The organism is Micromonospora sp. WMMC273, from assembly GCF_027460285.1.
Classification (GTDB): Bacteria; Actinomycetota; Actinomycetes; order Mycobacteriales; family Micromonosporaceae; genus Micromonospora; species Micromonospora aurantiaca.
In genome coordinates, this window is record NZ_JAPZBE010000001.1 from 165,804 (window position 1) to 279,184 (window position 113,381).

The 113,381-nt window shown below is 70.8% G+C and carries 107 protein-coding genes, 1 tRNA gene and 2 pseudogenes (2 of these 110 cut by a window edge); 69 read left to right on the forward strand and 41 right to left on the reverse strand.

Annotated elements, in window-relative coordinates; translation table 11 throughout:
• On the reverse strand, nt 1-75 hold the 5' portion of the coding sequence (locus O7611_RS00875; RefSeq protein ID WP_194798835.1) for an SAM-dependent methyltransferase. 681 nt of this gene lie to the left of the window's left edge; the window shows 75 of its 756 coding nt (coding positions 1-75); it begins with the start codon at nt 73-75; its stop codon lies beyond the left edge, outside the window.
• A gap of 85 nt (nt 76-160) precedes the next feature.
• Here O7611_RS00875 and O7611_RS00880 point away from each other — a divergent pair, with 85 nt between their 5' ends.
• Complete coding sequence (locus O7611_RS00880; RefSeq protein WP_194798834.1) at nt 161-379, forward strand: hypothetical protein; 219 nt, start codon at nt 161-163, stop codon at nt 377-379.
• An 8-nt stretch (nt 380-387) separates the two neighbouring features.
• On the opposite strand, the gene O7611_RS00885 is transcribed toward O7611_RS00880, so the two are convergent.
• Both O7611_RS00885 and O7611_RS00890 read right to left on the reverse strand, forming a co-directional pair.
• Nucleotides 388-1,098, reverse strand: a complete 711-nt coding sequence (locus O7611_RS00885) for a GAF and ANTAR domain-containing protein (protein WP_194798833.1) — start codon at nt 1,096-1,098, stop codon at nt 388-390.
• Nucleotides 1,099-1,278: 180 nt separating this feature from the next.
• A complete protein-coding gene (locus O7611_RS00890) occupies nt 1,279-1,671 on the reverse strand; it encodes an STAS domain-containing protein (RefSeq protein WP_269696033.1) in 393 nt (130 codons plus the stop codon).
• A 196-nt stretch (nt 1,672-1,867) separates the two neighbouring features.
• On the opposite strand from O7611_RS00890, the gene O7611_RS00895 reads away from it, so the two are divergent.
• From O7611_RS00895 to O7611_RS00905, 3 genes are all read left to right on the forward strand, one after another.
• The gene (locus O7611_RS00895; RefSeq protein ID WP_194798832.1) at nt 1,868-2,572 is read left to right on the forward strand and encodes a GAF and ANTAR domain-containing protein; all 705 of its coding nucleotides are present in this window, start codon (nt 1,868-1,870) and stop codon (nt 2,570-2,572) included.
• Nucleotides 2,573-2,646: 74 nt separating this feature from the next.
• Nucleotides 2,647-3,606, forward strand: a complete 960-nt coding sequence (locus O7611_RS00900; protein WP_269696035.1) for an ATP-binding cassette domain-containing protein — start codon at nt 2,647-2,649, stop codon at nt 3,604-3,606.
• Complete coding sequence (locus tag O7611_RS00905; RefSeq protein ID WP_269696036.1) at nt 3,603-4,397, forward strand: ABC transporter permease; 795 nt, start codon at nt 3,603-3,605, stop codon at nt 4,395-4,397. The genes O7611_RS00900 and O7611_RS00905 overlap by 4 nt, the downstream gene beginning before the upstream one ends.
• Here O7611_RS00905 and O7611_RS00910 read toward each other — a convergent pair.
• Nucleotides 4,339-7,572 carry an ATP-binding protein gene (locus O7611_RS00910; protein WP_269696037.1) on the reverse strand — a complete coding sequence of 1,078 codons (3,234 nt, stop codon included), beginning with the start codon at nt 7,570-7,572 and terminating at the stop codon, nt 4,339-4,341. The two genes, O7611_RS00905 and O7611_RS00910, sit on opposite strands and share 59 nt — an antisense overlap.
• A gap of 171 nt (nt 7,573-7,743) precedes the next feature.
• On the opposite strand from O7611_RS00910, the gene O7611_RS00915 reads away from it, so the two are divergent.
• The 10 genes from O7611_RS00915 to O7611_RS00960 all read left to right on the forward strand — a co-directional run bounded on the left by O7611_RS00915 (nt 7,744) and on the right by O7611_RS00960 (nt 19,083).
• Nucleotides 7,744-8,163, forward strand: coding sequence for a hypothetical protein (locus O7611_RS00915; protein WP_228531253.1), 420 nt, complete (start codon nt 7,744-7,746; stop codon nt 8,161-8,163).
• Nucleotides 8,164-8,347: 184 nt separating this feature from the next.
• Nucleotides 8,348-8,437, forward strand: a complete 90-nt coding sequence (gene kdpF, locus O7611_RS00920; protein ID WP_088643699.1) for a K(+)-transporting ATPase subunit F — start codon at nt 8,348-8,350, stop codon at nt 8,435-8,437.
• Nucleotides 8,437-10,092 (forward strand): potassium-transporting ATPase subunit KdpA, encoded by a 1,656-nt coding sequence (gene kdpA, locus O7611_RS00925; RefSeq protein WP_269696038.1) that lies wholly within the window; start codon nt 8,437-8,439, stop codon nt 10,090-10,092. The genes kdpF and kdpA overlap by 1 nt, the downstream gene beginning before the upstream one ends.
• A 20-nt stretch (nt 10,093-10,112) precedes the next feature.
• On the forward strand, nt 10,113-12,302 hold the full coding sequence (gene kdpB, locus O7611_RS00930) for a potassium-transporting ATPase subunit KdpB (protein ID WP_194798827.1): 2,190 nt from the start codon (nt 10,113-10,115) through the stop codon (nt 12,300-12,302).
• Complete coding sequence (locus O7611_RS00935; protein WP_269696039.1) at nt 12,302-13,183, forward strand: potassium-transporting ATPase subunit C; 882 nt, start codon at nt 12,302-12,304, stop codon at nt 13,181-13,183. Before kdpB ends, O7611_RS00935 begins: the two co-directional genes overlap by 1 nt.
• Before the next feature lie 71 nt (nt 13,184-13,254).
• Nucleotides 13,255-15,801: a sensor histidine kinase gene (locus O7611_RS00940; RefSeq protein WP_269696040.1), complete on the forward strand. Its 2,547-nt coding sequence runs from the start codon at nt 13,255-13,257 to the stop codon at nt 15,799-15,801.
• Complete coding sequence (locus O7611_RS00945; RefSeq protein WP_194798824.1) at nt 15,798-16,478, forward strand: response regulator; 681 nt, start codon at nt 15,798-15,800, stop codon at nt 16,476-16,478. Before O7611_RS00940 ends, O7611_RS00945 begins: the two co-directional genes overlap by 4 nt.
• Nucleotides 16,479-16,536: 58 nt before the next feature.
• Entirely contained in the window at nt 16,537-17,643 is a 1,107-nt protein-coding gene (locus O7611_RS00950) for a magnesium and cobalt transport protein CorA (protein WP_194798823.1), read from the forward strand.
• Nucleotides 17,644-17,724: 81 nt separating this feature from the next.
• Nucleotides 17,725-18,702: an ion transporter gene (locus O7611_RS00955; RefSeq protein WP_269696041.1), complete on the forward strand. Its 978-nt coding sequence runs from the start codon at nt 17,725-17,727 to the stop codon at nt 18,700-18,702.
• 111 nt (nt 18,703-18,813) lie between these two features.
• A complete protein-coding gene (locus O7611_RS00960; protein WP_174533488.1) occupies nt 18,814-19,083 on the forward strand; it encodes a GlsB/YeaQ/YmgE family stress response membrane protein in 270 nt (89 codons plus the stop codon).
• Nucleotides 19,084-19,132: 49 nt separating this feature from the next.
• On the opposite strand, the gene O7611_RS00965 is transcribed toward O7611_RS00960, so the two are convergent.
• The 4 genes from O7611_RS00965 to pdxR form a co-directional block, all read right to left on the reverse strand.
• A complete protein-coding gene (locus O7611_RS00965) occupies nt 19,133-20,719 on the reverse strand; it encodes a mucoidy inhibitor MuiA family protein (RefSeq protein WP_269696042.1) in 1,587 nt (528 codons plus the stop codon).
• A 36-nt stretch (nt 20,720-20,755) separates the two neighbouring features.
• Nucleotides 20,756-21,592 (reverse strand): hypothetical protein, encoded by an 837-nt coding sequence (locus O7611_RS00970; RefSeq protein ID WP_269696043.1) that lies wholly within the window; start codon nt 21,590-21,592, stop codon nt 20,756-20,758.
• Nucleotides 21,589-22,098 carry a SigE family RNA polymerase sigma factor gene (locus tag O7611_RS00975; RefSeq protein WP_194798820.1) on the reverse strand — a complete coding sequence of 170 codons (510 nt, stop codon included), beginning with the start codon at nt 22,096-22,098 and terminating at the stop codon, nt 21,589-21,591. Before O7611_RS00975 ends, O7611_RS00970 begins: the two co-directional genes overlap by 4 nt.
• An 88-nt stretch (nt 22,099-22,186) precedes the next feature.
• A complete protein-coding gene (gene pdxR, locus O7611_RS00980) occupies nt 22,187-23,605 on the reverse strand; it encodes a MocR-like pyridoxine biosynthesis transcription factor PdxR (RefSeq protein ID WP_269696044.1) in 1,419 nt (472 codons plus the stop codon).
• A gap of 108 nt (nt 23,606-23,713) precedes the next feature.
• On the opposite strand from pdxR, the gene O7611_RS00985 reads away from it, so the two are divergent.
• Together O7611_RS00985 and O7611_RS00990 are read left to right on the forward strand one after the other, a co-directional pair.
• On the forward strand, nt 23,714-24,994 hold the full coding sequence (locus O7611_RS00985; protein WP_269696045.1) for an MFS transporter: 1,281 nt from the start codon (nt 23,714-23,716) through the stop codon (nt 24,992-24,994).
• A 104-nt stretch (nt 24,995-25,098) separates the two neighbouring features.
• Nucleotides 25,099-25,440 (forward strand): STAS domain-containing protein, encoded by a 342-nt coding sequence (locus O7611_RS00990; protein WP_269696046.1) that lies wholly within the window; start codon nt 25,099-25,101, stop codon nt 25,438-25,440.
• Here O7611_RS00990 and O7611_RS00995 read toward each other — a convergent pair.
• Nucleotides 25,420-26,688: a PP2C family protein-serine/threonine phosphatase gene (locus O7611_RS00995; protein ID WP_269696047.1), complete on the reverse strand. Its 1,269-nt coding sequence runs from the start codon at nt 26,686-26,688 to the stop codon at nt 25,420-25,422. The genes O7611_RS00990 and O7611_RS00995 overlap by 21 nt on opposite strands.
• 205 nt (nt 26,689-26,893) lie before the next feature.
• Here O7611_RS00995 and O7611_RS01000 point away from each other — a divergent pair, with 205 nt between their 5' ends.
• The 5 genes from O7611_RS01000 to O7611_RS01020 are packed head-to-tail and all read left to right on the forward strand — an operon-like array spanning nt 26,894 to nt 32,021.
• Nucleotides 26,894-28,489: an ABC transporter substrate-binding protein gene (locus O7611_RS01000; RefSeq protein ID WP_269696048.1), complete on the forward strand. Its 1,596-nt coding sequence runs from the start codon at nt 26,894-26,896 to the stop codon at nt 28,487-28,489.
• Complete coding sequence (locus O7611_RS01005; RefSeq protein WP_269696049.1) at nt 28,486-29,490, forward strand: ABC transporter permease; 1,005 nt, start codon at nt 28,486-28,488, stop codon at nt 29,488-29,490. The genes O7611_RS01000 and O7611_RS01005 overlap by 4 nt, the downstream gene beginning before the upstream one ends.
• Nucleotides 29,483-30,349 (forward strand): ABC transporter permease, encoded by an 867-nt coding sequence (locus tag O7611_RS01010; RefSeq protein WP_194798813.1) that lies wholly within the window; start codon nt 29,483-29,485, stop codon nt 30,347-30,349. The genes O7611_RS01005 and O7611_RS01010 overlap by 8 nt, the downstream gene beginning before the upstream one ends.
• On the forward strand, nt 30,346-31,314 hold the full coding sequence (locus O7611_RS01015) for an ABC transporter ATP-binding protein (protein ID WP_269696050.1): 969 nt from the start codon (nt 30,346-30,348) through the stop codon (nt 31,312-31,314). The genes O7611_RS01010 and O7611_RS01015 overlap by 4 nt, the downstream gene beginning before the upstream one ends.
• Nucleotides 31,311-32,021, forward strand: coding sequence for an ABC transporter ATP-binding protein (locus O7611_RS01020; protein ID WP_269696051.1), 711 nt, complete (start codon nt 31,311-31,313; stop codon nt 32,019-32,021). Before O7611_RS01015 ends, O7611_RS01020 begins: the two co-directional genes overlap by 4 nt.
• 7 nt (nt 32,022-32,028) lie before the next feature.
• On the opposite strand, the gene O7611_RS01025 is transcribed toward O7611_RS01020, so the two are convergent.
• Together O7611_RS01025 and O7611_RS01030 are read right to left on the reverse strand one after the other, a co-directional pair.
• Nucleotides 32,029-32,469 carry a hypothetical protein gene (locus O7611_RS01025; protein ID WP_194798810.1) on the reverse strand — a complete coding sequence of 147 codons (441 nt, stop codon included), beginning with the start codon at nt 32,467-32,469 and terminating at the stop codon, nt 32,029-32,031.
• Nucleotides 32,470-32,553: 84 nt separating this feature from the next.
• Nucleotides 32,554-33,711, reverse strand: a complete 1,158-nt coding sequence (locus tag O7611_RS01030; protein ID WP_194798809.1) for a peptidoglycan DD-metalloendopeptidase family protein — start codon at nt 33,709-33,711, stop codon at nt 32,554-32,556.
• A gap of 168 nt (nt 33,712-33,879) precedes the next feature.
• Here O7611_RS01030 and O7611_RS01035 point away from each other — a divergent pair, with 168 nt between their 5' ends.
• Nucleotides 33,880-34,356, forward strand: coding sequence for a TspO/MBR family protein (locus O7611_RS01035; RefSeq protein ID WP_194798808.1), 477 nt, complete (start codon nt 33,880-33,882; stop codon nt 34,354-34,356).
• A 5-nt stretch (nt 34,357-34,361) separates the two neighbouring features.
• On the opposite strand, the gene O7611_RS01040 is transcribed toward O7611_RS01035, so the two are convergent.
• A complete protein-coding gene (locus O7611_RS01040) occupies nt 34,362-35,243 on the reverse strand; it encodes a helix-turn-helix domain-containing protein (RefSeq protein WP_194798807.1) in 882 nt (293 codons plus the stop codon).
• 132 nt (nt 35,244-35,375) lie between these two features.
• On the opposite strand from O7611_RS01040, the gene O7611_RS01045 reads away from it, so the two are divergent.
• Complete coding sequence (locus tag O7611_RS01045) at nt 35,376-36,281, forward strand: oxidoreductase (protein ID WP_194798806.1); 906 nt, start codon at nt 35,376-35,378, stop codon at nt 36,279-36,281.
• Between the two features lie 87 nt (nt 36,282-36,368).
• Nucleotides 36,369-37,436, forward strand: a complete 1,068-nt coding sequence (locus tag O7611_RS01050; RefSeq protein ID WP_194798805.1) for a DUF2855 family protein — start codon at nt 36,369-36,371, stop codon at nt 37,434-37,436.
• 412 nt (nt 37,437-37,848) lie between these two features.
• Here the strand turns inward: O7611_RS01050 and O7611_RS01055 are convergent, their stop codons facing one another.
• Entirely contained in the window at nt 37,849-39,132 is a 1,284-nt protein-coding gene (locus tag O7611_RS01055; RefSeq protein ID WP_194798804.1) for a GAF domain-containing protein, read from the reverse strand.
• Nucleotides 39,133-39,288: 156 nt separating this feature from the next.
• Here O7611_RS01055 and O7611_RS01060 point away from each other — a divergent pair, with 156 nt between their 5' ends.
• Nucleotides 39,289-40,662: a glycoside hydrolase family 6 protein gene (locus O7611_RS01060; protein ID WP_194798803.1), complete on the forward strand. Its 1,374-nt coding sequence runs from the start codon at nt 39,289-39,291 to the stop codon at nt 40,660-40,662.
• A 58-nt stretch (nt 40,663-40,720) separates the two neighbouring features.
• On the opposite strand, the gene O7611_RS01065 is transcribed toward O7611_RS01060, so the two are convergent.
• Entirely contained in the window at nt 40,721-41,647 is a 927-nt protein-coding gene (locus O7611_RS01065; protein WP_194798802.1) for an MBL fold metallo-hydrolase, read from the reverse strand.
• Nucleotides 41,648-41,762: 115 nt separating this feature from the next.
• On the opposite strand from O7611_RS01065, the gene O7611_RS01070 reads away from it, so the two are divergent.
• Nucleotides 41,763-42,608: a LysR family transcriptional regulator gene (locus O7611_RS01070; protein ID WP_228531382.1), complete on the forward strand. Its 846-nt coding sequence runs from the start codon at nt 41,763-41,765 to the stop codon at nt 42,606-42,608.
• A 28-nt stretch (nt 42,609-42,636) separates the two neighbouring features.
• Here O7611_RS01070 and O7611_RS01075 read toward each other — a convergent pair whose 3' ends face one another.
• The 3 genes from O7611_RS01075 to O7611_RS01085 are packed head-to-tail and all read right to left on the reverse strand — an operon-like array spanning nt 42,637 to nt 44,430.
• Complete coding sequence (locus O7611_RS01075; protein WP_269696052.1) at nt 42,637-43,290, reverse strand: NADPH-dependent F420 reductase; 654 nt, start codon at nt 43,288-43,290, stop codon at nt 42,637-42,639.
• A 12-nt stretch (nt 43,291-43,302) separates the two neighbouring features.
• Nucleotides 43,303-43,701: an ester cyclase gene (locus O7611_RS01080; protein ID WP_262012716.1), complete on the reverse strand. Its 399-nt coding sequence runs from the start codon at nt 43,699-43,701 to the stop codon at nt 43,303-43,305.
• Nucleotides 43,702-43,743: 42 nt separating this feature from the next.
• Nucleotides 43,744-44,430 (reverse strand): SDR family NAD(P)-dependent oxidoreductase, encoded by a 687-nt coding sequence (locus O7611_RS01085; RefSeq protein ID WP_269696053.1) that lies wholly within the window; start codon nt 44,428-44,430, stop codon nt 43,744-43,746.
• Nucleotides 44,431-44,548: 118 nt separating this feature from the next.
• Here O7611_RS01085 and O7611_RS01090 point away from each other — a divergent pair, with 118 nt between their 5' ends.
• Nucleotides 44,549-45,184 (forward strand): TetR/AcrR family transcriptional regulator, encoded by a 636-nt coding sequence (locus O7611_RS01090; RefSeq protein WP_269696054.1) that lies wholly within the window; start codon nt 44,549-44,551, stop codon nt 45,182-45,184.
• Nucleotides 45,185-45,212: 28 nt separating this feature from the next.
• Here O7611_RS01090 and O7611_RS01095 read toward each other — a convergent pair whose 3' ends face one another.
• Together O7611_RS01095 and O7611_RS01100 are read right to left on the reverse strand one after the other, a co-directional pair.
• Complete coding sequence (locus O7611_RS01095) at nt 45,213-45,521, reverse strand: hypothetical protein (RefSeq protein ID WP_194798797.1); 309 nt, start codon at nt 45,519-45,521, stop codon at nt 45,213-45,215.
• Nucleotides 45,518-46,312, reverse strand: a complete 795-nt coding sequence (locus O7611_RS01100; protein ID WP_194798796.1) for a CHAT domain-containing protein — start codon at nt 46,310-46,312, stop codon at nt 45,518-45,520. Before O7611_RS01100 ends, O7611_RS01095 begins: the two co-directional genes overlap by 4 nt.
• 178 nt (nt 46,313-46,490) lie before the next feature.
• On the opposite strand from O7611_RS01100, the gene O7611_RS01105 reads away from it, so the two are divergent.
• The 6 genes from O7611_RS01105 to O7611_RS01130 all read left to right on the forward strand — a co-directional run bounded on the left by O7611_RS01105 (nt 46,491) and on the right by O7611_RS01130 (nt 53,301).
• Complete coding sequence (locus O7611_RS01105) at nt 46,491-47,042, forward strand: hypothetical protein (RefSeq protein ID WP_269696055.1); 552 nt, start codon at nt 46,491-46,493, stop codon at nt 47,040-47,042.
• A gap of 70 nt (nt 47,043-47,112) precedes the next feature.
• A complete protein-coding gene (locus O7611_RS01110; protein ID WP_269696056.1) occupies nt 47,113-47,829 on the forward strand; it encodes a vWA domain-containing protein in 717 nt (238 codons plus the stop codon).
• 40 nt (nt 47,830-47,869) lie between these two features.
• A complete protein-coding gene (locus tag O7611_RS01115; RefSeq protein ID WP_194798793.1) occupies nt 47,870-48,706 on the forward strand; it encodes a protein phosphatase 2C domain-containing protein in 837 nt (278 codons plus the stop codon).
• Entirely contained in the window at nt 48,703-50,217 is a 1,515-nt protein-coding gene (locus O7611_RS01120; protein ID WP_194798792.1) for a hypothetical protein, read from the forward strand. The genes O7611_RS01115 and O7611_RS01120 overlap by 4 nt, the downstream gene beginning before the upstream one ends.
• A 22-nt stretch (nt 50,218-50,239) precedes the next feature.
• Nucleotides 50,240-51,718: a DUF4407 domain-containing protein gene (locus O7611_RS01125; RefSeq protein ID WP_194798791.1), complete on the forward strand. Its 1,479-nt coding sequence runs from the start codon at nt 50,240-50,242 to the stop codon at nt 51,716-51,718.
• Entirely contained in the window at nt 51,715-53,301 is a 1,587-nt protein-coding gene (locus O7611_RS01130; RefSeq protein WP_269696057.1) for a hypothetical protein, read from the forward strand. The genes O7611_RS01125 and O7611_RS01130 overlap by 4 nt, the downstream gene beginning before the upstream one ends.
• Before the next feature lie 83 nt (nt 53,302-53,384).
• Here the strand turns inward: O7611_RS01130 and O7611_RS01135 are convergent, their stop codons facing one another.
• A complete protein-coding gene (locus O7611_RS01135) occupies nt 53,385-54,599 on the reverse strand; it encodes an MFS transporter (protein WP_269696058.1) in 1,215 nt (404 codons plus the stop codon).
• 110 nt (nt 54,600-54,709) lie between these two features.
• Here O7611_RS01135 and guaB point away from each other — a divergent pair, with 110 nt between their 5' ends.
• On the forward strand, nt 54,710-56,191 hold the full coding sequence (gene guaB, locus O7611_RS01140) for an IMP dehydrogenase (protein WP_194798788.1): 1,482 nt from the start codon (nt 54,710-54,712) through the stop codon (nt 56,189-56,191).
• A gap of 45 nt (nt 56,192-56,236) precedes the next feature.
• On the opposite strand, the gene O7611_RS01145 is transcribed toward guaB, so the two are convergent.
• The 3 genes from O7611_RS01145 to O7611_RS01155 are packed head-to-tail and all read right to left on the reverse strand — an operon-like array spanning nt 56,237 to nt 59,942.
• Nucleotides 56,237-56,989: a thioesterase II family protein gene (locus O7611_RS01145; RefSeq protein ID WP_194798787.1), complete on the reverse strand. Its 753-nt coding sequence runs from the start codon at nt 56,987-56,989 to the stop codon at nt 56,237-56,239.
• A complete protein-coding gene (locus O7611_RS01150; RefSeq protein WP_269696059.1) occupies nt 56,986-58,464 on the reverse strand; it encodes an amino acid adenylation domain-containing protein in 1,479 nt (492 codons plus the stop codon). Before O7611_RS01150 ends, O7611_RS01145 begins: the two co-directional genes overlap by 4 nt.
• A complete protein-coding gene (locus tag O7611_RS01155; protein WP_194798785.1) occupies nt 58,461-59,942 on the reverse strand; it encodes a cytochrome P450 in 1,482 nt (493 codons plus the stop codon). Before O7611_RS01155 ends, O7611_RS01150 begins: the two co-directional genes overlap by 4 nt.
• A 715-nt stretch (nt 59,943-60,657) precedes the next feature.
• Here O7611_RS01155 and O7611_RS01160 point away from each other — a divergent pair.
• The 7 genes from O7611_RS01160 (at nt 60,658) to O7611_RS01190 (ending at nt 69,157) form a co-directional block, all read left to right on the forward strand.
• Complete coding sequence (locus tag O7611_RS01160; protein ID WP_194798784.1) at nt 60,658-61,680, forward strand: threonine aldolase family protein; 1,023 nt, start codon at nt 60,658-60,660, stop codon at nt 61,678-61,680.
• 115 nt (nt 61,681-61,795) lie between these two features.
• Nucleotides 61,796-62,341 (forward strand): adenine phosphoribosyltransferase, encoded by a 546-nt coding sequence (locus tag O7611_RS01165; protein ID WP_194798783.1) that lies wholly within the window; start codon nt 61,796-61,798, stop codon nt 62,339-62,341.
• A 144-nt stretch (nt 62,342-62,485) separates the two neighbouring features.
• A complete protein-coding gene (locus O7611_RS01170) occupies nt 62,486-63,376 on the forward strand; it encodes an isocitrate lyase/phosphoenolpyruvate mutase family protein (RefSeq protein WP_194798782.1) in 891 nt (296 codons plus the stop codon).
• Nucleotides 63,377-63,426: 50 nt separating this feature from the next.
• Nucleotides 63,427-64,551 carry a homocitrate synthase/isopropylmalate synthase family protein gene (locus tag O7611_RS01175; RefSeq protein ID WP_194798781.1) on the forward strand — a complete coding sequence of 375 codons (1,125 nt, stop codon included), beginning with the start codon at nt 63,427-63,429 and terminating at the stop codon, nt 64,549-64,551.
• Nucleotides 64,552-64,564: 13 nt separating this feature from the next.
• Entirely contained in the window at nt 64,565-67,216 is a 2,652-nt protein-coding gene (acnA, locus tag O7611_RS01180) for an aconitate hydratase AcnA (protein WP_269696060.1), read from the forward strand.
• A gap of 1 nt (nt 67,217) precedes the next feature.
• The gene (locus tag O7611_RS01185; protein ID WP_194798779.1) at nt 67,218-68,096 is read left to right on the forward strand and encodes a phytanoyl-CoA dioxygenase family protein; all 879 of its coding nucleotides are present in this window, start codon (nt 67,218-67,220) and stop codon (nt 68,094-68,096) included.
• Nucleotides 68,093-69,157 (forward strand): hypothetical protein, encoded by a 1,065-nt coding sequence (locus tag O7611_RS01190; protein WP_194798778.1) that lies wholly within the window; start codon nt 68,093-68,095, stop codon nt 69,155-69,157. Before O7611_RS01185 ends, O7611_RS01190 begins: the two co-directional genes overlap by 4 nt.
• Here the strand turns inward: O7611_RS01190 and O7611_RS01195 are convergent.
• The gene (locus tag O7611_RS01195; RefSeq protein WP_194798777.1) at nt 69,154-69,960 is read right to left on the reverse strand and encodes an inositol monophosphatase family protein; all 807 of its coding nucleotides are present in this window, start codon (nt 69,958-69,960) and stop codon (nt 69,154-69,156) included. The two genes, O7611_RS01190 and O7611_RS01195, sit on opposite strands and share 4 nt — an antisense overlap.
• Nucleotides 69,961-69,974: 14 nt before the next feature.
• On the opposite strand from O7611_RS01195, the gene O7611_RS01200 reads away from it, so the two are divergent.
• From O7611_RS01200 to O7611_RS01220, 5 genes are all read left to right on the forward strand, one after another.
• Nucleotides 69,975-71,045 carry a Gfo/Idh/MocA family protein gene (locus tag O7611_RS01200; RefSeq protein ID WP_194798776.1) on the forward strand — a complete coding sequence of 357 codons (1,071 nt, stop codon included), beginning with the start codon at nt 69,975-69,977 and terminating at the stop codon, nt 71,043-71,045.
• A complete protein-coding gene (gene prs, locus O7611_RS01205) occupies nt 71,042-71,974 on the forward strand; it encodes a ribose-phosphate diphosphokinase (protein ID WP_269696061.1) in 933 nt (310 codons plus the stop codon). Before O7611_RS01200 ends, prs begins: the two co-directional genes overlap by 4 nt.
• Nucleotides 71,975-71,985: 11 nt before the next feature.
• On the forward strand, nt 71,986-72,969 hold the full coding sequence (locus O7611_RS01210) for an isocitrate/isopropylmalate family dehydrogenase (RefSeq protein ID WP_269698035.1): 984 nt from the start codon (nt 71,986-71,988) through the stop codon (nt 72,967-72,969).
• A 106-nt stretch (nt 72,970-73,075) separates the two neighbouring features.
• Nucleotides 73,076-73,636, forward strand: a complete 561-nt coding sequence (locus O7611_RS01215; RefSeq protein WP_194798773.1) for a hypothetical protein — start codon at nt 73,076-73,078, stop codon at nt 73,634-73,636.
• 41 nt (nt 73,637-73,677) lie between these two features.
• On the forward strand, nt 73,678-74,580 hold the full coding sequence (locus tag O7611_RS01220) for a hypothetical protein (RefSeq protein ID WP_269696062.1): 903 nt from the start codon (nt 73,678-73,680) through the stop codon (nt 74,578-74,580).
• Nucleotides 74,581-74,653: 73 nt separating this feature from the next.
• Here the strand turns inward: O7611_RS01220 and O7611_RS01225 are convergent, their stop codons facing one another.
• Nucleotides 74,654-76,267: a glucose-6-phosphate isomerase gene (locus tag O7611_RS01225; RefSeq protein ID WP_269696063.1), complete on the reverse strand. Its 1,614-nt coding sequence runs from the start codon at nt 76,265-76,267 to the stop codon at nt 74,654-74,656.
• A 57-nt stretch (nt 76,268-76,324) separates the two neighbouring features.
• Here O7611_RS01225 and O7611_RS01230 point away from each other — a divergent pair, with 57 nt between their 5' ends.
• The 7 genes from O7611_RS01230 to O7611_RS31970 all read left to right on the forward strand — a co-directional run bounded on the left by O7611_RS01230 (nt 76,325) and on the right by O7611_RS31970 (nt 84,187).
• Complete coding sequence (locus O7611_RS01230) at nt 76,325-77,548, forward strand: ArsR/SmtB family transcription factor (RefSeq protein WP_194798771.1); 1,224 nt, start codon at nt 76,325-76,327, stop codon at nt 77,546-77,548.
• A 278-nt stretch (nt 77,549-77,826) separates the two neighbouring features.
• Complete coding sequence (gene asnB, locus O7611_RS01235; RefSeq protein WP_269696064.1) at nt 77,827-80,022, forward strand: asparagine synthase (glutamine-hydrolyzing); 2,196 nt, start codon at nt 77,827-77,829, stop codon at nt 80,020-80,022.
• Nucleotides 80,015-80,791: a hypothetical protein gene (locus tag O7611_RS01240; RefSeq protein ID WP_194798769.1), complete on the forward strand. Its 777-nt coding sequence runs from the start codon at nt 80,015-80,017 to the stop codon at nt 80,789-80,791. Before asnB ends, O7611_RS01240 begins: the two co-directional genes overlap by 8 nt.
• An 18-nt stretch (nt 80,792-80,809) precedes the next feature.
• Nucleotides 80,810-82,063: an MFS transporter gene (locus O7611_RS01245; RefSeq protein WP_194798768.1), complete on the forward strand. Its 1,254-nt coding sequence runs from the start codon at nt 80,810-80,812 to the stop codon at nt 82,061-82,063.
• Between the two features lies 1 nt (nt 82,064).
• Nucleotides 82,065-83,069 (forward strand): diiron oxygenase, encoded by a 1,005-nt coding sequence (locus tag O7611_RS01250; RefSeq protein WP_194798767.1) that lies wholly within the window; start codon nt 82,065-82,067, stop codon nt 83,067-83,069.
• A gap of 25 nt (nt 83,070-83,094) precedes the next feature.
• Nucleotides 83,095-83,898, forward strand: coding sequence for a hypothetical protein (locus O7611_RS01255; RefSeq protein ID WP_269696065.1), 804 nt, complete (start codon nt 83,095-83,097; stop codon nt 83,896-83,898).
• The gene (locus O7611_RS31970; protein WP_194798765.1) at nt 83,882-84,187 is read left to right on the forward strand and encodes a PqqD family protein; all 306 of its coding nucleotides are present in this window, start codon (nt 83,882-83,884) and stop codon (nt 84,185-84,187) included. Before O7611_RS01255 ends, O7611_RS31970 begins: the two co-directional genes overlap by 17 nt.
• A gap of 18 nt (nt 84,188-84,205) precedes the next feature.
• On the opposite strand, the gene tmk is transcribed toward O7611_RS31970, so the two are convergent.
• Nucleotides 84,206-84,829 carry a dTMP kinase gene (gene tmk, locus O7611_RS01265; RefSeq protein ID WP_269696067.1) on the reverse strand — a complete coding sequence of 208 codons (624 nt, stop codon included), beginning with the start codon at nt 84,827-84,829 and terminating at the stop codon, nt 84,206-84,208.
• A gap of 370 nt (nt 84,830-85,199) precedes the next feature.
• Between tmk and O7611_RS01270 the strand changes: the two genes are divergently transcribed.
• The 5 genes from O7611_RS01270 to O7611_RS01290 all read left to right on the forward strand — a co-directional run bounded on the left by O7611_RS01270 (nt 85,200) and on the right by O7611_RS01290 (nt 89,847).
• The gene (locus O7611_RS01270; protein ID WP_194798763.1) at nt 85,200-85,715 is read left to right on the forward strand and encodes a peroxiredoxin; all 516 of its coding nucleotides are present in this window, start codon (nt 85,200-85,202) and stop codon (nt 85,713-85,715) included.
• A 129-nt stretch (nt 85,716-85,844) separates the two neighbouring features.
• Nucleotides 85,845-86,207 (forward strand): hypothetical protein, encoded by a 363-nt coding sequence (locus O7611_RS01275; protein ID WP_194798762.1) that lies wholly within the window; start codon nt 85,845-85,847, stop codon nt 86,205-86,207.
• Between the two features lie 92 nt (nt 86,208-86,299).
• Nucleotides 86,300-86,839 (forward strand): SigE family RNA polymerase sigma factor, encoded by a 540-nt coding sequence (locus O7611_RS01280; protein ID WP_332367415.1) that lies wholly within the window; start codon nt 86,300-86,302, stop codon nt 86,837-86,839.
• Entirely contained in the window at nt 86,826-88,067 is a 1,242-nt protein-coding gene (locus O7611_RS01285) for a hypothetical protein (RefSeq protein WP_269696068.1), read from the forward strand. Before O7611_RS01280 ends, O7611_RS01285 begins: the two co-directional genes overlap by 14 nt.
• A gap of 346 nt (nt 88,068-88,413) precedes the next feature.
• Nucleotides 88,414-89,847 carry an alpha/beta hydrolase gene (locus tag O7611_RS01290; RefSeq protein WP_269696069.1) on the forward strand — a complete coding sequence of 478 codons (1,434 nt, stop codon included), beginning with the start codon at nt 88,414-88,416 and terminating at the stop codon, nt 89,845-89,847.
• Nucleotides 89,848-90,197: 350 nt separating this feature from the next.
• On the opposite strand, the pseudogene O7611_RS31890 reads toward O7611_RS01290, so the two are convergent.
• Nucleotides 90,198-90,743: pseudogene (locus O7611_RS31890) on the reverse strand (hypothetical protein).
• A 218-nt stretch (nt 90,744-90,961) separates the two neighbouring features.
• Between O7611_RS31890 and O7611_RS01295 the strand changes: the two are divergent.
• Nucleotides 90,962-91,034 (forward strand) — tRNA-Arg (locus tag O7611_RS01295).
• 187 nt (nt 91,035-91,221) lie between these two features.
• Here O7611_RS01295 and O7611_RS01300 read toward each other — a convergent pair.
• Complete coding sequence (locus tag O7611_RS01300) at nt 91,222-91,389, reverse strand: hypothetical protein (protein ID WP_228531249.1); 168 nt, start codon at nt 91,387-91,389, stop codon at nt 91,222-91,224.
• 233 nt (nt 91,390-91,622) lie between these two features.
• Here O7611_RS01300 and O7611_RS01305 point away from each other — a divergent pair, with 233 nt between their 5' ends.
• Nucleotides 91,623-92,315, forward strand: a complete 693-nt coding sequence (locus tag O7611_RS01305) for a hypothetical protein (RefSeq protein WP_194798759.1) — start codon at nt 91,623-91,625, stop codon at nt 92,313-92,315.
• Between the two features lie 336 nt (nt 92,316-92,651).
• On the opposite strand, the gene O7611_RS01310 is transcribed toward O7611_RS01305, so the two are convergent.
• The 5 genes and pseudogenes from O7611_RS01310 to O7611_RS01330 all read right to left on the reverse strand — a co-directional run bounded on the left by O7611_RS01310 (nt 92,652) and on the right by O7611_RS01330 (nt 96,864).
• Nucleotides 92,652-93,041 (reverse strand): Imm32 family immunity protein, encoded by a 390-nt coding sequence (locus O7611_RS01310; protein ID WP_194798758.1) that lies wholly within the window; start codon nt 93,039-93,041, stop codon nt 92,652-92,654.
• 265 nt (nt 93,042-93,306) lie between these two features.
• Nucleotides 93,307-94,157: pseudogene (locus O7611_RS01315) on the reverse strand (IS5 family transposase).
• A 437-nt stretch (nt 94,158-94,594) separates the two neighbouring features.
• The gene (locus O7611_RS01320; protein ID WP_194798756.1) at nt 94,595-95,257 is read right to left on the reverse strand and encodes a DUF6882 domain-containing protein; all 663 of its coding nucleotides are present in this window, start codon (nt 95,255-95,257) and stop codon (nt 94,595-94,597) included.
• Between the two features lie 74 nt (nt 95,258-95,331).
• The gene (locus O7611_RS01325; protein WP_013283846.1) at nt 95,332-95,505 is read right to left on the reverse strand and encodes a hypothetical protein; all 174 of its coding nucleotides are present in this window, start codon (nt 95,503-95,505) and stop codon (nt 95,332-95,334) included.
• Nucleotides 95,506-95,793: 288 nt separating this feature from the next.
• Nucleotides 95,794-96,864, reverse strand: a complete 1,071-nt coding sequence (locus O7611_RS01330) for a family 43 glycosylhydrolase (RefSeq protein WP_194798755.1) — start codon at nt 96,862-96,864, stop codon at nt 95,794-95,796.
• 231 nt (nt 96,865-97,095) lie between these two features.
• Between O7611_RS01330 and O7611_RS01335 the strand changes: the two genes are divergently transcribed.
• The gene (locus O7611_RS01335; RefSeq protein WP_194798754.1) at nt 97,096-97,872 is read left to right on the forward strand and encodes an HAD-IIB family hydrolase; all 777 of its coding nucleotides are present in this window, start codon (nt 97,096-97,098) and stop codon (nt 97,870-97,872) included.
• A gap of 120 nt (nt 97,873-97,992) precedes the next feature.
• Nucleotides 97,993-99,792, forward strand: coding sequence for an adenylyl cyclase (locus tag O7611_RS01340; protein WP_269696070.1), 1,800 nt, complete (start codon nt 97,993-97,995; stop codon nt 99,790-99,792).
• Between the two features lie 50 nt (nt 99,793-99,842).
• On the opposite strand, the gene O7611_RS01345 is transcribed toward O7611_RS01340, so the two are convergent.
• From O7611_RS01345 to O7611_RS01355, 3 genes are all read right to left on the reverse strand, one after another.
• A complete protein-coding gene (locus tag O7611_RS01345; RefSeq protein ID WP_194798752.1) occupies nt 99,843-100,433 on the reverse strand; it encodes an ATP-dependent Clp protease proteolytic subunit in 591 nt (196 codons plus the stop codon).
• 126 nt (nt 100,434-100,559) lie between these two features.
• Entirely contained in the window at nt 100,560-101,201 is a 642-nt protein-coding gene (locus O7611_RS01350; protein ID WP_194798751.1) for a helix-turn-helix domain-containing protein, read from the reverse strand.
• A 105-nt stretch (nt 101,202-101,306) separates the two neighbouring features.
• On the reverse strand, nt 101,307-102,506 hold the full coding sequence (locus O7611_RS01355; RefSeq protein ID WP_269696071.1) for a hypothetical protein: 1,200 nt from the start codon (nt 102,504-102,506) through the stop codon (nt 101,307-101,309).
• 174 nt (nt 102,507-102,680) lie between these two features.
• On the opposite strand from O7611_RS01355, the gene O7611_RS01360 reads away from it, so the two are divergent.
• Nucleotides 102,681-103,694 (forward strand): potassium channel family protein, encoded by a 1,014-nt coding sequence (locus tag O7611_RS01360; protein ID WP_194798749.1) that lies wholly within the window; start codon nt 102,681-102,683, stop codon nt 103,692-103,694.
• 25 nt (nt 103,695-103,719) lie between these two features.
• Here the strand turns inward: O7611_RS01360 and O7611_RS01365 are convergent, their stop codons facing one another.
• Nucleotides 103,720-104,202, reverse strand: coding sequence for a MarR family winged helix-turn-helix transcriptional regulator (locus O7611_RS01365; protein WP_174361689.1), 483 nt, complete (start codon nt 104,200-104,202; stop codon nt 103,720-103,722).
• An 86-nt stretch (nt 104,203-104,288) separates the two neighbouring features.
• Between O7611_RS01365 and O7611_RS01370 the strand changes: the two genes are divergently transcribed.
• On the forward strand, nt 104,289-104,936 hold the full coding sequence (locus tag O7611_RS01370) for an FMN-dependent NADH-azoreductase (protein WP_194798748.1): 648 nt from the start codon (nt 104,289-104,291) through the stop codon (nt 104,934-104,936).
• Nucleotides 104,937-105,016: 80 nt separating this feature from the next.
• Here O7611_RS01370 and O7611_RS01375 read toward each other — a convergent pair whose 3' ends face one another.
• The 3 genes from O7611_RS01375 to O7611_RS01385 all read right to left on the reverse strand — a co-directional run bounded on the left by O7611_RS01375 (nt 105,017) and on the right by O7611_RS01385 (nt 109,500).
• Nucleotides 105,017-106,051: a 2-oxoacid:ferredoxin oxidoreductase subunit beta gene (locus O7611_RS01375; protein ID WP_194798747.1), complete on the reverse strand. Its 1,035-nt coding sequence runs from the start codon at nt 106,049-106,051 to the stop codon at nt 105,017-105,019.
• A complete protein-coding gene (locus tag O7611_RS01380) occupies nt 106,044-107,891 on the reverse strand; it encodes a 2-oxoacid:acceptor oxidoreductase subunit alpha (protein ID WP_194798746.1) in 1,848 nt (615 codons plus the stop codon). The genes O7611_RS01375 and O7611_RS01380 overlap by 8 nt, the downstream gene beginning before the upstream one ends.
• Nucleotides 107,892-108,087: 196 nt before the next feature.
• Nucleotides 108,088-109,500: a hypothetical protein gene (locus O7611_RS01385; RefSeq protein ID WP_269696072.1), complete on the reverse strand. Its 1,413-nt coding sequence runs from the start codon at nt 109,498-109,500 to the stop codon at nt 108,088-108,090.
• Nucleotides 109,501-109,625: 125 nt separating this feature from the next.
• Here O7611_RS01385 and O7611_RS01390 point away from each other — a divergent pair, with 125 nt between their 5' ends.
• Nucleotides 109,626-110,003: an NADH-quinone oxidoreductase subunit A gene (locus O7611_RS01390; protein WP_030273665.1), complete on the forward strand. Its 378-nt coding sequence runs from the start codon at nt 109,626-109,628 to the stop codon at nt 110,001-110,003.
• Between the two features lie 17 nt (nt 110,004-110,020).
• On the opposite strand, the gene folP is transcribed toward O7611_RS01390, so the two are convergent.
• The gene (gene folP, locus O7611_RS01395; RefSeq protein WP_194798744.1) at nt 110,021-110,890 is read right to left on the reverse strand and encodes a dihydropteroate synthase; all 870 of its coding nucleotides are present in this window, start codon (nt 110,888-110,890) and stop codon (nt 110,021-110,023) included.
• Nucleotides 110,891-111,042: 152 nt separating this feature from the next.
• Between folP and O7611_RS01400 the strand changes: the two genes are divergently transcribed.
• The 4 genes in view from O7611_RS01400 to O7611_RS01415 are tightly spaced (at most 51 nt apart) and all read left to right on the forward strand, a layout consistent with a single transcriptional unit that may run on beyond the window.
• Entirely contained in the window at nt 111,043-111,684 is a 642-nt protein-coding gene (locus O7611_RS01400) for a DivIVA domain-containing protein (RefSeq protein ID WP_194798743.1), read from the forward strand.
• Nucleotides 111,681-112,181: an SRPBCC family protein gene (locus O7611_RS01405; RefSeq protein WP_194798742.1), complete on the forward strand. Its 501-nt coding sequence runs from the start codon at nt 111,681-111,683 to the stop codon at nt 112,179-112,181. Before O7611_RS01400 ends, O7611_RS01405 begins: the two co-directional genes overlap by 4 nt.
• Nucleotides 112,182-112,232: 51 nt before the next feature.
• The gene (locus tag O7611_RS01410; RefSeq protein ID WP_194798741.1) at nt 112,233-112,817 is read left to right on the forward strand and encodes a DNA-3-methyladenine glycosylase I; all 585 of its coding nucleotides are present in this window, start codon (nt 112,233-112,235) and stop codon (nt 112,815-112,817) included.
• Between the two features lie 36 nt (nt 112,818-112,853).
• On the forward strand, nt 112,854-113,381 hold the 5' portion of the coding sequence (locus O7611_RS01415) for a hypothetical protein (protein ID WP_194798740.1). Its footprint extends 96 nt past the window's final position; the window shows 528 of its 624 coding nt (coding positions 1-528); the start codon lies at nt 112,854-112,856; the stop codon falls past the right edge of the window.

Here is a 113,381-nt window from a genome sequence, read left to right on the forward strand (position 1 = left end):
GTCGTCGATCGGGTTGAGGATGCGCAGTTCGCCTTCGCGGATGGTGAACTGGCGCGGCAGGTCCGGTGAGGTCATCAGTGGAGGGTGCCGCCCCCCGGTGACGCGGAGCAACGGAATTCCGGTCTGGGCCCGTCCGGGTCTCCTGGGGTACGGTCACCGCATGGTGGTCGAGGAACACTGGTGGAACGGCGTCAGCAACCCTCGCGGACGGCGCGACGTATACATCCGTACCGACGGAAGCCAGTGGCAGGTCCAGGCGCAGATCGGCGGAGCGAGCGGCCGGTCGAAGATTCAGCAGTGCCCGAGTCGTGGCTCAGCGACGATCCTCGCCGGGGCGTGGCGCGCGAGCGGCTCCGGCTGGCGGGCGATGCCGCGCTGACCTCACGCTCAGTCACGAGGTCCGTGCACCGCGCGATCGACGAGTGACTCGGCGACCTCGCGCAGCTTGCGGTTGGAGTCCTGCGACACCCGGGCCAGGATGGCGAACGCCTCGTCGGCCGAGCAGCGCCGCTGCCCCATGATGATGCCCTTCGCCTGCTCGATCACGGCCCGGCTCTGCATCGCCTCCTGCATCTGCTGCGCCAGCGTCGCCGTGCTCTCGTAGAGGTGGACGTTGGCCAGCGCGATGGCGGCGTACCCGGCCAGCGTCTGCGCCAGCTCGACCTGGCGGTCCAGGACGCCCGGGGACGCGCCGTAGATGTTCAGCGCGCCGACCATCGCCTCCTGAATGGGCAGGCCGATCGACAGCGAGCTGGCCGCGCCCGCTGCGTGCGCCCGGGCCGCCCACTCCGGCCAGCGGCTCTCCGCCGCCATGTCCGGTACCAGCATGGCGGTGCCGGTGGTGGCGGCGTCCAGGCACGGGCCGCGGCCCTGCGCGTACTGCCACTCGTCGAGCGTCAGTGCCAGTTCGCCGGTGTACGCGGCGGTGTGCGCCTCGGTGCCCTGGACCAGGGTGACCGAGACCTCTGCGGTCCCGGGCAGGGTGTCCTTGGCGACCTGGGCGATGGTCGACAACACCACGTCGAGGTCGACTTCGTCGTACTTGATCCGACCGAGTCTGATCAAGGCAGCGGCGAGGTCGGGGTGGTCCTGCGGCATGAGCGGTGACGTCCTTGTGCGAAGCGACGCCGCCGGCCCGCGAGGGGCGCGACGGCTGGTGGTGGGGATCGGCCCGTGGTGACGGACCGGCGTCCCGATTCCTGACGGAGATCGGGACCGCGCCGCTTCTTGACGCTTGTTCGTGACGCCCCGGACGGGACGTCGACTACCGGGACAACTCTACGACCCGGAACGGGTCGGTAGGACGGGACGTGCCGACGCGTGGCCGGCGGCCGGTAGCGCCGGGCGATCGACGACCTCGAACGCGCCGAGCGTGCCGGTGACGGCGAGGACGCGCCGGACCACCGGGGAGGGGCGGTGCAGGATCAGCCGCCGGCCGTGCCGGGTGAGCATCCGATGCGCCAGCACCAGCGCGTTCGTGCCGTACGCGCCGAAGAAGCTGACCTCCGCGAGGTCGATCACCACGAGCGGGGCGGGCGCCGCGACGGCCGTCTCCACGAGTTCGGTGAGCAGATGCGCGTTGCTGAGATCCACCTCGCCGGCCACCGAGACCTGAGTCACGTCCGTGCCCGCGTGGCAGCTCAGCCACATGATCGGCTGTTCGTCGGACACGGCACCCCCACCTCAACGTCCGAGGAGGCTCCCGGCGGCACTCGCCGGGAGCAGGAGGGCGCATGTCTTGACCCATATCCGAAGATACGCCGACGGGGTGGACATCGCAGCGTGGGACGAGTTCGGACCCGCCGGTCCCGGGTACCGTCATCGCAACGAGCGCTGCCGATGATCCCCGTCAGGACAGGACGAGAGCATGGAAGCCCCCCGCATCGACCCCGGCGAAGCCCTCGCGGAGCTGAGTCGGATCCGGCTCGACGAGGTGGCGCTCGACGACGTGCTGGCGCGCGTCGCCGACCTGGCGAACCGGGCGGTGCCGGGCAGCGCCGAGGTGTCCGTCTCCCTGGTGCAGGCCGGCGCGAGCCGGGCCATCGCCTACACCAGCGACCTGGCCCGCAGCCTGGACGAGTGGCAGTACGAGCACGACGACGGGCCCTGCCTGGACGCCTCGGTCAGCGCGGTGAGCATCTCCCTGCCCGACCTGACCGATGAGCCGCGCTGGCCCGGCTGGGCGGCGCGGGCCCGCTCGGCGGGCGTGCAGAGTTCGCTGTCGATCGGACTGCCGATCCAGGAGGCGGTCACCGGGGCGCTGAACGTATACGGAAGATCCACCGACGCGTTCGACAAGGCGTCGATCGAGCTGGCGGAGGAGTTCGCCGCGTACGCGGCGGTGGCGCTCGCCAACACGCACCTCTACGAGAGCACCGCGACGCTGGCCCGGCAGATGCAGGAGGCGATGCGCAGCCGGGCGGTGATCGAGCAGGCGAAGGGGATCATCATGGGACAGCGGCGCTGCTCGGCCGAGGAGGCGTTCACGCTGCTCGCCAAGCTCTCCCAGGACTCCAACCGCAAGCTGCGCGAGGTGGCCGAGGCACTCGTCTCCCGCGCCGCCGCCCGCTGATCCGTACACGTCGTCGCGGGGCGTGAAACCGTCGTGAAACCGCGCTGATCCTGCCTGCCGTCACGGTTGCGGGCATGACGACGACGAACTCTCCCGGCGCGATGGTCGAGGTGTCCGGGCTGCGCAAGGCGTACCGGAGACAGGTGGTGCTCGACGGTGTCGACCTGCGCGTACCCGAGGCCACCGTGTTCGCCCTGCTCGGCCCGAACGGCGCCGGCAAGACCACCACCGTGCAGATCCTCTCCACGCTCATCCGCCCCGACGCCGGCACCGTCCGGATCGCCGGCCACGACCTGACCGCCGCACCGGACCGGGTACGCGCCGCGATCGGCGTGACCGGCCAGTTCTCCGCCGTCGACGCGCTGCTCACCGGCGCGGAGAACCTGCGGCTGATGACCGACCTGCGGCACCTGGGCCGGACCGAGGGACGGCGGGTGGTGGACGACCTGCTGGCCCGCTTCGACCTGACCGAGGCGGCGGGCAAGCCGGTGGCGACATACTCGGGCGGGATGAAGCGCCGGCTGGACCTGGCGATGACGCTCGTCGGCCGCCCCCGGCTGATCTTCCTGGATGAGCCGACGACCGGCCTGGACCCGCGCAGCCGCCGGGCCATGTGGCAGATCGTCCGTGAGCTGGTGGCCGAGGGCGCCACCGTCTTCCTCACCACCCAGTACCTGGAGGAGGCCGACCATCTGGCCGATCGGGTCGCGCTGCTCGACGGCGGTCGGCTGGTCGCCGAGGGCAGCCCGGCCGAGCTGAAGCGGATGGTGCCCGGCGGCCACGTACGCCTGCACTTCACCGACGCGGCGCACCTGGCCGCGGCGGCCGGGCTGTTCCCGGCGGCCACCCGGCACGACGACGACCTCACCCTGCGGGTGCCGGGCGACGGGAGCGTCAGCGGGGTGCGGGGGCTCCTCGACCGGCTCGACGCCGCCGGTGTCGCTGTCGATTCGTTGAGCCTGCACACCCCCGACCTGGACGACGTCTTCCTGGCCCTCACCGGCCACCCGACCGAGGAGAAGGTGACCGCATGAGCACGCTCGCCCACACCATCGGCGACTCGGCGACCATGCTGCGCCGCAACCTGAAGCACGCGGTGCGCTACCCGTCGCTGACCGTCGTGGTGATCGCCCTGCCGGTGATCTTTCTGCTGTTGTTCGTCTACGTCTTCGGCGGCACGCTCGGCAACGGACTCGGCGACGTGGCCGGGGGCCGGTCCGCGTACGCCGACTACGTGACCCCCGGCATCCTGCTGCTCGCCATGGCCGGCGCGGCGCAGGGCACCGCGATCGCGGTGGCCATGGACATGGCCGAGGGCATCGTGGCGCGGTTCCGCACCATGTCCATCGCCCGCGCGGCGGTCCTCACCGGCCACGTCGTCGGCGCGGTGACGCAGACGCTGCTCGGCATGGCGGTGGTGGTCGGTGTCGCGTTGCTGGTCGGATTCCGGCCGGACGCCTCCCCGGCGCAGTGGATCGCCGCCGTCGGGCTGCTCACCCTGACCGCGTTCGCGATCACCTGGCTGTCGGTGGCGCTGGGCATGGTGTCCAAGAGCGTGGAGAGCGCCAGCAACCTGCCCATGCCGTTGCTGCTGCTGCCGTTCCTGGGCAGCGGGTTCGTGCCGACCGGCTCGATGCCCGGGTGGCTCGGCTGGTTCGCCGAGCACCAGCCGTTCACCCCGATCATGGAGACGTTGCGCGGCCTGCTCCTGGCCGGCCCGGTCGACGGCGGTGACGCGCTCGTGGCGGTGGCGTGGTGCGCCGGGATCAGCCTGCTCGGTTACCTGTGGGCGCGCCGGCTGTACGACCGGGATCCCTCCCGCTGAGTTCCGCCACGGCGGCGAGCCGCAGCTCGTCGTGGTCGAGAGCGGCGTACGACGCGCTGGCCGCGTCGTACGCCGCCGCGTCCGCGTCGCGCGCCGCCCGGCGGGCCGCCGCCGAGGACATGGTGGGCTGGAAGTTGCGCAGGTAGCCGAAGCGTTCGGCGAGCGCGACCAGCCGGGCGCCGGCGGCACCGTCGCCGGTACCGCCCGACCGGTCCAGCTCGACCAGGGCGAGGGCGAGCAGCAGCGACCCGTGGAGCGGCAGCTGCACGAGAAAACCGGGCGGGTCGGTGATCGGGTCGGCCAGCAGGGTCACGCTCCGGCGGCGCAACGTCTCGGCGAGCCCCGGCACCAGGTCCAGCCGGCCGTACCGGGCGTGCGCGGCCAGGGCAGCCGCCCGGATCTCCAGATGCCACGGCGCGTCGCCGGGCGGGCCGGACCAGACGAGCGGATCCGACGGTTGACGCAACCCGTGCAGCGCCTCCCGCCAGCCGGCCAGTCCGGCCTCGACATCGCCCCGGGCCAGCGCGAACTCGGCCCGGATGCCGCGCTCGTACGCCCGCATGCCGTACTGGTCGTCCGGCACCGGCACGGCGTCGTATCGACTGTCGCAGGCATCGGTGGTGGCCAGCCGCAGCCAGCGTTCCGCCTCGTCGACCTCGCCCAGCGCCAGGTTGACCAGCACCAGGCTCCAGCGGATCTGGAGGCGGTCCCACCACGGGCCGGAGTCGGCCAGCAGGTCCAGCGCGGCGGTCAGGTTGTCCCGGGCCTCCGCCGAGCGTTCGGCCTGCATGCAGAGTTCGCCGACCCGGGAGTGGGCGAGCACCAGGAGCCACCGCAGCGGCCGGTGCGCCACCGCGTCGAGCATCCGCCGGGCCGCGTCGAGCGCGTCGTCGGGCCGGCCGGCCTGTTCCAGCAGGTAGCTGGCCAGGGCGTTCGCCATCGCGACGACAAGCGGTTCGCGGTGCGCGCGCAGCGCGGTGAGCACGGCCGGGTCGGCGCCGATCTCGGGGAGCGCGCCCAGTACCACCGCCATCGCACCGGCGACCGTGTCCGGCGGGGGCGGCGGCAGGCGGCGCAGCACGACCAGCGAGCGGGTCGAGCGACGCCCGGCGATCATCAGGTTGTGCGCCACGCCGAGCACGGCGACGGTACGGACCGGCGCCACGAACTCCGGCGCCGGACGGTAGTGGGACAGCAGGAAGTCGGTGTCGGCGACCAGCGCGAGCATCCGGGTGTAGCTGGTGTCCAGCGTCCACACGGCGGCCAGCGCGGCGGCGACACCCGCCACCGTCGGCGCGTCGGACCGGGCCACTGCCAGGCGCAGCGCGGCGACCAGGTTGTCCTGCTCGGCGCGGACCGTCGCGACCGTGGTGAACGGCTCGGCGCCGAGCAGCGCCTCGTGGTGCCCGAGGCCGAACTCGCGGGCCCAGGCGAGGAACGCCGCCACCACCCGCTCGTCCTCGCCGGCCTCGGCACGGCGGGCGGCGCCGAACTCCCGCACCGTCTCCAGCATCCGGAACCGGATCGCGTCGGGCGTCTCCTCCACCCGCAGCAGTGACTGGTCGACGAGGTGTTCCAGCACCGGCAGCGCGTCCTCGCCGAGCACCCGGTCCGCCGCCTCCGTGCTGAACCCGTCCGGGAACACCGACAGCGCCCGCAACGCCGCCCGCCCTTCCGGCCGCAGCAGGTTCCAGCTCCAGTCGACCACCGCGTGCAGCGTGTGGTGGCGTGGTGGCGCGTCCCGGGGGCCGCCACGCAGCAGCCCGAACCGGTCGTCGAGGCGGCGGGCCAGCTCCGGCACGCTCATCGCCCGCACCCGGGCTGCGGCCAGCTCGATCGCCAGCGGCATCCCGTCCAGATGCCGGCACACCTCGGCCACCTGGTCGGCGGGCAGCACAACGCCCGGCCGGGCGGCGCGGGCCCGCTGCGTGAACAGCTGCACCGCCGTGTCCAGCGGCAGTTCGGGCAGCGCGTGCACCGCCTCCGAGGTCAATCCCAGCGGGGTGCGGCTGGTGGTCAGCACCCGCAGCTCCCGGGTCGCCGCCAGCAGCGCCGCCACCAGCTCGGCGACGCCCCGGACCACCTGCTCGCAGTTGTCCAGCACCAGCAGCACCGGCCCCGGTCCGAGCGCCGCCACGATCGCGGCGACCGGGTCGGCGGGCATCGGCAGCGCGCCGACCGGCCCGGCCACCGGCTCGCCCACCCCCAGCGCCGCGGCGACCGCCTCCGGCACGTCGCCGTCGACGGCGACCGCGCCGAGCGCCACCAGACGTACGCTGCGCTGCGGTGCGCGCCGGGCCACGGCGTACGCGAGCCGGGTCTTGCCCAGCCCGCCCGGGCCGACGACGGAGACCACCCGGGAGCCGGCCAGCAGGGACTCCACCGAGGCCAGGTCGCCCTCGCGGCCCAGCAGCGGGTTCGGCTCGTACGGGATGCCGGGCCGGGCCACCCGGCTCTCCCCGTCGAGCAGTTCCCGGTGCAGCTCGCGCAGCGCCGCTCCCGGCTCGGCGCCCAGCTCGTCGCGGAGCGAGCGGCGGTAGTCCTCGTACCGGTTCAGCGCCGCCGACCGGCTCGTCACCGCTGCCTCGCACCGGAGCAGTTCGGCCAGCACCTCCTCGTCGTGCGGGCTTGCGGCGGCCGGCGCGGCGAGCCCGGGCAGCGCCTCCGCGGACCGTCCGAGCCGGGACAACGCGAGCGCCCGTGCCCGGGACAGTTCCCGGTGCGTGGCCGCCCTCTCCGCACGCAACGCGGTGAGTGGATCGCCCTCGCCCGGGTCGTCGGCCGGCGGCCCGGACCAGTTCCTCAGGCCCGCCTCCGCCTCGGCGAGGGCTTCCGCGTGCGCACCCGCGCGGGCGTGCCGGGCCGCCGCCGCGGCGTGCCGCAGCACTGCCGCCGCGTCCACCTGCGCGTCGGTGAGCGCCAGCCGGTAACCGGTGGCGGTCCGGACGATCAGGTCGGCGCCCAGCTCGGCGCGGGCCCGGGAGACCAGGATCTGCAACGCCTTGACCGGATGCCGGGGCGGGTCGTCCGGCCAGAGCGCATCGACGAGCGCGCCGGTGCCGCAGCCGGACCCGAGCCGGCCGGCCAGGAGTGCCAGCAGCCCGCGCAGCCGTGCGCCGCCCACCGGCACTCCTCGGCAGACCACGTCCGACAGCACTGTCAGTTCGGTGGTCACCGGGCCAGCGTAGGCGGCGGACCGGCTCGTGACGGCCCCGCGCCGGGCGGTCCGTGAAGGCGGCGTGAAAAGCCCCGGCCCGCCCGTACCGGATCCGTCAAAGCAGTCGACCGTGCGCACCCGGCCCGGTTGGTATGGCCCGCGAAGGACGTACCGACGCGGGAGGCGGAAATGGGACGAGAACGGGCGGACGGGTGCACCGGATTCCGGGTGGCCGCAGGCGCCGCAGTGGTGGTCGGCGCGGCGCTGATGGCGGCCGGGGTGTTCACACCCGGCGAGCGGCCCGGGCGGGTCCTGGCGATGGCGGGCGTCGTCGGGGCGTACGCCGCTGTGGTGGCCGATCTGCGCGCGGTCGCGGCGGTGACCGCGCTGGGTGCGGCGGTCTTCGTCGGGTTCCTCGCGCACGGCTACGGCGAGCTGACCGGCCCGGGTGACGCCTGGTCCCGGGCCGTGCCGATCGGGTTCGCCGCGGTGCTCGGCGCCGGCTACCGGCACCTCCGGTCGATCGGCGCCGAGGCCCGGCCGGTGACCCGGATCACCGGCCCCGGAGACGGCGTGAAAAGCGCGTCAAGAAACCGTGGCCGCGCGTGATGGTCGCGTCAAGACCCCTGTCCGTGCGCCGGATACGGCGCTGTGATTGCCCGGCGCGGCCGGGAGGCGGTCGCGAGGACATCTTCCGCTAGGAGAGATCAGCCGTGTCTGACGTGCTGTTCGTGTTGCTGACGGTGGGGCTGTTCGCGGCTCTCGCCCTCGTGGTGAGGGGCGTGGAGAAGCTGTGAACGCCGTCAACGCCGTCGGCCTGGTGCTGGCGATCGGCCTGGGCGTGTTCCTGGTCGTCGCCCTGCTGTTCCCGGAGCGCTTCTGATGAGCATGACGACAGCCGGCGTGCTCTTCGTCCTGTCGCTGGTGGCGGCGCTCGTCGCCGTGCACCGGCCGTTCGGCGACCACATGCACCGCGTGGTCGCGGGAACCCGGTCGTCCCGCTTCGAGCGGGGGATCTACCGCCTGGTCGGGGTCGACCCGGCCGCCGAGCAGACCTGGGGCGTCTACGCCCGCTCGGTGCTGGCCTTCTCGGCCGTCTCCCTGCTGTTCCTGTACGCGTTCCAGCGCCTGCAGAACCACCTGTGGCTCTCGCTGGGATTCGATCCGGTGGTGCCGCACGGCGCCTGGAACACCGCCGTGTCGTTCGTGACCAACACGAACTGGCAGTGGTACTCGGGTGAGTCGACGATGGGCCACCTGGTGCAGATGGCCGGCCTGGCGGTGCAGAACTTCGTCTCGGCCGCCGTCGGCATCGCCGTGGCGGTGGCGCTGGTCCGGGGCTTCGCCCGCAGCCGTACCGGCGAGCTGGGCAACTTCTGGGTCGATCTGACCCGGGTCACGCTGCGGATCCTGCTGCCGATCGCGGTGCTCGGCGCGCTCGTGTTGATGCTCGGAGGCGTGGTGCAGAACCTCTCCGGCGGCACCGACGTGACCACGCTGACCGGCGGCACCCAGACCGTCACCGGCGGGCCGGTGGCGAGCCAGGAGGTCATCAAGGAGCTGGGCACCAACGGCGGCGGCTTCTACAACGCCAACAGCGCCCACCCGTTCGAGAACCCGACCGCGTGGACGAACTGGCTGGAGATCTTCCTGATCCTCGTGATCCCGTTCAGCCTGCCCCGGGTCTTCGGCCGGATGGTGGGGCAGAAGCGGCAGGGCTACGCGATCGTCGCCGTGATGGCGATCCTGGCGTTCGCCAGTGTCACCCTCACAAACGTCTTCGAGCTGGCCGGCGACGGCACGGTGCCGCAGGCGGTCGGCGCGGCGCTGGAGGGCAAGGAGGTGCGCTTCGACGTGTCGAACTCGGCCACGTTCGCGGCGGCCACCACGCTCACCTCGACCGGCGCCGTCGACTCGTTCCACGACTCGTACACCGCGCTGGGCGGCATGATGACGCTGGGCAACATGATGCTCGGCGAGGTCGCCCCCGGCGGTGTCGGCGCCGGCCTGTACGGGCTGCTGATCCTCGCGGTGATCACGGTGTTCGTGGCCGGCCTGATGGTCGGGCGCACCCCGGAGTACCTGGGCAAGAAGATCGGCTCGCGCGAGATCAAGTTCGCCTCGATGTACTTCCTGATCACCCCGGCGCTGGTGCTCACCGGCACCGCCGCCGCGTTCGCCACCGGCAACGCCTCGACAGCGCTGAACGCCGGACCGCACGGGCTGTCCGAAGTGCTCTACGCGTTCACCTCGGCCAGCAACAACAACGGCTCCGCGTTCGCCGGCATCACCGTGAACACACAGTGGTGGAACACTGCGCTCGGGCTCTGCATGCTGCTCGGCCGGTTCCTGCCGATCATCTTCGTGCTCGCGCTGGCCGGCTCGCTGGCCCGCCAGCAACCCACACCCGCCTCCGAGGGCACCCTGCCGACCCACCGGCCGTTGTTCGTCGGCATGGTCGTCGGCGTCACGGTGGTCCTCGTCGCGCTCACCTTCCTTCCCGCACTCGCGCTCGGCCCGCTGGCCGAAGGGCTGTGACCACCATGAGAGACAAGGACATGACAGCACCTGTGCAGACCGCCGACGCGCCGGTCACCGGCGACACCGCGGCTCCCGGCACGCCGGGCCGCCGCGACCGGGTCGGCGGCGGACTGCTCGACCCTCGCCAGTTGCTCCGGTCGTCGCCGGACGCGCTGCGCAAGCTCGACCCGCGCACCCTGTGGCGCAACCCGGTGATGCTGATCGTGGAGATCGGCGCGCTGTTCACCACAGTGCTCGCGGTGGCCGACCCGTCCGTCTTCGCGATCGCGATCACCGTCTGGCTCTGGCTCACCGTGATCTTCGCGAACCTGGCCGAGGCGGTCGCCGAGGGGCGCGGCAAGGCGCAGGCCGACACGCTGCGCCGGGCCAAGCAGGACACCGTCGCCACCCGCCTGGTCGGCTGGACGCCGGGTGCCGCCGCGAACGCGTACCGGGACGAGGCGGTGCCCGCGCCGCAGCTGCGGCAGGGTGACGTCGTCCTGGTCGAGGCCGGTCAGGTCGTCCCCGGTGACGGCGACGTGGTCGAGGGCATCGCCAGCGTCGACGAGTCGGCGATCACCGGCGAGTCCGCCCCGGTGATCCGGGAGTCCGGCGGCGACCGCAGCGCGGTCACCGGCGGCACCCGGGTCCTCTCCGACCGGATCGTCGTCCGGATCACGCAGAAGCCGGGCGAGAGCTTCATCGACCGGATGATCGCGCTGGTCGAGGGCGCCAACCGGCAGAAGACGCCGAACGAGATCGCACTGAACATCCTGCTGGCCGCGCTGACGATCATCTTCCTGCTCGCCGTCGTCACACTCCAGCCGATGGCGATCTTCGCCAAGGGTTACCAGGCCGCCGCGCCGGACACCGCGGCGATCACCGACTCCGGCGTCACCGGCGTCGTCCTCGTGTCGCTTCTGGTCTGTCTCATCCCGACCACCATCGGGGCTCTGCTGTCCGCGATCGGCATCGCCGGCATGGACCGGCTCGTGCAGCGCAACGTGCTGGCGATGAGCGGCCGGGCGGTCGAGGCGGCCGGCGACGTCAACACGCTGCTGCTGGACAAGACCGGCACGATCACGCTCGGCAACCGGCAGGCCGCCGAGTTCCTGCCGGTGGACGGCGTGGACGCGGCCACGCTCGCCGACGCGGCGCAACTGTCCAGCCTGGCCGACGAGACCCCCGAGGGCCGCTCGGTCGTGGTGCTCGCGAAGAACGAGTACGGGCTGCGCGAGCGCGAGCCCGGCCTCATCCCGCACGCCACGTTCGTGCCGTTCACCGCGCAGACCCGGATGAGCGGCGTCGACCTGGACGCCGGCGGCGACGTCCGGCACATCCGCAAGGGCGCCGCCGCCGCGGTGATGAAGTGGGTACGCGACAACGGCGGCCACCCGACCGAACAGGTCGGTGAACTGGTCGACGCGATCAGCGGCACCGGCGGCACGCCGCTCGTGGTGGCCGAGCACGTGGCCGGGGAGCCGGCCCGGGCGCTCGGCGTCATCCACCTCAAGGACGTGGTGAAGGCCGGGATGCGGGAGCGCTTCGACGAGATGCGCCGGATGGGCATCCGCACCGTGATGATCACCGGCGACAACCCGCGTACCGCGAAGGCGATCGCCGACGAGGCGGGCGTGGACGACTTCCTCGCGGAGGCCACGCCAGAGGACAAGCTCGCGCTGATCAAGAAGGAGCAGGAGGGCGGCCGGCTCGTCGCCATGACCGGCGACGGCACGAACGACGCGCCCGCGCTGGCCCAGGCGGACGTCGGTGTCGCCATGAACACCGGCACGTCGGCCGCCAAGGAGGCCGGCAACATGGTCGACCTCGACTCCGACCCGACCAAGCTGATCGAGATCGTGGAGATCGGCAAGCAGTTGCTGATCACCCGGGGTGCGCTGACCACGTTCAGCATCGCCAACGACATCGCGAAGTACTTCGCGATCATCCCGGCCATGTTCGCCGGCATCTACCCGTCACTGGACCGGCTCAACATCATGCGCCTGGCCAGCCCCGAGTCGGCGATCCTCTCCGCCGTCGTCTTCAACGCGATAGTCATCGTGGCGTTGATCCCGCTGGCCCTGCGCGGCGTGCGCTACCGCCCGGCCGGCGCCTCGACGCTGCTGCGCCGCAACCTGTGGCTCTACGGCCTCGGCGGCATCGTGGTGCCGTTCGTCGGCATCAAGCTCATCGACCTGCTCGTCCAGTTCGTCCCGGGGATCTCGTGATGCGCCTTCCCAGTTGGCTCTCCCAGCACCTGGCCGCCCTGCGCGCGGTGCTCGTCTTCACCGTGCTGCTCGGCCTGATCTACCCGTTCGCCCTGGTCGCCGTGGGCCGGCTCCCCGGCCTCGACGGCAGGGCGGACGGTTCACTGCTCACCGTCGGCGGCCGGACCGTCGGCAGCTCGCTGATCGGCCAGTCGTTCACCGACGCGGACGGCAACCCGATCCCGCGCTACTTCCAGTCCCGCCCGTCGGCCGCCGGGGAGGGCTACGACCCGACCTCCACCGCGGCGAGCAACCTCGGCCCGGAGAGCGTGGTGGACACGCTCGCCGCCGACCCCGCCGGCTCCACGCCGAGCCTGCTCACCCAGGTCTGCGCGCGCAGCAAGGCGATCGGCGACCTCGACGGCGTGGACGGGCGGCGCCCGTACTGCACGCCGGACGGGGTGGGCGCGGTGCTCGCCGTGTTCCGCGCCGACGGCCTCACCGGCCCGATCACCCGCGTGGTGAGCGTCAACCAGGCCGCGCCGGCGACGCCGTTCGTCACCACCTGGCAGGGCGTACCGGTGGAGGCGGCCCAGCCCGGCCACGACTACGTGGCGGAGGGCGGCATCGTCACCCCGGTACGCGGGGACGCCCCGGCCCGGCCCGCCGTACCGGCCGACGCGGTCACCGCAAGTGGCAGCGGCCTCGACCCGCACATCTCCCCGGCGTACGCGGAGATCCAGGTGGCCCGGGTGGCGCGGGAGCGCGGCGCGGACCCGGCGGCGGTACGGCGGCTGGTCGCCGAGCACACCACCGGCCGGGCGCTGGGCTTCATGGGTGAGCCCGGGGTGAACGTGCTGGAACTCAACCTCGCGCTGGACGAGGCGTTCCCGGCGCGCTGACGCGACAGCGACCGGAGCGGCCCCGGGGAAGGCCCGGGGCCGCTCCCGGCCGGTCAGGGAGGATGGACGCTGTGGGCAGGGGTGAACTGCGGATCTATCTCGGGGCCGCCCCGGGCGTCGGCAAGACGTACGCGATGCTCGAGGAGGCCAAGCGCCGGGCCGAGCGCGGCACCGACGTGGTGATCGGCCTGGTCGAGACGCACGGCCGCCGGCACACCGCCGAGATGATCGGTGACCTGGAGCTGGTGCCCCGCCGCGCGATGACCTACCGGGGCGTCGAGTTCACCGAGATGGACCTGGACGCGGTGCTGGCCCGGCGGCCCGAGGTGGTCGTGGTGGACGAGCTGGCCCACACGAACGTGCCCGGCTCCCGTCACGAGAAGCGCTGGCAGGACGTGCAGGAGCTGCTCGACGCCGGGATCAGCGTGCTCTCGACGGTCAACGTGCAGCACCTGGAGTCACTGAACGACGTGGTCGCGCAGATCACCGGCACCACCCAGCGGGAGACGGTCCCGGACCAGGTGGTCCGGGCCGCCGAGCAGGTCGAGCTGGTGGACATGACGCCGGAGGCGCTGCGCCGCCGGATGGCGCACGGCAACATCTACCGGCCCGACAAGATCGACGCCGCGCTCGGCAACTACTTCCGGGTCGGCAACCTCACCGCGCTACGCGAACTGGCGCTGCTCTGGCTGGCCGACAAGGTCGACGAGCAGCTCGACGCGTACCGGGCCCAGCAGGGCATCTCCGACACCTGGGAGGCGCGGGAACGGGTGGTGGTCGCGCTGACCGGCGGCCCGGAGGGCGAGACGCTGATCCGCCGGGCCGCCCGGATCGCCGCCCGCAGCAAGGGCGCCGACCTGCTCGCCGTGCACGTGGCCCGCAGCGACGGGCTGGCCGGCGCCGACCCGGCCCAGCTGGCCCGGCAGCGGGTGCTGGTGGAGAGCCTCGGCGGCACGTACCACCAGGTGCTCGGCACCGACATCCCGGCATCGCTGCTCGACTTCGCGCGGGGCGTCAACGCCACCCAGCTCGTGCTCGGCGCGAGCCGCCGGGGCCGGTTCGCGCAGGTGTTCGCCCGGGGCGTCGGCGTGACCACCACCGCGCTGTCCGGCCCGATCGACGTGCACCTGGTCACCCACCCCGAGGCGGGCCGCGGGCGCCGGGGCACGTCGGTGCCCGCCGCGCTGTCGCGACGCCGGCGGCTGATCGGGTACGCGCTCGCGGTGCTCGGCATGCCGCTGCTCACGCTCGTGCTGCGGACGCTGCCCGACCTCACCCTGACGAACGACATCCTGCTGTTCCTCGCCGGTGTCGTGGGCGTGGCGCTGGTCGGCGGACTGTGGCCCGCGCTGGTCGCCGCGCTCGGCGGATCGCTGCTGCTCAACTGGTTCTTCACGCCGCCGTACCGGACGCTCACCATCGCCGAGGCGGACAACCTGCTCGCCCTGGGCGTGTTCGTCGGCGTCGCCATCGCGGTGAGCTGGGTGGTCGACGTGGCGGCTCGCCGTACCCGGGAGGCGGCCCGGGCCTCCGCCGAAGCGCAGACCCTGGCCACCGTGGCGGGCAGCGTGCTGCGCGGCGAGCGACCGCTGCCCGCGCTGCTGGACCGGCTGCGGGAGACGTTCGGGCTGCGCGCGGTCAGCGTGCTGGAGCTGACCGACGAGGCCGGCGGACGCCCGGCGCGCGCCCGGGGCGCGGACGCCTGGCGGGTGGTGGCGAGCGTCGGTGACCGGCCGCCCGGTAGCCCGGGCGCGGGCGAGACGGTGGTGCCGGTGGACGACCGGCTGAGCGTGGTGCTCGCCGGCCGGCGGCTGGAGGCGGCCGACCGGCGGGTGGTCGAGGCGTTCGCGGCGCAGGCCGCCGTCGCGCTGCGCCAGGAGCGGCTGGCCGAGGAGGCCGCGACCGCCCGTCCGCTCGCCGCCGCCGACCGGATGCGGACCGCGCTGCTCGCGGCGGTCAGCCACGACCTGCGTACGCCGCTGGCGTCGGCGAAGGCGGCGGTGAGCAGCCTGCGCAGCCACGACGTCGAGTTCGACGCGGACGACCGGGAGGAACTGCTCGCCACCGCCGACGAGTCGCTGGACCGGCTGAGCCGGCTGGTGGCGAACCTGCTCGACATGAGCCGGTTGCAGGCCGGCGCGCTGGGCGTGAGCGCCACCGCGATCGGGCTGGAGGACGCCGTACCCCTGGCGCTCGACGAACTGGGCCCGGCGGCGGCCGAGGTGACCACCGACATCCCGGCCGACCTGCCGGCGGCGCTCGCCGACCCGGGCCTGCTGGAGCGGGTGCTCGTCAACATCGTGGCCAACGCGCTGCGGCACAGCCCGCCCGGTAGGCCGCCGACGATCACCGGCAGCGCACACGCCGGACAGGTCGAGCTGCGGGTGATCGACACCGGGCCGGGCATCCCGGAGGACCAGTGGGAGCACGTCTTCCTGCCGTTCCAGCGCCTCGGCGACCGGCACAACCAGACCGGGGTGGGCCTGGGGCTGGCGCTGTCCCGGGGACTCGCCGAGGCGATGGGTGGCAGCATCACCCCGGAGACCACGCCCGGTGGCGGTCTCACCTTGGTGCTGCGGCTGCCGGCCGCCACCCAGCCGGAGGGGCCGCAGGAATGACCCGGATCCTGGTCGTCGACGACGAGCCGCAGATCCTGCGCGCGCTGCGGATCAACCTGCGGGCCCGGGGCTACGACGTCGAGGTCGCAGGCAGCGGCGCTACCGCGCTCAAGGCCGCCGCCGCCCACCCGCCGGACCTGGTGGTGCTCGACCTCGGCCTGCCCGACCTGGACGGCACCGACGTCATCCGGGGCCTGCGCGGCTGGACCGCCGTGCCGATCATCGTGCTGTCCGGGCGGGCCGGCAGCGAGGACAAGGTGTCCGCGCTCGACGCGGGCGCCGACGACTACGTGACCAAGCCGTTCGGCGTCGACGAACTGCTCGCCCGGATCCGGGCGGTGACCCGGCGGCTCGCCCCGGCCACGCCCGCCGTACCGGCGCTGCGAATCGGCCGCAACACCGTCGACCTGGCCGACCGGACGGTCACCCGGGACGACGGCGTCGAGGTCAAGCTCACCCCCACCCAGTGGGCCATGCTGGAGAAGCTGCTGCGCAACCCGGGCAAGCTGGTCAGCCAGCGCCAGTTGCTGCACGACGTGTGGGGACCGGAGTACCACCACGAGACGAACTACCTGCGGCAGTACATGGCCCAGCTGCGGCGCAAGCTGGAGGACGACCCGGCCCGGCCCCGGCATCTGATCACCGAACCGGGCATGGGCTACCGCTACCGACCCTGACGTTTGCGCGAGCGCGGGCGGGGGACTCGGCGACCCGGCCGAGCAGCGGGGGAGGGGCATGGCGGACAACCGGTCCTCGGAGGGGTTCGGCCGCCGCCTGGACGAGCACGCCATCGACGCGGGCGCGGCCGAGCCGGAGCGACCCGACGGGCTGGTCGACAGCGGCGTCTACGTCGACGGCGTACGCCGGGCGTCGCCGGTGAGCCTCGCCGACACGTTCCGCTGCCTGCAACAGCTCGACGACGCGATGGCCTGGATCGGGCTGCGCCGGCCGGGCCGGGAGGAGGTGGCCTCGCTCGCCGCCGAGTTCCAGCTTCCCGACCTGGCCGTCGAGGACGCGATCAACGCCCACCAGCGTCCCAAGCTGGAACGCTACGGCGACACCCTGTTCGTGGTGCTGCGCGCCGCCCGCTACCTGGACGCCCGGGACGCGGTCGAGTTCGCCGAGCTGCACCTGTTCCTCGGCCCCGGTTTCGTGATCACCGTGCGGCACGGCGGCACGCCCGACCTGGCCGGCGTACGGCGGCGGCTGGAGGCCGAACCCGAGGTGCTCGCACTCGGCCCGGAAGCAGTGCTCTACGCCGTACTCGACCGGGTGGTGGACGGCTACGCGCCGGTGGTGGCCGGGCTGGAGAACGACATCGACGAGATCGAGACCGAGGTGTTCGGCGGCGACCCGAACGCCAGCCGCCGTATCTACGAGCTGAGCCGCGAGGTGATCCAGTTCCAGCGGGCCGCCCGGCCGCTGCTGAAGGTGGTCGACGCGCTCACGCACGGCTTCGACAGGTACGGCACTGACGAGGAGCTACGCCGCCGGCTGCGCGACGTGGCCGACCACCTGACCCAGGTGGTGGAGCGGGTGGACGGGTTCCGGCACCTGCTCCAGAACATCCTCACCGTCAACGCCACGCTGGTGTCGCAGGCGCAGAACGAGGAGATGCGCAGCCTGACCGCTGCCAGCTTCGAGCAGAACGAGGAGATCAAACGCGTCTCCGCGTGGGCGGCCATCCTGTTCGCGCCCACCCTGATCGGCACCGTCTACGGGATGAACTTCACCCACATGCCGGAGCTGGACTGGCGGTACGGCTACCTGTTCGCGGTCACCCTGATGCTTGCTGTCTGCGGCGCGCTCTACCTGCTGTTCAAGCGCCGCGGCTGGCTCTGAGCCAGGCCCGGCGCGTCTCGGCCCCGGCCGCCCGCCCTCGGTGATCCACTAAAGTGTCCGGGTGGCTACCCCCCGTCGTGCGTGCGTCGTCCGGCTCCGGCCCTCCGGAGGGGAACGCTGATCGGGGACACGGTTCCGGCACCGCGCGGCGGGCGACGGACCAGTGACGGAAAGCGTGGGCTGGCCGGCCACTGTGCCCGGATCGTCGCGTCCCGGCCGTTCGAGGTGGCCATCGTGGTGCTCATCATGGCCAACGGCGTGGTGCTGGGCATCGAGACGTACCCGAACCTCGGCGCGGCCGGGCCGGTGCTGCGGTGGACGGAGTGGATGTTCCGGGCGGTCTTCGTCGTGGAGATCACCATCCGGGTGCTCGCGTACGGCCGCCGCCCGCAGGACTTCTTCCGGCACGGCTGGAACGTCTTCGACCTGCTGGTGACAGCGGCCATATTCGTCCCGGGCCTGCACGGCGACTCGGCGGTGCTGCGGTTCATCCGGGTCGCCCGGGTACTGCGCCTGGTGCGCTTCTCACCCGGCCTGCGGACCATCGTCGCGGCGCTGTGGCGCAGCCTCCCAGGTGTCGCGGGTTTCCTCGCGCTCGCCGCCGTCACGCTCTACGTGTACGGCATGGCCGGCTGGCTGATCTTCGGCGACCGCTACCCCGAGCAGTACGGCGACATCGGCCGTTCGCTCGTCACGCTGTTCGTGCTGCTGTCCCTGGAGACGCTGCCGGACCTGCTGGAACAGGGTCTGGAGGTGTCGCCGTGGACGCTGCTCTACTACGTCAGCTTCGTGATGATCGCGGTGAACCTCCTGCTGAACATCCTCATCGCCGTCATCGTCAACTCGATGGAGGAGGCGCGCCGGCTGGAGATGACCGAGGGGCTGGCGTCCGACTACGACTCCGACGGGGACGGGATTCCGGACGAGGTGGACCGGATCGCGATCAGCCAGCGCCTGGACGACCTGCGCATGGTGATCGCCGAGCTGGAGCGGGAACTGCGCATCGACAGGGAGGAGCCGCCCGGCGCGCCGCGCCGCCGGCAGCCCTCGGACCACTGATCAGAGACGGTCATGACAGTTCCGTGACGAAAGCGGTTCCCGGGTTTGACCGACTGGTTGATCGGGGCAACCAGGCTGACGCCAACACATTTGAGGGAAGGGACGCCTCTCGTGGAGATCACGGGCTTCTTCACCGCGCTCATCATCGGTCTCATCATCGGTGCGCTCGGGCGCCTGGTGGTGCCGGGCAAGCAGAACATCCCGATCTGGCTGACCCTGCTCATCGGTGTGGTCGCCGCGTTCGTCGGCACGCTGGTGGCCGGCGCGTTCGGCGTCGACGACACCCCCGGCATCGACTGGATCGAGCTGGCGCTCCAGGTCGGCTTCGCCGCCATCGGTGTCGCCGTCTTCGCCGGCCTCTACGGCCGCCGCCGCATCTGAGGCACCCGACGGGGCCGCTTCCGCACGTCGCGGAAGCGGCCCCGTCGTGTCACTCCCGCCAGCCGGTCAGCTCGACGCCCTTCGCCAGCTCCACCCGGAAGCCCAGGGCGATCTCGCCGCTCTCACCCGGCGCCGGCGACAGCCGCCAGATCAGCTCGCCCAGCTCCGTACGCTCGGCCGGTGGCGGCGTCAGCGTCGTCTCGCGTACCACCACCGACTCGTCCCGGGACACCGGCAGCTGATCCCGCACCTCCACAGTGGCCGGGCGGGACGTGTGGTTCGCCACAGTGATCCGGTACTCCACCTCCCGCCGCCGCGTCGACCCGAGCGTGGCCTTGCTCTCGGTGCGCCGGGACAGCTTCCGCTCCACCCGCACCCGGTCGTCCACCCCGAGCGCCAGCTCGGTCTCCTCGCCCGGCGCCCATGTCTTCAGCCGCGTCGCCGCCACGAAGTCGGCACCGTGGAAGACCGACGCCGGGCCGGGCAGCAGCGTGTGGTCCGACGTGTTGCGGACCGTGGCCCGCAGGTGCGCCTCGGCGGCGCGTACCGGCACGCTCACGTGGTCCAGCCGGGCCGGCAGCTCCAGCACCGCGATCGTCACCCGGTGCGCGCTGCCGTCCGCCGGCACCGCCACCGGCCGCGCGGGCCGGTAGGTGGCCGCCGTCACGCCCTGCTCCACCTCGGCGACGCTCTCCCGCACCGGCGGCGCCGCGGCCCGCGCCGCGCGGGGACGGCCCGCCGCCGGCGCCGCGCCGGGCGCCGGGGGCGGCACCGTGCCGCCGAACGACGCGGTCGACACGGCCATCGGCGGCTCCGGCCGGAACCGGTCGAGATACCAGGGCGACAATTCGGGTACGCCGCTCGCCGCCGCCGGGCGGGCGGTGGAGAGCTGGAGTTCGCACTCCGGCCAGTCCTCCCCGGTGCCCTGGCTGACCAGCCCGAACCAGGTGACGGTCATGGTGTCCTCGACCAGCCGCAGGTCGTATGAGGGCGTCCAGCGGGCGCCGTCCACCAGGTACGTCAGCTCCAGCTCCACCTCGGTCTCGTCGGCGTCCACCGAGACGGACACCTCGGCGGCCAGCCGGTCCGGCTCCCGCTTGCCGCGCGCCGCGTCCAGCTCCCGGTCGACGGCGGCCAGCTCCTCCGCCAGCTCGGCGCGCCGCCGGGCCAGCCCGCGCCGCCGGGCCCGCGACTCGGCGAGCTGACCGGCCACCGAGTCGGTGAAGGCCGCGACGTCAGCCGGGGCCGCGTCGCCCGCGGCCAGCGCCCGGGCGTACGTGCCACCCGCCCGCTCGGCCAGCCGGGTGAGGAAATCGCCGCGCTGGTCCTCGATCGCGTCGGTGTCACCGACCTCGGCCAGCTCGTCGGACAGGTCGCGCCGCCGCCGTTCCAGCTCGACGACCTGGGCGTCGGTGCTGCGGGCCTGCCGCCACGCGGCCACGTCCACCCCGAGCACCGTCACCGCGCCCCGGCCACCCACCCGGATCGAGTCCCGGCGCAGGCCCAGCGGGAGCGGGGCGACGCGTACCCGGTGGTCGCCGGCGGTCAGCCGGACGCGGCCGCGGCGGGTGACCCGGGCGCGGTCCGGGTAGACGGTCACGCCGACGACAGGCGCATCGATCTCCAGAGTGTCCACGGCGGCGAGGGTAGTTCAGCCGCGCCCGCGGCAGGGCTACCGCAGATGGAGCCGCTCGTCGACGGCGACAGCGGCCAGGTCGCGCGCGGTGAACGGCAGCGGTGACGCGGGCGCCTGTCTGTCGTACGCGCCCTGCGCGACGAAGACCACCACGCCGTCGGGGTGGCGGTAGGCGGCCCACTGGTCGAACCGGTCGTCCGCGCCAGGCCGGACCACCACGCCCACAGTCGCGTCGCCGACCGTCACCGGCTGGCACTCGCCCCCCATGCCCCAGAACTCGCGCGCCAGGGCACACGGCTCGGACGGCAGCAGGTTGCCCGCGGTGTGCACCTCGGTGAGCAGGCGCCCCTTCCACGTCCCCTTCGCCACGTCGACCGAGGCCAGGTAGCTCCACAGCTCGACGCCGTCTGCCCGTCCGGTGAAGTCAGCCTGATGGGTGCCCAGCGTCTCCTTCCCGGTCTCGGTGGAGACGGTCTTCTCGGCGGTGTACCCGTCGGGCACCACTGTGACGAGCCGGTCGAGCAGCAGGGCGGCCTGGTCGTACCGGGTGCCCGCCCGCGCGGTCCGGTCCTCCTGCGGCAGGCCGTCGGGCCCGGTCGGCATCGGCTCGGCGCTCGTGTCCGCCGACGGCGGCGGGGCGGCCTGCGGCAGCGCGGCCGGCGGGCGCCGGTCGCCGCCGCCCGGGCTGGCGAGGGCCACGACACCCACGACGGCGAGTACGGCCGTCGCCGACCCGGCGCACGCCTGGACGGCCCGGCGCCGGTTGCGCGCCCGCCGGGCGGTCCGGAGCATGGCGTCCGTGCTCGGTCGCGGTGGCGCGGCGACGCCGAGCATCTCGTCGCGAAGCGCCTCGCGCAGCTGGTCTCCGTTCATCGTTGCCCCTTCTCGCTCGATGAGTGCATGGGTGACAGGAGGCCGCGCAACGTGTCCAGTCCGCGGGCGGACTGGCTCTTCACCGTTCCCGGCGAGCAGTTCAGCAGCGCCGCCACCTCGTCGATCGGCAGGTCCTCCCAGTAGCGGAGGACCAGGACGGCCCGCTGCCGGGGCGGTACGGCGGCGAGCGCCTGGAGCAGCACGAGCCGGTCCTCGTGCGGACTCGCCGGCACCGGCGGATCGGCGTCGGGCGTGCCCACCCGTTCCCGCCGCCACCAGCCCCGCCGCCGTTCGTCGAGGAAGGACCGGACGATGATCTGGCGCAGGTAGGAGTCGAGCGCCTCGTGCCGGGCGATCCGGTTCCAGACCAGGTACAGCTTGGTGAACCCGGTCTGGACCAGGTCCTCCGCGCGGTGCCAGTCGCCGCAGAGCAGATACGCGGTGGCGCGCATGGCGTGGTGCCTCGCCGAGAAGTACTCCGCGAACGCCGTGTCGCGATCACTCATTCGGACCTCCGATCGAATTCGGGATAGTCACGCCATGTGTGGCTCCCGGGGTTGCTCGGAGGACGCGGCGAATCTGCGCCGCCGCCGGTCAGCCGCGGAAACCGCGTGCGAGCAACCGGAGCCCTCCGGGTACGTCGGCGGTGGCGACGGCGCCGTAGCCGAGCACCAGACCGGCCGGGCCGGGCGGCCCCGCCTGGTAGCCGGCGATCTCGCGTACGGTGACGCCGGCCTCGGCCGCCCGTGCGACGACAGTCGGCAGGTCGACGCCGGCGTCCGGGCGCAGGCGCGCGCACAGGTGCAGGCCCGCCGTGGACGGCACCGGGTCGAGCCAGCCGGCGAGGTCGGAGCGCAGCGCGGCGTCGATCAGGTCGCGCCGCTCGGCGTACACCCGGGTCGCCTTGCGGATGTGCCGGGCCAGCTCGCCGGAGTCGATGAACCGGGCCAGTGCGGCCTGCGTGGTGTGGTCGCCGTGCCAGTCGGTGAGCTGCCGGGCGGCCAGCAGCGCCGGGCGCAGCGAGGCGGGGGCGACCAGGAACCCGAGGCGCAGCATGGGCAGCAGCGTCTTGGAGAACGTGCCGACGTAGACCACCTTCCCGGCCCGGTCCAGCGTCTGCAGCGGGTCCAGCGGGCGCGCCGAGAAGCGGAACTCGGTGTCGTAGTCGTCCTCGACGATCACCGCGTCCCGGGTCGCCGCCCAGTCCAGCAGCGCCGCCCGGCGGGCCGGGGACATCCGGACGCCCAGCGGGAACTGGTGCGACGGGGTGACGTAGACCAGCCGCGCGTCGCCTGGTAGCGCGCGTACGTCGATGCCCTCGTCGTCGACCGGTACCGGCACGACCCGCGCGCCGTGGCCGGCGAACAGCCACCGGGCCGGGGGATAGCCGGGGTCCTCGACGGCCACCCGGTCGCCCGGCTCGAGCATCACCCGGGCGATCAGGTCCAGCGCCTGCTGCGCGCCGTGGGTGACGACGACGTCGTCGGGCCCGGCGAGTACCGCGCGGGCGAGACCTACGTACCGGGCGACGGCGCTACGGAGGCCCCGGTGCCCGGCCGGGTCGGCGTAGCCGCCCCGGATCGTCGCGGTACGCAGTTCCCCGGCGACCAGTCGCCGCCAGGTGGCCAGCGGGAACAGCCCGGTGTCAGGGGTGCCGGCCCGGAAGTCGTGTCCCGGGCGGGGCGCGGCGGTGGGCGCCGGCTCGGCGGACGCCCAGAACGCGCGGGGGCGTACCCCACCGGCCGGCGCGGGACGGGGCCGGGCGCGGGCGACCGGCTCGTCGGCGACGAACGTCCCCGCGCCGACCCGGGCGGTGAGCAGCCCCTCGGCGGTCAGCCGCTCGTAGGCGACGGCGACCGTGTTGCGGGAGACGTCGAGGCGCCGGGCCAGTTCGCGGGTGGGTGGCAGCCGTTCCCCGGGCCGCAGCCGGCCGTCCAGGATCGCCTCCAGCAACTGCCTGTGGATCCGGGTGGCGCGGTCGCCGGGACCGGCCAGGCTGACGTGGACGTCCACGGCGACGACACTACATTGGCCCAATCGAATCGCCTGGAATCGGCGCTTCTGCGAGCCAATCCGCAGGTCTTGGATGAAGGAAGGAGCATGGCGAACGGGGGACGAGCAATGACCGATGTCGACACCGGCCGCCGGGTCCGGGTGCTGGCCCTGGCCCAGCTCGCGAACTCGGTGGGTGACGGCGCGTTCTACGCCTGCTCGGCGCTGTTCTTCATCCGGGTGGTCGGGTTGTCCCCGGCGCAGGTCGGGATCGCCCTCACCGTGGGCTGGTCGACGGGCATCCTCGCCGGGGTGCCCGCCGGCCAGCTGGCAGACCGCTACGGCGCGCGGCGGATGACAGTCGTCTTCGCCGTCGCCACCGCCGCCGCACTCAGCGGCTTCCTCGTGATCCGTTCCTTCCCGCTGTTCGTGCTGCTCGCCTGTTGCTACGCCGCCTGCCAGGCCGGGCTCACCGCCAGCCGGCAGGCGCTGCTGGTCGGGCTGATCGAGCCCGCGCGGCGCACCGCGGTACGGGCCCGGTTGCAGTCGGTCTCGAACGCCGGCCTGGCCGCCGGGGCCGGGCTGGGCGCGCTCGTGCTCTGGGCGGACAGCCGCCCGGCGTATCTGTCCGCCTTCGCGCTCGACGCGGCGAGCTTCCTGGCCGCGGCCCTGCTGGTGCGCCGGCTGCCCGAGGCGGCGGCGCCGGTCCCGGCCGGACCCGAGCCGGGACGGCTGGCCGTGCTGCGCGACCGCCCGTACGCGCTGATCACCCTGCTGAACGCGGTGATGTGCCTGAACATGCCGCTGCTCAGCCTGGCGTTGCCACTGTGGATCGCGGAACGGACCGACGCCCCGGCGCCGATGGGCGCGATCGTGCTCACCGTGAACATGCTGTGCGTGGTGCTGTGGCAGGTCCGGGTGGCCCGCCGGGTGACCGATCCCGGCACGGCGGCGCGGGCCAGCGGGCACGCCGGTTGGGTCCTGCTTGTCGCCTGCGGCGCGTACGCGGTCTCCGGGATGGTCGGCGGCGCGTGGGTGGCCTCGGCGGTGCTGCTGGGCGCGGCACTGGTGCAGGTGTTCGGCGAGATGGTGCAGGCGGCCAGCGGCTGGGAGGTCGGCTTCACCCTGGCCCGCCCCGACCGGCAGGGGCAGTACCAGGGCTTCTTCGGCATGGCGCCGCAGTTGGCCCGGATGCTCGGCCCGGTGCTGCTGACCTCGCTGCTGCTCGGCTGGGGCACGCCGGGCTGGCTGGTGCTCGGCGGGCTGTTCGTGGTCGCGGGCCTGGCCATGCGTCCGGCGGTACGCCTCGCCGAGCGCCGCCGGGCCGCCACCGAGGTGTGGATTCCCGCTCCGGCACTGGGCTCGACCGGCACTGAGGTGTCCTCCACCACGTCGCGGCGAGGCCGCTGAGCCGTTGCGCACCTACGGGAGGCGATCAGGGCGGATTTCTGGCACGGTGGGTAGAAGTGAGATGCCTTCTGCGGCGCGGTTGAGGGGGAGTGGTGGAGTTCTCGGTGGCGACCAGGCAGGGGCGCGTCGGCCCGGTGATCGAGGTCGCCGGCGATCTGGACATGGCCAGCGCGCCTCAGCTGCGTGACCGGCTGCTCGATGTGGTGGAGGCCGGTGCGCGGACGGTGGTCGTCGACCTGACCCAGGTCGGGTTCGTGGATTCCAGCGGCCTGGGCGCACTGGTGCTCGTCTACAAGAACCTGCGGGAGCGCGACGGCTGGCTCGGTCTGGCCGTCGTCCGCCAGTCGATCCGCAACGTCTTCTCGATCACCTCGGTGGACCGTGTCATCCCGCTCTTCGGCACCGTGCGGGACGCCGAGGACGGCTCACCGGCGGCGGTGCGCTGAGCGCTCCTCGTCGGGACTGACGCGAGTGGTGTCGGCGCCGGCGGTGCTGCGCCGCGGCCCGTGGCCGCCGTACCAGTCGACGACGAGCAGCGTGGCGTCGTCGGTCAGCGCCGGCCCGGCGGCTGCCAGCACCGCGTCGGACAGCGCGCGGACCGCCTCGCGGGGATGCAGGTGGGTGAGGCTGAGCAGCGCCCCGGGCAGGTCCAGGTCGGCAGCGTTGCGTTCGCGCATGCCGTCGGTGACCATCACCAGCCGGTCGCCGGGCAGCAGGGCCAGCTCTCCGCTGCGGTAGCTCTCGCCGGGGAACATGCCGAGCGGGAAGTTGCCGGGCAACTCCACGGGTAGAACCTGGCCGTCCCGGACCAGCAGCGGTGGGACGTGTCCCGCGTTCAGCAGCTCACAGCGGCCGGTGGTGAGGTCGATGCGGCCCAGTACGGCGGTGACGTACGCGCCGCGTACGTTCGCGTGCTCCGCGACGGCCCGGTTGGCCTCCTCGGCCTGGGCGATCAGGCTGCCGCCGCGCCGGCGGGTGTTGCGCAGGCTGCCCACGCCGAGGGTGGCGGTGAGCGCGCTCGCCACGCCGTGGCCCATCGCGTCGGTGACGCTGAGGTGCAGCAGATTCCGCGCGAGGCTGTAGTCGAAGGTGTCCCCGCCGACGCTGGCGGCGGGTTCCAGCCAGCCGGAGAGGGTGAAGGCGCCGCCCTCGCAGGTGAACGAGGCGGGCAGCAGACGGCGCTGGATCTCGGCGGAGAGGCTGAACGGGGTGGTCCGCTGTCCCCACTCGAACAGGTCGGTGTGCCGGCGGTTGGCGATGACCACGAACGCCAGCGCGTGCGCGGTACGGGCTACCCAGTTCACCACGTCGTCGTCCGGCTCATCGGGCAGGTCGATCTCCAGCAGGCCGATCGCCTCTCCGCGGTCGGTGACCGGTGCCAGCACGGTCCACGTGCCGTCGCCGGGGACGACCTCGGGGGCCTGCTGCCGGAGGGCGCGTTCGTAGGGTCCGCCGTCGAAGGGGAGGACCTCGGCGTCCTCCTCGCCGTGGCGCCGGCCGGGACCGCCACGGGCCGGCTGGTGGGTCAGCCGGACCAGCGCACGGCCGCTGAGGTCGGCGATCAGCAGCGAGACGCCGCACGCGTTCAGCGTCGTGGCGATGACGCCGGTGACGGCCTCGACCGCCTCCACCGGGGCGGCGTCCTCGGCCGACTGCAGCATCCCGGCCAGCACCGCCTGCTCGCTGTCCTCCACGCTCTGAGCATATTCAGCGCGCCGGGTGGCCGCCTCACGAGCGGACGCCCGAGCCCGGAGGGCCGTCCGCCGTCGATGGCTCCCTATTGCATATGCTTGGCAACTACCGAATAGTGGCAGAAGTGGGCGGGCGCTCGGGCACCCGGTGATCTGATCTTCGCCGGAGCGCCCGCCCGCTACCTAGGACGAGTTCGAGGGGTTGCCGGTGGCGATCAAGCCCAAGCCCGTACGCGTGGCCGCGGCACTCGCCGCCCTGCTCGCCGTTGCCGGCTGCTCGTCGCCGACGGCGTCGACCGGCGGCACGGGCAGCGCCGGCACGCTGGTGGTCGCCACAGCGGGCGAGCCGGACACGCTCAACCCGGTGCTCAACTACGGCGTCGACGGCGCGTCGCTGATCTTCGACGGGCTGGTCGCCCGGGACGCCCGCAACGAACTGGCGCCCGCCCTGGCCCGCGAGCTGCCCACCGTCTCGGCGGACGGGAAGACGGTCACCGCGAAGCTGCGCGAGGGCGTGCTGTTCCACGACGGCGGCCCGCTGACCGCCCAGGACGTGGTGTTCACCTACCAGGCGGTGCTCGACCCGAGAGTCGACTCCACGCTGCGCTCCGATCTGGACATGCTCGCCTCCGTCACCGCGCCCGACCCGGCGACTGTCGTGTTCACCCTGAAGTACGCGTACGCGCCGTTCCTGCAACGGCTGGCGCTGGGGATCGTCCCGGCGAAGGCGTTCGCCGGGCAGGACGTCAACAAGGCCGCGTTCAACCGCAAGCCGGTCGGCACCGGCCCGTACCGGTTCACCTCCTGGACCCCTGGTGACCGGCTGTTGCTCGCGGCGAACGAGACGTACTGGGACGGCAAACCGGCGAACTCCGGCGTGGTGGTGGCGTTCGTCGCCGACGACAACGTCCGGGCCCAGCGGATGCGCGCCGGCGAGTTCGACGCGGCGGAGCTGGCGCCGAAGCTCGCCTCCGGGTTCGAGAACCGGAACGGCTACCGGGTGCACCGGGTGCCGACCGCCGACTACCGGGGCGTCATGCTGCCGATGGGCAACCCGGTCACCGGCGACCTCGCGATCCGGCGGGCGCTGAACGTCGCCGTGGACCGGCAGGCGATGGTGACGGGGGTGCTCGGCGGTGCGGGCGAGCCCGCGTTCGGGCCGGTGCCGCCCACGTCGGAATACGCCGAGTCGTCGATCACCGGCCGGCCCGCCGCCGACACCGCCGCGGCGACCGCCGCGCTGGACGCCGCCGGGTGGAAGCCCGGCCCGGACGGCATCCGCGTCAAGGACGGGCGGCAGGCCGCGTTCGCGCTCATGTACCCGGCCACCGACAGCCTGCGCAAGGAACTCGCGCTGGCCGTCACCGCCGACGCGAAGAAGGTCGGCATCAAAGTCACGCCGGAGGGGCTGACCTGGGACGCGATCACCCCGCGGATGAAGAACGACGCCCTGATCATGGGCTACGGCACCCCGTACGACCCGGACTTCGTCTCCTACAAGCTGTTCAGCTCGGCCTTCGCCGGGCAGGGCTTCTTCAACCCCGGCTCGTACCGGTCCACTGTCACCGATGCCGCGCTGCAGGACGGCCGGGACAGCGCCGACCCGGCCGTCCGCAAGGCCGCGTACGCCACGTTCCAGAAGCAGCTCGCCGCCGACGTGCCGTGGGTGTTCCTCACCTACCTCCAGCACACCTACGTGCTGAAGGACGCCGTGACCGGGGTGACGCCGCGGGTGGAGCCGCACGAGCACGACGTCGCCAACAGCATCTGGTGGAACGTGCACACCTGGACGAAGAAGCGGTGACGGCAGCCGTGACCGGCCGGCGACGGCTGGCCGGGGCGGGCACTGTGATCCGCCGGCGGCTGCTGGTCGCCGTACCGGTGCTCGCCGCCACCAGCATGGGCATGTTCGCCCTCGGCGCCGCCTCCCCGATCGACCCGGCCCAGCAGTACGCGGGCGCGGCGGCGTTCACCACGAGCGAGGAGAACCTCGCGCAGATCCGCGCCAACTGGGGTGTCGACGATCCGCTGCCGGTGCAGTACGCCCGCTGGATCGGCAACCTGCTGCGCGGCGACCTGGGCTGGTCGACCAGCCGGCACGAGCCGGTCACGTCCGTGCTGGCGGCCCGGGCCGGCTGGACGCTGCTGCTCGTCGGCACCGCGCTCGCCCTGGTGCTGGTGGCGAGCGTCCTGCTGGGCACGCTCGCCGCGTACCGCCGTGGTGGCTGGTTCGACAGGGCGCTGTGCGCCGTCGCGTACGGCGTGCAGTCCATGCCGGTGTTCTGGATCGGCCTCGCGGCGATCGCCGTGTTCGCGCTCAGCCTCGGCTGGCTGCCCGCCGGCGGGCTCACCGACATCACCGCCACCGGTACCGACCCGGCCGACGTGGCCCGGCACCTGGTGCTCCCGGTGACGGTGCTGGCGATCTCCCAGGCGCCGTGGTTCGTGCTGTTCGTCCGCGACGCGGTCGCCGAGAGTCTGCGCGACGACCACGTCCTGGCCGCCCGCGCCCGGGGGCTTCCGGGCCGGGTCGTCCTGTTCGGACACGCGCTGCGGACCGCGTTGCTGCCGTTCCTCACCCTGGTCGGCACGCACCTGCCCGAACTCGTCGGCGGCGCGGTCCTGGTGGAGACCGTGTTCTCCCTGCCCGGCCTCGGTGCGGTCACCGTCGAGGCCGCGCTGGGCGCCGACTTCCCACTGCTCGCGGCCACGACCCTGGTCACCACCGTCGTGGTGCTGACCGCGAACCTCCTCACCGACCTCGCCTACGCCGCCGCCGACCCCCGGGTACGCCTCGATGACTGACCTCGCCCTTCCCGCGCGCGTCCGGCGCCTGCGCCGAACCGGCGGCATCGGCACGACTGCCGCCGTCGTCGTGCTCGCCGGTGTGGTCGCCGCCGCGCTGCTCGCCCCGCTCCTGTGGCCGCTGGACCAGAGCGCCGTCGACCTCTCCCGTACCCGCCTCGCGCCCTCGCCGGAGCACCTGGCCGGCACCGACGACCTCGGCCGCGACGTGGCGTTGCGCAGCCTCTACGGCCTGCGCGTCTCGCTGCTCGTCGGCGCGGTCGCCGCGCTCGTCGCAGCGGTCATCGGCGGCCTGGTCGGCGCCGTCGCCGGCAGCGTCGGCGGCTGGGTCGACCGGGCGCTCATGCGCGTCGTAGACACCGTCGCCGCGCTGCCGCACCTGCTGCTGGGCATCTTCATCGTGGCGATGCTGCGCCCCAGCCTCGGGGCGGTGATCGCATCCATCGCGCTGACGCACTGGCTGTCCACCGCCCGGATCGTGCGGTCGGAACTGCTCAGCCTGCGCAACCGGCCGTTCGTGGACGCCGCGATCTCCGGCGGTGCCGGGCGCATTCGGGTGCTCACCCGGCACCTGCTGCCGCACGTGCTGCCGCGCCTGGCGCTGGCGACCACGCTCATGGTGCCGCACGCCGTCTGGCACGAGACCGCGCTGTCGTTCCTCGGCCTGGGCCTGCCGCCGCACCTCGCCTCGATCGGCAACATGATCAACGACGGGCAGCGGTCGCTGCTCACCGGCGCCTGGTGGGCCAGCATCGTCCCCGGCCTCCTGCTCGTGGCGGCCACGCTGGCGCTCGCCGTGCTCACCGGCCGGTGGCGTGACCGCCTCGACCCGCGCGTACGGGCGGAGCTGCAGCTGTGACCGCCCCGGCGCTGCTGACCGTCGACGGGCTGACCGTCCGCTTCCGGCTGCGCGACGCGCTCGTGCACGCCGTCACCGACCTGAGCCTCACGCTGCGGCCCGGCGAGCTGCTCGCGGTGGTCGGCGAGTCCGGGTGCGGCAAGTCCGTCCTCGCGCACGCCCTGCTCGGCCTGCTGCCGCGCAACGCCGCCGTCACCGGGCAGGCCCGCCTGCACGCGCCGGGACGCGAGGCTGTCGACCTGATCGGCGCGGGCGAGCGGCACCTCGCCCGGCACGTACGCGGCCGGGGCGTCGGCCTGGTCCCGCAGAGCCCCGCCACCGCGCTCACCCCGGTGCGTAACGGGCGGAAGCTGCTGGAGGAGACGCTGCGCGCGCACGGGCACACCCGCCGCGACGCGCCGGCCGCCGCCGACCGGATCGCCGCCGACGTCGGTCTCGACCCGGCCGACCTGGACCGGTACCCGCACGAGCTGTCCGGCGGCATGGCCCAGCGGCTCGCCACCGCGCTGGCTCTCGCACCGGACCCGCCGGTGCTGCTCGCCGACGAACCCACCACCGGCCTGGACCGGCCGCTCGTCGACCACACGCTGGACCTGCTGCGCCGCCGCTGCGACACCGGCGCGGCCGTCCTGCTCATCACGCACGACCTGGCCGCCGCGCGCCGCGTCGCGGACACCGTCGCGGTGATGTACGCCAGCCGCATCGTCGAGCACCGCCCGGCCGAGGGGCTGTTCGACGACCCGGCCCACCCGTACACCGCCGGGCTGCTCGACGCGCTGCCGGACCGCGCGTTCGTGCCGGTGCCCGGGCACCCGCCGGCGCTCACCGACCTGCCCGGCGGCTGCGCCTTCGCCCCGCGCTGCGTCCGCGCCACCGACACCTGCGCGACAGTGCCCCGCCTGGCCGCCGACGGCGCGGGCCGGGTCGCCTGTCACCACCCGCTGCGCGAGGGAGTACCGGCATGACGGTCACGGTTCCGGATGCCACCGATGCCGCCGCCCCGGGCGCCGCGCCGGCCGCCGGGCTCGCCGCGTACCAGGTCTCCGTCGCGTACGGCGGGCGGGGCGTCCTCGACCGGGTCGACCTGCACATCGCCCCGGGCGAGACGGTCGGGCTGCGCGGCCCCTCGGGCAGCGGCAAGTCCACTCTCGCCCGTGTCCTCGCCCTGCTGCACGCCCCGGACGGCGGTCACGTCACGATCGACGGGAAACGGGTCGGCGGCGTCCGCCACCGCCTGCCGGCGGAACTGCGCACCCGTGTCGCGATCCTGTTCCAGAGCCCGCGTGCCGCCACCGACCCGCGGCTCAGCCTCGCCGACATCGTCGCCGAGCCGCTACGTGCCACCGGCACACCGCGTGAGCAGGCGGCGGCCCGCGCGGCGGAGCTGGCCGACCTGGTCGGACTGACGCCCGACCTGCTGACCCGCCGCCCGCACGCGGTGAGCGACGGGCAACTGCAACGCGCCTGCCTGGCCCGCGCCCTGGTCCACCGGCCGGACTACCTGCTCTGCGACGAGGCCACCGCGATGCTCGACGCCTCCACCCAGGCGCACGTCGCCGCCGTCGTCGGCGACTACCAGCGCCGGCAGGGCGCCGGGGTCCTGGTCATCACCCACGACCCGGCGCTGATGGCCCGCTGGGCCACTCGGGTGGTGGACCTGCCGGCGGCGTGACCTCGCGTCACTCCTGCACCGGGCGGCGTACGGTGCCCAGCGCCCCGGCGACGACGGCCCCGAATCCGGTCGCCATGAGCGGCATCCCCATCTCGAACGGCAGCTCACCGACCCAGTTGATGCTGTCGCGTTCCGGCAGCGCGCCCAGGCTCACCGCGACCACCGCACCGGCGAGGAACATCCCGGCCACCGCCGCGCCGACCGCGAGCTTGGCGCACGCCACGCTCCGCCCGGCCCAGAGGCCGGCGAGGAGGGCGATCACCAGGGACACCACGACCAGCCAGGTCCAGCCGCCCTCGGTCTCCAGGTAGGCCCAGCCCGAGTACGACCACTGGTGCAGGCGGCTGGCGCGGAACCACGGGATCAGGTAGCCGAGCAGCGCGGTGGCGCTGCCGACCGTGAGCAGCACGTCGGGGGCCGGGCGGTACCAGCGAGGGGAGTCGTCCATGCGTCCGGAAGGTAGCAGTCAGAGCTGTCCGCACGCACGGCCGGCGACGTCGGGCCGCGCGCGGTCGCGCGCGGCCCGGAGTGGTCAGCACCAGCCGTTTATCGGCCCGTTGACGCCGGTGGACAGGTAGGCGTCGGACACCCAGCTGCCGTCGCTGAGCCGGTCCCACAACGCGGTGGTGCCGTACCGGCCGGTGTGCGAGGTGCCGTTGGCGGAGCAGGAGACGGTGACCGTGGCGCCGTCCGCGAGCGATCCGAGGACGCCGTACCCCGTTCCGGGACCGGAGCGCCGGGTCAGCGTGCCGCCGCCGTTGGCGTCGACGACTCCCTGGTTGAAGCCGAGCGCGCCGTAGTTGTAGACGGCGCCGCCCACGCCGGCGTAGGCGGATCCGTGCCGGGCGCCACCCTGGTACTCGCCGGCGCCGCTGACGAAGTCCCACTTGCCGATGCCGTGCCCGGCGATCGGGACGTAGACCGAGTTCTGCCGCAGCCCGAAGTGCACGTGCCGGCCGGTGGCGGAGCCGCCGCAGGTGACGTCGGTGCCGGTGTAACCGAGGTAGGCGCCCTGCCCGACGGCGGCGCCGTTTACGGAGATGCTGCTCCACAGGTGGTAGTAGTCGGTCGAGTAGCCCCGGTCGTGGATGACCCGGATCCACCCGGTGCACATCGTGTACGCCGTTCCGGCCCGCGCGGCTCGGACCACCTGGTCGCCGCCGGCGAGGTCGACGGAACTCCACGGCGCGCCGCCGCCCCAGCCGTGCGGCCCGCCGGTGAGCGTCCACGTCTGCCCGACCGCGAACGGCAGGGCCATGCCGGTCCGGAAGTCGCTCCCCGCGTACATGGGGGCGACGGGCGCGGTGAACACCGCCTTCTCGTCCTTGTTCACCAGCGGTGACGCGGCGGCCAGGTCACCGAACGACGCCTCGCCGTCGAAGGCGACGGTCCAGCCCTTGCCGTCGGCCCGCGCGAGGAAGACCGACCCGGTGGGGTGCGCGTCGGCGGACCGGTCCGCCAGCAGCACCGCGGTACCGAAGGCCCATCCGCCGCTCGCCCGGGTGACGGTGACCCGGGTCCGCTGCGGCCCGGCGGTCCGGGTCGCGGCGTCGGCCTGGCCGAGGAGTTTCGCGGTCACCGCTTCGGTGACGGGCGCGGGTGCCGGGCGGGGCGCGGCCGAGGCCGGGGCCGGTACCACGGCCCCGGCGCCGATCGCCGCCAGCGTGAAGGAGAGCACGAGCCGTCGCATGGGGCCTCCTATCGACAAGCATCACTGAATGGCGAGGCTATCGAAGGGCATGAAAATTGTCTACGATTTCCGCCTGCTTCGGTGAAGGATCTGTGCGTCGAGGCGCACCTGGAAGCGGATCTTCAAACGGCGCGGGTTTATTCGCCGCCGGCCGGGTAGCTGAGCGGTATGCGAGTACCGACCCTGGTCAAGACCGCGGCGGCGGTCACCGCGACCGCCGCCGCGGGCGCCGCCGCCACCTCCACCGGCACCTCGTCGCGCTGGTACCGCCGCCTGCGCAAGCCTGCCTGGCAGCCGCCGTCGGCCGCGTTCCCAGTGGTCTGGACCCCGCTGTACGGGCTGATCGCGGTCGCCGGTGCGCGGGCGCTGGACCGCTCCGAAGGGTCCGAGCGTGCCGCCTTCGCCCGCGGCTACGCGCTCAACCTGGCGCTCAACGCCGGCTGGACCGCCCTGTTCTTCGGCGCCCGCAGGCCCGGCGCCGCGCTGGCCGAGATCGCCGCGCTCAACGCGTCAAACCTGGTGCTGCTGCGCCGCGCGGCGCGCACCGACCGTCCCGCCGGAGCGGCGCTCGCACCGTACGTCGCGTGGACCCTCTTCGCCACCGCCCTCAACGGCGCGATCGTCGGCCTCAACCGGGGACGGTGACCGGATCAGGCCGGGTCGACGTCAGCGGACGCCGGGCGGGTCGCGCGCCACGACGCCAGGAGTCGTAGCCGATCGGCGTCCGGACTGCCCGGCTCGGCGGTGAAGACGAGCACGACCGGGCCGGGATTGCCCGGCAGCGGATAGGTGTCCCAGTCCAGGACGATGTCGCCCAGTCCGGGCACCCGGAACGTCTTGGTGCCGCTGACCGAGGCGCGGACGTCGTGCCGTGCCCACAGCCGCCGGAACTCCGCGCTTCGGATGCTCAGCTCGCCGACGACAGCGGTGGCGCGGGGATGGGTCGGGTCGTCGGCGACGGCGGCGCGCATCATCCCGATGTAGTCCAGCGCCTGCCGCTCCCAGTCCGGGCAACTCCGTCCCCCGGTCAGCGCGTCGTCGAACAGCAGCAGGAGCATGTTGAGTCGGCCGGGCGGGAGGTCCGCCGGGTCACCGAGCAGCGCCTGCGCCATCGGGTTCCAGTCGAGCAGGTCCAGATGCCGGCCGAGGACGACAGCCGGGGTGTCCATCACCCGCAGCAGCCGCCGGGTGCCGTCCGGCACCCGCTCCGGACCGTGGTCGACGCGGGTCGGCATCGGCCGCCGGGCGGCCCGGGCCAGCGTGAACAGGTGCCGGCGTTCGGTGTCGTCGAGAGCGAGGGCGCCGGCGAGCGCGTCCAGGACGTCGTCCGAGGGGCGTACCTCCCGGCCCTGCTCCATCCGCTGGTAGTAGTCGGTGCTCAGCCCGGCCAGCAGGGCCAGCTCCTCCCGCCGCAGGCCGGTCACCTTGCGCCGCCCGCCCGGCTCCAGGCCGACGTCGCGCGGACGCAGTCGGCCACGTCGGGCGCGGAGGAAGGCGCCCAGCTCGCGTGCGTACGGATGCCTGCTGCTCATGCCGCCAGTCTGCCGCGACGCCGCCCGCCCAGGGTAGGTCCCGCGGACCTAGGCAACCGGGAACGACCGAGACCGCCCGGATCGCTCCTAGCGTCATCGCTGAACGCGACCGCCGGACCCGAGGAGTAGCAGATGACCGGATGGACCACCGACCGCATCCCCGACCAGCGCGGCCGGGTCGCCGTCGTGACCGGCGCGAACTCGGGCCTCGGCCTGGTCACCGCCACCGAACTGGCCCGCCGCGGCGCCCACGTCGTACTGGCCGTGCGGAACACCGCCGCCGGCCGGGAGGCCGCCCGCCGCATGGGCGGCGACACCGAGGTACGCGAGCTGGACCTGGCCCGCCTCGAATCGGTACGCGCGTTCGCCGCGAAGCTGACCGCCGACCACCCGACGATCGACCTCCTCGTCAACAACGCCGGTGTGGTGCTGCTCGGCCCGCGCCGCACCTCCGCCGACGGCTTCGAGCTGCAGTTCGCCACGAACATGCTGGGCCCCTATGCGCTGACCGGCCTGCTGCTGGACGCGCTCGCCGGGGCGCGGGCGCCGCGGGTGGTGAGCCTCAGCTCCCTCACCCACCGCAACGCACGGCTCGACTTCGACGACCTGATGTCCGAGCGCGACTACCGGGCCTCTGCCGCGTACGGCCGATCGAAGCTCGCCACCACTGTCTTCGGCGTCGAACTGAATCGCCGCCTGCGCGCGGCCGGGTCGCCTGTGGTCAGCGCGCTGGCGCATCCCGGTCTCACCCGCAGCAACCTCACGCCGCGCGCCTGGGAACACCGCGGCCGGCTCGGCCGGATGATCGGGCGGCTCGGATCGCTCGCCACCCAGCCGGTCGAGCGGGGCGTCCTGCCGCAGTTGCGGGCCGCGACCGACCCGGAGGTACGCGGCGGCCAGTTCTTCGGTCCGTCCCGGTTCTTCGAGACCTGGGGTCCGGTCACCGAGGCGCGGCTCAGCCGGCAGGCCGCCGACCCGGCCGTGGGCGAGCGCCTCTGGGCTGCGGCGGCGGAGCTGACCGGTGTTCGTTACCTGTGAACCGGCGGTGCGCAACGACGGGGGCGAGTGGGATTTTGCACTCCCAGTGCACTTGTCTGGAGTTTCGCGTCTGCCTAGCGTCAGGCCATGGCTGACTCGTGGACGTTCGCTGTGGCCCGTGCCGACCTCTCCCGCACCACGCTCGCCGACGGCGCGGTGCCCGCCCTCGCCGACGGGGAGGCGCTGCTGCGCGTGGACCGGGTCGGCCTGACCGCCAACAACGTGACGTACGCGGTGCTCGGCGAGGCGATGCGCTACTGGGAGTTCTTCCCGCCCGAGCCGCGTGGGCTGGACCGGCAGTGGGGGCTGCCGCCGCTGTGGGGCTTCGCCGAGGTGGTTGCATCCACAGTGTCGGGAGTCGAGCCGGGCCGGCGAGTCTACGGCTACCTGCCGCCCGCCGGTCACCTGGTGGTACGCCCCGACCGGGTGGACGAGTCCGGATTCCGCGACGCCAGCACGCACCGGGCCGGCCTGCCCTCGCCGTACAACGCCTACCGGTCCACCGACGGCGACCCCGCGTACCGGGCGGAGCAGGAGGACCTGCTCATCCTGTTCCGGCCGCTGTTCTTCACCTCGTTCATGCTCGCCGACCAGGTGATCGACGAGAACGCCTACGGTGCGCGGTCGCTCGTGCTGTCGTCCGCTTCGAGCAAGACGGCGTACGCCACAGCGTTCGAACTGCACGGCCGCGGCCCACGCCTGATCGGGCTCACCTCGCGGGGCAACCTCGCCTTCACCAGGTCGCTCGGCTGCTACGACGAGGTCCTCTCCTACGACGACATCGGCACGCTCGACGCCGTACCGACCGTCTACCTCGACCTGTCCGGCTCACCCACTACCCGCGCCGCCCTGCGCGCGCACCTCGGCGGCCTGCTGGTCCGGGACATCGCCGTCGGCCTCACCCAGCAGACACCCAACGCGGGTGCCGCCGGGGAGGTCTTCTTCGCGCCGGTGCGCATCCGCAAGCGGAGCCAGGACTGGGGTCGCGACGGCCTCGACGAGCGGTTCGCCGACGCCTGGCAGCGGTTCTCCCAGGTGGTGAGCGGATGGCTCGACGTGCGGGTCGGCACCGGTCCGGAGGCGCTGCGGGACGCGTGGCTCGACGTCCTCGCGGGCCGTACGCCACCCCGGGTCGGCCACGTCGTCCAGCTCTGAGCACGTCGCCGATTCCGGCCGTGGTGCGCCCGTCCGGCCGATGCGCGCTAGGCTGACGACGCGGGGTACCGATGACTGATCGCCACCGCTTGCTTCTCCCACGGTTTCCCAGCCGCGACGACTGAGTCGAGCGCTGCCGTGCAGATTCCCTTGGAGCACCTCGTGCCCGACAACACGTTCGCCCTGAACCCCTTCCGTGTGGAGGGGGTCGGTGCCACAGACGACGAGCGCGGTCCGATCGCGGACGTCAGCGTCGAATCCATGACCCGTCTGCGGAGCCCGTTCGCCGCGGCGCAGCCCGCTCGTGAGCCGGCCGGCGCGCCCGACGGACGCTAGGCCGTCAGCAGGGCGTGACGGCCCCGGCCGCGGCGCACCGATCTCCCCGAGGGTGCCGCCGGGCGCGGTCGAGTGGTCAGCGATTGACGTAGGCGGCCAGGCCGCCGAGTTCCTCGTTGGCGATGAAGACCGAACGCACGTTGATGATTGCCTCCTCGACGTGGAGCGGGCAGCCCCATGCCGAGTCGCCCCACGAGTCAGCGATCTTGATCTCGGCGGGTGCTGTGCAGCCGTCGCCGCCGCCGAGCTGACACCGCTCGGGGCGCGGAGTGGCGGCCTGCGCGGCTGCGGCGGCGCGCAGCCGGGCGGTGAGTTCCGCAGCCGCGGCGGCGCGCTGCTCCGCCTCGGCCCGTAGTTCCCGCTCCGCCCGCACCACCCGGGCCAGCTCGTCGTGGGCGGCCCGGGCGCGGGCGTCCGCGTCGGCCTTCGCCTGTTCGATGTGGTGGCGTTCGATGGCCAGGGCGGCGGTGCCGGTGAAGACCCGGGCGAGCGCCAGGTCGGCGTCGCGCGGGACACGCGGGGTGCGGTGGTACATGGCGAACGTGCCGAGCAGGCTGCCATCGCGGGCGAGGATCGGCGTGGACCAGCAGGCGGCCAGCCCGGCCCGCTCGGCCAGGTCGCGGAAGTCGGCCCAGAACGGGTCGGTGGCGATGTCGGTGACGATGACCGGTTCCCGCCGATGCGCGGCGGTGCCGCACGAGCCGACACCTTCGCCGGTGGCGATCCCGTCGATGGCCTGGTTGTAGAAGTCGGGCAGGCTGGGCGCGGCGCCGTGGCGCAGGTGCCGGCCGTCGGCGTCGGCGAGCAGGACGGAGGCGAGCACCTCCTGGGGCGCGAGGTTCTCGATGCAGCGGGCCATCCCGTCGAGCACCTCGGCCAGCGGCGCCTGCCGGGCGATCTGCTCCAGCATCGCGCGGTGCTCGGCCATCAGCCGTTGCGCGTGCTTGACCTGCGTGGTCTCCACCCCGATCACGCGGATCCCGGTCACCGTGCCGTCGGCGTCGCGGCGCGCCTCGTAGGTGAAGTCGAAGAACGCCTCCCGCGCCTGCGACCCGGTGCCGAGCATGATCCGGGCGTCGTGGCCGGTGTACGACTCGCCCGTGCGGTAGACCTCGTCCAGCAGGGCGATGAAGCCCTGGCCGTCCAGTTCCGGCATCAACTCGGCGAGGGCGACCCCGGTACGGGCGCGTTCCTCGCCGATGGCGGCGAAGAACGCCGGGTTCGCCGCCTCCACCACGTGCGTCGGCCCGGCAAGCGCCGCGAACACGGCGATGGACTGCCCGAACAGCGCCCGTAGATCCTCGTCGGCGGGCTGCCCGGCGACCGACGAGCTCGCCTGCTGGCCCGGTAGCGCCGTCATGCCTGGTCTTCCTCCCACGCCTGCCTCGTCGATCGCTGCCACATTACGGGCCAGTGGCAGGCGTTCACATCTTGGCATCGACGCTCGCCTCCGTTACCGTCGTGGGAACGCTCCCACGAACTTAGATACGTCTATGTGATCAGGAGGAAACACGACGTGGCTATCCTCTCGTCCCGCCGCAGATCAGCGGCCATCAGCGTGGCCGCCGTCGCGGGCCTCGCCGCGGCCGGCGTCGGTTTCGCCGTCGGTGGCGCATCCGCCGGAACGGTGTCCGGATCGCTCTACCGTGACCCGAGCTCGGCAGTGGTCCGCTGGGTCGCGGCAAACCCCGGCGACTCCCGCGCCGCCGTCATCCGCGACAAGATCGCCAGTCAGCCGCAGGCGCGCTGGTACGCCAACTTCAACCCGTCGACCATCCAGTCGGAGGTCTCCAGCTTCATCGGCGCCGCCAACGCGGCACAGCAGATTCCCGTGCTGTCGGTGTACGAGATCCCCAACCGGGACTGCGGTGGGGCCAGCGCCGGTGGCGCGCCGGACCTCAACCAGTACCAGACCTGGGTGTCCAACTTCGCCAGAGGGCTCGGCAACCAGACGGTTCTGATCATCCTGGAGACCGACTCGCTCGCGCTCCAGACCTGCCTGAGCCCCAGCGAACTCAGCGCGCGCAACCAGGCGCTGACCACGGCGACCCAGACCATCAAGTCGGGCAACCCCAACGCCAAGGTCTACCTCGACGGCGGGCACTCGACCTGGAACAGCGCCAACGACACTGCGAACCGGCTGCGGGCGGCCGGCGTGCAGTACGCCGACGGCTTCTTCACCAACGTGTCGAACTTCAACCCCACGTCCAGCGAGGCGAACTTCGGCCGGGCCGTCATCTCCGCGCTCAACGGCATGGGCATCTCCGGCAAGCGGCAGGTCATCGACACCAGCCGCAACGGCGGTGCCGCCGGTGACTGGTGCGCCGACGACAACACCGACCGGCGCATCGGGCAGTACCCGACGACGAACACCGGCGACGCCAACATCGACGCGTACCTATGGGTGAAGCCGCCGGGCGAAGCGGACGGCTGCCGCTACACGGCCGGTTCGTTCCAGCCGGACCTGGCCTTCAGCCTGGCCAACGGCGCGCCCAATCCGCCGCCCACCACCGCGCCGCCGACGACCAATCCGCCGACCACCGCTCCGCCGACGACCGCTCCGCCGACCACGGCGCCGCCGACCACGCCGCCGCCGGCCGGTAACGGCTGCTCCGCGTCGGTCGCTGTCAACCAGTGGAACGGCGGCTTCACCGCGAGCGTGAACGTCACCGCCGGCTCGGCGAGCATCAACGGCTGGACCGTGACCGTCGCGCTGCCTGGCGGCGCCGCGATCACCGGCACCTGGAACGCCCAGGCCAGCGGCACCAGCGGCACCGTCCGGTTCACGAACGTGGGCTACAACGGGCAGGTCGGCGCCGGCCAGACGACCAACTTCGGTTTCCAGGGCACCGGCACCGGCCAGGGCGCTACCGCCACCTGCGCCGCCTGACCGGACCCGACGCCAGGGCCCGGCGCGGAGGATCGCTCTCCGCGCCGGGCCCCCGTCGTCAGCCCTGGTCCGCCGAGCCGATCCACAGGGGAATCGAGTCGTGGGCACGGACGTCGTGGGCCGGCACCACCTGCATCAGGCCGGCCAGCGCGACGATGCGCCGAAGGCCCTCCCGGACCCGCGTCGCGTCCACGTCCGCGAGTATCCGCAGCAGCGCCGGGCGCTCCGCCCGGAGCGTCACGCCCTCCATCTGCCAGGTCAGGTCGCCGATGAAGGCGTACCGGCGCCCGTCGGGCAGGCTGACGAAGACCACGACCGAGCCGTCCGTGTGGCCGCCCGCCTCCACGATCACCACCGAGCCGTCGCCGTGGACGTCGTGGCTGGCGGGGAAGCCGAGGTACGGCGGGCCGTCGAACGTGTAGTGGTGGATCCGGCGGTGGCTCGCGACCTCCCGGAACACGGCGGCATCGGCGGCCCGGTCGACGTACCGGCCTTCCGCGGGGTTCAGCCAGATCGGCACGTCGAGGTCGGCCAGGCCGCTGACGTGGTCCCAGTGGGCGTGCGTGATGACGACACCCCGCAGCCGTGCCATGTCGTAGTCCCGCGCCCGCAACTGGTCCCGGACGGTCGCGCCGACTTCGTGCGGGGTGCGCCGGTAGGACGGCATGGCCGCGATATGCGCCTCGACGTCCGCGCCGAACCCGGCGTCGATCAGCAGGTCACCGCGCGGGTGCCGGACGAGCACGGCGGTGGCGGCGAACCGTCGCCGGTCGCCGAACGCGCCGCCGCGGTAGGCCAGGAATGCCCGATTCTCGTACGTCCCGGTGGGGAACTGGTAGATCGCCATCCCGGGTGGCGGTGCGGCGTCGGGCAGCGGACCCGTCCACGGTTCCGGCGCCGGAAAGGGCGCGGGCCGGAACGACCGGACGGCGACCAGCGCGGCGGCGACACCGGCGAGCGCGACGGCGCTCCACACGTAGATCATCTGTCGTGCCTCTTCGCGTTTCTCACCGGTCGATTCGACAGCCGGTGGCGCGTCGGCGTCCAACACCTGATCGGGGGCGGCAATACCTTGAGGGTATGGTTCCCCGGTGGTGGACATGCGCTCTCTGGGCTATTTCGTCGCGGTGGCCGAGGAGCTCAACGTGGGCCGCGCGGCGGCCCGCCTGCACATCTCGCAGCCGCCCCTGAGCCGGGCGATCCAGCGCCTGGAGGTCGAACTCGGCGTCGAGTTGTTCAACCGCTCGGTCCGGGGCATGACGCTGACGCCCGCCGGTCAGGTGCTGCTCCCGGAGGCGCGCGAGCTGCTCGCCCGCATGGATTCCCTGCCGTCGCTCGTCGCCCCGGCGGCCGAGCCGCGCAGCATCACCATCGGGACGCTCGCGGACAGCGTGGACCGGGCGGGCAGCACCCTGATCGACGCCTTCCGCTCCCGGTACCCGGGCGTCGAGATCCGCGTCGTCGAGGGCGACCTCACCGACCCCACTGTGGGCGTGGACCGCGGTCTGGTCGACGTCGCGCTCACCCGGGGGCCGTTCACCGCCGGCACGGTCGCCGTCGCCGAACTCCGCCGGGATCCGGTGGGGGTCGTCCTGCGGACGACCGACCCGCTCGCGTCCCGGGACCGGGTGCGGCTCGACGAACTGCGGGACCGCCGCTGGTTCCGCGTCCCGGACACCGTCGACCCCGTGTGGCGGGACTACTGGACCGGTGGTCGCGAACCCGTGGACGGCACCGACACCGTGGTGCGGACCGTCCGCGAGTGCATCCAGGCGGTCCTGTGGTCGGACTCGATCGGGCTGGCCCCGCTGGCCATCACCCCCGTACCCGGCATCGTCGTCGTCCCGGTGGACGGCGTGGCGCCGAGCCCGCTCGTCGTGGCGTGGCGGCGGCGCGACCGCAGGTCCCTCGTGCACGGCTTCGTCGACCTCGCCACCGCCCGGTGAGAACCTCACCGGGCGGTGGCGGCCGGAGTCACGCGCCGGCGAACCGCCGCGCCCTCCTCAGGTTGAGCGCCAGCTCCTCGCGGTTCTGGTGCGCATGGCGGAGCCACGCCGGCTGGCCCGGGCCGGTACGCCAGGACTCGCTGAGCGGACTGTTGTCCACAGTGTCGAAGCCGAACCGGTCGTAGAGCTGCGTCACCAGCTCGACCGCCTCCGGGTGGTCGCTGGAGACGGACAGCGCCAGCCGGTCCGGCGCGCCGGCGGGCCGGGCCGAGGTGAGCAGCCGGGGCGCCTGGATGTGGGTGAACGCCTTCGCGACCTTCGACGTGGGGAGCTGTTCCTGGCGCAGCTCGTGGACCGTCTTCTCGCCGGAGTCGAGGACCGGGATGTTCCCGTCCCGCCAGACCATGTAGTTGTTCGTGTCCAGCACGACCTTGCCGGCCAGCTCCTCGACCGGCATGTCGTTCACGACCTTGAGCGGCACGGCGACGATCGCGAAGTCGCCCGCTGCCGCCGCCTCCGCGGCGTACGCCGCCCGCGCCGACGGCCCGAGTTCGGCCACCAGGTCCGTCAGCGTGTGCGGCCCCCGGGAGTTGGCGATCACGACCGTGTACCCGGCCGCTACCGCCGCGCGGGCGAGCTGGCCGCCGACCTCACCCGCGCCGATGATGCCGATGGTGGTCATCGTCGGTGTCCGTCAGCGGGCGGCGGTGAGCTGCCGGAGCATCTCGGCCGAGTCGTGCAGCGCGGTCATCTGCACGAACCGCCCGTCGCTGACCTTGTAGATGGCGTACTCGACGATTTCGAACGAGGCGCCGGAGGGCGGCACGCCCAGCCACTCCTTCACCGGCGTGCCGTAGTTGATCGCGCGTACGGCGATCCGGTCGCGGTCGAACAGCAGTTCCTTGACCTCCCAGCGGAGGTCCGGAACGGCGTCCACGTCGTGCTTCTGCACCGCGAGCACGTCGTCCCGGGTGCCCGGCTCGCCGTTCAGCATCACCGTGTCGTTGATGAACTCGTCCATGCCGTCGAACTCGTGGGCGTTCAGTGCGGCGACGTAGCGCAGGTACCAGTCGCGGAGATCGTGCTGAGTCATGTCACTCTTCCTCTGCTGTGCGGATGCGGTCGGGGCGGACGGTTACCAGCTCAGGGGCCCGAGGTCGTCCTGGAGGGTTCCGGTCGGGCCGTCGGGGGGAAGCGTCGCCAGGCGTACGACGGTCCGGGCGCTCTCCGCCGGGGTCCTGCCGCCGCCGATCGCGGCGGTCAGGTCGGTGGCGGTGTAGCCCGGCTCGACCGCGTTGAACTTGATCCCCGGCTGGGACTTGGCGTACTGGAGGGTGATCATCGTGGCGGCGGACTTCGACGCCGAGTAGAGCGGTGACGTCAGGTGGTACTCCGGCCGGTCGGGGTTGGTGACCGCCCAGAAGGAGCCGGCGCTGCTCGACACCGTGACCACTGTCGGATTGGACGACCGGCGCAGCAGCGGCAGCGCCGCCTCCGTGACCCTGACGATCCCGACCATGTTGGTGTCGAAGACGCGCAGGGCGGTCGGCCCGTCGACGACGCCGTTCTCGGCGATGCCGGCGTTGTTGACGAGGACGTCCAGCCGCCCCTCGTCGGCGTCGATGGTCGCCAGCGCCTTCGTGACCGAGTCGTCGTCGGTCACGTCGAGCGGCACGAACCGTGCCCCCAGAGCCGAGGCGGCCTCCTCGCCCCGCCCGGTGTCGCGCGCTCCGACGTAGACGACGTGCCCCAGGTCGAGAAGCTGTCTGGCGGTCGCGAAACCGATGCCCTTGTTCGCGCCGGTGATCAACGTGACGGTCATGCTGTTCCCTCGTGTTCCCAGTTTTGTACTGATCGGTTCGTGGACCACTGTAACAGCTTTCTGTACCGATCGGTTCGTGGGCTGGGTCACGTTCTGTACCGAGCGGTATAGTCGGGGTATGAGCGCTGAGACTCCGACCCCGGGACGGCCGCGGGCCTTCGACGAGCAGACGGTCCTCGACCGGGCCGCCGAGGTCTTCTGGCAGCAGGGCTACGAGGGTGCGTCGTTGAGCTCACTCACCAAGGCGATGGGCATCAACCGGCCCAGCCTCTACGCCGCGTTCGGCAGTAAGGAGGAGCTGTTCAGGCGGGCCTTCGACCGCTACCACGAGACCAACCTCGCGAACGCGCGCGCCGCCCTCGACCAGCCGACCGCGTACGCCGCGATCGAAGCCTTCCTGCGCGCCAGCGCCGACAACCTGACCGCCGGCGGCCACCCCGCCGGCTGTCTCTCCATCCAGGGCGGCCTGGCCTGCTCCCCGGAGAACGCCCGCATCTCCGAGATCCTCGCCGCCGGCCGGGCGGCCACCGAGGCCGCGCTCGAAAAGCGGCTGTCCCGCGCGGCGAAGGAGGGGGACCTCCCGGACGGCCTGGACAGCCGGGCGCTCGCCCGTTTCGTGATGGCGCTCAGCGAGGGGCACGCCGTCCACGCGGCGGCCGGCGCGAGCCGCGAGGACCTTCAGGCCTCCGTCGACGTCGCCATGCGGGCCGTCGCCGCACTCCATCCCGGTCCCGTGCCGGCGGGGTCCGCGTAGTCGAGGGCGGCCTCAGTACTGGGTGGACTCAGAAGCGGCGGCGGACCCATCTGCCGATCATTCCTAGCGTGAACAGCAGCATGAACAGGAATATCCCCGCGCGCCAGTTGTCGCCGCTGGTGTTCCGCCCGGTGTAGGCCGACATCCCGTACAAGAAAAAGATCACGTTGGCCGGCAGGACGACCAGGAGCGCCTTGGTGTCGAGGTGCGGTCCGCGTTTCTGCGCAAGGTTGTTGTTGATGTTGATGTTTCCGGTCTGGGTGGCGTAGACGTTGCCCGAGTTCGTGTTGATGTTCTGGCCCGACCCGGGTGGGGTCCCCTTCTGACCGGAACTCATCGCGGCTTCACCATCAGCTCCGGTGCGGCGCCCGGTCGTGCCACCAGTTCGGCGATACGCGGATCGGCGGAGCCGCTCACGCCCAGCATGGCGACCGCCTGCTTGAACGCCTGCGGAATGGTCCGGCCGAAGCCCAGAGCGGAGTAGAAGGAAGCGGCGAATGCGATGGCATCGTCGTCGGGGATGGCCGCGTTCATGCCGACGACGTAGTCGACGTATCGACTGAGGGCCTGCACCGCGTTGGCGGAGTGGCAGGCGTTGACGACAACGACCCGAAGGTTGTCGCCAGTGGCGTGGAAGAGCTCCGCGAGAGAGGCGAGACTGACGGATCGGGCGATGCCGTCATCTGCGGAAAGCAGGATTTCCCCGGTGCGATCGCCGTGGCCGCTGAAGTGGACGATGTGCGGGCTGTGCTGGTTGAGGTACTGAAGGAGATCCATCGGACGGACCGCCCAGCAGGTGATGAGTTCGAACGCCTCCCGGTCCCGGGAGAGGCGTAGTCGCTCCGTGATCTGCCGCGCCTCCTCGTCGATGGCCAGCCGCGCGGTGGCCAAGGGATTGGCGGCGAGCATGAGGACGCGGATCCGGTCGTCAGGAGCCGCCGTCTCGTGAACGTTGACGTCGCCGGTCTGTGTGGCATAGACGGGACCACCGTTTGTGCTGATCTGTTGGTGCCAGCCGGTGCCGGCAACCGACTTCTTCGCGTCCCTCATGCGCTGCCACTCCATCATGATCTTGTCGACGTCGGATGACGGCGACATGCCCTCGACGGCTGTCGACAGCCCGTCCACCCCGGCTGTCCCGACGGCAACTACTGACGGACAGCCGTCCGTCAGTAGTTGCCGTGCGATGCCTGTCAGGTCCGGCGCCGCCTGCCGGCTCTCGATTGGAGCTGTGCGTCGAATACCAGAGCTTCTCGGGTTCGTACGACTGCTCACTCTTGTTCGTCAACTGCGGCACCCCGACGTGGTGGATCCCCGCAAGCTGGCCGAGTTCGTCGACGCCGGCGGCTGTCTCTACGTGTCCGACCTCGCCGGTGACCTGTTGGCGCTCGCGTTCCCGGAGCTCTTCGTCTTCGACGGACGCGGCGGCCGGACTGGCGAGATGGATGCCCTCGTCGTCGATCGGGGACTGCGTGAGATGTCCGGTCGCATGATCAGGATCAGGTTCGACATGGGCAGCTGGAAGGTCTTGCGCCACTGCCAGGGCCACGCCGTCATCCGGTCGGCCGCCCCGGGCGAGTACGCCGATCTCCCGATCATGGTTTCGGTTCGCTGTGGCCGCGGGACGGTCTTCTACACCTGTTTTCACAACCGGTCCCAGCAGTTCACGTACCCGGACTTCGGCGAGAAGCGCGGCCGCTACTTCCTGGCCCGGGATGGGCGCCGTGGTCCCGGAGGTCCTGAGCGCGATCGCCACCTCGGTCATCGGCTCAGCGCTGAGTACCGGCAGTGGCAAGCCTCAGTACCTGCCGCCGCGAAGGACGCCGTCGGCGGCATGAAGGGCAGCCTCATCCGCTGAGGGGCGGGCTGTCCGTCAGGGAGGAGCAGGCGGGATTCCGCCGTCCCCCAAGACCATCGGAGGAGAAGCCATGTCCGAGCGGGCCACCGAGGGGCAGGTAGTCATGCCCTTCTACATCGTCTGTGACGTCTCCGGATCCATGTGCGGCGACATGGCCGATCTGAACGCAGGCGTCGCCGGTCTGCGCCAGGAGATCATGAAGGACCCCGTCGCCGACGACCTGGCGATGCTCAGTGTCATCGCGTTCGACGACACCGCTCGCACCGTGATGCCACTCAACTTCCCGAGCGCGATGGAACTGCAGACCCTGAGCTGTGGTGGCCTGACCAACTACACCGCTGCCTTTCAGGAGTTCCACCGGGCCTTCGAGGCCGATCGGGTCCGGCTGAAGAACGAAGGCAAGAGGGTCTTCCGTCCGTGCATCTTCTTCCTCACCGACGGCGAGCCGACGAGCAGGGACCACCTGCAGGTCTTTCAGCAGCTGCTCGGGTACGACCCGGTCACGAAGCAGGGGAACCCCCGCTACCCGTACGTCACACCGTTCGGATTCCGTAGTGCGACGGAGGAGTCGATGAAGGCCCTCGCCTACCCCAACTTCGGTGAGAAGAAGGGACGCTACTTTCTGGCGAAGCAGGGCGCATCGGTCCCGAGCCTGCTCAAGGCCATCTCCGGAATGATCGGCACCTCGGTGCTCTCCTCCAGCCTGAGCGGCACTGTCGGGACGTTCCAGTACACCCCGCCGGCCACCGACGCGTCGCCGGAACTGGAGGGCAGCTTTGTCGACTGACGTGTGGCGGCGCACCGAGACACCCGGGGCGGGTGCGTACGTGATCGGCGATCCGGGCCGTGCCGCCACGCAGTTGGAACCCGGCCCGCCCACGCGCTTCCCGGACTCGGCCGATCATGAGCTGAGCGACTTTCGAGTGCCAGGCGCACAGGTCCGTGCCGCCAGCGTACGAGGAATCCTGCATCGCTATCGCAATCAGCCGCGGCAGGACCGCTTCTCCGTGGTCTTCGACCCGTCCACGATGACGCTTGTCGTCACCGTCTGCGACGGCGTCGGGCAGTTCCCCCTGTCGCAGGAGGCGGCCGGGTTCGCGGCGGCCGACGTACCTCGCGCCTACCTCCGTCACGGTGACTGGCAGATCGCCGTGAACGAGGTCAACGAGCGTCTCAAGGACTTCGTCGCGGCGGCCGGGAGCCGTCCGCACCTCGATCACGTCCCTGATGGCGTCCGGATGGCGACAACCCTCGTGGCCGCAGCGGTATGTCTCGATCCGGCCGAACGGCACGTCTCCGTCGCCTGGACCGACGACTCGTCGGCCTGGGTACTGGCCGACGGCCGGTGGCGGAATCTGACGCACGATCCGGACGCCTACGACGACGACAACGGCTTGCACTCCGGCCGGGTCAGGGCACTGCCGCATGCGGATCCTCGGCTCAGGACGGCCGAGCACCTCCTCGGCGACGGACCGATCTTCCTCATGACCGATGGCGTCGGCGTCCCGCTCGAGGGCTCCGTGCAGGTGCGTGAGACCCTCGCCGGCTGGTGGGCCACCGCCCCCGACGTCTTCACCTTCGCTCAGCAGGTCGGCTTCGCGCGGAAAGGGCACATGGACGACCGCACCGTCGTCGGTGTCTGGTTCGAGGCGAGCCGGCCGTGATCCGCATCGACAGACGCCGGCTGGGCACACTCAAGCCGCTCGGCCAGGGCGGGATGGCACAGGTGCATCTCGTCGGTGACCACATTCCTGAGGTGCCGGGCAGGCTCGCGTTCAAGGAGCTGTTGCCGTCCGTCGACGCGAAGAACCGTGGACCGATGCTCAGCACGATGCGGCAGGCTGTCGCGCTGCGTGACGCGATGAGCCCGGCGGAGCAGGCCGAACTCGACCTCCTCACCGTGTGGCCGCTGGCCATGGTCCATGAGAAGGGCACCGACGTGGGCATGCTCATGCGGTGCATCCCCGACGACTTCTTCATCGACGCCAATGGCGGACGCCGGGTCTTCGAGTTCCAGTTGCTCGGCGCCGACTCGGAACAGGCCAAGGAGAACGGTTTCGACAAGAGCCGCGCACCGGCCGACAAGGAACTCGTCCGCCTGGCCCTGATGGCCCGCCTCGCGTACGCGATCGAAGTGATCCACCGGCCACGAGGCGGCCGGCGTCTCGTCTACGGCGACATGAATTTGCGCAACGCCGCCGTGGCCACCGATCCGCCACGAATCCTGCTGATGGACTGCGACGGGGTGGCCGATGTCGCCGACGCCACCCGGATCCAGCCGAACACCCCGTTCTTCGTGCCGCCGGAGGTGCGGCACAAGAAGCAGAAGCTGCAGGACCAGCTCACCGACGTCTACAAACTCGCACTGTGCGTGATCCGGGGCCTCGCCACCGGCCGCGGATCCACCCAGCTGCACGATCCGGCCAGCCCGCTCGTCCCCCCGGGCCTGCTCGACCAGGTAGGAATCGACCTGCTCAACCGTGCGCTCAGTGACGACCGTGCCCAGCGGCCGACCGCCCAGGAGATCAAGGAATATCTCGTCGGCCGGGTGCTCGATCTTGCTGACCCACCGACACTGCTGTCCGCGGAACTCAGTACCGACGTGACGCTGCGTGGCTCCGAGGTCTTCGTCCGCTGGCAGCACAGGGGCGCCAGATCGGTCCGCATATTCAGCGATGTCAACAACTTCGCCGTCGGGGATATCGACCCCGACGGCTACCCGAACGGCTATCCCGTCAAGCCACCCACTGCGTGCGAGATCCGGGTAGCAGTCGTCAACGACCACGGCGAGGACGAAGGACCGGCGGGCCGGCTGCACTACTACGAGATGCCGCCGGTGCAGGTCTCGGTCAACCCGCCCGCGGTCGTGCTGCCGGACCTGCCGGTGATGCGGCTGCCTCGTACACACGCAGAGCTTCCGCCGTACCCACTGCCCGCGGCGGACGTCGTTCCGCTGCCACCGTTGCACTGGCCGCAGGTGCCGCCGGTTGACCTCGCGCCGGCAGTGCCTGAGGCGCACACGTCGAAGCAGCTACGGGACGTGATCGGGAGCGCCTACCGCGCCGCCGACGTCGGGGTCGACGCCGCGATCCGCGAAATGCTGCGGCGTACAGCACAGAAGCTTCGTGCGGATTCCAAGCAGAAGGCCTCCGCCAACGGTTTCCCTCCCCCGTGAAGACTTTGAAGGACTGATGCAGATGCAGAGATCCAGCACATTTCTGGCTCGTCTCGGCGGTGCCGACCCGGGTGTGCTCGCGCGCGCAAAGCAGATCAGCCGAGGCGGTGTGGCCAAGGACCAGGCCCGCTTCGTGGCGCTGGGGCTCGTGCTGCTCGCCACTGCCGGCTTGGCTGTGGTGTCGATGGCCTTCGCGATGACCGACGGGCTGCGCGTCGGTGTGGCCGGCGCGGTGCTCATCGGCATCTTCTGGGGCGTGATCATCCTGGTCGTCGACCGTGCGCTGATCCTCAGTCTGAAGCCGACCGGCAGCAGGTGGTTGCTTTTCTGGATGGTCCTGCCGCGGATTCTCATGGCGGCTCTGCTCGGCCTGGTCATCTCGACTCCGCTGACGCTGCGCATCTTCGCCGACGAGATCGAACAGCAGATGACGCTCGACAACATCAGGAAGGCGGAGGGTGCGTCGATCGTACTGGCCGAGGGAAACCGGCAGAAGGAGCTGGCGGATCTCAAAGAGGAGATCACGAAGTACGAGCGATACCTCGCCGGCGAGGTCGCGGTCAGCTCACCCGTCCTGGCCGCAGCCGAGGCGGAGCACAAGCAGGCCACGACCGACTACCAGGCAAAACAGGCGACCGCAGAGAAGGCGTGGGCTGCCTGGCGGTGCGAACTCGACGGTGAGCTCTGCGAAGCCGGCAGCGGCAAGCGGGGCGATGGCCCGCGTGCCCGGGCGCTTCGGCGGGAGTACGACCGGAAGGAGAAGGACGCGACAGCGGCCCGGGAGCTCGTCCAGACGAAGCTCGCAGCCCTGGAGAAGGCCCGGTCGGACTTGCGCCGAGACAGCGGCCGGACGGTCTCCGAGGCGCAGGACGAGGCAAAACGAGTGCTCCCGGGCCTGCGTCAGCAGCGCGACATCCTCCAGGCGGCGATCCAGAGCGACTTGGACACGAGCAACAAGGAGGCCGCCGACAACACGGGGTTGCTGGCACGCCTGGTCGCGTTGGCTCACCTGGGGGATGAGAACGGCTGGGCGAAGCTGGCTCATCTACTGGTCGCCGCACTGTTCTTCATGATCGAGCTACTGCCTGTCGCGATCAAGTCGCTGTCCATCCTCGGTCCACCCAGTGCCTATGACCAGATCGACGAACTCGACACCAAGGAGGTCGTCAAGGCAGCAGGACGACAGGAGTACATCGACAAGGATCTGGAGAAGCGCAAGAAGCGGATTGCTGAGGCGGTTCATGACGAAGTCGAAGCGGTGATGCTCGAACTCGCCACTGACCAGGTCGAAGCGTGGAAGCAGAAGGTGAGGCAGATGGCTGTCCAGCCGCCCCAGAGCACCGGCAAGGGCAGTGGCCTCTGGCCCGGCAACGGCCAGCCTGCAAAGGCCACCGGATCGGTCGCGCCATCGGCCCGCGCCACCGTCACGGGTCGACGTTCGGCGGCAGCGAGGGTCGCTGCCGCGCTGAACCTGCCCCCGTCGGCCAAGCGCCCGTCATGAGCTCCGTCGGCATGAACCCGTACTGGCCCGCCGAGGAGGACTGGGCCGGTTTCCTGGTGGTGATCGTTCCCGTCGGTCCGCTGCCGCTGCCTGCCGAGGAGCTGTGTCGGCAGGTGCAGGCGCAGATCGGTACCGACCCGGTGCTCTACGATCTGGTCACGGTGCGGCTCGCTCCCCGTTTCAAGCTCACGCCGGAGTGGGACCGCGCGTTCGTGAGCACTGTGGTCGAGGCAGCGATGCCGGCCGGCCACTTCTTCGCGCCGCGGGGCGTCATCGGGTTGGTGGTGGTGTCCGACGACCGGGAGAAGCTCCGCAACGTCTTCGACAGCCTGCGCGACCTGCCACCCAGCAGACGTCTGTGGGCGCGGATCTTCGGCACCGGCGTACGGGACTCCCGGAACGGCAGCTCGCCGACCGCCGCCGGAAGAGTCGCGAGCACTGTCAACACACTCATCGAGATGTACGACGAGCAGCCGCAGATCGCCCTGAGCGAGTCAGCGTTCCTCGATCGGGTCGGCGCTCTGATCGAAGAGGGTTACCTGAGCCCTTCGGCGCTCGGTCCCGAGCCGTCCCCGGCCTCGGCTGCGGGTCCGGCGTCGACTCGAGAGCGACCGGGGCAGGTCGTCGAGTCTCCGCGCGCCACCGCGTCGGCACCCGTGGTCGAACGGCGGCCGCGTGTCGTACCGGCTCCCGATCCGGTGCCGGTGGACGTGCGGACCCCGGCCGCCCGGAATGCGGGGGCGGCGAAGAAGCCCATGCTGGAAGCGGTGATGTACGACGGCTCCGAGATCGTGGCCGTGGACCAGCGCACACCGATCCAACGCCTGACCGGTCGGCAGCAGACGGATGCCGACTGCATGGACGAGCTGCATCGAGGCGGAACGGCGGTCGGGCTCGTCCATCTCGTCTTCGTTCCGGACGACGGTGTCGTGCCCAGGCGGGTGACGAAGCGGCGCAATGAGGTTGCTCTGGAGCTCGATCAGCTGTTGGATTCCGTCGAGTTCGACGCGGCGAGCGGCCAGCCGGTGCGCATAGCGGTCGAAGTTCTCTCGGCGACCAACCCGTTGCAGAAGCACGGCGTGCTTCGTGTCGCGGGCACCATCACCGAGGTCGCGCTGCCGAAGGTGAAGATCGAATACTTCTCGATGACCGATGTCGTCGAGCCGCTGCTCGACGCGGCGGGCCGGACCTCGCGTGCACTGCACGCCCGGGGGGTGCAGGTCGTGAGCCAGCACTTCGTCTTCCTGGCCGCGATGAGGTTTCCGGCCGACGAGGCGACCGAGGACGACTGGGTCAGACTGCTGGAGAACGGTCGAGTCACCTGGGTCGACTTCAGCCCGTCTGGCGGACGTCATGCGCTGCATCCGATGCCGCCGTCGCCGTTCGGCCTGCATGTGCTGACCGACAAGGAGGACGTACTGGCAGTGATCAAGGAGCAGTCCGGAGTCATCTACCGGTACGCGCAGCGGATGCCCACCCACACGGCGGCGTACGACACGCCCGGGCACGACGGGCACGAGCCGATCTCTTCGACGGTCGATGGCCGGCGCTGGTGGCCGTTCGGCAGAAAGCCGGGTGCATGAGGGCCCCTTCGTCCGCCTGCGCCGCATCCGACCTGCCCGAACGGCACCAACCGCGTCATCAAGACGATCGGCCGCGTCCTCTCTCAACCTCGAAGAGCCGGAATGGTACGAGGGGTTCCCGTTGCGGTGAGGGCCGCTGCAGCCAGCATGCAGCAAGCGCCGATCGAAACCAGCGCGAGCTGGTAGCCACCCGTTGACGAGTTGATGAAGCTCGCGGCCAGCGGGGCGCCCGCCTTCGCCAGCGTCATCGGAATGGCGACCATTCCGGCGAGAGTCCCATAGTCCTGCGAGCCATAGCGCTCGGACAGGAGGATCGGTTTAGCGATGGTACCGACGCCGGCACCGATGCCGAATCCGATCACCGCACCGATTGCTCCGAACGGACTCGTGGCGATGACGGGCAGCAAGAACGCGGCCAAGGCCTGCAGACAGAACACGGCTGCGGTCAACATGGCCGTCGCGCACCAACGTCGTAGCCCGGTCGTCACGAGACGCCCAGCGACCGAGAATACGCCTAACAGCCCCGCAATCCCGGCCGAGAACGCCGGGCTGTGTCCCCACTGGCCCAGCGCCGAGACGATGTGCACATTGAAGGCGTTGACGGCGCCCGTCTCTAGTGTGAGGCCCACCGCGATCAGCCAGAATGCCCTGTCGCGTAACGCCACGGACCGGCCCGGCGCAGGGGCCGCCTGCGGTCCGGCGGTGCCGATTCGGCGGTGCGGTCGGCGTACCAGGGTGTGCAGCGGAATGGTACTGGCATAGAGGAGGCCGAGAACCACCAGGCTCGTACGCCATCCGTGGCGTTCGACAAGCCAGCCGGACAGCGGCAGGAAGATTGTGCTGGCGAAGCCCGCCGCCACGGTGACGGTCAGGAGTGCACGGGGCCGAGTGCGTGTGCCATACCACGACACCACGACTGGGATGGCCGCGTCGTAGAGGGTCGCGGCGCCGACGATGCCGATCCCGCACTGCACGACGTACAACTGCGCGACGGTCTCGACCCGGGACCAGGCGAGCAGGAGCAGGGCGCCGCCCACCGAACCGGTGGTCATCAGGGCCCGCCCGCCATGACGGTCGAGCCACCTCCCGAACGGTACGGCGACCACCGCGCCGGTGAGGACGCTGGCGGTATAGGCGCCCGTCACCACGGCCGGTGAGCTGCTCAGATCGCGGGTCATTGGTTCGAGCAGCACGGCGTACGAGTAGAGGAGGATGCCGTAGCCGATGGTCTGTGTGATCGAGAGTGTGGTCAGGACGGTGCGTCGTCGCCGAGAGTCGAAGCCTTCCTCTCCCGTCATCACCGATTTCCGGATCGCCCCGCGCGACCGATGTCGTGCGATGGCGAGGTGATCAGTCGCATCGGCATCGGCTCCACGATGAGCGAATCCCGGTACCGTAGTATCCGTCCATGCCTGACGAGTTCCCCTCCAAAATGGCCAAGGCCGGTCTCGCCTTCGACGACGTGTTGCTCATTCCGGCTCATTCGCGGGTCACGCCCGCGTCTGCCGACACCCGCACACGCGTGACACCCTCGATCGAGCTGGCTATTCCGCTGGTATCGGCGGCAATGGACACCGTCACCGATGCCCGGATGGCGATCGCGCTCGCCCGGCTGGGCGGCATCGGCGTGCTGCACCGGAACTTGAGCGTCGAGGATCAGGTCGCCGAGGTCGACAAGGTCAAGCGGACCCAGTCCGGAATGATCACAGACCCGGTGACGCTCACCGCCGACCGCGATGTCGCAGAGGCACTCGAGATCATGGCGCACTACAAGGTCTCGGGCGTACCGATCGTGGACGACAGCGGCCGGCTGATCGGCATTCTGACCAACCGGGATCTGCGTTTCGTGGAGCGCACCGACGTGCGGATCGCCGAGGTGATGCGGGGCCTTCCTCTGGTGACCGCGCCGGTGGGGACCGATCTGGAAAGCGCGAAGAAGCTTCTCGGCGAACACCGGGTCGAAAAGCTGCCCATCGTGGACGAGGCTGGGATTCTTCGCGGGCTCATCACGATCAAGGATATTCTGAAGAAGACGGACTTCCCCTCGGCTACGCAGGACGCCGAGGGTCGCCTTCGGGTGATCGCCGCCGTCGGGGTCGGCGACGACTCGGTCGAGCGCGCGAAGGCCCTCGTCGCGGCCGGCGTCGACGCCCTGGTCGTCGACACGGCGCACGGTCACTCGCAGGGTGTGCTCGACACGGTCGCCGCGATCAAGCGTTCCCTCGACATCGAGGTGATCGGCGGGAACATCGCCACCGGCGACGCCGTTGACGCGCTCGTGGAGGCGGGCGCCGACGCGGTGAAGGTCGGCACCGGCCCGGGGTCCATCTGCACAACCCGAGTCATCTCGGGCGTGGGTATGCCGCAGATCACCGCGATCTACGACTGCGCGCAGGCCGCCGCTCGTCATGGCATCCCAGTCATCGCCGACGGCGGCATCAAGCTCTCCGGCGACATCCCCAAGGCCATCGCAGCCGGTGCCGACGCCGTGATGATCGGCGGCCTCTTCGCTGGCGTCGACGAGGCGCCCGGCGATCTGATCCTGCACCAGGGGGAGAGCTACAAGCAGTACCGGGCGATGGGCTCGCTCGCGGCCATGCGTGCCCGCTCCTTCTCCAAGGACCGCTACTTCCAGGCTGATATCAGCCAGGCGGACAAGCTCGTGCCGGAGGGCATCGAGGCCCGGGTCTCCTACAAGGGGCCGCTGTCCGGCGTCGTCTACCAGCTGGTCGGTGGCCTGCGATCCTCGATGGGCTACTGCGGGACCGCCACCGTGCGGGAACTCAAAGAGCGTGGTCAGTTCGTCCGGATCACCGGCGCCGGTCTCCAAGAGAGCCACCCGCATGACGTGGTCATCACCTCCGACGAGCCTAATTACCGTCGACGCTGAGGGGGACGGGGCGACCTCGGGGTGGAGTCGTCATCCGCTCCGGGGTCATCCCGTCCGGTCCCGCATCAGGGTCGCACCGAGGTCGGCGAGGAACTCCGGCAGACGGTCACGAAAGTAGAAGTGCCCGCCAGGGAACCGGCGGAACGTGCATGCTGCCACCGTGTGGTCGATCCAGGCCGCAAGCCGATCCTCGGTTTCCCCGTCGTCCTGACCAGACCACACGGTGACGGGGCAGGTGAGCGGTGCGTCCTCGACATAGCGGTGGGTCGCGGCGATGGTGAGGTCGGCCCGTAGTGGACGTAGATGCCTCTCGAGGGCGTGCGGATCGTGGCGCAGCTCATCCGGAATCGCGCCGAAGAGGCGGGTGACGGCGTCAACGAGGTCCGGGCCGTTCGCTGTCTCGAGAGAGATGGGTGACCGGTGCAGATGCGGCGCGGCGTAGGAGGAGGCGATCAACCGCGTCGGCTCCGGAAGCGACCTGTCGCGGAGGAGCCGGGCGGCGTGGTAGGCGATCCCGGCACCGAGGCTGTGGCCGAAGAACGCGTACGGAGGGGTCAACCGGGTCTCGGACACGAACGCCTCGACGACGGTGTTCAGGTCGGTGATCGGCTGCTCCCCGCCCCGGCTTCCTCGCCCAGGCAGCTGGACCGCCCAGACCTCGATCGTGTCCGGGACGGCGTCGGCCCATCGAACGTACTCGCCCGGTGACCCTCCGCTGTGCGGGAAGCAGTAGAGCCGGAGGGCCGCGGCCGGCCGTCGACGTCGGCACAGCAGCCAGCGTGGTTCACGGGCGGTCATCGGCGGCCTCTCGTCCGCGGCGGGGAAGCCTGCGCGGCCAGCTGGTCGACGCCACGCTGGTCGACCTTGCCGTTGGGCAGCGTCGGCAGCTGGCTGCGGACCTCGATCCGCCCCGGCACGGCGACCCCGGGAAGGTGTCGCAGCGCGTGCGCCCGCACCGTCCCCGGAGTGAGCGACGGATCCGTCGCGGTGACCACGCCCAGCACGGCGAACCTGCCGTTGCGTTCGGCCACGCCGACGGCGGCCTCCGCCACACCCGGGCAGTTCGTCAGCACCGAGATTATCTCGCTGCGTTCAATCCGCATGCCGCCCAGCTTCAACTGGTCGTCGGCGCGGCCGTGGAAGAGCAGCCGGCCCTCGGTGTCGACCGAGACCAGATCTCCGGTGCGGAACTCACCTGCGGTCCGGTACTGCTCGGCCAGACCCGGCCCTCCGACCACCAGCTCTCCCGGTGCATCGCCGGCGCTCTCGACGTACAGGGTCGCGCCCGGGATCGGACGACCGATAGGCACGCTGTCGGCGGACGCATCCTCCTGTCGGCAGCGATGCACGGTGCTCCAGACCGTGCACTCGGTCGGTCCGTACTCGTTGAACAGCTCGCTGTCCGGCGCCGCCGCGAAATGCTGCCGCAGCAGGTCCGGCGGGCATGACTCGCCCGCCACTATGACGGTTCTGGGCGCGACGGCGTTCGTGAACAGCTCTCCGCGCAGCATCATCCGGTAGAGCGACGGTAGCGTGAGCATGTGCGAGGCGCCGGCGGCGGCGCGGGCGATCGCCAGGATGTCGGTCTGGCGGTCGCTGGGGATGACCAGCTCCCCGCCGGAGGCCAGGGTCCAGTAGATGCCCGCCACCGAACTGTCGAACGAGATGGAGGAGCAGAGCACGAACCGAGTGACGGGAGCGTCGTAGTACTGGAGCCGGGCCGCCGTCGAGGCGGCCAAGGCCCGGGTGCTGATGGTGACACCCTTGGGCGTCCCGGTCGATCCGCTGGTGTAGCAGGTGTACGCGAGCGGTCCTCGCACCGTGCCGGACCCGGCCTCACGAACGTCTGCCGGGATCATCACGGGAGTCGGGGGCACGCCGGTCAGGCCCTTCTCCACCACGGCGTACCGGGCACCGCTGGCGCGGGCGATGTGTTGCCGACGCCCGGCGGGGAAGGCGGCATCGACCGGGACGTAGGCGGCGCCGCTGCGCAGCACGCCGAGCATCGCCACCACCGCCCACCGGCTGAGCCGGGCGTGTATGAGGACATGGTCGCCCGGTTGCACGCCGGCCTTGAGCAGAACCCGCGCAATCGTCGCCGACCGCTCGTCAAGCTCCCGATAGGTGAATCCGCCCTCGTGGTCGGTCACGGCGGGAGCATCCGAACCGAGGTACGGCTCCACCAGGTCGAGGACGTGCTCAGGTGCGTGCAGGGCGGCGCCGTGCAACTGATGGCGGCTCGCGGTCCCGGCGGGCGGCGGCGCCGCTGTCACGACCGCCGCCGTGCCGGGTTGCCGGTCACCACGAGTTTCTTGAAGCCGCTGAGGAACGTCGAGTGCACCCGAACGGCCTCCCCGGTCACCGCCAGGTCTTCGAACGTCACGAACAGCTCGCGGAAGAAGCGCCGCAGCGTGTAGCGCGCCAGGTGCGAGCCGACGCAGTAGTGACGGCCGACCCCGAAGGCGAGGTGGCGGTTCTGTTGTCGTCTGATGTCGAACGTTTCCGGATCGGGAAAGACCTCGGGGTCGCGGTTGGCGGAGCCGAGGTAGGCCACGACGGCGACACCCTCCGGCAGCTTGCGGTCGGCGAGGGTGACGGGGCGCCGCGTGTAACGCATGAAGTTGCTCGCCGGGCTCGCCCACCGCAGGGCTTCCTCCACACCGCTCTCGAGGAGTTCGGGTCGCGTGGCCCAGCCGCGGTAGCCGCCCGTACGCGAAAGCTCGGCGATGGCGGCTGTCGGCACGTGCGGCACCGTGCCCGCGGCGCCGAGCAGCATGCTGTAGCAGTTGGAGACTATCGCTCCGATCGGCGGGACCGCACCGTTGACCTCTGCGGTGAGGAGGTAGCTGACCAGGTCGTCGCCGGGTCGACGTCGGCGGAGGCGAACCAGGTCGGTCAGATAGGCGAACAGCTCGCGGTGGCCGTGTCGCAGCGTCGCCTCCGTGGTCCCGCCGATCTGGTACTCCGGATCCTCCTCCGCGTTGCACATCGACACCAGCCGGATCAGATCGGCGGTGTCGGCAGGAGGCAACCCGAGCATCGGGGTCATGGCGACCATCGGCAGACGCGCCGTCGCCGCGGCCAGGTCGAAGGGCTCGCCGTCGACGCCGGAGGCCAGCAGCCGCTTGATGCCCGCCGTTATCTCGTCGCCGTACGCCTCGATCGGGCGTGCGCCCAGGGCCTTCTGCAGCGGCGCCCGTAGCTGGTCGTGCAAGGGCGGATCGGTAGCGGCGAGCTGGGCGCCGGCCGCGGGATCGCCCTTGCCCAGAAGGTTGACAAGTGTGCCGCGCTCGGAGGTGAACGACTCGTGGTCGCGAATCACCTGCTGAACGTCCGCGTACCGGGTGACGGCCCAGAAGCCGGAATCCTCGCCGCGGTCCGGCAAGGGCTGCCACCGCACCGAATCGTGCTCGCGCAACCAGGCCCAGGCCGCAAACTGTCGGCCGTCGGCGTAGAGCGCCGGGTCGGACAGATCCACAGGCGCCGGTGTCTTCCTCGCCTCCTCGATCGCCGCCGCCACCGCCGATATCGTCGGTTGGCGATAGAGCACGGACGACGGGATCTCCACCCCGAAGGCATCGTCCACCTGTAGCTGCAGCTCGGCGGCGAGCAGCGAGTCGCCACCCAGCTCGAAGAAGTCGTCGTCGTGCCCGATGTCGTCCAGATCGAGGAGCTTCGACCAGAGCGTGATCAGCTGCGCTTCGACTGGGCTCGACGAGGAAAGCTCAAATGGTTTGTAGGCAGGGTCCACGGCACAACTCCATGAGGCTCGAAGAATGCGTCAGGAAGTGGCCAGTTGTCCACAGCCGGCCCGATCTTATGCGTCGCAGAATAAGACCGACAACCGGCTCGCCAGCGTGGCCGGTTATGCAGGAACCCGGCCGATGAATTCTGTGAGGAATTCACTGGACCGGTCCGCAAGAAGTAAAAGTGTCGAGCGACTGCCCCCCGCAGTTTAATGATTGCCAGGCTTCCGGTGACGGGAAGATATCCTGATCAAGTTGGACCCTACCCACGCTTATCGGTCTTAGCAAGGCAATGAGACGTGGACCGCTTTTGACCTCTTGATCGGCTGGTCGATACCGCATTTTCCCAGCTCAAGAGCCATCTGACCTGGATTGTTGTCGATGATAGCATGCCTGCTCGTTGCCTGGGGGGCGCCGATCGATCGCCCGGTTGGCGCCGCCGGCGAACACGCTCCGTATAAGCGAAGGTCGGTCAATCACGCGGGCTCGAAGCGGTTTTTGGCGAAGATTCCCAGGTGGCGGGAGGGTTATTCGGTGGCCTCGGAGGGCCATCGAGGGGTAATGATGTTTCGACCTTGTGCTGCGGTCTTGGACGGATCTACCATCGACAATGACGACCCGATGGGCGACTTATGCGTTGCGTGGCTGCAGGTCTCTGACGTCAAAGTCGAGGGGAAGTCACGGGGGTCATCCTGTCGTCCTCTAGCCATGGGAGAACCGATGGCACGCGAACTCGTGGATCTACGGAGTGAGACGGTGACGAAGCCGTCGCCGGCGATGCGTCGGGCGATGGCATCCGCCGAGGTCGGTGACGACTGTTACGCCGAAGATCCGACCGTGGCGCGTCTCGAGGACATGCTTGCCGACGCCTTCGGTTTCTCCGCCGCGCTCTACCTGCCAACCGGTGTGATGGCGAACCATCTGGCTCTGCGCCTGCTCGCCGCGCCGGGGCAGGAGGTGTTGTGTGACGCAGACGCGCACTTCCTGCTTTACGAGGACGGCGCGCTGGCCTGGCACGCCGGTATCCAGACGCGCAGCACGCTGTCTTCCGACGGCGTGATCAGGCCGGACGACCTGCGAAAAATGATCAGGCGGCCGAAGCCGTTCAGCATCGGCACCGCGGCGGTGGCGGTGGAGAACACGCACAACCGCTCCGGCGGCCGGATCTTTCCACTCCCCGAACTGCAGGAGATCCGCAAACTCGCGGACGAGGGTGGCGTCGCCGTGCACTGCGACGGTGCCCGGATTTGGAACGCGCACGTCAGGACCGGCATCTCCCTCGCGGAATACGGCCGGTGTTTCGACACCCTGTCCGTCTGCTTGTCGAAGGGCCTCGGGGCGCCGGTCGGTTCGGTCCTGCTCCTCGACCGGAGCCGGCTCGCGGAGGCGCGGGTCATGAAGCACCGCATGGGCGGTGGTATGCGGCAGGCCGGCATCATCGCGGCCGCCGGGATCTACGCCTTCGAGAACAACATCGATCGGCTCGCCGAGGACCACGAGAACGCACGCGTCATCGCGGACGTGCTGCGTGACGTCGGCATCGATGTCCAGGAACCCGAGACCAACATGGTTCTCGTGCCGGTCGACGACCCGGACCGGGTCGTGGCGGCCTGTGCGGAGGCGGGGGTGAGGGTGTCGGCGATCAGCGCCACCGAGATCCGCATGGTGACGCATCTCGACGTGTCCGAGTCCGACGCCAGGCATGCCGCACACGTCGTGTCCGAGGTGCTCTCCCGGCTCTAGGCCGTCTTCGGAGAAGGGCCGTGCGGGGAGACGAAGCCCTGCTTCGAGCGGGCCGGTGGGTCCGCATCGAAGCGTGCATTCAAGGCCGTTCAGTGACATCGAATTCGGGGGCAAGATGCTGAGCCAGCAGCCAGAAAATGATCTCGCTCGTTTTCACCAGACCATTCCTGCACTCGCCGGCTTCCGGGAGAACGTCAAGTTCCGCGACATCATGCCGATGCTTGCGAATCCGGAGGCGCTGGCGTTCACGCAGCAGCAGTTGCTCGACTGGGCGCGGCCCTTGGAGCCGGACTACGTGGCTGCGGTGGACGCTCGCGGGTTCATCTTCGGTGGCGCTCTGGCGCTTGGGCTGAACTGCGGATTCCTCGCCATCCGCAAGAAGGGGAAGCTGCCTGGCAAGACCGTGGGCAGGGAGTTCACCGGCGAGTACGCGACCGACTACATCGAGATGCGTACCGACCTCTTCCCGCCGGGCGCCAAGATTCTGTTGCACGACGACATCGTGGCGACCGGCAACTGCACGAGGGCTGCGGCTCAATTGATCGAGAGCCTCGGCGGTGAAGTCGTGGGGATTTGCTCGATCCTGGAAAAGGCGTTTCTGGGTGGCCGGGAGAAGATCTCGACCTACAAGTTCAAGCCGGTCTTCATCTATGAGAAGTGATGTGGAGCGGGCATCGGAGCCCGACGCAGGAGGCAATCGGCCGGCGGTGCATTTAGCCGATTCGCGGCCGGCCCGTGGCTGCGAACCCACATCCGGTCGTTCCGCCCGTCCCGCATCGGTGCGGGACCTCTTCGAGGAGGGGCAATGAAGAAGGGTCTTCGCGCACTGCTGGGTGGTCCCGATCCGGTCAGGGTGATGGGTGCTCACGACGGCATGACCGCGGTCCTGGCGCAGCACTACGGCTTCGAGGCCATCTGGGCCGGTGGCCTGGGAATCTGCACGGCGGCGGGGGTGCCCGACGCCGGCCTGCTCACGATGACCGAACTGTTGGACGTGGCGGTCACCATGCGTCGCCGGGTCGACGTCCCGATCATCGCGGACGTCGACTCGGGCTTCGGCGACGTCAACGTGGTCCGGCGGATGGTGCAGCTCTACGAGGGCGAAGGCATCGCCGCCGTCTGCATCGAGGACAAGCAGTACCCGAAACGCAACAGCTTCCGCGACGGAAACGTCCTGGAGGACGCCGGGGTGTTCGCGCGCAAGATCGCGGTGGCGAAGACCGCGCAGCGGGGCGACGACTTCATGGTCATAGCGCGGCTGGAGTCCCTGATCGTCTCGGCCGGCCTGGACGACGCAATCCGGCGGGCCCAGGTGTACTGCGAGGCGGGAGCCGACGCCCTGCTCATCCACAGTCGAGCCCGGACCGCGGACGAGGTCGCGGAGTTCGCCACGGCGGTCCGTGCGGCCGGTATCACCGTTCCCCTCTTCATGATTCCCACCACCTACCCGGGCGTCAGTGCCCGGCAACTACGCGCTTGCGGCGCGGACGCGGTCGTCTACGCCAACCAGGTCATCCGGGCGGCGCTCAAGGCGATGACCGCTGTGCTGGACCATGTCGCCCACCAGGACTCCACCCGGCTGATCGAGAGTGACATCGCCAGCGTGGCAGACCTGTTCGACCTGGTGAAGACCGACGAGCTCCTCGACGACTCGCCCTGGACCGGCCTGCCCGAAAAGGCCGGTAGCCGGGCATGACGCCGGTGACGCAGCAGACGACACGGACCGACAGCTCAGGAAGGGACGCCATGCGTAACGACATCATCATCGAGGACACCACGCTGCGCGACGGGGAGCAGACGCCGGGCGTCGCGTTCTCGTTCCAGCGCAAGACCGACATCCTCAACGGGCTGTTGGACGCCGGTGTCCGGTGGCTCGAGGTCGGCATTCCCGCGATGGGTGGCGAGGAGCTCAAGTTCGTGCAGTCCACCGTCGAGCGCCAGGACGAGAACACCCATCTGGTCGCCTGGCACCGTGGTGTCCGCGAGGACGTCGAGAAGTCGCTCGACATGGGCTTCAAGACCATCCACATCGGGTTGCCGACGTCGGACAACCACCTCAAGGCCAGCGTCCGAAAGGACCGCTCCTGGCTGTTGGAGACCGCGAAGTCGCTCATCAGCATGGCGAAGGACCGCGGTGCGTTCGTCTCGGTCAGTGCGGAGGACCTGGCCCGTACCGAGGGCGGTTTCCTGCAGGAGTACGCGGGCGCCGTGCACGAGGCGGGCGCCGACCGGCTGCGGCTCTCCGACACGATCGGCGTCATGACGCCGGAACAGTACGGCGAGCGCGTCCGCCTGGTGCGGGAGGCGGCGCCCATCGACCTGCAGTGCCACACCCACAACGACTTCGGGCTGGGGCTGGCCAACACCATCGCCGGGCTGCAGGCCGGCGCCCGCTACTTCCACGTCACCATCAACGGCATCGGCGAGCGGGCCGGCATGACGGACCTCGCCCAGGCGGCGGCCACCCTGCAACTGCGGTACGACGTCGAACTCGGTGTCGATCTCACCAAGCTCACCCGACTGAGCCAGCTCGTCGGCGTCGCCACCAGCCGTCAACTGCCTCCCTGGCAGCCGGTGGTCGGTGACAACGTGTTCGCGCACGAATCCGGCATCCACGCCAACGGGATGCTGCGCGACACGTCGAGCTTCGAGCCCTTCCCGCCGGATCTGGTCGGCGGCGAGCGACGGTACGTGCTGGGCAAGCACTCGGGCCGGGCGCTCGTCGCCTGGGCACTCGAGGAGGCCGGTGTGACGCCCCGCCCCGAGCTGCTCTCGCCGTGCCTGGAGGAGATCCGGTCCCGGTCGATCGAGGTCGGTGGTGAGGTCTCCCCGGCCGAGGCGGTCGAGATCTACCGTCGCCTCGCGGTCTGAGCCTGCGAAGCCGATGCTCTCCCACCTCGCCGGCTCGCCGGGCGACCGCATCGTCGACCTCGGCGAACTGCAGAAGCGGGTACCCGCTCTCGGCACGGCGCCCCGGGTGACCCGGATCTTCGCCGAGAACATCGTACGCGCGGCTCTGCGTGCGCCGGGCTCGTCGCGGCCGTCCTCCGTCGCGGAAGCGACGGAGGCAGTGGCGGCCCTGGTGGCCGCGGGGTCGTCCGGCGAGCCGGTCGAGTTCGACCTGTGGCCCACCCGCCTGGTGCTGCAGGACCATTCGGGCATCCCCGTCCTCGCCGACCTGGCCGCCCTGCGCTCCCAGGTCGCCGCCGCCGGCGGTGACGCCGCGGCGGTACGGCCGGCGCTGCCGGTGGATCTGGTGGTGGACCATTCCATCGAGGCGCACCTGTCCGGGAACGACGCCGCCCTGGATCGGAACATGGAGCGGGAGTTCGCGCTCAACGGCGAGCGGTACCGGTTCCTGCGCTGGGCCGAGGGTGCGGTTCCGGATCTGCGGATCGTGCCACCCGGCGGCGGCATCGTCCATCAGATGCACCTGGAGCACCTTGCCGCCGTCGTGCTGCGCGACCGGAGCGGCATCCTGGCGCCGGACACGGTCCTCGGCACCGACTCTCACACCCCGATGATCAACGCGCTGGGCGTCCTCGGCTGGGGCGTCGGGGGAGTGGAGGCCTCGTCGGCGATGTTCGGTCACCCCGTGTCGGTCCGGAGCCAGCCGGTCATCGCGCTCCGGCTCACCGGCGCGCCGCGCCCAGGCATCATGTCGACCGACATCGCCCTGACCTTGGCGCAGTACCTGCGCGAGCGCGGTGTGGTCGGCACCATTCTCGAATTCGTGGGGCCGGGCATCCGGGCACTGTCGGTCGAGGACCGTTCGACCATCGCCAACATGGCGCCCGAGTACGGCTGCCTGGCGGCGTACTTCCCCGTGGACGACGCCGTTCTCCGCTACCTGACGGCGACCGGCCGGTCCGCGTCGCACGTGCGCACGGTCGCCGACTACACCCGCCAGCAGGGCCTGTTCGACGACGGCGGGACAACGCCGGACCTCTCCGGCTACTCGGATGTCTGGTCCTTCGACCTCGCCACCGTGCGGGGCAGCGCGGCCGGCCCGCGTCGGCCCCAGGACCGGCTGTACTTCGCCGAGGTGCCCCGGAGCTTCCAGCAGTCCCGCCAGGACCGTGGCGAGCGTTCCGTCGGAGCCGACCGTCCGCATTCGAACGAGGGCGCGATCGCCATCGCGGCGATCACCAGCTGCACCAACACCGCGAACCCCAGACTCATGATCGCCGCCGGGGTGGTGGCCCGGAACGCGGTCCATCGCGGCCTGGCGGTGCCGGAGTGGGTCAAGACCAGCCTGGCACCCGGTTCGCGGCGGGTCACCGACTACCTGGCCGCCGCCGGCCTGCTCGAACCGCTCGCTCGCCTGGGCTTCGACGTGGTGGGTTACGGGTGCACCACGTGTATCGGCAACTCCGGCCCGTTGCACGACACCGTCGAAAAGTGGGTGGCGGCCGGAGCGGGAACGGCTGCCGTCCTGTCCGGCAACCGGAACTTCGAGGGCCGGATACACCCAGCGATCAGCGGCGCCTACCTCATGTCGCCGCCCATGGTGGTTGCGTACGCCCTGGCCGGAACCGTGTTGATCGACGTCGAACGGGATCCGCTCGGACACGGCCCCGCCGGTGAGCCGGTCTACCTGGCCGATCTGTGGCCGCCGGAGGAGGAATTGACGGCATCCGTGTCGTCGGCCGTGGCGCGCCTGTCGGGGCGGTCGCGCGACGTCTTCCGGGGGGACGCGCGCTGGCACGCGATCACGGCTCCGTCCGGCCCCTGTTACGACTGGCCGTCGAACTCGTCCTACCTGATGCCGTCGCCGCTGGTGTCCCCGGACGGCCACTGCGGCCACGGCGATGTCATCGACGCCCGGGTGCTGGTCTTCGCCCCGGACTCGACCACCACCGATCACATCTCACCGGCGGGGCGGATCGCCCCTGACTCCGAGGCCGGCCGGTACCTGCTCGACCTGGGCGTGCCGGTGGCGGAATTCAACTCGTACGGGTGCCGTCGGGGCAATCATCACGCCCTGGTCCGGGGCACGTTCGCGAATGTGAAGTTCCGCAACCGCCTCACCCCGGACCGGCCGGGCGGATGGACCCGGCTGGCGCCGTCCGGTGAGACGGCGACGGTGTACCGGGCGGCGCAGGAGTACGCCGCCGCCGGTGTTCCGGTGATCGTTCTCGCCGGTCGGGACTACGGCATGGGAAGTTCCCGGGACTGGGCAGCCAAGGGGCCTCGGCTGCTCGGTGTGCGTGCCGTGCTGGCGACGAGCTTCGAGCGGATCCACCGGAGCAACCTCGTCGGCGTCGGCATCGTGCCGCTGCAGTTCCTCGACGGAGACGACCCGGACCGGCTCGGGCTCACCGGAACCGAGTCGTTCACGATCCGCGGCCTCGGCACTGCGGCGCCGCTGTCGACGGTGTCGGTGAGCGCCACCGACCCGGACGGTGGTGTCCGGAGATGGCAGATGCTGGTCCGGATCGATACGGCCGCGGAACTGCGATGTGTGCGGCAGGGCGGCTTCCTCAGTCTTCTCGCACGCGAACTGACGCCTGACCCGACCGAAGCGGAGGACTGACATGACCTCGTTGAAGCCCGCGCCGTCCGGCTTCACCAAGTCCGATTGGGAGGAGTTCGAGGAGAACGGGCTCATCCACCTGGACGACCGCATCACCCCGGAGGCGATCGAGCGCTACCTCGACATCGGCCGGCAATTGGTGGCCGGCATGGTGCCCTCCTCGAAGAACACCAACAAGATCGAAGATCTGGTGCTGAAGCACCAGGGTCTCCAGGAGCTGATCGACCACGAGCGGCACATCGGCTTCGCGTATGACATCTTCGGCGACTGCGTGCGCCTGTCCCAGAACGACATGATCGTGCGCCAGCCGGGTGCCGTCGTCAACCACTGGCACATCGACGGTCCGCGGGCCGTCCCGTTCCGGGTATTCGCGCCGGTGCTGCCGCTCAAGCTCCGCATCGGATACTGGCTGACCGACGTTCCGCACGACGAGATGGGCAATCTGGTCTACCTGCCCGGCAGCCACCGGCCCGGATACGAGGGCGAGCACACCTCGACCGGCGCGTTGCCGGGGGAGCGGGTGCTGCGACCGCGGGCAGGCTCGATCACCGTCTTCCACGCGAGCCTCTGGCACCGTGTGCAGCCGAACAACAGCACGTCGACCCGGGTGAACTTCTTCCTGTCGTACACGCCGAGTTGGATCAGTGGCTACCGCTTCTACGACCCCCGGTGGGCCGCGTCGCTCACTCGGGAACGCCGCATCATCGTGCGGGCGTACGGCGATGACCAGGAGCGCTTCATCCGGCCACCGGCCGACGACCTGCCGCTCTACGACGACCCGGACAGCGCCCGCACGGTCGACGGCGTCGAGAAGCACAAGGTGCGCCGGCTGACCCGCTACGAGAGGGAGTTCGCGTCGCCCCATCGCGGGCAGCCATGAGCCGTACGGTCCGGGCGGCGCTCGGCCCGCTGGTGGCCGCGCTTGTCCGGGACGACGGCGAGGAGGCCCTCGTCGAACTGCTCCGGCGGGCGCTCCCGGCCGGCCCTTCGCCCGGTGCGGCGGGGGAGCACCTGGTCGTGGCGGACACCGGGCCCGACGGGGTCGCGATCATGGCCTCGGCTCTTCCCGTATGGGCCGGGCGAGGCTTCGTCCCTCTCCGCGTCAAACCGCTACGGCACGGCCCGGTGGCCCGGCAGAGACTGCGAGTCGTGCTGGCGACGCTGCGCCGCTGCGACCTCCACACGCTGGTTCCACATTGGATTGCCGGCGACGCGCTGGTGACCCTGCAGCAGCCCGCTGCGGTGGACCTGCGGGATCTCTCCGGTCACGCCCCAGAGGTCGCCGGCCGTGCGCGCCGCAGCGGGCTGGACCTGCTGGACCAGTTCGTCGCCGTGGAACGCGCGGTACGGGAGGCGACGGCCCGACACGACGCGGCACCGAGCCTGCCGTTCCCGGTCGCGGACCGCTACACCGCAGCGTTGGCGCGGATGGAGAGCCTGGTCGGTGGTGACGTGACGGCACGGCTTCCGGCCGTCATCGAGGACGCGCCCGGCCCGCGGGTCCTCTTCTGCGACCCGAAGCCGGCCAACCTCGTCCTCGCCGCGTCCGAGGTGGACAGCTGGCGGGAGACCGGTTCGCCGGCACCGGTCGGGGTGGATCTGGATCTGGTCCACCACGACAGCTCGTACGTCCTCCAGGCGGTGCTGGCCACCTTCTCCACGCCGCTGCCCGCCACCGACGTCGCGTTCGCCGCGTGCCGCAGGCAGGCGCACGACGCCTGCGCACGCCAGGGGGTCGACCCGGACGCCGTGGATCTGATCCTGATCTACCATCTCGTGCGCAACCTGACGACCGCGCTCGAGCGAGCGGATCTACCCAAGGCGAGGGCCTTCGCCGAGGCGCTGGCGCTGGCGGACGGTGCGCTACGCCTCGGCCTGGGCGACATGCGCAGGGACCGGCTGCGCGACGCCGCCCGGTCGCCGGTCGGACCGAGACGCTAATGCAAGCCGAGCGCCGAGCGGAAACCGGCATCGCCGATGACGATCTCACCCGGGGCCCACTCCCACGGGGAGCCGTCCAGCGAGGAGACGAGGTAGCCGGCCTCCTCGGTGACGAGCTGGCCGGCGGCGAGACCCCAGGTCGACAGGATGCCGTTGCGTTCGGTCACCGGCTTGACGAGTCCGGCGATCCGGCCCTCGACGATCCAGCAGAGCTTCAGCGAGGTGCACGCCATCCCCTCGACGAGGTAGCCGTGGCGGGACAGCTTCTCGGCAGCGAGCGCCATCGGCCCCGTCCGGTCGCGTTGCCGGATCGCCACCCGCCGCGACCCGGTGCGACGCGGCTCCAGCCGCCGGGAGCCGAGATACGCGCCGAGGCCCCGAGCCGCGGCGTAGGTGACCTGCTCGGCCGGGTGGTGCACGAGGCCGAAGAGGGGCCGGCCGTCGAGCAACGCGGCCAGCGTGATCGCGTACGTGGCGCTGCCGTCGGCGTACGAGCGCGACCCGTCGACCGGATCGAGCACCAGTTGCAGCCGTCCCGGCGTACCCACCGGGCGGCCGGTGCGGTGGAAGGTTTCCTCGGCGAGCACGCTGACGTCACCGAACTGCGCCCGCAGCAGCTCGATGAGGTCGCACTCGAGCTCGTACTCGAAGGCGCCGAGCGCCGCGGCGTCACTCATGAACATCTGCTGACGGACGACCAGCATTCCTCCCCAGTGGGTCAGACGGGCCAGCAGCGCCGGCCAGTCGATCGAGGTGGGCGTCGGCAGATCCACGAGGCAGGGCGGCACGTCATCGGCGGGCATGAATGGAGACTAACGTGACGAATGCCATTCCACTTGTACTCATCGGCGCGGGGCGGGTGGCCCACGCCGCCTACCTGCCGTCGCTCGTCCGGATGACCGACGAGTTCCGGCTGGTCTCGGTCGTCGAGCCGGATCCGGCCCGGGCGGGGGAGGTCACCGCGTTGTTCCCGTCGGTACGGGTCGACCCGGATGTCGCCGCCGCGGTGCGGGCCGGCGCCCGGGCGGCGATCTGCGCGACACCCTGGTACACCCACGTCGCCGTGGTCGGCGAATGCCTCGACGCGGGCATACCGGTCCTCTGCGAGAAGCCGGTCAGCGTGGACCCGGACGAGGTCGAGGCGTTACGCGAGCACAGCGTACGCACCGGCGTCCCCGTCGGCGTCGGCTACATGAAACGCCACTCGCAAGCGGTCGTGCGCTTCCTCCAGCAGGCGGAGCCGCTGGTGGAGGAGGCCCGCGAGGTGATCGTACGGGTGCTCGATCCCAACTCGCCCGCGCAGATCGAGCACCTCGTGCCCGAGATCGTACGGCGCCGGAGCCTGCCGCCCTCCTCGGCGATCGAGGTCGCAGCGCGAGTGGCCGGACCCGAACGGGCCGAGATCGTGATGCACGGGTTGGGTGGTTCGCTGGTCCATCACGTGAACCTGGCCCATGTTCTGCTGCGCAAGGCCGGCCTGGACCTGGTCGGAGGGGTGGCTTACGCGGCCTCCTGGGCGAACGGCTCGGCGGTGACCTGCGGCTGGCGTCCGCGCCCGGACCTCATGGTCCGGATGACCCACACCCGGGTGCCGGAACACGGACGCTACCGGGAAGTCGTGCAGCTCGTCGCCGACCGAGCCGTGGTGGAGCTGACCATGCCGTCGCCGTACGCGCACGACGGTGGCGCATGCTCCGTCACGCACTGGGACGCCGCGGGACGGGAGGAGACCGTCGTGTTCAGGTCCACCCGGCCGGAGTCCACCTTCGCCCGCCAGCTCCTCGCCTGGGCGGCGATGATACGAGGGAACGGCCCCGCCCTGCCGGACCTGGCCGAGGCGTGTGTCGATGCGCTGGCGATCCGGGAAGCCGCGAGGAGCTTGGCGTGAGCGGATCCTCCAGCCGCGCCATCGTGTTCGGGCCGGACGACCACTTCCGCGTCCGCGACCTGCCGGAACGGATCGACGCCGTGTTCGCCGATCGGCGCGTCTTCCCCGACGGCGAGCAGATCGTGTCCGTCCCGGACGGCACGGACCTCTCCGGTCGCGACGTCATGGTCGTGCACTCGACCTCCGGCAGTCAGGACGGTCGCCTGATCAGCCTGCTCCAGCTGCTCGACGCGGTGGCAGGCGTCGGGGGAGCCGCGCCGACGTGCTTCGTGCCGTACCTGGCGTACCAGCGGCAGGATCGGCGAATGCGCCCGGGTGAGCCGCGCAGCGGCCAGCTGGTGCTGGCCTTGCTCAGGGCGGCCGGCGTGACCACGCTGATCACGGTTGACCGGCACAGCGCGCGGCCGGCGGTGCCGGGGCTGACCGTTCGGGACATCGCCGCAGGTGAGGAGTTCGCCCGCCGGCCTCCCGACTGGGTGCGTGAGGTCGATGTGGTCGTCGCGCCGGACGCGGGAGCGGCGCTGCGGGCTTCGGAGGTCGCGCGGCTGCTCGGGCTCCCGGTGGTGGTTCTCGCCAAGTACAAGGACGCCTCGGGCACGTTCTACGCGCGGATCGGGGACGAGGTGCGGGGGAGGCACTGCCTTGTCGTGGAGGACGTCTGTTCCAGTGGGTCCACCTTGGTCCCGCTGCGCGACGCGCTGTTCGCGGCGGGCGCTCGGATGAGCGTGTTCGTCGCGCACCTGCTGGCCGGTCGCGAGGTGATCCGCACCCGACTCGGTCCGACGGTGCAGGTGGCGACCTCGGACAGCGTCGGCGACGCCAAAGCCGAGGTGGCGCTGCTTGCCGCGGCGATCGACCAATGGTGCGGGAGTCCGCCCGGCGAGTGCCGGACGGGTGATGGCAAGGACGAGGAACGGGGGTCGCCGTAGTGCGTACGATCGTGAGAATTGCGGGTGACGGTGTCGGTCCCGAGCTGGTCGCCGCCGGCAGCCGGCTGGTCGAGGCGACCGGGCTGTCCGTCCACTGGCTCGACATGCCGGCCGGTCTGGGCGCGTACCATCAGTTCGGCGCCACTGCCCCGGCCGAGACCATCGAGGCGGTGCGACACCACGGAGCGGCGCTCAAGGGGCCTTTCGCGACACCCAGTGGCGGCTCGGTGCGTAGCGCCAACCACTATCTGCGGCGGGAACTCGACCTCTACGCGTGCATCCGTCCCATTCCCGTCGACCCTTCGCTGCCGATCCTGCTCGTGCGCGAGAACGTCGAGGACATGTACGCGGCCATTGAGTGGTGGGCGGCTCCCGGCGTCGCCCAGGCGGTCAAGATTGCTACTCGGCGCGGCTGCGAACGGATTGCCGAGACCGCCTTCGCGCTCGCCCGCCGGCAGGACCGCCGGAAGGTCACGCTCGTGCACAAGGCCAACAACCTCAAGCTCACCGAAGGGCTGTTCCTCGAGGTGGCCCGGGAGGTGTCCGGCCGCCATCCGGAGGTGGCGTTCGACGACATGCTGGCCGACACCGCGTGCTCCACCCTGGTGCTGGACCCCGGCGCCTTCGACGTCATCCTCACCTCGAACACCTTCGGCGACCTGCTGAGCAATCTCGGCGCGGCGGTCGCCGGCAGTCTGGGGCTGGTCGGAAGCCTCAACAGCGGGACCGGGGTACACATCGCCGAGGCGGCGCACGGCGACGCCGGCCACCTCGCGAACCGTCGGCAGGTGAACCCGATCGCCTTCTTCGAGAGCGTCGCCATGCTCCTCTCCGCACTCGGCGAGGATCGCCGCGGGGAGGCGGTCTCGGCGGCCATCCTCGCGGCGAAGAAGGACGGGCCGACCACGCTAGACCTCGGCGGCCTGGCGACCACCGACGCGGTGACCGACTTCGTCTGTGACTCCGTCACGAAGAGGATGGCAGAGGATGGCTGAACGGCGACATGTCCGTGTCGATCCCTCCTGGCCGCTGGCCCGCGCACTGACGTCGGTAGCCCACGGACGGGGCTGGGACGTCGCACCGGCCGAAGGTGCGGCGAGCGTGCTGTCGATCGGCGGGCGCCCGGTCGACCTACCGGACGGCGCCGATCTCGCGAGGCTGCGCATCGAGGTCATCCTCGGCGCCCTGATCGACGGCCTGGGCATCGAGCCCGTCTTCGGCTCCGCCACGGTGATCGCACCAGCAGCGGGAGTGTGCGGGCCCGCTACGGCGGGACCCGTCGACGCCGTACGGATCGGGGATTCGTGGTCGGGGGACACGGTCGGCGTGCGACCGGTCGCCTGGTCGGCGCGCGTGATCACGGTCCAGCAGTCGCGGTGCTGGCTGGTGGTGGCCGACTTCGTCGGCGGATGGCCGGACGGGACAGCGATCACCGGTGATCTGGCCGTGTTGCCTGCGATGGTGTGTGCGGACACCGCCCGCGCGAGCCAGTTTCAGCTCGACCGGGGTCGAGGCCCCGACTGGCCCGAGGCCCTGCTGCTCGACACCCCCCGGGCCCGCGGGCGTCGGCTTCCGGTTCTGGCCATGTGCAGCGACGGACTGGTGGCGGCCCAGATCCTCGACCGGGCCCTGTCGAAGGCGGAGGCGGTGGGTCGGGCATGAGGATCGCCGTACTGGGGATGGGTGTCATCGGGAAGCGTCTGGTGGACGCCGTGACCGAGCATCCGGATCTCGAGCTGGTCGGTGTCGGCATCCGTCGGCTCACCGGTGGGGTGCTCGCCCGACCGGACGTGCCTTACTTCCTTACCGACGACGGGACACCGGAGCGGTTCAAGGGCACCGGAATCACGGTCGCCGGGTCGTGGAACGACGCGCTCGCGCAGGCCGACCTGGTCGTCGACGCCGGGCCCAGCCGCAGTGGCGCCGGGCGTGCGGCCAGCTATCGAGCGGCGCGGGTCGCGGTGCGGTACTGCGGGGGCGAGCGCGATCGCTCACTCGGGCCGGTCCTGCACCCGGCCCTGAACCGGGAGATCGGATTCGGATTACGAAGTGCCCGGCTGGCCAGCTGCAACACCACGGCGATCGGGCGGACGCTGGCCGCGATCGGCGTCGGCCACATCGCGCGCGCTCACGCCACGATCATTCGGTGTTGCACGGACACCGACAAGGCGGCCAAGGGCGTGACCAACAGCGCGGTCTTCGACGCCCGCCCCTCGCACCACGCCACGGACCTGCGAGAGATCATCCCGGAGATGTCGCTGTCGACCAACGCGGTGACCGTGCCGATGGTGTCCGGACATGTCATCCTGCTGCGTCTGCACCTGACCGACGGCGAACTCGACGCCGCGGTCTCACGGCTCGGCGCAGCCCAGGGTGTGACCCTCCTGACGGAGGGCACGCATGACAGCGCGCTCATCCGGGAGCGGGCGATGCGGAGCGGCATGCCCCGTGGCGACCGGTACGACATCGCCGTGCAGGCGTGCCGGGACGGCGACGCGCTCAGCCTCGCGGTCTCCCTGGACAATGAGGCCATCACCGTTCCGGAGACGATCGACGCGATCCTCGCCTACGCGGCCACGCCGGCGGTTGCGGCGTCGCTGAGCTGACCGCGGGGCGAGCATGGGAACGTGGCGCGACGCATCGGCCGATCGCGGGTACCGCGTCGGTAGAACGGCCGGCTCACGACAGGTGGCGAGCCGCGGCGGTCAGCTCGTCGAGGCCGGCCCGGCGATCCCGCAGATGCATCCGGACAACGGGCCGGCCACGGCGGGCGAGCGCGAGTCGGTCGCCCTCGGCCTGCGCGGCCTGAAGTCGGGCGAGTCCGAACGGTCGGCCGGGCACCCGCACATCGTCCTGCGCCGCAGCAGTGATTTGCAGAAAGGCGCCGGTGGGCGGGCCGCCCTTGTGGAGCTGACCGGTGGAGTGCAGGAACCGCGGGCCCCAGCCGAAGGTCACCGGCCGGCTCGTGCGTTCGCGCAGCCGCTGCGCCACCTCGGCGACGCGCTGGTCGCCGGACCGGTCCAGGAAGGCCATGACGGCCAGGTAGCCGGCGGGTTCCGAGATCGTGAGAAGCCACTCGAACACTTCTTCCAGGCGCTCACACAGAGCAGGGCCGGCGGCCTGGCCCGGGTTGAGGTGCACCTCCACGGCATCGGTCACGATCAGGGGAACATCACCGCCGTCGCGATGGTCGCCGGCCAGCACCGCCTGAGTGTTTGCTTTGGACTCCTCGACGTTCGGCTGATCGAACGGATTCACCCCGAGCCGGTACGACGCCACGGTCGTCGCGTACTCCCAGAGGAGGAACTGCGCGCCCAGCGGGGCGTCGACGACGATGTCGGCGGTGCCGCGCGGGTCGACGCCGAGGACCACCCGGACGGCATCCGCGGGCGCGGCGGTCCGGGCCGAGCCGATCACCGGCAGGATGCCCCGGCCGTCCTTGCCGGTCGACTCCGATACCAGCTGCTCGATCCAGTTCGGCAGTGCGCGTACCGCGGCGCCCTCCGCGCACAGGAGCACCTTGTCCCGCCCACGTTCGGCCGCCGCGGCCAGCGCCGCGCCGAGCAGCAGCCCTGGATTGTCCGCGTCGTTCGCCAGCGAGGGCCGGACGGCTGCGGCCGCCCGGACGACGGCGGCGATGTCCGCGCCGAGCAGACCGGGCGCCACCAGGCCGAACGGTCCCAGGGCGCTGAACCGACCACCCACCATCGGATCGCTCAGCACGCAGGCGTAGCCCTCGCGCATAGCGGTCGCGTGCAGACGGGATCCGGGGTCGGTGATCACCACGATGTGTCGTGCCGTCGCGGCCTTGCCCAGGTGCCGGTGCAGGTGGTCGACGAACACGCGGCCGAGGCTCTCCGACTCGACGGTCTCACCGCTCTTGCTGGCGAGCACCACGAGGAGACGTGCGGGATCCTCGGCCAACGCCGCCCGGACCTGGTGCGGATCGGTGGTGTCCAGCACGCGCAGTGGTTGCTCCGCGGCCACGGCGACCACCTCCGCGGCCAGCGACGAGCCACCCATGCCGAGCAGTACGACGTGGTCGAGCTCCGCGCGTTCGGCGGCGAGCTCGTGCACGACCGAGGCCAGGTCGGCGGAGGACGCGGCGAGGTCGAGCCATGTCGTGCGACGCACGATGTCGGCCGCCACGGCCTGGGGCCACATCGACAGCCTCCGTTCGCTGAGGCTGGTCGGTACCCGCTCGTCGACGAACTGGTCACGCAGGTGTCCAGCGACCTCGGCGAGGGGAACGTGCACACCGACCCGGGCACCACCTGCGACCGCCTCGATCACTCGGCGACCATCCTTCCGCTGAGGCCTCGATCGCGGCCGGTGAGTGATGCTGCGGGCGTGGACGACGGCGACGGGCTCGCCGGAGCGGGCCGGCCGTCATCGCAGCATAGCTTCATCGATGCGTCCTTTCCGGACCAGAGACGAAAACCTAGGCTCGTACGCAGTCGGCGCGGAGACCACGAGGTGATCGATCCCGCCGCCCGCACAGGGCCGTCGATGCAGTCCGACAACACTTCGGGGGTGTCCGTGGGAGCAGCTCAACCATTGCCGTACGACGTGTGGACGGGTACGACGGGCGACCGCCAGGTGCAGGTCCTCATGGACGACGCCACGCTCGGCCGGATCCGGATCGCGTTCAGTCCCCTTTGGGAGCTGGCCGCGAGTCTGGTCAGCCTCCGTCGTGGCCCCCATTACATGCGCTGGCCGTTCAGTGACTGGGCACGCGCCGCCTGGCAGCACTTCCCACCCGAACTGGCTGAGCTCTACGCCGTCACGGCGCCGCAGCTACCCGGCTTCATCGCCCCCATTCCCGATGGATCGGCCAACGCGCCGGTCGACGAGCTGGCCAGGTCCACGGCGACCGCGCCGGACGAGGTACGTGCCGAGATCGTCCGGCTCTTTCCCGACGAGGTCCCGGCCCCGCTGGTCCGCTTCGTCGCTGATCCGGACGGATCGCTGCGGTGGTACACCGACGAGGTGTCACGCTTCTGGGAGCACGCGCTGGCCTCGCGGTGGGGAGCCATCCGCTCCGTCCTCGACGAGGAGCTGCTGCTGCGTTCCCGGATGCTGGCCACTCGGGGTGGAGCCAGCCTGCTCGCTGATCTGCACGGCATCTTCACATGGAACCCGCCCCTGCTGGAGGTGCCCGGGACCCTGGGCGCCGTCCCGAGCCGGGACGCCTGTCCGGTGCTCGTGCCGATGATGTTCGCTCGCGGCCTGAGGATGTCGGCGACCGATTCTCGTGGCCGGATCGCGATTCCGTTCCAGGCCCGGGGCGCTTCGGTGCTTAGCGACAGCCCGGACCTGACCCGACGGCTGCGGGAGGACGCTCTCACCATGCTCATCGGCGGTGGGCGAGCCTCCATCATGCGTGCCGTGGTCGTGCCCTGCACGACGTCGGTGCTGTCCCGCCGGCTCGCGCTCGCGAAGAGCACCGTCTCGGAGCACCTGAAGACGCTGCACGCCTGCGGTCTGGTGCTCCGAAGGAGGGTCGGGGGGCAGGTCCTCTACGAACTCGACCAGGCCGGACGCTCGCTTCTCGACCTGCTGGACCTCTGCTAATCCCGGCCCTGACGCGCGCGGCACCCGGACGACGTGTTCGGCGTGGACCGAATCGCTGGTGGGGATTCGCGCGGCCGACTTAGGGTTTCGTCGTCCCCGAGACATCGAAGGGAGGAATACCATGAAGAAGTACCAGAAGCCGGCCGCCACCAAGGTGACCTACGGCACCGTCCTGCGCGACAACAAGTGATGTATCCGGCGCTGCGGCTACCAAGCCGCAGCGCCGGCACATCGTAGACCACGGAACGATGTGATTCGCGGGAAGAAGGGGTGCGACCATGTGTGGTCTCGGAGGGCTTGCGCGTGTTGACGGGTGCCCGCTGACGGACGCGGCGGATGCCGTTCTCAGCACAATCGCGACCACCATCGGGCACCGTGGTCCGGACGACCGCGAAGTCACTCGCGAAGGCCCTGTGGGCCTCGCGTTCACGAGACTGTCCCTGATCGATCCGGAGGGTGGCGCACAGCCCCTGGTCAGCCCCGACGGGTCGTTGGTCCTGATCGCCAACGGCGAGGTCTACAATCATCGTCAGCTCGCAGCCGGTCAGGAATTGCTGACGGGGTCCGACTGTGAGGTCCTCCTGGGTCAGTACGCCCGTCATGGCATTCGGTTCCTGGAAAATGTGCACGGCATGTTCGCCGTCGTGCTGTGGGACCGGCGGGCCAACAAGCTCATCCTGGCTCGGGACCGTTTCGGGATCAAGCCGCTCTATTACCACCGCACTGCGGAGCGAATCATCTTTTCCTCCGAGATCAAAGCCTTGTTCGCTGATCCAGGCACGCCGCGGAAGGTCGACTGGGGTCGAGCCCTCGTCCATCCGATGATGTCGTCCGCCCCGGTGCTGGTGCCGATGGAACAGACCACCTGGTTCCAGGAAATCCACAGCGTACCCGCCGCTACCGTGATGGAGATCGATCTCGGCACGGGCGCCACCACGGAACGGCGCTACTGGGACTTCCCCACGGCTGGCGAGGGCGAGGGCATGTCGGACCGGGAGCTCACCGAGCGATACGGTGCGCTGTTGGCGGAGTCCGTGGCGGACTGCGCAACGGCAGACGCCGAGCTCGGGCTGTTCCTGTCCGGCGGCATCGACTCGAGCGCCGTCGCGGCCCTGGCCGTGGGGCGGAGCACCTCGCTGCACACGTTCACCGCCCTGAGCGGCAGCACCCACCTCAACGGTGATGCGGCGAACGCCCGTCGTGTCGCCGACCATCTGGGACTACCGAACCACCAGGTGGTCTTCGACGCCGCCCGGGTGCCCTCCGTCGACGAATGGAAGCGACTTCTGTGGCTGCTCGAGACCCCGCTCTGCGGCGTCGAGCAGTTCTACAAGCATGAACTGCACCGGTATGCCAGAACCGAACGCCCCGAGCTGCGCGGGATGCTGTTGGGCGCGGCGTCGGACGAGTTCAACGGCGGCTACTCGGTGGACTACGGCCTGGGGGGCGACTGGCACTCGTTCGAGGGTTCGCTGGCGACGATGATGCGCAACGGTGCCATCTACCAACGGCCCGAACTCGCCCCTTGGTGGAGCCAGCTGGCGGAGCCTATCCTCCGGGACGATGTCGTCTTCAGGCTTGGCGCCACCACCCCTCCCGATCCCTACCAGGCATTCCTCGAACGCGAGTACGCCAAGATCCAGCAGTACAACTGCTGGCACGAGGACCGAACCGCTGCGGGCAGCGGCATCGAGGCGCGCGTCCCGTTCCTCGACCATCGCCTCGTGGAGCTGGTGGTCGGCGTTCCCGCGGCTCAGCGCAGCCGCCTACTGTGGGACAAGCGCATCCTCCGCGACGCCACCCGGCACCTGCTGCCGGCCTCGATCGTAAATCGACCGAAGGTTCCGTTCTATTACGGCGCCGGTGAGCAGCACACGTACCGGATGCTGGCCCGCATGTTGTCGCAGGACGGCGGCGCGCTGGTCGAGGAGGCACTCGCGGGTGGCGATGCTGCCGACCACCTCGACGCCGCCGGCGTGCGGCAGCTCATGCATCGGATCACGGAGCGACCCGAGAGTCAGGATGTCGAGCTCGCCCTGCAGGCGATCAACCTCGGGCTGCTCGCGTCGATGGCGGCGGAGGTGCCGGCGCCGATCGTTACGCGTCCGCTGGACATCAAGCTGAGCGCCATCGATGGGGTCGACCTCTCTCCGGAGAGCGGGCACGTCGCGGAGCACTTGGGGTACCGACCGGTGGTGCACGACAAGGCGGTGCTCGAATTCGGCCCGGAGGCCCTCCTGCTGCGCTCGATGGACGACGAGGACTGGTTCCTCATCCTGAACGGCGAGATCGAGTACGTCATCGACACCGAGAGCCCTGTCTGGCGTCGATTCCTGGCCGGCGTGGACGGCGTCCGGTCGGTCGAGGACCTGCTCGACCTCGCGGGCGGCTCCTGGACGGATGTCGAGTCGTTCGTCTACGAGGCCGTGGAGCACCGGATCCTGCGTGTAGCTGGAGCGACCGTCGATGGCTGAGGACTACTCCGACCATCTCCTGGCGCTGGTGGAGCATGACCTGCTGCCGTCTCGCTACGAGGCGGTCTTCGTCGCCGGGTCCGTGGTGCAGGGCTGGGGAAACACCGGTAGCGACATCGACATCTATGTGATCTGCGACGAGGCGCCGAGCGGGGTGGAGACCGCCCATCGGGTGGGCCTTCAGCCCGACGCGGTGGCCGTGTCCCGGCTCATGACGAACGACCAGAAGCTGGACATCGAATACTGGCAGGACGGTCAGGTCGATCAGCTCCTGGACAAGGTCTCCTGGAAGGAGTTCTACTCCGGCGACGTGTCGGGCGACCGACTCAGTTGGCCCGAGCTTCGCTTCCTCGAGCGGGTCGACCACGCCGTGCCGATCGCGGGCGCGAGCTGGCTGGAGCGTCGGCGCGAGCAGACCCGGTCGACGGCCATCCGGTCGCTCATGGTCTCCCGGGCGTTGAATTACACCACCCTGTTCATCGAGGACGCGATCGGCCAGCTCGAATCCGACGACGTGGAGAGCGCCGTGCTGTCTGCCCGCCTGGCGTTCGGATACGTCATCGACGCGCTCCTGGCCGGTGAGGGAAAGTACGGCCAGAGCGGTAAATGGCGCGCTCGCCGCTTCCGCGCGGTGGAACAGGACGTCATCTCGTTCGAGGACTACTGGGCCGTCGAGACGATGCAGGACTTTCAGCCGGACGAACCCACGATCTGGGTTCGGCGGGTCGTGGCGACCTGCCGTCAGATCGCCCGGCAGGTCGTGGTCTGAGTGACGACCGATTCCACGATGGACAGCAGCTGGGCGCGCAGGACGTTCGCCCCCCTGCGGGACCGGCGTTTCCGGCTTTACTGGACCGGGCTCTCGGTGTCCCAGCTGGGCAATGCGGTGAGCGCGATCGCTCTCACCCTCGGGATCATCAGCGCGACCGGTTCCGCAGCCGATCTCGGTATCGTGCTCGGCGCCGCGGCGCTGGCCGAACTCTCGATGACCCTGATCGGTGGCGTGTGGGCCGACCGGCTGCCCCGCCAGAAGATCATGATGGTGGCTGACGCGCTGCGGGCCGTGGCGCAGGTGATCGTGGCGGTCGAGCTGTTCTCCGGCCGTCCGAACATCGCGCACATCGCGGTGGCCTCGGCGCTCGCCGGTGGCGCGCTGGGCGTGTATCTGCCTGCGGCCAGCGGCATTGTGCCGGCGACGGTGGATCGCGAATACCTGCAGCAGGCGAACGCTCTGGCGAGTCTGGCGAGACGTTCGGCCTTCATGCTGGGCCCCGTCATCGGGACGACCCTGGTCGTGACCGTCGGGGCCGGATGGGCCCTCCTGTTCGACGCGTTGACGTTCGCGGTCAACCTCAGCCTGCTGTCGCTGCTGCGCATCCCGCACGTTCCCCGGGAACCGTCGACGTTCGTCAGCGATCTGGTCCAGGGCTGGCGGGCCGTGAGTAGCCGCACCTGGCTATGGGCCAACCTGATCGTGTACTGCATCTGGAACCTGATGCGATGCTTCTACTTCGTCGTGGGACCGATGGTCATCATCAGCGGTCACGGCGGTGAAGTGGGTTGGGCGACCATCGTCCAGGGCGGGGCGATCGGTGCTCTGGCGGGCGCGCTCATCGGCTTGAACATTCGACCGCGGCGACCGCTCGTGGTCAGCAATCTGGCGAACTCGCTCGGGGCGCTACCGCTGATCATGATCGCCGTCGGCGCACCCGTGCTGGTCGTCGCGGTGGCGGCGGGCCTCATGTCGCTCGTGCTGGGCCTTGGTTCCATCTGGAGCACGACGTTGCAGCAACACATCCCGTCGAGCGAGATTTCACGTGTCTTCTCCTACGACTGGATGGTCTCGGTAGCGCTCATCCCGGTGGGTATGGCCGTGGCGGGTCCGGTGGCGGAGGTCGTCGGCGAGCGGCCGAGCCTCCTGGGCGCCGGCGTGGCCATCCTCGTGGCCAGCTTCGGCGTCCTGGCGATTCGGCAGGTACGGGACTTGGGCCCACGTCCGGAGACCAAGGTCGGCCAGGACGTCGTGGTTGGTGGGCACTGACATGGCCGAGGCGGTGTCGTATGGCGGGGTTGCCAGCATGGAGGCGAGGATCGCCGAGATCGCGGCCGCGGTGCGGGACGAACCGGTGTATCGGAGCCCGTTCAACAGTTGGGATGCCAAGGCCAGCGTTCGCAACGGTCCCCGCCGGCTGCTCGGCGAGGACGTCGACGGCTCCCTGTTCTTCCCGCCGGAGCTCGTGCCGAGCGCGAGTCACCCTCTTGTCACCGCCCGGGGCCCGGAGGTGGCCTCCGCGCTGCTCGTACAGCGTCTTTATCAGTACCTGCACTTCACCACCGAATTGGAGTCGGTCGCGGTCATCCCGGTGACCTCCATGATCGCGCGCAACCGGAGCGGCCTCGTGCTGCCGGATCGCATGAAGGCCGACGCGTTCGCGATCACCACCGACGAGGCCTGGCACGCCCAGTTCTCGGACGATCTGACACATCAGATCGAGAGGGCGCTCGAGCTGCCCAGCATCGTCCCGGCGGATCCCTATTTCGTCACCAGGCTCGACGAAATCCGCCACGAGCTCGGCGCGCAGGCCGCGGGATACGTCGACCTGGCGTTCTCAATCGTCAGTGAGACCCTGATCTCCACCATCCTGGCGGACCTGCCCAGAGATACCAGGCTGCCGAGGGCGGTACGCGATCTCGTCCAGGACCACGCTCTCGACGAGGGACGGCACCATGCCTATTTCCGGAAGTTGTTGACCTACTTCTGGGGCGCCCTGGACCGCAGGGACCGACAGCTGATCGGGCCGTGGTTTCCAGAGCTGATCAGGACCTTTCTGGCCCCGGACAACGGCGCGGGACTGCGCATGCTGGTCGGCGTCGGCCTGACGACCGCGGAGGCGACAACGGTGATCATGGAAACCCATGATGCTGCAGAGACCAACCGGCGTATCGCGGCGGCTGCCATGTCGACGGTGCGCTACCTGACTGAGGTCGGTGCGTTGGACGATCAGCGGACGCGTGAGTCCTTTATGGAAGCAGGTATGCTGCCGTGACGCCACAGACATTCATTGGGGAGCGATGACCGTGCAGGTGGATCTGTCAAAGGGCCTTGCTGTCCTGCACGAGCGCGGATTGTTGCCGGATTCGCATCTCTGCGCTTTCGCCGCAGGCTCTTTGGCGCGTGGATGGGGTAACGCCACGAGTGACGTCGACCTTTACGTGATCATGCCCGATCAACCCTCGGCACTGGGTGCCAGTAGCGAGGCCGTCGACTTGGATGTCGCCGAGATGGGGGTTGACGCCCTTGTCGTGGACGGCGTGCAATGGGACTTGAAGTACTGGCGGACGAGCCAGATCCGCCAGATCATCGACCGGTTCTCCTGGAGTCGTTACGAGGCCGGGGACACCGGCGGCGCCAACGTGGACATGCGGCAGCGTGACCTGATCGAAAGGCTGTTGCACGCACTGCCCATATCCGGTCAGGAGTGGTACGACCGGAACGTCTTGGAGCCACTGCGGGAGTCGGCGATGATTCCTATTCTCGTCACTCACGCGCTGCAGACGTCGGATACGTTCATCGAGGACGCGGTGGGGCAGATGGCCGCGGATGACGTACACAACGCTATTCTTGCGGTGCGGACGGCATTTGAGATGTCGATCGAAGCCCTGCTGACGGCACACGGCGAACCGGGGCGTAGGCCGAAGTGGCGTCCGAACCGCTTTCGCAACGCTGACCAGAGTGTGCTGACTTTCGACGAGTACTGGGCGATCGAGACGATGCGTGACCTCGACGAGCGTTCACCAAAGCCCTGGATCATCAGCGTGATACGCCTGTGTCAGCGGATCGCCATGGAGGTAAATATCAATGACGCGCCGCGTTGACGTGACGTCCGCAGTTCCCTCCGTGCGGCTTGACGCGCGTCTCCGCCGTGTCGGCGGTGAGCTGATCGTTGCCGGCCCGGACCATGAGAAGGCCCACGGCCGCGAGCCACTGACCCTTTCGTACACTGCCGAGGTCATTTTCCGTGGCATCGACGGATCGCGCAGTCTGGACCGAATAAGTGATCTCGTGGCCGCGGATTTCGAGATCCCTGCCGAGGAGATCGTGGACGATGTCGTCGAGCTGATCGACGAGCTCGTGCATGCGGGGGTCGTGGAGTACTTGAGTTGATGAGGACGCCTTCGACTCCTATCTGGGGTCGAAGGCATCGACCAGTTTATTGATTCCGGCACGAACCTCTTCCTGTGGGGCCGTACCGTCCAATACGTGATAATTGACATCGCCCCACGGATGAGTGAGAAAGTTGTCGCGAACGGCACGCATCCGATCGAGATCGAGTTCCTCCCGCTTCTTGGAAGAGCCGTCCCGCATGATGATTCGCTCGATCGCTAGTTCCGGGGGCACGTCGAGGAAGATGGTGAGGTCCGGCGCGGGAAGATATTGATAGATCGTGGTCAACCATTCGACGGTCATCCCGCGAGCCATCATGTAGGCGAACCCGGTGTAGACGTACCGATCCGTGACCACCGCCTTTCCGGCGCGCAACGCGGGCTTCACCACCTCGCGCACGTGTCGATAGCGGTCGAAGGCTGCCAGCAGGCCGATCTCGGGCAGCACGGACTCATCATCCTGCTCCATGTCGAGGACCGTGCGCACCACGGGGTCCTGACGATATAGATCTGTCGGTTGCCGGGTCCGTACGACTTCTCCCCGTTCCGCGAGCTTGCTCTCCAGGAACCCCACCTGAGTTGTCTTGCCGCTGCCGTCGATGCCGCAGACGGCCACGAAGAATCCGAGATTCGACCAGGTCATGTTAGGCTCCTCGCCTATTCCGTACCGATGATCGCACTGCTTCAAAAGGGCTTTTCAGGTATCAAGAGAGCATTCTCTGAAGTGTAAGGATGCGAACAAAGGATGTCAATATAGGTCGAAGTGTCGACCTGTGGTGAGAATCACGCCATATCGACTACGATGGTTCCGGCAAGGCTGGGAAGGGCGGCGGTGCGGTCGACTCGATCGTCGGCGCTTCCGTAGGATCGGCCGCACCTCCATCATGTCCGGCCTGCGGATGAGGAACGTGTACACGGCGAACCTGAAGGTGCCGCTGCGCGGTCTCCAAGCGCACCGGCGCGTCGACGAGCGGTAGCGACAGCCCGGAGGCCGAGCATTGGAGCAGGAAGACGTGACCGAGAGCGTCCCGAGGGTCGGTACCGTGCTACCCGGCCTATCCTTGCGGGCAACCAGCGGCGGCCGGCTGGCCATCGACCGGGCGCCGAACGGCAGTCGCTACCTCGTGCTGTATGGCTATCCCAGGATCAGTTCGCCGGACGTCCAGATGCCCGAGTCCTGGGCCACGATCCCCGGTGCCGTCGGCTGCACCGCCGAGTCCTGTCGATTTCGCGACCTCGACCGCGACTTCGCCGCGTTGGACGCGGAGATCATCGGCGTCTCGACCCAGTCCCGGGAGGAGCAGCAGGCGGCCGTGGCGCGGCTTGGTCTGCCGTTTCCGTTGGTGAGTGACGAGGATCTGGAATTCACCCGGGCCCTGCGTCTACCCACCTTCACCGTGGCCGGAAGTACCATGCTCCGCCGGCAGACCCTGGTCGTTGAGGAGGGCAGGATCGCGCAGGTGTTCCACCCTATCGAGGACCCGGGCAGTCACCCGCATGACGTACTGCAGTGGATCCGGGGTCGATGACGCCAACGACGACTCATCTCTTCGTGCCCCGCCGTCAGCCGGGCCGGCATTGCTGCCGTCTTCCGGCTTCCCGGCCCGAGTCCGCCGGCGCGGCGCTGCCCGGCTGACGGCCGGCTCCACCGCGCCGTGGTGGCGCTCATCCTGGGGCTGACGGCGCTGGCCGGGCCACTCTTCGACCTCAGCACCGACGCCGCCGACATCTCCTGCGCCGTGCCCCGCGTGTCGAGGCCGCGTTTCCGGGTGTACGCAGTGAGCAGCCACCTGAACGCGCCGCTGACCCGCCGCGTCCGGTGGCGTTTCGGCAGGTGGATCCAGCCGGTCCCGCGGGCCCGGATCCCGGCGCGCTTCCTGCGTAGCCTGGTGGTCGCGCCCGCGCAGGTCACCTGCCTGGCGGTCCGGTTGGGGCACGTCCCGCGCGGGCCGGTCATTGCGGTGCGGCTACGGGTCAACACCGATCCCAACCCCACCCTCACGCCGAGGCGCTGTCCCTAACCCGCTCGATCATCCTGTCGATCCGCCCGCTTCTTCGAGCGGTGCAACTTTCCGGGTGGGCGGTTCCGTTCTACCTCCGTCACGAGGAGGCAGTGGACTTGATAGCCGAAGACGAGCAAGCATTCCGCGAGTTCGTGACGTCAGAAATGGCGTCACTGCGCAAGCTGGCGTACGTGACCTGCGGTGACTGGCACGCGGCGGAGGACGCCGTGGCCAATGCTCTGGTCAAGCTCTATCCCCGCTGGCGGAAGCTGGACCGGCCCGATCTCTACGTCAAGACCATGGTCTACCGGGCTGCGGTCGACGAGACCCGTCGGCCGTGGCGGCGCGAGCGGTCGGCCGGTGACGCCATGCCGGACATCGCGCTGCGCGACCCCGCCGGTGCGACCGACGAGCGGATGCGCCTGCGGGCGGCGCTCGACTCGGTGCCACCCCGGCAGCGAGCCGCAGTCGTGCTCCGGCACTACCTGGATCTGAGCCTCGAGGACACCGCCAGCGTCCTGAACTGCACGGTGGGCACGGCCAAGAGTCAGGTGTCCCGTGGCCTGGCGAAGCTTCGCGAGTCACTCGGCGACGACCGCGCCAATCTCAACAGACCATCGACAAAGGAGTGGACCCATGCGGTTGCATGATCTCGTGGACGCGGTAACTGGCGATGAGCCGCCGATGTCCCGCACCGTCGACGACATCATCACGGCAGGGCGGCGGGCGCAGCGCCGCCGTCGGGCCGGATTCGCGTCAGCCGGCGCGGCGGGCCTCGTCGTGGCCGTGGTTGCCGGTGCGTTCGTGGTACCGACCCTGGGTGCGCAGCAGAGCCCCCCGGCCGCGCCGTTCGTGGCCGGCGCGGCGGCGTCCAAGCCGGCCGGGGCCGAGTGGCCCGACCCCGCGTCGTTCACCTTCACCTTCACCGGGTACGACGCCGGCACGCTGCACGTGCAGGACCCGATTGTCGCGTCCACCGCGTACCAGATCGCTCCCGTCTACTCCGACGGCCACACCTCGAACGACAAGCCCATGACCGCCCAGGAGGTGGAGGGACAGGGCGACGCATTCGAGCGGAACAGGAAAAAGGCTGCCGCCGGGAAGCCGTCCCTCTGGGCCTACCTGACCGTCTACCGGCCCGGTGCCTTCGACCCGGCCAGGATCAAGGACGGCGCGAACGTCACCGTGGCCGGTCGCAGGGCTGTGCAGGCGACGCTGCCGGTCGGCCTTGACCCGCAGCGCCCGGTGGATGGCGGCAACAAGCTCTTCGCCTGGGAGTACGCCGACAACGCCTGGGCTGCTGTCACGTCGTACTCCGGCGACAAGGCCACGCCGAGCTTCGAGGAGCTGGGCGGCCTGGTCGAAGGCCTGAAGCCCAGCAGGCCGACGCCGGCCCTGTTGCCCTTCACGGTGGGCTACCTGCCGGACGGTTACGTGCCGTTGCAGATCGGCACCCACGCCACGGCGGGCCTCGGTGGCATTGCCGCGGCCCGCGCCGGCGACTACGGCGGCGCGACGTACACCAGGTCCGCCGCGCCCACCACTGGACTGACCGCACCGTACGAGGCGACCGAGGGTGGCCTCAGAGACGGATTCCACATCTCCGTAATCCCGAGTAGCAGCGCGAACCAGACGCCGGAGCCCGGTGAGACCAAGTGCTACGACGTACCCGACCGGCCTGGGTGGGACGGCCCGCAGGCCGACATCTGGTGCCAGTTCCGGAGCGCCGACGGCGCAGTTGTAGTCGAGGTCAGCCCCGATAGGGCCGGTAACACGCCGCCGCGGGTCGAACTGGAGAAGATCGCCGAGGGAATCACGGTCGCCGACGTCACCGACGAGTCGACCTGGACTCCGGCCGCGACCGCCCTGCGGCCGTGACGGCCAGCGCCGGCACCACGACGGTGCTGTTCGGCAGGGCCGCTTCAGCGGCTCCTGCCGCAAAGAATGAGGGCTTGGAATGAAACGGAGAGCAAAGGCCGGTCTGATTGCCACGGCGACAGCGGCTCTGTGCGTGGCGGTGGTGCCTCTCGCCGAGGCGAACACCACGCCGAAGTCCGACGCGGTGCCGGTCGGACTGGCGGAGTTCTACGGGCAGCGTCCTGAGTGGGGACCCTGCCCCCGTCCGCCGGTGCCACCGAGGCGGTCACCGGCTGCTTCGCCGTCCGCGCTTCCCCGTGCCGAGAGCGCGTCCCCGGTGGTGGAATGCACGACTGTGCGGGTGCCGTTGGACTACCGGCGGCCGGACGGTCCCCGGGAGACCGTCGAGCTCTCCCGGCGCCTGGCGAGCGATCAGCCGAACCGGCTCGGCGTACTGGTCGAGGTCCCCGGCGGGCCGGGCGGGCAGGGAATCTACGCGTCGGAGGATCCGGCGTACGAGGCGCTGTCGGCGCGATACGACATCATCGGTTACAACCCGCGCGGCGTCGGGCAGTCGCAGCCTCTGCTGTGCGAGGGCACGAGCGTGCAGTTGTCCGGCAGGACTCGCTTCACCGACGCGCAGATGCGGGCGTACACCGAGGAGTTCCGCAGGCGTGATCAGCAATGCGAACGCGCGGACGGTGCCCGGCGTCCCTACTTCACCACCGCCAACAACGCCAGAGATCTCGACATCGTCCGCGCGGCCCTGGGTGAGCGTCAGCTGAACCTGATGGGGAAGTCCTACGGCACGTACGTGACGGCCGTCTACGGCACGCTTTTTCCGAAGCGACTGAACCGCAACGTCCTGGACTCCGCGATCCACCCGCAATGGATATGGCGGGAGGCGTGGAAGCAACAGGCAATCGCCCAACGCAGGACCGCCGACGCCTGGATGACGTGGGTGGCCGAGCGCAACGGAATCTACGGGCTGGGCACCACCCGGTCGCAGGTGCGCACCACGATCGAACGGACCCGGGCGAAGCTGGAGCAACACCCGATCGACCAGGGTGATTTCGTGTACGACGGCACCGAGTTCGACGGCCTCATCGGGGCCACCAACGAGGTGGCGTACTGGGACTTCTTCGCAGCGACGGCGAGCCGGCTGCGTCAGCAGGTCGAGACGTCCTCGGACGTGCCGGGTGACCTGGGCCGGGCGTTGGCTCTTCAGCAGGAGATCCAGGCCGACCCGCCGCCGACCAGCAACGGCGTCTGGGAGGCAGTCAACTGTGAGGCCGAATGGCCCGCCGACCTCGAGGTGTACTACGCGGACATGCGCTACTTCTCCGAGCACTTTCCCTACGGCTGGGGTGCGTCGGCGGTTTCTCCGCGTGAGTGCACCTTCGGCTCGGTGGAGCGTGTCGAGCCGCTGGTGAAGCTGCGCCGCAGCGGCTACCCGACAGGGCTGGTCGTGCAGGAGGAGTTCGACCCGCAAACACCGTACGAGGGCGGCCGGGCGATGGCGGACCTGCTCGGGCACCGGCTCCTCAGCGTTCCGCGCGACGGCTACCACGTCGTCCACGGCACCAACGCCTGCGTCGACGCCGCCATCGCCGACTACCTACTGAACGGAAGGCTGCCGAAACGGGGAGCGGAGTGCGAGGGAACGCCGATCCCCGAGGTTCCGACGGATGGTTCGGCGCGGGTGGGCGAGGACGACCGCCCGTCCCTCGACGAGCAGACGAATCTCCTGTCCGGCCGGATCTCTCGTCCGCTTCAGGCTGGTGGTCGTGAGCCCTCCTGATGTCGACGCATGAGGGCTTGACATCCGCGCCGATTGGCCGAACGCCTCCGCAGTCTGCAGATTCCTTGGTACGTCGTGGCTGGCTAGGCGGTGGATCCCTGCCACGACGCGCAGACCTGCGGGCACGGCGACCTCCAGGTCGCCGTGCCCGCAGCGAACTTTGTGCCCGCGCCGCGGTAGATGTAGCCGGAGTACCTGTGCTGGATGATCACCTTGAGGCGGGTGTGGACCCGCTGTCCCCGCTGGCCTTGGCTTTCGATCTGCGGCACGGGATGGGTTCGATACGCGGTCATTTGATGTTCGATCTGCCGGCCGCGCGGGCGAGCCGGTTCGTGGAAGGGGTTCCATCGCTACGCCGCGTCGCTGCGGGTCGTGGCGAGTTCGGGAAAGGCGTCCTCCCAGCGCTGGCGGAGCTAAGGCGGCAGCCAGAGGCTGGGCCAGAGTCGCCGGAGGAGGTCAGCATCGAGCCACGTGTTCAGGTCCTCGACCGTGCTGGCTTCGGTGAGGACCACCTTGTACATGCTGGACAGGCGCGCGGTCCCTGGACCAGTCGAGGTGATGCGGGAGCGTCACCGTGCCGTCGGTCGGGCCGTGCAGCGCGGCGAGGGTTTCGGCAACCACATAGGGCTTCCGATCCCCGTAGGGCCGGTAGTCCGCCGGCGGTGCCGGGGTGATGTCCTGCGCCGGCTGATGTTGGCCGCCTGCCGGACCCCCGGTCGGAGTGCCTGCCGGATCGTCTCCCGGCTGTACCCGGTGACCCGCTGCAGATCCGCCGGCCGCCACCCGGCCGCGTGAAGCGCCCGCAACTGCTCGTCCCGCTCGGTCGACGCAGCCGCCCGCGTCGCCTCGTACCTGGTGACGACCGCCTGCAGCCCATCCTCTGAGAACCGGTCCACGCCGATGATGTGCGCGGTGTGTGCTCTCCAGCCGATGCCAACCCGGGTGAACCGGTGCCAACGCGGGTCACTCTGGGCGACCGCCGGTCGCAAACCGGGTCCGTGCGCTCGGGGTGTGCTCCTGGGCTGGGCGAACAGGGGTACGGGTGACGTGGGTGAACGCCTGCCACTCCCTGCCACCCCAGGTGAACCCTCAGGTCGCTAGACTGGTCCCTCGCGCCCTCGTAGCTCAGGGGATAGAGCATCGGTTTCCTAAACCGTGTGTCGCAGGTTCGAATCCTGCCGGGGGCACCTCGATACGCAGCAGGAACGTCGCCTGAGCTGGCAATCCGCACGCCGTTCAATTAGAACAGGTGTGCAAGCGTAGGTCACCGGAAGCCGCCGTTTGTCGTAGGTCGCGGAACAGGTGCGGAATGACCTTGAAGTCATCTGCCCAGGTCAGCCGACGTGATCGGGGAAAGATCCGGAACGACGGCGCTCATACGGGCCACGTCACGCCGGTCAGAGCCTCAGCGATCCGGTCGTTGACGGTGACCTCCGCGCCGTCGATGCACGTGGCGTAGACCTTCAGCAGCACGTCAACGGAGTGTCCGGCCCGCTCCGCTACCTCGGTCGCCGGCACGCCAGCGTTGAGCCACAGCGACACGGCAGCGTGTCGCAGGTCATACGGGCGACCAGCGAGCGGAGAGTCAACCTGACGCGGGTCAACGCCAATCGACGCGCCTTCACCCAGACGCGGGAGTACGTCGAGGCCGCAACCACGTTGCCCCGCTCGCTCTGGAACAGCCGGCCGTCCTTGGCGACCATGCTCACTGGCAATCGTTGACGCGTGTGTCCTAAGCTCGCGGGAACGGAGCACTAGGCTGCTGGGAAGTTCATGTGCACGTGCTCGACGACCCCGAAGGTCTGTCACCGAGAGCTCAGGCGTTCCTGTGCCGTGCCGGGACCCGGCAGCCGGAGCAGCCTCGACTGCTGACCGACTTTGTGCAAGTGCCGGCCCGGTCGGGATGGCTGATTGCGGCGCCCCTTGAGTTGACCGTCAGGCGGGAAGGCTTCGCCGCCCGCTTCGGCGGGTTGCGCTACGACGTTCGCCGCAGCGTCCGCATCGGCGACGAGCGCCGCGACACCCTCCGCTGCTGGCAATTCGACCTGCTCGACATGGTTCGGGCAGAGAGCATGGGGTGGTCATTTGCGTGGTACGGCGAGCGCGTGTCGTCACCCGTGCTCTACCTGGCGCACACTGACGGCCGATTCGGGGTGAGCGTGGGCGGTCCCTTCCTGGAGGTCTGTCCCTCGATCAATCACCTGATCGAGGGACACGCGCTCATGGACGAGCTGCACGACTGGGAGCCTGTGCCACCCAGCTCGCTGGAGGCGTGGGTCCCCAACGACATCACCAATGCACACCTTGGCGAGATCCTCGCCGCACTGCCACCCGTCCCTGAGGCATCGGGACCACATGATCAATGGTGGTGCTCCGACCATCTCGCAATCCGCCTGTTCCACGGATGGACCGATCGTCAACCGCGACCCACCGGCGTCATGATCTGGAGCCGGAACGGCCAGATCTGATGAGTCGGCGACAGCACTCGCTTGGTTCAACGGCATACTGCCGCCAACCTCGTCTGCCTCACCGCCGTTGACCGCACGCCTCTGGTGGGCCGTCGAGTCCGCCCAGCGACCGGCTGACTAGTAACTCTGTGTAACAGCGGCAGTCCGCCGCGCGGGAACCTGTAAGTAGTCGAGTGGAGCCGATGTGTCACGCATCAAGTGGAGCCCGACATCGGACTGCCGGTGTGCCGAGTCCCACCTCATGCTTGACGGATCCGTCCCAGCACATGCGCGACAGTCGGCCTTGGTTGCTCAGTTGCCCTGGTTGCTGTCAGTGCCCACCGCGCGGTCGCGCACCTACGCTTCTGGCCAGTCGGACACGATGACCAACGGGACTGAGTCCGGCGACCGGAAGTCGTCGCCAGGAAGGTACTCGATGTGCTGATGCCGGTGGACTGTCCGGTCATCGGCGGTCTCGGCTTGCTCAGCCACACCATCGAGCGCGTCCCAGATGATGTCGAGATACTCACGCCCGCCGGAGAAATGCACCGTTGTCCCGCCTTGCAGACTGACAAGCAGCGGACCCGCGGTCGCCTCTTGACTGACGGCCCCGTCGGTGACCGCCACCTCAAAGGGCTCAGCATGATGGCGTAGCAGGCGGCTGAGGGCGCGGAGCGCAGCCGGCGGACCGGCAAGCTCCAGCTCGTCATCGCTGACGGAGAGACGGCAGCGTTGGTGATCATCCATCGGCGCATTGTGTCTCACCGCGCGGCCCTTCCGTCGCCCACCGTGAAGGTCTCCGTGAGCGCCTGAGGATCATGTCGGACATCAGGTGGGACGCGAGCGTCAAGCATCTCCCGTGGCGGGACACATCGGACTGCCGGCGATGTCGGGTCTCGGGGGATCTCGTAAAGCGTCGGTCATACCGCCTGTAGATCGAGCCCGCTCCCAGGCTGTAGGACGGTCGCCGTGAACCTCATCGATCGTTCGGCTAGGCCGCGTCTTCAAAGGTTCACAACCATTGGAGTAGTGCGGCGATGGTGACCGTTGCCTGGTACGACGTCGCGGTCTTGTCATAGCGGGTGGCGACGCTGCGGCACTGCTTGAGCCGGTTGAAGCAGCGTTCGACGACGTTGCGCCGCTTGTAGAGCTGTTTGTCGAACGTCGGTGGCCTGCCGCCGCGGCTGCCTCGCCTGCGGCGGTTTGCCTGCTGGTCGGCGCGCTCGGGGATGGTGTGCCCGATGCCGCGTCGGCGCAGGTCGGCTCGGATGGCCTTGGAGCTGTAGCCCTTGTCAGCGATGACGTGATCTGGTCGGACGCGAGGTCGACCGGGCCCTGGGCGCTCGACGCGGATGGCGGCCATGACGTGGGCGAATCGGGTGCAGTCGTTGACGTTGCCGCCGGAGAGCACGAACGCCAGCGTCCGGCCCGAGCCGTCGCAGGCGAGGTGGATCTTGGTGGTCAGTCCACCTCTACTTCGACCGAGGGCGTGATCTTGTGGTTCGTCCGATTCCCGGCGCCCCTTTTAGCGCCGGCGGCGTGCTGGTGGGCTCGCACGATGGTCGAGTCGACCGACACCAGCCAGTCGATGTCCCCTGCCGCGTCCGCGTCGGCCTGGACCCCGGCGAGCATCCGCTCGAACGTGCCATCGAGTGCCCACCTGCGGAAACGGGTGTAGATCGACTGCCAGGACCCGTACCGGGCCGGCACGTCCCGCCACGCCGCCCCGGCCCGGATCTTCCACACGATCCCGTTGAGCACCCGCCGGTCATCGGCCCGAGGCCGACCACCGGTCACCGCCGACGGCAAATACCTCGACAGCGCTTCCCACTCGACGTCAGACAACTCGTAGCGACGACCCACGCGCTACATCATCCGACACCAAGATCCTTTGAAGACACTGCCTAGGGCCGTTTCCAGGGCGATCGTCTCCGTGTCGGCGAGGTGCAAATCGACCGGCGCGCTGCTCTGCCAGTCCAGATGAGCCCGTACCACGTGCCGGCCTGGCGTTACGTCGACGCTCTGGACGGCTCCACGGTTCAAGCGTGCCACTACCTTCCCATCGATCTCGATCGCAATACGGCGCAGAAGGCCACCGGTGTCCAGGGCGCGACGAACAATGATCCGCGGCATGGGGTTCCGCTCCCTTCCCTGTGGCGCGGCAGCACATTGGAATGCCTCAGCGCTGTGCGCGTCAAACCAACGGGAGGCAAGTGTGGCCGTCCGTACAGCCGAGCCGGGACTGGGAGCCCGCATGACGGCACAGGTGAAGCGAGGTCATTGCCCGGCACCGGATTGGCCTACGGGCTGACCGTTCCCGACATGTTGCTGACCCGGCCCATCGCATCGAAGTCGACACGCAGAACCGACCCACCCCGCTCCTGCGCCGTCACCGACATCGGCGCCCGATCCAGCCGCCACCCCTGCTGGTGCAGGAACGACTCGACGGCGACGCGGTGCTCCACCGGGAAGGACTGTAGGACCTGGGTCAGGACGGTCAGCACCCGCTCCGGCCGGACCGGCGCGGTGATCTGCGGCGGCGCGTCGTCGAGGTGGAAGAAGACGGCGCCGCCGTCGTACGGCCCGCGGTAGTAGCAGTGGCCGGTGAGGCCGGACGCCAGCATGGCGAGGCGGTGTCCGTCGGCGCGCTGGAGCGGGAACGTGGGTTCGGTGAGTTCGGCGACCCCTTGGCGGTGCCCGTACTCGCGAAGCCAGCCGGCCAGATGCAGTACCGACGGCGGGAGGTTGCTGGCCTCGTTGGCCCAGGCCCACAGCCAGGTGCCGTCGTTGTGGCTCTCGGTGCCGAGGAGCTGGACGCGGTACCGCAGGTCGGTTCCGAACGTCGCGACGCCGTCGGGCACGTCGAGCTGCCAGTCGCGCTCGCCGAGCAGGTCGGCCAGCGCCATCTGGCGGGCCAGGCCGGTGCCGACATGTTCGGCGAAGAGTCGATCAAACGTCGGCATCGCCGCAGTGTGCCAGACCTTTCAGCGCGGGACGGCCCCGCGTCCGGCCGGAGCCGGAGCGCGGGGCCGGCGGGTCAGCGGACCAGCGCTGCCACCAGTGTCCCGATGCAGGCGACGACGGCGGCGATGATCGGACTGAGCGTCTTGATGTACGCCAGGATGAGCCGGTGCCGGTCGGTCGGCTCGGCAACGGTTTCGTCCTCGTCCTCTGGTGTCTCGAAGTCTGACCCGTGAGGGATTACAGTCAACGTGACTCCTTCCGTTGCAGCGGTGGAGTCGAATGCGGCGTCCGGTGGCAGCCGGGCGCCGCCCTCTGTGTGAGGCGACGCAGTGCCGTTCGACGGTTCGAGCATCCTCCCGGCGGCCAGCTAGCACAAGAGTGGGCAATTCACTGTCGGGTACCTGACAAGCAGATGCATCGCATCGAGAAAATTTCGGTGCCATCTCTTGCCAAATGCAATTTTCCGTGAAGCAGTTCAACCCAGCGTGACCACGTCGAAGCGCATGGTGAGCAGTCGTGTCACCAGGCGCGCCGACTACGACACGACGAAGCCGGTCGACGGGCGGGTCAGGACGCCGGTCATCGGGAAGCGGGTGGAGCCGTTCCACCAGTGCCACACCACGCGCTCGCTGCCGTCGGCGGCGGCGAAGACGTCCATCCCGCCGGGGCCCTGGTGGTTGCCGGGCAGGCCGCTGATCGGGTTGAGTCCGGCGCTGCCGGTGTAGCCGAAGAAAGGCCGCGACACGCCTTCGCGGATGGGAGTGCATCGGGAGCCGGGCAGGGGACTGGCGCCACAGCGGGCGATGCCCGTGGCGTAGCGGGCGCTGTCCCAGTTGTTGCCCGAGTACATGAGGTACCAGTCGCCGTCGGCGGCCTTCCACATCGACGGGTTCTCCACCACGTGCGTACCGCCGCTGGTCTTGGCGGTGTCCCAGGTGATGTCGGTGCTCTTGAGCATGTCCCGGCGGGTGTCCCAGATCGCGCGGCCCTCGCCGTCGGTGCGGACGGTGGAGATGCCGGTCTCGGCTCCGGAGGCGATGGCGTCGTCCCGGTAGGTGACGTACAGGTTCCCGCCGGCCACGAAGGGGTTGGCGTCGAGTGCCCACCGGCCGGCGTCCGGGCAGGCCCACTCGCCCTGGTTCTGGAACGGGCCGCGGGCGCTGTCGGAGATCGCTCGTCCGATGCACTTCTGGCCCGTGCCCTTGCGGGAGGCGGTGTAGAACATGAAGAACCGGCTGCCGAAGCGGGCGACGCCCGGTGCCCAGATCGCGCCGCCGGGCTCGGCCCAGGCGCCCGGGCCGGACGGCAGGGCGTCGTGCGACGCGCAGTCGGCCATGCCGACGCTGTTGCCGGAGCCGTGGACGAGGACCGGTACGTACAGCCTGCCGGTCGCGCCGCAGCGCGCGCCGGTCCCGGCGCCGACCGTGGTGCCGTAGGTGACGTACGAGCCGTCCTTCGCCAGGAGGGTGTCCGGGTCGGCCAGCGGGAAGGTGGACGAGCTCGCCAGCGTGGACATGTCGTCGGCGGGCGCGGCGGCGGCCGGCACGATCGCCGCCGTGGTGGCTGCCAGGGCGGTCGCGGCGAGGGTGACGAGCCCTCCGCGCATTCGAAGGAATCTCACCGGTGCCCCCCATCGATGATGGTAATTTTCATCGAACGCTATCGACGGCCGACGATCCCGTCAACGTGGGCCGAGAGCGGGAAGCGGGGCCGCCCGGAGACCCGCCGGGTTACGCTCCGTCGAGGGGACGTGTCACCCGCCGGGCCCTCAGGCCGGTGCCAGGACCCGTCGGTACCCTGGCAGGTCCTGGCCTGTCCGCGACGACATGAGGTATTCGTGAACGATCTTCGAGTGGTGGCGTTCGATCTCGACGACACCCTGGCGATTTCCAAGTCCCAGATCGATCGTCGGATGGCGGAGTTGCTCGGCCACCTGCTCACCGAGGTGGACGTGCTGGTCATCTCCGGTGGCCGGTTCGAGCAGTTCCAGTCGCAGGTGCTCGCCCACCTCGACCTCACCGAGGAGCAGCGCGACCGGCTGCACCTGATGCCGACCTGCGGCACCCGCTACTACCGCTGGTCCGACGGGGACTGGCGGCAGGTCTACGCGGAGGACCTGACCGAGGCCGACAAGGCCCGTGTGGTCACTGCGCTCACCGAGTCGGCGCAGGCGCTCGGCCTGTGGGAGGCGAAGACCTGGGGCGACATCATCGAGGACCGGGGCAGTCAGATCACCTTCTCCGCACTGGGGCAGTCCGCGCCGCCGGCTGAGAAGTACGGCTGGGACCCGGACGGCGACAAGAAGCGGCGTCTGCGGGACGCGGTCGCGGCGAAGCTGCCCGACCTGGAGGTGCGCGGCGGCGGCTCGACGTCGATCGACGTCACCCGCAAGGGCGTCGACAAGGCGTACGGCATGCGGAAGCTGCTGGAGCACCTGGACCTGAAGATCGACAACGTGCTCTTCGTGGGTGACCGCCTGGACGTGGGTGGCAACGACTACCCGGTCAAGGCGATGGGCATCCGCTGCGTCGCGGTCACCCGTTGGGAGGAGACCGCCGACTACGTCGAGAAGCTGGTCGACGACCTGGTGAAGCGGCGCGCCGAGCGCGCCTGAACACAGCCCGCAGCAGAGCCCGCCGGTTCCGGAACCGGCGGGCTCTGGCGGTATCGACGGTGATGAGGTAGGAACAGCCGAGAGAGCGCTCTCCCGTCCCATCACCGAACAGGCAGGCAGATGCGATCACCCGACCCCTCCCGCCGCCGTTTCCTCACACTCACCGCGTCCGCGGCCTCGCTCACCGCCCTCGGCCTCCCGGCCGGCGCAGCGGCCGCGTCTCCGGCCGCGTCGCCGCCCGCGCGCCCCGCCCGCGAGCCCGACTTCGGCCCGAACGTCTTCGTGTGCGACCCGAGCACGCCGGTGGAGGAGATCCAGTCCACGCTGGACCGGCTGTTCACCGCCCAGGAACGCAACGAGATGGGCTTCGACAGGTACGCCGTGCTGTTCAAGCCCGGCCGCTACGAGGTGGACGCCCGGCTCGGCTACTACACGACAGTCGCCGGTCTCGGCACCCACCCGGACGACGTGGAGATCCACGGCGCGGTCCGGGTGGTCGGGCAGCCCGACCCGAACTCGCCCGCCGGCATCTCCGCGCTCACCAACTTCTGGCGCTCGGCGGAGAACCTCGCTGTCACCCCGACCGACTGGTCGAACCAGTGGGCCGTCTCCCAGGCGTCACCGATGCGGCGGGTGCACGTCAAGGGCGTGCTGTGGCTGGAGCCCGGCAACGGCGGCTACTCCAGCGGCGGCTACATCGCCGACTCCAAGGTGGACGGCATCACCATCAACGGTTCCCAGCAGCAGTGGCTCACCCGGGACAGCGAACTCGGCGGCGAGTGGACGAACGGCGTGTGGAACCAGGTCTTCTCCGGCGTGATCGGCGCGCCCGCGCAGGGCTTCCCCGACCCGCCGTACACCACGCTGCCGACCAGCCCGGTCACCCGGGAGAAGCCGTACCTGTTCGTCGACGTCCGTGGGGCCTGGCGGGTCGCCGTACCGCGCCTGCGCCGCGACACCGCCGGCACCACCTGGGCCACCGGTGGCGCGCCGGTGCCGTCGCTGCCGCTGTCCGCGTTCTTCCTGGCCCGGCCCACCGACTCGGCCAAGCGCATCAACGCCGAACTGGCCCGAGGCAAGCACCTGCTGCTCACCCCCGGCGTCTACCACCTGGATCGGGCCCTGCGGGTACGCCGCCCGGACACCGTGGTGCTCGGCCTCGGCATGCCGAGCCTGGTGCCGGACCGCGGGGACGCGGCGCTGCGGATCGATGACGTGGACGGGGTCCGCATCGCCGGGGTGCTCGTGGACGCCGGGCCGGTCGAGTCGCCGGTGCTGGTCGAGGTCGGTACGCGGCACTGCCACCGGTCGCACGCCACGAACCCGATCTCGCTCCAGGACGTCTTCTTCCGCATCGGCGGTCCGTACGCCGGGCGGGCGGTGACCAGCCTGGTGGTGCACAGCCGGCACACGCTGATCGACAACATCTGGGCCTGGCGCGGCGACCACGGCCGGGCCGGCACGATCGGCTGGACCGTCAACACCGCCGCCACCGGCGTGATCGTCAACGGCGACGACGTGACCGCGTACGGGCTCTTCGTCGAGCACTACCAGCGTTGGCAGACGATCTGGAACGGCGAGCGCGGCCGGACCGTGTTCTACCAGAGCGAGCTGCCCTACGACCCGCCGAGCCAGGCGGCCTGGCGCAGCCCGACCGGCAACGGCTGGGCCTCGTACAAGGTGGCCGACCACGTCCGCACGCACGAGGCGTGGGGACTGGGCGTGTACTCGTACTTCAACCAGGGCGTGGACATCCGCTGCGACAGGGGGATCGAGGCGCCGCGCCGGGCCGGGGTGCGGTTCCACGACGCGATCACCGTGTTCCTGGACGGCAGCGGCGGCATCGAGCGCACGATCAACGACGTCGGCACCCCGGTCGTCGGCTCGTACGGCACCAGCACGGTGATCAGCTACCCCTGACCGGGCGAGGGGCGGCCCGGCCGGTGCGGGACCGGCCGGGCCGCGCCCGCTCACGCCGCGAGCTGGTCGACGCGGGTGAGCACCTGGTCGACGAGGCCGTACTCGCGGGCCTGCTCGGCGGTGAACCAGCGGTCGCGGTCCCAGTCGCGCTGGATCTCCTCCAGCGTGCGCCCGCTGTGCCGGGCGATCAGCTCCTGCATGGTGCGCTTCACGTGCAGCATGTTCTCGGCCTGGATGGTGATGTCCGCGGCGGTGCCGCCCATCCCGCCGGAGGGCTGGTGCATCATGATCCGCGAGTGCGGCAGCGCGAACCGCTTGCCCGCCGCACCGGCGCAGAGCAGGAACTGCCCCATCGACCCGGCCATCCCGAGCGCCAGCGTTGCCACGTCGTTCTTGACGTACCGCATGGTGTCGTAGACGGCCATGCCGGCGCTGACCGAGCCGCCCGGCGAGTTGATGTAGAGGAAGATGTCGCGCTCCGCGTCCTCGGCCGCGAGGAGCAGGATCTGCGCGCAGATCTGGTTGGCCGACGCGTCGGTGACCTCGGTGCCGAGGAAGATGATCCGCTCCTTCAGCAGCCGTTCGAAGACCCGGTCGCCGAACGCCGGCTGCCCCTCGTCGAGCATCCAGATGCCACTCATCGCCGCCCACCTCCGTGCCGCCGGTGGGCGGGGGACCGCCCGGGAACCCGGCGGTCTCCAGCGTCCGCCGGGCGCACCCGTGCGGCCCAGGCTTTCTGCCGGGGGCAGATTCGCCCTGGGCAGAAGCTACGCAGCGACCGGCCGCCGCCGGCCGGCGCGGGCCCGCCGCCGGGCCAGCGTGACGGAGGTACGCGGACGGGGGCGGACGGCCGGGGCGGAGGGAGCCGGCCAGATCCGGATGCCGCCGGCGAACCCGATCGGCGTGGCGGCGGCGAGGGGTGCACCGAGCGGCGCCGGCACCAGGCCGAAGGGCCGCAGCGCGCCGCCCAGCAGCGGCGTGGCGGTGACCGGGCGGCGGGCGACGTGCGGCCGGAGCGAGACGGCGGGCCGCCGGGTCACGTGCTGCCGGGGCGACACGGCCGGACGGCGGCTGACGGACAGCCGGGGCGGGCCGACCCGCAGCTGCGGCCCGGTGCGGGCGGTCGGCACCCGGTCGAAGCGGGCCGCCGAGATCCCGGGGCCGACCGGGGCCGGACGCTCCCGGCGCAGCTCGTCGCGGGCCTCTTCGAGCAGGTCGGCGAGGTGGATGCCGAGCGCGCGGCAGATCGCGGCGAGCACCTCGGAGGAGGCCTCCTTGCGGCCACGTTCGACCTCGGAGAGATAGGGCAGGGAGACGCCGGCGGCCTGGGCCACCTCGCGCAGCGTGCGGCCCTGGCGCAGGCGGATGCGCCGGAGCACCCCGCCGATCACCCGTCGCAGCAACGACATGCCGGCCTCCTCGCGGTCGGGCGTCCCGGACGTCCCCATCATGCCCCGTCCACACGCCTGGCACCTGCCCGGTCGGCCCCGTGGTACCGACCGGGCAGGTGCGGATCAACGCCAGACGACCGCTCGGAGCTGCCAGCTCGGCGAGGTGAAGGACACGTGACCGACGATCAGGCCGCTGTCGTTGACATTGATCGCGACGCTGCTCCCCGCCCCGTCCGGCAGGGGCAGCAGCTGGGACGCCGCGGTGGGTGAGGGCCAGATCATCGCGCGGCCGTCGGTGCCGTCGGTGCCGATCACCAGACCCGAGTCGTTCACGGCCTGCGCCGTCGGGGAGGCCGAAGCGGTGGCCAGCCGGTGCATCGTCGTACCGTCCCAGAAGAAGGCGGCGAACCGGCCGTCCGCGGTCCAGCTCGTGCCGACCACCTGACCGAGGTCGTTGATGCCGGTCGCGTCGCTCGTGGGCCCGCCCAGCGTGCCCAGCGATCGCAGGACGCCGTCGCGCCAGACGAATGCCTGGTTGACGAACGGTGGATCGGTCCAGTCCTTGTAGCCGTAGGTGCCCGCGACGGTGCCGGCCTCGTTCACCGCGAGCGCGCTCGCACCAGGCGGGGCGTCGATGGTGATCTCGGTGTTCCCGGTCCGGACGAACGCCCGCCGCCCGGAGAAGCTGTCGGTGACGTGGTAGACGCCGACCACCCGGTCGCCCGCGGTGTCGTACGCGATGGAGAAGATGCCCCCGGTCAGGCCGAGATCCTGGATCTTCCCGTCCACCCAGGCCACGGCGTGGCTGCTGCCGTCGGCCGCTTGGGCGGTGCCGACGATGCGTCCCCGCTCGTCGATCGCCTGGGCCTGGCTGTTCGGCCCGCCGAGCGTCCCCAGGTCCTCGATCCGCCCGTCCACCCAGCGCACCGCGTGCCAGTAGCCGCCGGCCACCTCCGCCGCTCCGACCACCACCCCGGCCGTGTCGACGTCGTACGCGATGCTGCCCCGGCCGTCCAGCGACGGCAGCACCACGGCGGTCCGCTTCGCCGTCGGCATCGGCGCCGGCGTGGTGGCGGTCGGCGTACCGGTGGGCGAGACGGTCGGCGTCGGGGAGGTGGTCGGTCTCGGTGTGGCGGTCGGCGTCGGTGTGGCGGTGGGTCGTGGGGAGAAGGTCGGCGACGGGACGACGGTGGGCTTCGGCCGGGTGGGCCGGGCCGTCCCGGGTGGGCCGTCCCCGGGCCGGTCCGCCACTGCGGGCGGCGCTCCGGCGACCACCATCCCGACTGCCACCGCAAGCGCGGTCAATGCCATGCGTGTACGCATCCCGACGTCCCCTCGCCACGATCGGTGAGTCATCAGTCTCACCCGCAGGCGCGTCGATGGATGTGACGAAATCCTTACCGCTGGTGGCCAGGAGGGCGGGCGCCCGGCCCAGCCAGCCGGCTCGCGGCGTAACCGCTATCTTGAGGGCGTGCAGGTGGCGGAGCAGGACCGACGGTGATCCATTTTCCCGCGCAACGGCGGGGGCCGCTGAGCGCGCTGAGTCTGCGCCTGCTCGCCGCCCTCGGCCTGGTCTTCGCCACCGTGGCGGTGGTCTGGCTCGACCGCGACGGCTACCGCGACGTGGACGAGAGCGGCCTGACCCTGCTCGACTGCTTCTACTACGTGGTGGTCTCGCTCTCCACCACCGGGTACGGCGACATCACGCCGGTCAGTTCGTCGGCGCGGCTGGCGAACGTCCTGTTCATCACCCCCGCCCGGGTGCTGTTCCTGATCATCCTGGTCGGCACCACCCTGGAAGTCCTGACCGAGCAGTACCGCACCGGCCGTCGCCTGTCGCGGTGGAGGAGAACCGTGAAGGACCACGTCATCATCTGCGGCTACGGCACCAAGGGTCGAAGCGCGGTCTCCGCCCTGCTGGAGAACGGCACAGACAAGTCCAAGATCGTGGTGGTCGAGCGGAGCGGGCCGGCGCTGCGGCAGGCCACCTCCAACGGGCTGGTGACGATCGAGGGTTCGGCGACCCGCTCGTCGGTGCTGGAACAGGCGCACGTGCGTACCGCGAAGTCGGTCATCATCGCGACGGACAGCGACGACGCGTCGGTACTGGTGGCGCTCACGGTCCGGCAGCTCACCGCCGGTCAGGTACGCATCATCGCGGCGGTCCGGGAGGCGGAGAACGCGCCGCTGCTCAAGCAGAGCGGCGCGCACCACGTGATCGTCTCGTCGGCCACGGCCGGGCGGCTGCTCGGCCTGTCCACCTCGGCCCCGCCCCTGATCGACGTGGTGGAGGACCTGCTCACTCCGGGTCAGGGCATGGCGCTGGCGATGCGGTCGGCCGAGCGCGACGAGGTGGGCCGCTCCCCGCGTGAGCTGGAGTCGCTGGTCATCGCGCTGGTCCGCCGGGGCAAGGTGGTCACGCTGAACGACCGCGCCGGCGCGGTGATCGAGACCGGCGACATGCTGGTCCACGTCCGGGACGACCGGCCGCAGGCCACCACCGCGATCTGACCCTCGCCCCGCTGAGCGCCCGCGGTCAGCAGGCGCCCGGGCCACCCTCCGCGATCACTTCACCGCAGGTCGACGACCGGCCCTGGGTGGCCCGTCGCAGCAGGTCGTAGAGCAGGTCCCGTTCGCCCGGTGCCAGCGCGCCGAGGACCTCCTCCTCCGCTCCGGCGAGCGCGCACTCGGCCTCGCGCAGCCGCTTCGTGCCCGCCTCGGTGAGGCGTACCTCGTGCCGGCGACGGTCCTCCGGGGAGCGGCGGCGCTCGGCCAGGCCGTCCGCCTCCAGGTCGTTGAGCAGCCCGACCACGTTCGTGCTGTCGATCTGGAGCGTGCCGGCAAGCGCCTGCTGGCTGATTCCGCCGGCGTCGCGCAGCACGGTGAGCGCCACCAGGTGGCGGGGGCGCAGACCCAGCGGGGCCAGCACCGACTCCGAGCGCAGCCGCATCCGCCGGGCCAGATGGTCGAGCAGGGGCCCGGAGCGGCGCTCGGACTCCTCGACCGGTGCGGCGGACATGTGACCCAGTTTACGCGGCCCGGGGAACATCGACCTGCTATAAATAGTTGGTCCTACACGAACGATCGTCGGAGGAGGAATCACCAATGGCACACCTACTGCACATCGACTCCAGCATCACCGGGGAGCGGTCGATCAGCCGGCGGCTCACCGCCCGCGCCGCCGCCGCGTGGCGCGCCGCCCACCCGGACGGCACGGTCACCTACCGCGACCTGGGTCGAAACCCGCTGCCGCACCTCGACACGGCGAGCGGCCTCGCGCGTATGGTGCCGCCGGATCAGCACACGCCCGAGCAGCGGGCGTCCTGGCGGCTGACCGAGGAGGTGGTGGCCGAGGTGAAGCAGGCCGACACCGTCCTGCTCGGGCTCCCGCTCTACAACTACGGCGCGCCCAGCAGCGTGAAGTCCTGGGTCGACCACCTGATCGCCCCCGGCATCGCGTACGACCCGGTGACGAACGCCGGGCTGCTCGGCGACCGCCAGTTCGTCGTCCTGGTCAGCCGCGGTGGCGGGTACGGCCCGGGCACCCCACGGGAGGGCTGGGACCACGCCGAGCCGTGGCTGCCGCACGGCCTCTCCCTGACCGGGCTGGAGCCGCGGTTCATCTGCGCCGAGCTGACCCTGGCCCCGGTCAACCCGGCGATGGCCGAGCTGATCCCGCTGTTCGAGCAGAGCCTCGCCGCAGCCGAGCGGGCCGTCGACGAGCTGTGGGTGCCCGCCTCGGCGGCCGCCTGACCGGGCCGACACACACGCGAAGGGCGGGCCGTTCCGCGGGGGAACGGCCCGCCCTTCGCGTGTGACGGGTCAGCGGCGGATCAGAGGATCGTCCAGGTGTCGCCGCTGCCGAGCAACGCGGCGAGCTGCTCCTCCGGGGTCTTGTCGACGGTGGCCTTGGCGGCCGCGACCTGCTCCTGCACCACGCTGTCGTAGGAAGGGCGGCCGACCGACCGGAACACCCCGATCGGGGTGTTGCTCAGGTCCAGGCCGGGCAGGCGGGACAGTGCGAACGCGTACGCCGGGTCGGCCACGCCCGCGTCGTGCACGACGATCTGGTCGGCAGGCGTGTTCGCGGTCTCCCGGACCTCCAGCCCGAAGCCACCGGGCGGGTGGACGACGCAGAACTGCCCGTCCTTGCCGAACGTGATCGGCTGGCCGTGCTCCAGCCGGATCAGGAAGTCGTCCCGGGTGGCCGGCTCCTTCAGCGGGTCGAACGCGCCGTCGTTGAAGATGTTGCAGTTCTGGTAGATCTCCACGAACGCCGAACCCTCGTGCTGGGCGGCGGCCCGCAGCACCGACTGGAGGTGCTTGCGGTCCGAGTCGATCGTCCGGGCCACGAACGTGGCCTCGGCGCCGAGCGCCAGCGACAGCGGGTTGAACGGGGCGTCCGCCGAGCCCACCGGCGTCGACTTGGTGATCTTGCCGACCTCGGACGTGGGCGAGTACTGGCCCTTGGTGAGCCCGTAGATCCGGTTGTTGAACAGCAGGATCTTGAGGTTCACGTTGCGGCGCAGCGCGTGGATCAGGTGGTTGCCGCCGATGGAGAGCGCGTCGCCGTCACCGGTGACCACCCAGACCGACAGGTCCGGCCGGGACACCGACAGGCCGGTGGCGATCGCCGGGGCGCGGCCGTGGATCGAGTGCATGCCGTACGTGTTCATGTAGTACGGGAAACGCGACGAGCAGCCGATGCCCGAGACGAAGACGATGTTCTCCCGGGGGATGTTCAGCTCCGGCATGAAGCCCTGTACGGCCGCCAGGATGGCGTAGTCGCCGCAACCGGGGCACCAGCGCACCTCCTGGTCGGACTTGAAGTCCTTGGCGGTGAGCTTGAGGGCGACGGGCTCAGACATTCTTCAGGACCTCTTCCAGCATCGTCTCCAGCTCGGCGGCGGTGAACGGCAGGCCGCGGACCTGGTTGTAGCCGATCGCGTCGACCAGGTACTTCGCCCGGATCACGTGGGCGAGCTGGCCGAGGTTCATCTCCGGCACGACCACCTTGTCGTAGCGGCTCAGCACCTCGCCGAGGTTGGCCGGCATCGGGGCCAGATGCCGCAGGTGGGCCTGGGCCACCGAGAGCCCGCGCTGACGCAGGCCACGGCAGGCCGCGCCGATCGGCCCGTACGTCGAGCCCCAGCCCAGCACCAGCACGCGGGCGTCGCCGTCCGGATCCTCCACCTCGACGTCCGGCACCGGGATCGTCTCGATCCGGGCCGCCCGGGTCCGCACCATGAAGTCGTGGTTGGCCGGGTCGTACGAGATGTCGCCGGTCTTGTCGGCCTTCTCCAGACCGCCGATCCGGTGCTCCAGGCCGGCCGTGCCGGGCACCGCCCACGGGCGGGCCAGCGTCTGCGGATCCCGCAGGTAAGGAAGGAACGTGGTGCCGTCCTCGCCGTTGGGCTCGGTGGCGAACTCGACCCGCAGGTCGGGCAGCGACTCGACGTCGGGCAGCAGCCACGGCTCGGAGCCGTTGGCGACGTAGTTGTCCGACAGCAGGATCACCGGGGTGCGATAGGTCAGCGCGATCCGGGCCGCCTCCAGCGCCGCGTGGAAGCAGTCCGACGGCGACTTCGGCGCGATCACGGCGACGGGCGCCTCGCCGTGCCGGCCGTACAGGGCCATGTTCAGGTCGGCCTGCTCGGTCTTGGTGGGCATGCCGGTGGAGGGACCGGCCCGCTGCACGTCGACGATGACCAGCGGCAGCTCCAGCGCCACCGCCAGGGAGATCGTCTCGCTCTTGAGCGCCACGCCCGGGCCGCTGGTGGTGGTGATGCCGAGAGCGCCGCCGTACGAGGCGCCGAGCGCCGCACCGACGGCGGCGATCTCGTCCTCGGCCTGCATGGTGACCACGCCGAACTTCTTGTGCTTGCTCAGCTCGTGCAGGATGTCCGAGGCCGGCGTGATCGGGTACGCGCCGAGGAACACCGGCAGCCCGGAACGCACGCCTGCCGCTACCAGGCCCAGCGACAGCGCCGCGTTGCCGGTGATGTTCCGGTAGGTGCCCGGCAGCATCTTGGCCGGCTTGACCTCGTACCGGACGGAGAAGTCCTCGGTGGTCTCGCCGAAGTTCCAGCCGGCCCGGAACGCAGCCACGTTCGCCGCCACCAGCTCGGGGCGGGCCGCGAACTTGCGCTCCAGGAAGCGCAGCGTGGACTCGTACGGGCGGGAGTACATCCAGCTCAGCAGCCCGAGCGCGAACATGTTCTTGGCCCGCTCGGCGTCCTTCTTGGACACGTCGAGTTCGGCCAGCGCGCCGATCGTCATCGAGGTGAGCGCCACCGGGTGCACCGCGTACCCGGCGAGCGAGTCGTCGTCGAGCGGGCTGGCCGCGTAGCCCACCTTGGCCAGGTTGCGCCGGGTGAACTCGTCGGTGTTGACGATGATGTCCGCCCCGCGCGGCAGGTCGGCCAGGTTGGCCTTCAGCGCGGCCGGGTTCATCGCCACCAGGACGTTCGGCGCGTCACCCGGGGTCAGGATGTCGTAGTCGGCGAAGTGCACCTGGAAGCTCGACACGCCGGGCAGGGTCCCGGCGGGAGCGCGGATCTCGGCGGGGAAGTTGGGCAACGTGGAGATGTCGTTGCCCAGTTGCGCCGTCTCCGAGGTGAACCGGTCGCCGGTGAGCTGCATGCCGTCGCCGGAGTCACCGGCGAACCGGATGACCACCCGGTCCAGCTGACGGATCTGCTTGGTCACACCCGCACCTCGCTTAACTGAGCGCCGTCGCCCTCGCCGGCCCGGCCCGCTCCGATTCTCACGTCAGAGCCTACGTCGCCACGTTAGGGCCACCTTGGTCGAGGTCCGACGTATGGGACTGGATCGGGCCGCTGTATGCCCTGCTTTGCAGCGTTTAGTACCTGGACCCGTAACCCAGATCACCACATATCCATGATCACCGGTCGGTGATCGGACGCTCCGGCACGGTGATGTCGCTGCGGCGGCGCAGCGAACGGGTCGCCAGCGTCAGCGCGAGCACGACCAGGAGACCGGACACGGCGATGAGCGCGACGGCGGTCCCCCGGACCGAGGTGTCGTCGCGGTCCCGTTCGCCGGCGGCGACGAGCACGCCCTGCGAACCGGTCGGAGCCGGCGCCCCGCCGGGCGGGACGGCGTCCGCCGCCGCGGCGCTGATCCGGAAGCTCATCTGCACCTGCCGGTCCCGCCCGCTACGCGGATCCAGCCGGCCGATCACCGCGCCGGACAGCGGCGCCCGCCGCTGCGCCTCCGCCGAGGCGGCCAACGTCAGGCGTACGGTGGCGGTCCGCCCGGCCGCCAGTGCGCCCAGCTCGCAGCGGGTCCGGTCGGCCGACACCGGGGCGCAGCCGCTCTCGGTGCCGGCCACTGTCACCCCTTCGGGCAGGAGCACCTCGATCCGGCCCGCGGCGTCGACCTTGCCGGTGTTGCCCAGCCGGACGGTGAGCGTGCTGGGCGCGCCGCTGATGTCGAACAGCACCTCCTCGGCGCGCAGCGAGATGCCGGGTACCGGCGGCCCGGGCGGGAACAGCACCGCGAAGCCCTCGTCGTCGTACGCCGCGCCGGTCACCCCGGGTGCGACGGCGGTGACCTGGATCGATCCGGCCAGCGGCATGGTCCGCCAGGCGTCGCCGTCGACCCGGACCCGGATGGTCGCGCTGAACCGGGCACCCGGCTCGGCGTCCCACCCGACGCAGCGGTGGTTGCCGTCGCCGGCCGGCTCGCAACCCGGGGTGCCCGCGTCGGTCAGCCCCGGCGGCAGCGTGTAGCCGAGGCTGATCCGCTCCGCCCGTCCGCCCGTGTTGGCCACCGTCACCAGCAGCGTGGCCACCGTGGCGTCGGCGTTCCAGTAGGCCGGCGGGAGGACCACGTCGCCGGTGGTCACGCGTACCCCCAGGGGCCCGCCGGCCGGCTGCGGCGGCGGTGGCGGCGGGGTCTTGACCGGCGGCACGACCGGCGGGGGCGCCGGTGCCGTGGTGGCCGGCGCGGCGGTGGTCGGCGCCGGTTCGGCGGGAGCGCTCGTCGGCGGCGGGGCCGGCGAGGTGGTGACCGGCGCCGGAGGCGTGGTCGGAGGCGGCGGTGGCTCGGTGGGCGGCGGGGCCGTCGCGGTGTCCGTCGGCTCGCCGGTGGGCGCGGGCTCGGTCGGCTCGCCGCCGGGGTCGCCGCCCGGCTCGACGGGCTCGATCACCCGGAGCGCGGCGGCCGGTCCCGGGTGAGCGACGGCCCCGGCCGGCACCACCGCCACCAGCGCCGCGACGAGCGCTGGCGCCAGGAGTGCGAGGGTACGGCGGAGCGCGACCCGCCGAACGGGCGCAACGCGGGGGCGGGGCATCTGTCCTCCGGGACGATCAATGAGATCCCATTATTCGGTGATACTTGCCATCAAGCACTAGTCCTGCGAGGAAACAAATTCGTAACGTGTCCGGGACATCTGGACGGGACCGGTACGCTCCGGTCGTGACCGGATATCTCGGCTCGTACGCCACGCTCGGTCTGCTGCTGCTCGCCGCCGTGCTCTTCTTCGTGACGGCGTTCTCGGCGAACCGGGTGTTACGTCCGAGCCGGCCGGCCGAGCCGTGGGGCAAGCGGGCCTCGTACGAGTGCGGTCTCGACCCGGTCGGCGGCGACTGGGCCCAGATGCAGATCCGCTACTACGTCTACGCGTATCTGTACGTGCTCTTCGCGGTCGAGGCGGTGTTCCTGTTCCCCTGGGCGCTGGTCTTCGACCGGCCCGGCTTCGGCGCCACCACGGTCGTGGAGATGGGCGTCTTCGTGGCGATCGTCGCGCTCGGCATCCTCTACGCCTGGCGGCGCGGCGTCCTGCGCTGGACCTGACGCGCCGGGCCGGCCGGTCAGGCCAGCCCGCGCCGGGTCGCCGCCGGCGGCCGGTCGCCCCGGATCGACGCCACCATGTCCAGCACCCGGCGGGTCTCGCGGACCTGGTGGGCGCGGAACACCCGGGCGCCGAGCCAGGCCGAGACCGCCGTGGCGGCGAGCGTGCCCTCCAGCCGCTCGGGCACCGGCAGGTCGAGCGTCTCGCCGATGAAGTCCTTGTTCGACAACGCCACCAGAAGCGGCCAGCCGGTGCCGGTCAGCTCCGCCAACCGCCGCGTGATCTCCAGCGAGTGCCGGGTGTTCTTGCCGAAGTCGTGCGCCGGGTCGATCAGGATGCCGTCCCGGCGCACACCCAGCCCGGCCGCGCGTTCGGCCAGCCCGGTGACGGTGCCGACCACGTCGGCCACCACGTCGTCGAAGGCGGCCCGGTGCGGCCGGGTACGCGGGGCGAGCCCGCCCGCGTGCGAGCAGACCAGCCCGGCGCCGGTCGCCGCGGCGACCCGGGCCAGCGCCGGGTCCGCCCCCGACCAGGTGTCGTTGAGCAGGTCCGCGCCGGCCGCTACCGCCTCCACGGCCACCTCGGCACGCCAGGTGTCGATGGAGATGACCACATCGGGGAAGGCGGACCGGACCGCCGCGATGGTGTCCACCGTCCGGCGGATCTCCTCGGCCACGTCCACCTCGTCGCCCGGCCCGGCCTTCACCCCTCCGATGTCGATGATCTCGGCGCCCTCGTCCACCGCGCGTTCCACCGCGCGCAGCGCGCTGTCCTGGGCGAAGGTGGCACCCCGGTCGAAGAACGAGTCCGGCGTGCGGTTGACGATCGCCATCACCACCAGCTCACCGGGGGTGAACGTCCGTCCGCCCAGCCGCAACGCCCCGGTCATGCCCGCCTCCTCGCCGCCGGACCGCACCGGCCGGTCCGACGCTATCCGGTCCCGCCCGCGCCGCCCGTGCCGGTCCCGTGCGCCGGACGCATTTACCGACCGGACGTCCCGGAGGGCTCGCCCGATCCCGGCCCGCATGCCACGATCTGTGCATGGGTGAGGTTCTGCTCCTCTTGGTCGTCGCGCTGACCGTCGCGGCTGTGGTGTTCGGGGTGACGGTGCTGGTCTCCGGCAAGGATCCGGGCCTCACACCGGCCGAGCCGGACGGGCGGGCCGTGCCCCTGCCCGGCAGCCGTCCGCTCGACGAGTCGGACGTGTCCGACGTCCGCTTCGACACGGCGCTGCGCGGCTACCGGATGAGCCAGGTCGACGCGGCCCTGCGCCGGGCGGCGTACGACATCGGCTACAAGACCGAGCTGATCGGCGTCCTGGAGGCCGAGAACGCGGCCTTGCGGGACGGCCGTACCGAGGACGCCGACGCGCTGCGCCGGGCGCGCGAGGAGGCCGCCGCGACCCGCCCCGAGACCGAGCCGGCGCCCGGCCCGTCCACCCCCGAACCGGTGGTGATCGACCTGTCCGCGCCGGAGCAGCCGGCCCGTACCGACACCGACCGGCAGCCGGGCCGGACCGACGCCGACGCGCAACCGGGACGCGCCCCGGCCGAGGCGGGTGTGGCGGAGGCCCCCGCAGCGGCGGCGACCGAGGACACCGTCTCCCCGGCGAACGGGATCGCGGCCGGGCCGGCCGACGACGACCGGGAGCGCGGTTCGGTGGTCCGCTCGGAGTCGGCGTGACCGGCGCCGGCAGACCGGCCGACGACTTCACCGAGGCGTCCCGCCGGGGTGCCGCCGAGGTCACCGCCACGGTGATCGTCGAGGCGCCGGCCGACCGGGTGTTCGCCGCGCTCACCGCGTGGGAGCGGCAGTCGGACTGGATCCCGCTGACCCGGGTCCGGGTGGTCGAGGGCGACGGTGGCGAGGGCAGCCTGGTCGAGGCGGTCACCGCGCTCGGCCCGGCCGTGCTCCGCGACGAGATGCGTGTGGTCCGGGTCGACGCGCCGTACGAGGTCGGCGTGGTGCACTGCGGCAAGCTGCTGCGCGGCCCCGGCGTGCTGCGCTGTACCCCGATGGACCGCGACCGCACGCAGGTGGTCTGGCACGAGTGGTTCCACCTGCCGGGCGGGAAGGCCGGCCGGGTGGCCTGGCCGGTGCTCTGGCCCGGCTCGAAGTTCAGCCTGACCCAGGCGCTGAAGAAGTTCGCCCGGCTGGTCGAGCAGGGCCGCCTGCCCTGACCGGCGGTCGGCGCGGCGGGGCTGTCGGTGGCCCGGCCTATCGTGGACGCCGTGACTGACCTGGTGACCGGCGCGGACGGGCTGCCGCGCTGTGCGTGGGGGGCGAGCACCCCCGACTACGCCGTCTACCACGACGAGGAGTGGGGCCGGCCGCTGCGCGGCGACGACGCGCTCTACGAACGGCTGACGCTGGAGGCGTTCCAGTCCGGCCTGTCCTGGCTGACCATCCTGCGCAAACGGCAGGCGTTCCGGGACGCCTTCGCCGGCTTCCGGATCGATTCGGTGGCCCGCTACGGCGAGACCGACGTGACCCGGCTGATGGCCGACGCCGGAATCGTTCGCAACCGGGCCAAGATCGAGGCGGCGATCGCCAACGCCCGGGCCGCGTCGGAGCTGCCCGAGGGCCTGTCCGCGCTGCTCTGGTCGTTCGCGCCCCCGCCTCGGGCCGCGCGTCCCCGGTCCTTCGCCGAGGTGCCGGCCACCAGCCCCGAGTCCGTCGCGATGGCCAAGGCGCTCAAGAAGCGGGGCTTCCGGTTCGTCGGCCCCACGACTGCCTACGCGCTGATGCAGGCCACCGGCATGGTCGACGACCACCTGGCCGAGTGCCACGTGAGCGGTGACCGGGCCGGGGTGTGACGGAGCGCGCCACCTCCGGCGTGATGGGATTGGGGCATGACCGACACCGAGCCGCGTACGAGCGGGACGACAGACGGTGCGACCACTACCGGCGCCTGGGCGGTGCTGCTGCCCGCCGAGCGATTCGAGGCCGAGCGGCTGGTGCACCACGACCTGCTGGAGCTGACCGGGCTGTCCGAGGCGGCCCGCCCCCGGCCCGGCGACCGGGTGGCGGTGCTGGTCGATGAGCCGCTGCGGCTGGTCGCGCTCGGCCGGGTCGCGCCCGCGTCGTCCGAGACCGCCGAGGACCCGGACGATCCGCAGTCCGACGCGGTGGCCGGGCCGCTCGTGGTCACGTACACCCGGCGGGTGCTCGACGAGCCGGTGCCGGTCGACGGCCCGGCGCCGGACGGCCCGGTCGTGGCGCTCGACCCGGCCCGCTGGCGGTCGCTGGCCGACCGGCTCGGCCCGCCGCCCGCCCGCAGCAGCTGGCTGGTCAGCCTGGACCTGCCGATCGAGGCCGCGTCGCGCGCCGAGGCGGTCCGGATCTTCTGGTCCTACGTGCAGGAGCTGGGCCCGCGGGAG

Excerpts from the sequence above, each read along its gene's own strand:
- O7611_RS00880 (WP_194798834.1), top strand. The coding sequence starts at position 161 with ATGGTGGTCGAGGAACACTGGTGGAACGGCGTCAGCAACCCTCGCGGA.
- O7611_RS00885 (WP_194798833.1), bottom strand. The coding sequence starts at position 1,098 with ATGCCGCAGGACCACCCCGACCTCGCCGCTGCCTTGATCAGACTCGGT.
- O7611_RS00895 (WP_194798832.1), top strand. The coding sequence starts at position 1,868 with ATGGAAGCCCCCCGCATCGACCCCGGCGAAGCCCTCGCGGAGCTGAGT.
- O7611_RS00900 (WP_269696035.1), top strand. The coding sequence starts at position 2,647 with ATGACGACGACGAACTCTCCCGGCGCGATGGTCGAGGTGTCCGGGCTG.
- O7611_RS00905 (WP_269696036.1), top strand. The coding sequence starts at position 3,603 with ATGAGCACGCTCGCCCACACCATCGGCGACTCGGCGACCATGCTGCGC.
- O7611_RS00915 (WP_228531253.1), top strand. The coding sequence starts at position 7,744 with ATGGGACGAGAACGGGCGGACGGGTGCACCGGATTCCGGGTGGCCGCA.
- kdpA (WP_269696038.1), top strand. The coding sequence starts at position 8,437 with ATGAGCATGACGACAGCCGGCGTGCTCTTCGTCCTGTCGCTGGTGGCG.
- kdpB (WP_194798827.1), top strand. The coding sequence starts at position 10,113 with ATGACAGCACCTGTGCAGACCGCCGACGCGCCGGTCACCGGCGACACC.
- O7611_RS00935 (WP_269696039.1), top strand. The coding sequence starts at position 12,302 with ATGCGCCTTCCCAGTTGGCTCTCCCAGCACCTGGCCGCCCTGCGCGCG.
- O7611_RS00945 (WP_194798824.1), top strand. The coding sequence starts at position 15,798 with ATGACCCGGATCCTGGTCGTCGACGACGAGCCGCAGATCCTGCGCGCG.
- O7611_RS00950 (WP_194798823.1), top strand. The coding sequence starts at position 16,537 with ATGGCGGACAACCGGTCCTCGGAGGGGTTCGGCCGCCGCCTGGACGAG.
- O7611_RS00970 (WP_269696043.1), bottom strand. The coding sequence starts at position 21,592 with ATGAACGGAGACCAGCTGCGCGAGGCGCTTCGCGACGAGATGCTCGGC.
- O7611_RS00975 (WP_194798820.1), bottom strand. The coding sequence starts at position 22,098 with ATGAGTGATCGCGACACGGCGTTCGCGGAGTACTTCTCGGCGAGGCAC.
- O7611_RS00985 (WP_269696045.1), top strand. The coding sequence starts at position 23,714 with ATGACCGATGTCGACACCGGCCGCCGGGTCCGGGTGCTGGCCCTGGCC.
- O7611_RS01010 (WP_194798813.1), top strand. The coding sequence starts at position 29,483 with ATGACTGACCTCGCCCTTCCCGCGCGCGTCCGGCGCCTGCGCCGAACC.
- O7611_RS01020 (WP_269696051.1), top strand. The coding sequence starts at position 31,311 with ATGACGGTCACGGTTCCGGATGCCACCGATGCCGCCGCCCCGGGCGCC.
- O7611_RS01025 (WP_194798810.1), bottom strand. The coding sequence starts at position 32,469 with ATGGACGACTCCCCTCGCTGGTACCGCCCGGCCCCCGACGTGCTGCTC.
- O7611_RS01030 (WP_194798809.1), bottom strand. The coding sequence starts at position 33,711 with ATGCGACGGCTCGTGCTCTCCTTCACGCTGGCGGCGATCGGCGCCGGG.
- O7611_RS01035 (WP_194798808.1), top strand. The coding sequence starts at position 33,880 with ATGCGAGTACCGACCCTGGTCAAGACCGCGGCGGCGGTCACCGCGACC.
- O7611_RS01040 (WP_194798807.1), bottom strand. The coding sequence starts at position 35,243 with ATGAGCAGCAGGCATCCGTACGCACGCGAGCTGGGCGCCTTCCTCCGC.
- O7611_RS01045 (WP_194798806.1), top strand. The coding sequence starts at position 35,376 with ATGACCGGATGGACCACCGACCGCATCCCCGACCAGCGCGGCCGGGTC.
- O7611_RS01050 (WP_194798805.1), top strand. The coding sequence starts at position 36,369 with ATGGCTGACTCGTGGACGTTCGCTGTGGCCCGTGCCGACCTCTCCCGC.
- O7611_RS01055 (WP_194798804.1), bottom strand. The coding sequence starts at position 39,132 with ATGACGGCGCTACCGGGCCAGCAGGCGAGCTCGTCGGTCGCCGGGCAG.
- O7611_RS01065 (WP_194798802.1), bottom strand. The coding sequence starts at position 41,647 with ATGATCTACGTGTGGAGCGCCGTCGCGCTCGCCGGTGTCGCCGCCGCG.
- O7611_RS01070 (WP_228531382.1), top strand. The coding sequence starts at position 41,763 with ATGCGCTCTCTGGGCTATTTCGTCGCGGTGGCCGAGGAGCTCAACGTG.
- O7611_RS01075 (WP_269696052.1), bottom strand. The coding sequence starts at position 43,290 with ATGACCACCATCGGCATCATCGGCGCGGGTGAGGTCGGCGGCCAGCTC.
- O7611_RS01080 (WP_262012716.1), bottom strand. The coding sequence starts at position 43,701 with ATGACTCAGCACGATCTCCGCGACTGGTACCTGCGCTACGTCGCCGCA.
- O7611_RS01085 (WP_269696053.1), bottom strand. The coding sequence starts at position 44,430 with ATGACCGTCACGTTGATCACCGGCGCGAACAAGGGCATCGGTTTCGCG.
- O7611_RS01090 (WP_269696054.1), top strand. The coding sequence starts at position 44,549 with ATGAGCGCTGAGACTCCGACCCCGGGACGGCCGCGGGCCTTCGACGAG.
- O7611_RS01095 (WP_194798797.1), bottom strand. The coding sequence starts at position 45,521 with ATGAGTTCCGGTCAGAAGGGGACCCCACCCGGGTCGGGCCAGAACATC.
- O7611_RS01110 (WP_269696056.1), top strand. The coding sequence starts at position 47,113 with ATGTCCGAGCGGGCCACCGAGGGGCAGGTAGTCATGCCCTTCTACATC.
- O7611_RS01125 (WP_194798791.1), top strand. The coding sequence starts at position 50,240 with ATGCAGAGATCCAGCACATTTCTGGCTCGTCTCGGCGGTGCCGACCCG.
- O7611_RS01130 (WP_269696057.1), top strand. The coding sequence starts at position 51,715 with ATGAGCTCCGTCGGCATGAACCCGTACTGGCCCGCCGAGGAGGACTGG.
- O7611_RS01135 (WP_269696058.1), bottom strand. The coding sequence starts at position 54,599 with ATGACGGGAGAGGAAGGCTTCGACTCTCGGCGACGACGCACCGTCCTG.
- guaB (WP_194798788.1), top strand. The coding sequence starts at position 54,710 with ATGCCTGACGAGTTCCCCTCCAAAATGGCCAAGGCCGGTCTCGCCTTC.
- O7611_RS01145 (WP_194798787.1), bottom strand. The coding sequence starts at position 56,989 with ATGACCGCCCGTGAACCACGCTGGCTGCTGTGCCGACGTCGACGGCCG.
- O7611_RS01160 (WP_194798784.1), top strand. The coding sequence starts at position 60,658 with ATGGCACGCGAACTCGTGGATCTACGGAGTGAGACGGTGACGAAGCCG.
- O7611_RS01165 (WP_194798783.1), top strand. The coding sequence starts at position 61,796 with ATGCTGAGCCAGCAGCCAGAAAATGATCTCGCTCGTTTTCACCAGACC.
- O7611_RS01170 (WP_194798782.1), top strand. The coding sequence starts at position 62,486 with ATGAAGAAGGGTCTTCGCGCACTGCTGGGTGGTCCCGATCCGGTCAGG.
- O7611_RS01175 (WP_194798781.1), top strand. The coding sequence starts at position 63,427 with ATGCGTAACGACATCATCATCGAGGACACCACGCTGCGCGACGGGGAG.
- acnA (WP_269696060.1), top strand. The coding sequence starts at position 64,565 with ATGCTCTCCCACCTCGCCGGCTCGCCGGGCGACCGCATCGTCGACCTC.
- O7611_RS01185 (WP_194798779.1), top strand. The coding sequence starts at position 67,218 with ATGACCTCGTTGAAGCCCGCGCCGTCCGGCTTCACCAAGTCCGATTGG.
- O7611_RS01190 (WP_194798778.1), top strand. The coding sequence starts at position 68,093 with ATGAGCCGTACGGTCCGGGCGGCGCTCGGCCCGCTGGTGGCCGCGCTT.
- O7611_RS01195 (WP_194798777.1), bottom strand. The coding sequence starts at position 69,960 with ATGCCCGCCGATGACGTGCCGCCCTGCCTCGTGGATCTGCCGACGCCC.
- asnB (WP_269696064.1), top strand. The coding sequence starts at position 77,827 with ATGTGTGGTCTCGGAGGGCTTGCGCGTGTTGACGGGTGCCCGCTGACG.
- O7611_RS01240 (WP_194798769.1), top strand. The coding sequence starts at position 80,015 with ATGGCTGAGGACTACTCCGACCATCTCCTGGCGCTGGTGGAGCATGAC.
- O7611_RS01245 (WP_194798768.1), top strand. The coding sequence starts at position 80,810 with ATGGACAGCAGCTGGGCGCGCAGGACGTTCGCCCCCCTGCGGGACCGG.
- O7611_RS01250 (WP_194798767.1), top strand. The coding sequence starts at position 82,065 with ATGGCCGAGGCGGTGTCGTATGGCGGGGTTGCCAGCATGGAGGCGAGG.
- O7611_RS01255 (WP_269696065.1), top strand. The coding sequence starts at position 83,095 with ATGACCGTGCAGGTGGATCTGTCAAAGGGCCTTGCTGTCCTGCACGAG.
- O7611_RS31970 (WP_194798765.1), top strand. The coding sequence starts at position 83,882 with ATGACGCGCCGCGTTGACGTGACGTCCGCAGTTCCCTCCGTGCGGCTT.
- tmk (WP_269696067.1), bottom strand. The coding sequence starts at position 84,829 with ATGACCTGGTCGAATCTCGGATTCTTCGTGGCCGTCTGCGGCATCGAC.
- O7611_RS01285 (WP_269696068.1), top strand. The coding sequence starts at position 86,826 with ATGCGGTTGCATGATCTCGTGGACGCGGTAACTGGCGATGAGCCGCCG.
- O7611_RS01310 (WP_194798758.1), bottom strand. The coding sequence starts at position 93,041 with ATGGATGATCACCAACGCTGCCGTCTCTCCGTCAGCGATGACGAGCTG.
- O7611_RS01320 (WP_194798756.1), bottom strand. The coding sequence starts at position 95,257 with ATGCCGACGTTTGATCGACTCTTCGCCGAACATGTCGGCACCGGCCTG.
- O7611_RS01330 (WP_194798755.1), bottom strand. The coding sequence starts at position 96,864 with ATGCGCGGAGGGCTCGTCACCCTCGCCGCGACCGCCCTGGCAGCCACC.
- O7611_RS01340 (WP_269696070.1), top strand. The coding sequence starts at position 97,993 with ATGCGATCACCCGACCCCTCCCGCCGCCGTTTCCTCACACTCACCGCG.
- O7611_RS01345 (WP_194798752.1), bottom strand. The coding sequence starts at position 100,433 with ATGAGTGGCATCTGGATGCTCGACGAGGGGCAGCCGGCGTTCGGCGAC.
- O7611_RS01350 (WP_194798751.1), bottom strand. The coding sequence starts at position 101,201 with ATGTCGTTGCTGCGACGGGTGATCGGCGGGGTGCTCCGGCGCATCCGC.
- O7611_RS01355 (WP_269696071.1), bottom strand. The coding sequence starts at position 102,506 with ATGCGTACACGCATGGCATTGACCGCGCTTGCGGTGGCAGTCGGGATG.
- O7611_RS01365 (WP_174361689.1), bottom strand. The coding sequence starts at position 104,202 with ATGTCCGCCGCACCGGTCGAGGAGTCCGAGCGCCGCTCCGGGCCCCTG.
- O7611_RS01370 (WP_194798748.1), top strand. The coding sequence starts at position 104,289 with ATGGCACACCTACTGCACATCGACTCCAGCATCACCGGGGAGCGGTCG.
- O7611_RS01375 (WP_194798747.1), bottom strand. The coding sequence starts at position 106,051 with ATGTCTGAGCCCGTCGCCCTCAAGCTCACCGCCAAGGACTTCAAGTCC.
- O7611_RS01385 (WP_269696072.1), bottom strand. The coding sequence starts at position 109,500 with ATGCCCCGCCCCCGCGTTGCGCCCGTTCGGCGGGTCGCGCTCCGCCGT.
- folP (WP_194798744.1), bottom strand. The coding sequence starts at position 110,890 with ATGACCGGGGCGTTGCGGCTGGGCGGACGGACGTTCACCCCCGGTGAG.
- O7611_RS01400 (WP_194798743.1), top strand. The coding sequence starts at position 111,043 with ATGGGTGAGGTTCTGCTCCTCTTGGTCGTCGCGCTGACCGTCGCGGCT.